Here is a 113,415-nt window from a genome sequence, read left to right as displayed (position 1 = left end):
CGGGCGCTGCCCCTGGCCCCCTCTAACTAAAAATCAACGGTGGGGGGGGCGGGGCCCCCCCACGACGGTTGACGTGTGTCTACTTGTGTTGCCGGAGTCCTATCCGGACACGGCGACGTAGCGGTACCCGAGCCGGCGCATCCGGTCGGCGTCGAGGACGTGCCGGCCGTCCAGCAGGATCGGGCTGCGCATCAGGCCGACGAACTTCGCCCAGTCCAGCTCCAGGTACTGCGCCCACTCGGTGACCAGCACGACCGCGTCACAGTCGGCGAACACGTCGTCGATGGTCTCGCTGAGGTACGCCGCGAGCTCCGGCTGCTCGACACGGAACCGGCCGGTCGCCACCGGGTCGTGCAGCTTCACGCGCGCGCCGCGGGCGATCAGCGAGTTGGCGATGTCCAGCGCAGGCGCGTCGCGCAGGTCGTCGGTGTTCGGCTTGAACGCGAGGCCGAGCAGACCGATCTTGCGGCCCTTGAGGATGCGCAGCTCGTCCTGCAGCCGCTCGACGGCGATGGCCCGCTGCCGGGTGTTGACGTCGCGGGCCGCCTTCACGATCGGCATCTCGAGGTTGTACTCCGACGCGGTGGCGATCAGCGCCTTGGTGTCCTTGCCGAAGCAGGAGCCGCCCCAGCCGACGCCCGGCTGCAGGAACCGGGAACCGATCCGCTGGTCGAGGCCCATGCCGCGGGCCACCTCGGTGATGTCGGCGCCGACCTTGGCGGCGAGCTGGCCGATCTCGTTCGCGTAGCTGATCTTCAGGGCCAGGAACGCGTTGGCCGCGTACTTGATCAGCTCGGCCGAGGCCAGGTCGGTGGAGACCAGCGGGACCGCGTTGGCGTCCTCCGGCCGCGGCAGGAAGCTCGGCGGCGTGAACGTCTGGTTGATGATCGGCCGGTAGAGGCGGTTGAGGACCTCGAGGCTGCGCGGGTTGTCCGAGCCGATGACGATCCGGTCCGGGTAGAGGGTGTCGGCGATGGCGTTGCCCTCGCGCAGGAACTCCGGGTTCGACGCGACGGCGAACTCGACGCCCTCGGGCCGGTCCTCGCGCTGCAGGAACGAGTCGCGCAGGATGGCGTCGACCCAGTTGCCGCTGCCGATCGGCACGGTGGACTTGTTGACCACGACGGTGAAGTCGTGGTTGAGCGTCTGGGCCACGGTCTCGGCGGCACGGCGGAGGTAGCGGAGGTCGGGACTGCCGTCTTCGGCCGACGGGGTCTGCACCGCCACGAACACCACGTCGGCGCCGGGCACGGCCTCCTCGTACGCGGTGGTGAAGGTGAGGTTCTGCGCCGCCTCGGCGAGCAGGTCCTCCATCCCGGGCTCGTAGATCGGGCACTTGCCGCCGCGCAGCATGTCGACCTTCGCCTGGTCGAGGTCCACACACGTCACCTCGTGGCCGAGGAAGGCCAGGCTGACGCCCGTGGTCAGGCCGACGTAGCCGGTACCGATAACGCAAACCTTCATGCAATCTCCTCCACCGCTATGCCGTACCCGCGGTTACGCCACGTATTCGTCACGGGGCCCAACCGGCCTCTCGCCGGGCCGGCCGGCCGGCGCCTCGGATGGTGCCGACCTGCGTGTTCCGGCCGAATGATACACAGCCCTTCCAGCGGTCAAATGTCATCAAATGTCGTCTTCGTTCTACCGGGGTGAACAGTCGTCCGAACATCACCACGAAGTTTCCGGCTCTTGACATGAAGATGACGGCAACCGACGCTTCTGGGAGCGCTCCCACTCATGCACTTCGATGAGACCTCCCTCCTCGAGGTGTATTCCGATGGAAAGGGTCATCCCCGATGCGAAGGTCCCCCGGCGGCATAGTCGTCGCCGCCCTCGTGCTCGCGGCGACCGCGGTGGTCGTCGCCTCCGGCCCGAACCTGGCAGCAGCCGCCCCCGCAGAGCCCTACAGCTGGAAGAACGTCCGGATCGACGGCGGTGGCTTCGTCCCCGGCATCGTCTTCAACCCCGGCGAGAAAGACCTCATCTACGCCCGTACGGACATCGGCGGCGCCTACCGCTGGAACCAGCCGGCGCAGAGCTGGACCCCGCTGCTCGACTGGGTCGGGCAGGACGACTGGGGGCACAACGGCGTCCTCAGCATCGCGGCCGACCCGGTCGACACCACCCGCGTCTACGCCGCCGTCGGCATGTACACGAACAGCTGGGACCCGAACAACGGAGCGATCCTGCGCTCCACCGACAAGGGGAACACCTGGTCACGGACCATGCTGCCGTTCAAGGTCGGTGGCAACATGCCGGGCCGCGGCATGGGGGAGCGGCTCGCCGTGGACCCGCGGAACAACCGGAACGTCTATTTCGCCGCCGAGGGCGGAAACGGGCTCTGGCGCAGCACCGACTACGGCGCCACGTGGGGAAAAGTAGCCAACTTCCCGAACGCCGGTAACTACGTCGCCGACCCGTCCGACCCGAACGGCTATCTCAACCAGAACCAAGGTCTGACATGGGTCACCTTCGACCCTGCGTCACCGGCTGTATACGTCGGAGTGGCCGACAAGGAGAACCCGGTCTACCGCTCGCCCGACTCCGGGGCCACCTGGGAGCGGATCGCCGGTCAGCCGACCGGATACCTCGCGCACAAGGGTGTGATCCAGGGCAAGTACCTGTTCATCGCGACCAGCGACACCGGCGGCCCGTACGACGGCGCGGCCGGCCAGGTGGCCCGCCTGGACACCACCACCGGCGTCTGGACCGACATCTCGCCCACCCCGGTCGCCGACCGCTACCACGGCTACTCCGGCCTGACCGTGGACGCGAGGAAGCCGGGCACCCTGATGGTCGCCACCCAGATCTCCTGGTGGCCGGACGCGATCTTCTTCCGCTCCACCGACTACGGCGCCACGTGGACCCGCGCCTGGGACTGGAGCAGCTACCCGAGCCGCACCAAGCGCTACACCATGGACATCTCGGCGAACCCGTGGCTCGACTTCAACAGCACCGCCCAGGCCCCCGAGGAGAGCCCGAAGCTCGGCTGGATGAACGAGTCCCTCGCGATCGACCCGTTCGACTCGAACCGGCTGCTCTACGGCACCGGCGCCACCGTCTACGGCACCACGAACCTCACCGGCTGGGACAACGGCACCACCGTCACGATCAAGCCGATGGCCAAGGGCCTGGAGGAGACCGCGGTCCTCGACCTCGCCAGCCCGCCCACCGGTGCGCCCCTGATCAGCGCCCTCGGCGACATCGGCGGCTTCCACCACGCCGACCTGGACACGGTGCAGCCGAACTTCCACGACACGCCGGCCCTGGGCAGCAACACCGGCCTGGACTTCGCGGAGCTCAGCCCGTCCTTCTTCGTCCGGGTCGGGAACTCCGAAGCCGCGCCGCACATCGGCATCTCCAACGATGGTGGCAAGACCTGGTACCAGGGTCAGGAGCCGTCCGGCGTCACCGGCGGCGGCACGGTCGCGGTCGGCGCCGACGCCAACGCGGTGGTCTGGTCCCCGGCCGGCACCGGCGTGCACTACTCGACCACCCGCGGCAGCACGTGGAGTGCCTCCACCGGCATCCCGGCGGGCGCCAAGGTCGAGAGCGACAGGGTCAACCCCAGGACCTTCTATGCGTACGCCGCCGGCAGGTTCTACACGAGCACCGACGGCGGTGCGACGTTCAGCGCGTCGGCGGCGGCCATGCCGGCCGAGGGCCGGGTCAACCTGAAGGCCGTCCCGGGCGTCGCCGGCGAGGTGTGGCTGGCGGGCCGGACCGGGCTGCTGCGCTCGACCGACTCGGGGCGCACGTTCACCACGGCCGGCGGCGGGGTGTCCGAGGGCATCAACGTCGCGTTCGGCAAGGCCGCCCCGGGCACCACGCGCCCCACGGTGTTCCTGGTCGGCACGGTCGACGGCACCGACGGGGTCTTCCGGTCCGACAACACCGGCGCCTACTGGGTCCGGATCAACGACGACCGGCATCAGTACGGCAACGCGGGCGACGCCCTGGCCGGTGACCCGCGCGTCTACGGCCGGGTCTACCTCGGCACCAACGGCCGGGGCATCCTCTACGCCGACCGGCTGGGCGGCCCCACCACGCCGACGCCGTCGGTGTCGTCCTCCTCCGCCGGGCCGTCCCCGTCGGTCTCGGTCTCGGTTTCTCCGTCGGGCTCCGTCTCGCCGTCCCAGTCGCCCAGCACGTCGACCGGTTGCACCGCCACGTACCGGGTGACCGGGCAGTGGACCGGCGGCTTCCAGGGCGAGGTCACCGTCCGGAACACCGGCACGGTGGCGATCACCGGCTGGAAGGCCGGCTGGACGTACACCGCCGGGCAGACCGTCACCCAGGCCTGGGGAGGCACCGCCGCCCAGTCCGGCAGCGCCGTCAGCGTCGTCAACGCCGGCTACAACGGCGCCCTCGCGTCCGGGGCATCCACCACCTTCGGATTCCTCGGCGGTTCCACCGGCACCACGAATCCCGTTCCGTCCCCGATCACCTGTTCCACCACCCCGTAGGCCGGGACGAGGCGGCGCCCGGGTCCGATCGGGCGCCGCTACCACCCCGGCGGAGAGGAACACCGTTGTGACCCCATCCCCCAGAACCAGATCACTCAGACTCAGAAGACCCAGAGCCGGATCACCCGGAGCTGGAACACCCGGAGCAGGCGGCCGATTCCGGCGCGGAATGGCCCTCACCGGCGTCGCCGTTCTCGGCGCCGGCGGGGTCCTCGCGGCCGGCGCCCCGGCCTATGCCGCGGCCGGCTGCACCGTCGTCTACAAGGTGCAGAGCCAGTGGCCCGGCGGGTTCACCGGTGACATCCAGATCAAGAACACCGGTGACCCGCTGACCAGCTGGAAACTGGAGTTCGACTTCCCCGACGCCGGCCAGAAGGCGGTGCAGGGCTGGAGCGGCGTCTACAGCCAGTCCGGTCAGCGCGTCACCGTCAACAACGCCGGCTGGAACGGCAACCTCGGCACCAACGCGACCGTGGGGACCGGCTTCAACGGCACCTTCGGCTCGGCCAACCCGGTGCCGACCGCCTTCACGCTCAACGGCACGGCCTGCAACCAGACGGCGAACGCGCCGACCGTGGCGATCAGCAGCCCGGCCGCGAACACCCGCTACAACGCGCCCGCCTCGATCCCGATCGCGGCCACCGCGACCGCGGCGAGCGGCCAGACCATCAGCAAGGTCGAGTTCTACCACGACGGCCTGCTGCTCGGCACGGACACGACCGCTCCGTACACGTACAGCTGGGACGGGGTTCCGGCGCAGAGTGCCGCCTACCGCCTGCAGGCCATCGCGTACGACAACGCCGGCACCAAGAGCAACACCGCCGACGTCCCGGTCTTCGTCGACGCGGCGACCACCCCGGCGATCGTCGCGGACGCCACCTCGCTGGCCCTCGCGGCCGGCAAGAGCGGCACCTTCAAGATCGCGCTGAGCAAGGCGCCCACGGCGAACGTCACCGTGGCCGTGGCCCGCAGCGCGGGATCCACCGCCGTCACCGTCACCCCGGCGACGCTCACCTTCACCCCGTCGAACTGGAGCACCGGCCAGAACGTCACGGTCGCGGCCGCCGCCTCGGCGACCGTGGGCGCCACCGCGACGATCTCGGCCACCGCCACCGGCCACACGGCGGCGCAGCTCGGCGTCACGGTGATCGACGAGGGCGCGGTGGACACCCGGTTCACCCAGCTCTACAACGACCTGAAGAACCCGGCCAACGGCTACTTCAGTCCCGAGGGTGTGCCGTACCACTCGATCGAGACGCTGATCGACGAGGCACCCGACCACGGTCACGAGACCACCAGCGAGGCGTTCTCGTACTGGCTGTGGCTGGAGGCCGCGCACTCCCGGATCAGCGGTGACTGGGCGCCGTTCAACAACGCCTGGGCGACGATGGAGAAGTACATCATCCCGTCGCACGCCGACCAGCCGACCAACGACAACTACAACCCGGCCAAGCCGGCGACGTACGCGGCCGAGTACCCGCTGCCGTCGCAGTACCCGTCGCAGCTCGACACCGGCGTCTCGGTCGGCACCGACCCGCTGGCGGCCGAGCTGAAGTCGGCGTACGGCACCTCCGACATCTACGGCATGCACTGGCTGCTGGACGTGGACAACGTCTACGGTTTCGGCCGCTGCGGTGACGGCACCACCCGCGTCGCGTACATCAACACCTTCCAGCGCGGCCCGCAGGAGTCGACCTTCGAGACCGTGCCGCAGCCCGCCTGCGACACGTTCAAGCACGGCGGCCCGAACGGCTTCCTGGACCTGTTCACCAAGGACTCGTCGTACGCCAAGCAGTGGAAGTACACCAACGCCCCGGACGCCGACGCCCGTGCCGTGCAGGTCGCCTACTGGGCGCTGCAGTGGGCCACCGAGCAGGGCAAGGCGTCGCAGATCTCCACCACCGTCGCCAACGCCGCCAAGATGGGCGACTACCTGCGGTACTCGTTCTACGACAAGTACTTCAAGCAGCCCGGCTGCGGGTCCACCTCGTGCCCGGCCGGCACCGGCAAGAACGCCTCCAGCAACCTGATGTCGTGGTACTACGCCTGGGGCGGTGCTTACGACACCAGCGCCGGCTGGGCGTGGCGCATCGGCTCCAGCGTCAGCCACTTCGGCTACCAGAACCCGATGGCCGCGTACATCATGTCCAACGTCGCCGCCTTCAACCCGAAGTCGCCGACCGCGAAGGCCGACTGGCAGGCCAGCCTCGACCGGCAGCTGGAGTTCTACCAGTGGCTGCAGTCGTCCGAGGGGGCCATCGCCGGCGGTGCGACCAACAGCTGGAACGGCAACTACTCGGCCCGGCCGACGAACGTCCCGCAGTTCTACGGCCTGTCCTACGTCGAGGCCCCGGTCTACGAGGACCCGCCGTCCAACCGCTGGTTCGGCATGCAGACCTGGTCACTGGAGCGGCTCGCCGAGCTGTACTACGTGACCGGCAACGCCAAGGCCAAGGCGGTGCTCGACAAGTGGGTGCCGTGGGCGCTGGCGAACACCACCATCGGCGCGGACACCTTCGCGATCCCGTCCGACCTGCAGTGGTCGGGTGCGCCGGCCACCTGGAACCCGTCGAACCCGGCCGCCAACACCAACCTGCACGTGACCGTCCTCAACCACAGCCAGGACCTCGGTGTGGCCGGCTCGTACGCCAAGCTGCTCACCTTCTACGCCGCGAAGTCCGGTAACGCGCAGGCCAAGACGGCGGCCAAGGGGCTGCTCGACGCGATCTGGGCGTTCAAGGACAGCAAGGGCGTGTCGAGCACCGAGACCCGCGCCGACTACAACCGGATGGACGACGTCTACAACGCCTCCACCGGTCAGGGCATCTACATCCCGCCGGGCTGGAGCGGCAAGATGCCGAACGGCGACGTGATCAAGCCGGGTGTCTCGTTCCTGGACATCCGCAGCTTCTACCGCAACGACCCGGACTTCCCGAAGCTCGACGCCTACCTGAAGGGCGGCCCCGCGCCGTCCTTCAACTACCACCGGTTCTGGGCGCAGGTCGACGTGGCCACCGGTTACGCCGAATACGCCCGCCTCTTCCCCCAGGGATGATCATGAAAATTCTCCGTTTCGCCGCGGTGGCCCTGTTCGCCGCCGCGGCCGGGATCCTGGCTCTGCCAAGCAGCCCGGCCCAGGCCCACGGCGCCATCCAGGTGCCCGGAAGCCGCACCTGGTTCTGTTACCAGGACGGCCGCAACCCGCAGAGCGGCGCGATCGAACCGAAGAACGCGGCCTGCGCCGCCGCGGTGGCCAAGAGTGGGGTCACCGGGCTCTACAACTGGTTCGCCGTGCTCCGCTCGAACGGCGCCGGCCGGGTCAGCGGGTTCATCCCGGACGGCCAGCTGTGCAGCGGCGGGACCGGTGGACCGTACGACTTCACCGGTTTCAACCTGGCCCGCAACGACTGGCCGGCCACCCACCTGACGGCCGGTGCGAATGTCCAATTCAAGTACAACAACTGGGCCAAGCACCCCGGTACGTTCTACCTCTACATCACCAAGGACGGCTACGACCCGACCAAGCCGCTGGCCTGGACCGACCTCGAGCCGACGCCGTTCGACCAGGTGACCAACCCGCCCGCGAACGGCGGACCGGGCACCGACGACGGTCACTACTACTGGAACGGCCGGCTGCCGGCCGGCAAGACCGGCAAGCACCTGATCTACTCGGTGTGGTCGCGCTCGGACAGCCAGGAGACGTTCTACGGCTGCTCGGACGTGGTCTTCGACGGCGGTAACGGTGAGGTCACCGGCATCGGCGGTGGGTCGAACCCGTCGCCGAGCAACCCGACCAGCCCGTCGCCCAGCAACCCCGGTCCCAGCAACCCCGGGCCCAGCAACCCCGGGCCCAGCAACCCGGGACCCAGCAACCCGGGACCGTCGAACCCCGCGGGCGGCTGCACCGCGATGTACAACGTGACGGGATCGTGGAGCGGTGGCTTCCAGGGCGAGGTCATGGTGCATGCCGGAACGAGCGCGGTGAACGGCTGGAACGTCTCCTGGACCTGGCCCGGAACTCAGAAGACGGCCCAGGTCTGGAGCGGTAAGGGCACCAGCACCGGTTCACTTGTCTCGGTGACGAACGAGTCCTGGAACGCCAGCGTGCCGGCCAACGGCCACGTGACGTTCGGCTTCCTGGCCTCGGGAACGGCGGCACCCCAGGTCGGTAACCTGACCTGCACGACGGGGTGACGACTGTTCAGAAGCGGTGACTGTTCATCGGCGGCCGGCCGGTGACAGGTGGATGACGGCTTCCCCGGCGGTGTGACCGACGTCGCGCTGCCGGGGGAGTCCGTTCGGCGGAGAGCGGCTTGACGCGGAACCGCGAGTTTACGTAACTTAGCCGCATAACCACGAAAAACTCTCTTGTCGGTCGATTGGGTGCAGAAGGCTCAGGTGCCTTCATGGGCGCCACGTTTCATCGCGCCCTGACCCGCCGCGGCCTCATGCTGGCCGGAGCCGGCGCGGCCGTGGTGGTGGGCACGCCCGGCAAGGCCGGTCACGGCGACCCGATCCACCGGCTGCCGGTGCGCGTCGGCACCTGGGCGGCCGCCCCGACCGCCGTACCGGCCGGAAAGGTTCTCACCCTCACCGGGCAGACGGTCCGGCAGGTCGTGCACACCAGCATCGGTGGTGATCTTCCCAGAGTCACCCTGTCCAACGCGTACGGGGCCGGGCCGGTACGCATCGGTGCCGCCTCGATCGGTGTGCGCTCGGGTACCGGCCCGTCCACCGATACGGTGCGCGCCCGGACCCGGCCACTCACCTTCGGCGGTGCCACCGAGGTCGTCCTGCAACCGGGGCACGCCGTCACCAGCGATCACGCCGACCTGATCGTCGAGCACGGTGCCGACCTGGTGATCAGCCTGTACCTGCCGGAGGGCACCCAGGCCGGCACGATCAGCCCGCGATCCAAGCAGACCAACCTGATCGTGAACGGGGACGCCACCGCCGTCGACCGGCCCGGCACCGGCCGGCGCATCACCCGCTACCTCTGGTTGTCCGGGGTGAGCGTGCGCACCGTCCGCAACGCCTCCGCGATCGTCGCCCTCGGCGACTCGATCACCTGCGGCACCGAGACCACCGACAACAGTAACCACCGCTGGCCGGACCTGCTCTCCGCCCGGCTGCGGGCCGGCGCCGCGCCGTGCCCGCGGGGGGTGCTCAACGTCGGTCTCAGCGGCAACCGGCTCCTTTTCGGGTACGAGGACCCCACCGGCCGAGCGGACGAGAAGGCGCTGATCGGTGCCGCGACGCTGCGCCGGTTCGACCGGGACGTGCTGGCCCAGCCCGGAGTCCGCTACGTGGTCACCCTGATCGGGGTGAACGACCTGGCCAACGCCCCGGACGTGACCGTCGGACAGCTGATCGCCGGGCACCGCATCCTGATCGCCCAGGCGCGCAGTGCGGGCCTCACCGTCTACGGCGGCACACTGCTGCCGTTCGGTGGCGCCCCGCAGCGCTACAACAACGCGGCCAACCGGGCCAAACGCCAGGAGCTCAACGACTGGATCCGGGGCAGCGGCGAGTACGACGCGGTGATCGACTTCGACGCGGCGGTCCGCGACCCGGCGGCCCCCACCCGGATGCAGGTCCGCTACGACAGCGGCGACGGTCTGCATCCGAACGACCTCGGCTCGGCGGCACTGGCCATGGCCGTACCGCTGGAGCTCTTCGGCTGATTGAGCGGGCCCGGATGCCGGCTGGACAGCCCGGGATGTCGCTGAGCTGGTCCTGAAAACAGGGGCGGGGACGCCGCTGCCCCCGCACGCCGCCCCCGAGAGCGCCCACGATCCCCCGTGGTCCGTGGACGCCGGACCATGGTGCCGACCCGCGTTTGCATATCGCTTGCACATGGGCAATGGTTCTATTTCTTCAGCGGGACGGGGCCCACCGAAGGGCTCCCTTGTCGAAGGGCTACGGGGGAACAACACGATGCGCTGGCGCCTGCTCGGCCCGATGGAGCTGATCAGCGAAGAGCGTCCGGATCCCGAGCCCGGTACTGATCCCCGGCCGATCGTGGACTCCCACCCGGCGGTCGGCCTCCGGCCTGTTGCTGACCCGTGGCCTGTTACCGACTCTCAGCCTGTTGCTGGCCCGCAGCCGATCGCCCTCGGACCCGGCAAACAGCGGTGCCTGCTCGCGTCGCTGCTGCTCACCCCGGGCCAGGTCGTTCCGGCCGGCACTCTCGTCGACCGGATCTGGGGCGACGCGCCACCACGGTCGGCCACGCCGCTCGCGCCGTACGCCACCCGCCTGCGCCGCATCCTCGACCCGGTCCTCGGGCCGGGCACCCTGCGGTACACGTCCGGCGGCTACCTGATCGACTGCGACCCGGATTCGGTCGACCTGCACCTGGCCCGCCGCCGGGTGATCGAGGCCCGCGCCGCCGAGGAGGCCGGTGACTACGAAGCGGCCACCACCCTGCTCCTGGTCGCGCTGCGGGACTGGGGCGACGAGGCGCTCGCCGGGGTGCCCGGCGCGTGGGCCGGACGTGTCCGGGACGACCTCGGCCGGGAACGCCTCGACGTGCTGGCCCGGTACGGCCGGTGTGCGCTGCGTCTGGGCCGGGCCGAGGAGGTCGCCGGCCGGCTGGGCCTGGCGGCCGCCGAGCACCCGACCGTCGAGAGCCTGGTCGCGGTACTGATGAACGCGCTGGTCGCGGCCGGGAGGCCGGCGCAGGCGCTGGAGATGTTCGCCCGTACCCGCAAGGTGATCGTCGAACGGCTCGGCAGCGAACCCGGACCCGAACTGGACGCCCTGCACACCAGCATCCTGCGCGGTGACGCCGGCCCGGCGCCCGGCGTGCGGCCGCGGCCCGGCGTGCCCGCCCAACTGCCCGCCGACGCCATCGCCTTCACCGGCCGCCGCGCCGAACTCGCCGAACTGGACCGGGTGCTGACCGGTCCGTCCGCGGTCGGGGTGCGGATCGCAGCCGTCACCGGACCGCCCGGGGCCGGCAAGTCGGCCGTCGCGGTGCACTGGGGGCACCGGATGTCGCATCGTTTCCCGGACGGGCAGCTCTACCTCAATCTGCGCGGTTTCCAGTCACGCGGTTCCCAGTCACGCGGTCTCCAGTCACGCGGTCTCCAGTCACGCAGCTCGGGCAGTGCGGGAGGTTCGGCCAGTTCGGAGGACGCGGCGAGTCGGGGAAGCTGTGGCGGTTCCGGTGGTTCCGCTGGTTCAGGCAGTTCGGCTGGTTCTGGCGGTTCTGGCGGTTCTGGCGGTTCGCGCGGTTCTGTTGGTTCTGCTGGTTCCGGCGGTTTCGGGGGTTCGCGCGGATCGGCCAGTCCGGGAGGCTGGGGCAGCCATGACGAGGTGATGGCACCCGAAGAGGCGGCCGGCAACCTGCTCGTCGCGCTCGCCCCCGGGCATCCGGTCCCGGCCGGCCTGGACGCCCGCACCGGCCTGCTGCGCAGCCTTTTCGCGGGCCGCCGGCTGCTGCTGGTCCTCGACAATGCCCGCGACGCCGCGCATGTGCGGCCACTGCTGCCCGGCGCCGGCGACTGCGCGGTCGTGGTGACCAGCCGCGACCGGCTCACCGGTCTGGTCGCCTCCCACGGCGCCCTGCCGGTGCCGCTCGACGCGCTCGATCCGGAGCAGGCCGGAGAACTGCTCGCCGCCCGGCTCGGCGCGGCCCGCGTCGCTGCCGAGCCGGGCATCGTCGCGACGCTTGCCGCAGCCACCGCCGGGCTGCCGCTGGCGCTGGTCACGGTCGCTGCCCGGGCCGCGATCCGATCCGGTCAACCCCTTGCCGAGCTGGCCGCCGAACTCGCCGCCACCCGCCTCGACGGGTCCCGGCTCGCCGGGTTGAGCGGTGCCGCTGCCGGTGGCGAGTCCGGGGACGGTGCCGAGTCCGCTGCCGGTGGCGAGTCCGGGGGACGGTGCCGAGTCCGCTGCCGGTGTCGAGTCCGGGGGCGGTGCCGAGTCCGGGGGCGGTGCTGATTCCGGCGCCGTGGGCGGTGCTGGTTCCGCTGCTGCTGGTGCTGATTTCGGTGTCCGGGGCAGGGCTGACTTTGGTGCCGGGGGCAGGGCTGACTTCGGTGCTGGAGGCAGCAGTACCGATGACGCGACCGATCCGCGGACCGTGTTTTCCTGGTCCTACCGGGCGCTGGGTTCGGCGTCGGCCCGGTTGTTCCGGCTCTTCGGTGCAGTTTTCGGCCCCGACCTGTCGGCTGCCGCGGCCGTCTCCCTGGCCGGCCGGCCCGCGGCGGAGACGGCCGGCGCACTGGCCGAGTTGGTGGCGGCCAGCCTGATCAGCGAGCACCGGCCGGGACGTTTCGTGATGCACGATCTGCTCCGGGCGTACGCCCAGGATCTTCTGCCGGAGACCGAACGCGGGCCGGCGGCCCGTCGCCTGCTGGACCACCTTCTGCACACCGGGCACGCCGCGGCGCTGAAGGTGGACCCGCAGCGTGAGCCGCTGTCGCTCACCGAGCCCGCGCCGGGCGTGGAACCGGAGCCGGTGCGCGGCGAGACCGTGGCGCTGGAGTGGTTCGCCGCCGAGCATGCGGCTCTCATGGCCGCGATCCGATACACCCGGGATGCTGGGCCCGGAGCTCTCGATGCTGGGCCCGAGGCTCTGGACGCTGGGTGCGGGGCTTCGGATGCTGGGCGCGGAGCTTCGGACGCGGTCTCCGGCAGTCTGGACGACTACGGCTGGCGGCTGCCCTGGGTGGTGATCGACTTTCTGGACCGGCAGGGGCACTGGGACGACTGGATCACCGTCGAGACGATCGCCGTCGCCGCCGCGCACCGCCGCGGGGAGACCCGTGCCGAGGCGTCCGCGCATCGGGTACTGGCCCGTGGCTATGTGCAGGTGGGCCGGTTCGCTAAGGCCGAACCGCACTACGCCGAGGCCGAGCGGCTCTACGAGCGTGCCGGCGACCTGCTGGGGCAGGCGCACACCCTGTTCAGCATCAGCTGGATGCACGACCAGCAGGGGCGCGACGACGACTGCCTGCGGCTCACCCGGCAGGCCCTCGAGCTGTATCGCAAGGCCGGCAACCGGGTCGGCGAGGCGCGGGCGCTCAGCGCGCTCGGGTGGACCCTGGGCCGGCAGGGACGCCACGACCTCACGTTGCGGCACTGCGAACAGGCCCTCGAACTTCATCAGGAGCTCGGCGACCGGTACGGCGAGGCGGCCTCCTGGGACAGCGTCGGCTGGGCGCACCACCACCTCGGCGATCAGGAGCGGGCGGTGGCGGCCTATCGGCGGGCGCTCGACCTGTACCGGGTGGCCGGTGACCTGCTCAACGAGGCGGAGATCCGGGAGCATCTCGGTGACGCCTACGCCGCGGCCGGTGCTCCGTCCGCCGCGGCACTGCAGTGGCGGCAGGCCCTCGCCCTGCTGGAGAAGCTCGACCACCCGGGAGCCGCGACGCTGCGGGTGAAGCTGCGGGGAGCGAATCTTTGAGCACTCGATCCGGGAGTGCCCGTTCTCTCATGCCGTGCTGGTGCTGAACCTCTCCGGGTCGCCGGCTCCGACGCGCAGGACCTCCGGGGCGCCGTCGGACAGGTCGATGACCGTGGTGGGCTCGGTCCCGCAGTCCCCGGAGTCGACGACCGCGTCGATCGCGTGGTCCAGCAGTTCCTTGATCTCCCAGCCCTGCGTCATCGGCTCCGGCTCACCGGGCAGCAGGAGCGTGCTCGAGACCAGCGGTTCACCGAGTTCGGCGAGGATCGCCTGTGCTGTGGTGTGCGCGGTGATCCGTACCCCGACCGTCTTCTTCTTGGGGTGAAGCAGACGCCGCGGCACCTCCTTGGTGGCCGGGAGGATGAACGTGTAGGGCCCCGGCGTGGAGGCCTTCACCGCCCGGAACAGCGCGTTGTTGATCGTCACGAACTGACCGAGCTGCGCGAAGTCGTGACACATCAGGGTGAAGTGGTGCCGATCGTCGAGATGGCGGATCGTCCGGATCCGGTCGAGCGCGTCCTTGTTGCCCATCCGGCACCCGAGCGCGAAACACGAGTCGGTCGGGTAGGCGATCAGGCCGTCTCCGCGGATCAGGTCGACGATCTGGTGGATGCTGCGCGCCTGCGGGTTGTCCGGGTGCACGTCGAAGTATTTGGCCACTCGTCGCAGCTTAGGCTTGGTGGAATGGCGAATGTGCACCGCCCGGCGGTAAGGGTGATCTGTTTCGACGCGGACGGGCGCGTCCTGTTGATGAACTGGGAGGACCCGGTCTCCGGCGGGCGCCTGTGGGAGCCGCCCGGCGGCGGCATCGACCCGGGGGAGACACCTTTGCAGGCGGCCCGGCGCGAACTCGCCGAGGAGACCGGCCTCGACCCCGGCGCGATCACCGAGCACTACATCGACGTCCAGCGCGACACCGTCTGGAAGGGGACCCACTTCGTGGGCCCGGAGCAGTTCTTCACGGCGTCCTTTCCCACGTCGCGGCCGGTGGTGGTCCGGGAGGGCCTTCTTCCGTACGAGCAGAGCGAGCTTCTCGCCCACGCCTGGGTCCACCTCGCCGACTTCGCAAAGCTGCCGGACCGCCTCGAACCCCCGTCCCTCGCCGAGATAGTCCTCCAGCTCGGCGGGTAGAGCTTTTGCCGGTTTTCGCGAGGAGTGTAGGCGGGCGGAGAACACGTACGGGCGGCCGGAAAAGTGTCGTACGGGTGTTCGATTATGGGTGGCGTGCCGGACGTCATGCAGGAATTGGCCGATCTCGCCGCGCAGGCCGCGGCGCGGTGGCTGGCGCCGTTGTCACAGGACGAGCTGCTCGCGTTCCTCGACACCGCGCACACCGCGCAGCAGATGCTTCACGCGGCCGTTCTGCATGCCGTACGTGAGGCCGATCGCCGTGGTGTGCCCGCCGCCCAGCACGCCCCGTCCCCGCAGGCGTGGCTGCGTGGCCGCTTACGGGTCAGTCCGGCCGCCGCGCACCGCCTGCTCGCACAGGCGACCACGCTCGAGCGGACCCCCGCACTCGACGCCGCGGTAGCCACTGGAAAGGTGAACGCCGAGCAACTCGGGATCATCGCGGCCGCCCTCGCCGATCTGCCGTCCGAGCTCGATCCGCAGACCCGCACCCGGGCCGGCGCCATGCTCACCGACTGGGCGGAACACCTCGACCCCGGCGGCCTGCGCATCGCCGGCCGCCGGGTGCTGACCCACGTCGCGCCCGACGCCGCCGACGCCGCCGAGGAGCGCTGGCTACGGCGGACGGAACGCGAAGCCCACGCCGACCGCTACCTGACCATGAGCCCGGCCGGCGGTGGCCGGGTACGTGTCCGCGGACTGCTCGACACCGAGGCCGCCGCCGTGGTCACCGCGGCCCTGGACCCGCTCTGCAAACCGGACACCGCCGAAATCTCCCGGACCGGTGCCGCACGCACGCCCGGTCAGCAGCGAGCCGACGCCCTCGTCGACGTGTGCCGCCTCGCCCTCGCCGAGGGCGGCCTGCCGGAGAACGGCGGCGATCGTCCGCAACTCACCGTCACCGTCGGCTATGACCCGCTGTGCGCGAAACTCGGCACCGGCCTGCTCGACAACGGTGAACCCCTGTCCGCCGGTACGATTCGCCGACTCGGCTGTGACGCCCGCGTCCTGCCGGTCGTCCTCGACGGCGACAGCCAGATCCTCGACGCCGGCCGCACGCGCCGCACCGCAACCGGCACCATGCGCCGCGCTCTGAACGCCCGCGACAGAGGCTGCGCCTTCCCCGGCTGCGACCGCCCACCCCGCTGGTGCGAGGCCCACCACATCGTCAGCTGGGCCGATGGCGGACCCACCGACCTGAGTAATCTCGTCCTGCTCTGCGGCTTCCACCACCGCCTCATCCACGACGACACCACCTGGGACGGTGCCGCGCAGGTCGTCATCGGGCGAGATGTTGCCGGACATCTCGCTGCCGGATCTGTCACTGTCGGACATGTTCGTGCCCGGCAGGGCGGCGCCGGATGGCAGGTCCGGCTGGCGGCTGACGGGCACGCCGAGTTCCTTCCGCCGGCGTGGCTCGATGCCGACCGTCTGCCCCGCCGCAACAGCTATCACTTACGTATATGAGTCATCGCTGAATGCGGCAGCGTGCTGCGACATGGTCAGGGCCGCGGCTGACGACGATTCGGGTTCAGCCGTTGTCGTGGCGGTGACTGGTTCGGCCTTGGGGGCGCACAGGTTCTTGTGTCTCCGGCGCCTTGTGCTGACTGACCCCGAGCGGGCCATGGACTCGGCGCTACAGCACGTCTTTGCGGACGGCCGGACCGGTTCCCCGCGCTGACCGCCGTCCTGACGCCTTCCGGCCCTGACATCTTCCCCGCGCTGACCTGCCGGGGCCGCGGGCAATATTGAGCGCTGGAGTTCGGTCTGCCCGCATCCTTGACGGCATCGGGGTGCTGATCCCGGCCCGGTGCCCGGATACCGCTGCGGCCTGAGCTGGGCGGCCGCCATGCGGCCATCTGGGCGGCTGCCACACGATTGGATGGGCGGTTGTCATGCGGCTGGCCGGCGGCGTCAGAGGGGAGTGAGCCAGGCGGCTGTGTCCGGCGGCAGGAGGGGCTGGCCAGTCACGGCGTCGCGGGTGAGAGGGCCACTGGTCAGCAGGATGTCACCGGTCGGGAGGGGAACCGGGGTCTTGCCCATCGCGACCACGAGGGTGAGCTGTGGGCGTTCGGCCAGCAGGCGGTCGTCGTGGTCGACGGTCAAGGTGACCGGGTCGTCGGGGGAGAGACGCAGATCGCGGCGTATGGCGATCGCCTTTCGGGTCAGCGGCAGCGTTGGTGAGGTGAGGTGGTCATCCCATCCGGCCGGGACGGGCAGCCACGGGGGTGCGGCGCCGGGCGGTGAGAAGCCGTCCGGCCAGGGGAGTGGAACTCGGCAGCCGTCCCGGGAGAACCCGTGGCCGTTGAAGTTGCCGGGACCACCGAATTCGCTGGGGCCACGAGAGCTGCTGGGGCTACAAGAGCTGCTCGGGCCCTGAGAGCTGCCGGGGCGATGAGAGCTGCCGGGACAATCACGACTGCCGGGATGATCAGAGTTGCCGGAACTGTCGGGGTTGGCGGGACCGTTGTGGCTGCTGGAACGGTGCCACGCGGGGTCTTGACGGGCGTGTGCGGGCACGTCGGCTTCCGGCAGGCTGTACTCCTGGCCCTGGTAGAGGTAGGTGGCGCCGGGTAGCGCAAGAATCGTCAGCAGGGCCGCGCGGGCCCGGTCGGCGTTGCCGTAGCGGGTGGCGGTGCGTACCACGTCGTGGTTCTCCACCACCCAGGTCACCGGACGGTGGGACAGCAACCGCGTGGCGGTGTCGCGCCAGGACAGCGCGTCCCACGGGGCGATCAGGAACTGGAAGGCGAACGACTGGTGCAGCCGGTCGTCGCCGACGTAGGCGGCGGCGCGGTGCGGGTCGAGGTTGACCTCACCGATCAGGGCGCGCGGGGGATCGTACCCATCGGTGATCTTGCGCCAGCGGCGATAGACGTCGATGGTCTCCGGCTGGTCGCAGGCGTGGGGGTTGCCGCGCAAGCGGCCCGGTTCGGGAGTCGTGCCGGGTGGAAGCGAGGGCAGACCGGGCGCTTTGAACAGCCCGTGCGCCACGTCGATGCGCAACCCGTCGACTCCGCGGTCCAGCCAGAAGCGCAGCACCTCGTCGAAGAACGGCGCGGTGCGCGGGTCGCGCCAGTTCCAGTCGGGTTGTTCGGGGGCGTAGAGATGCAGGTACCAGGATCCGTCGGAGACCTGGGTCCACGCGGGGCCACCGAAGACGCTGGGCCAGTTGTTCGGCGGCTGATCGGCGGAAGGACCGGTCGGCGCCTCTTCGGGAGCGCCAGTGGGGGCGCCGACGGGAGTGCCAGCGGAGGTGCCGCCAGGAGTACCGACAGGAGCGCCAGCGGGGGTGCTGACAGGAGCGCCAGCGGGGGTGCCGTCAGGAGCGCCAGTGGGGGTGCCGTCAGGAGTGCCAGCGAGGATGCCGTCAGGAGTGCCGGCGGGAGTGTCGGCGGGGGTGCCGTTGAAGTGGAATCGGGCGCGGGCCGTTGGGTCCCCGGCCAGTGCCCGCTGGAAGACGGGGTGCTGATCGGAGCAATGGTTGGGCACGATGTCGACGATCACGCGCAGACCCAGTCCGTGGGCGCGGGCCACGAGCGTGTCGAACGCGGCCAGGTCACCGAAGAGTGGGTCGACGTCGGTGTAGTCGCTTACGTCGTACCCATGGTCCTTCTGGGGTGAGCGCTGGAACGGGGTGAGCCAGATCGCGTCCGCGCCGAGCCCGGCGATGTGATCGAAGCGGGCCGTCAGGCCCGCGAGGTCGCCGACGCCGTCACCGTCGCCATCCGCGAAGGATCGCGGATAGACCTGGTAGACGACGCCGCCGGCCCACCACACCGTCTGATCGTTCCCGGCGCCCGAATGCCGCCGGTCTTGTTCGCCGCGGTTTTGATCGCCGCGGTTTTGATCGCCTCGGTCTTGTTTGCCGTCGGTCCCGGCTGTCGTCGGCACCGGTCAGCGGCGGTGCCCGCGTCCCTGGAACTTGGCGATCAGGCCGCGGAGACGCTGTTGGTTTTCCGGCTTGGCGAGCTGGCGGCGGCCCTGCTCGGTGAGCTGCCGGCCGCGCGGGCTGTGGAGGAAGGCCTGGATGCGTTGCGTAATGGTAGCCATGCCCTCAATGTGCCCAGCCGGGGCGCGGCGGAATCATGGCGGAGCGTCACGTTCCGGGGAATGCTGGGCGGGAACTGCCTGTGAGACACCACCTGTGGATCTACCAGCCGGGAGATCTACCAGCCGTGAGTGTGGCCAGCGTGAGTTTTGCCAGCCGTGAGTTTTGCCAGCCGTGAAGGTGAGGAGCTGCTGTGGAGACCGACCTGTTCATTGCCGGGAAGTGGGTGCCGGCCTCGTCGGGGAACCGGTTCGACGTGTCGGACCCGGCGACCGGCGACACGATCGCCTCGGTCGCCGACGGCGGGGAGGCGGACGCGATCGCCGCGGTGGACGCGGCGGCAGCGGCGGGCCCGGGATGGGCGGCGACACCTCCGAGGGTACGGTCGGAAGTTCTCCGCAAGGCGTTCGAGCTGATGACCGAACGCGCTTCTGACCTGGCGAAACTGATCAGCCTCGAGAACGGCAAGGCGCTCACCGACGCGAAGGGCGAGGTGACGTACGCGGCCGAGTTCTTCCGCTGGTTCGCCGAGGAGGCGGTGCGTGGCGAGGGTGCGGTCGCGACCGCACCGTCCGGCGCCAACCGGATCCTGGTGGTCCGGCAGCCGGTCGGGGTGTGTGTGCTCGTGACGCCGTGGAACTTCCCGGCCGCGATGGCCACCCGCAAGATCGGCCCGGCGCTGGCGGCCGGCTGCACGGTGGTGCTCAAGCCGGCGAGTGACACCCCGCTGACCGCGCTCGCGATGGCCGCGATCCTGGCGGAGGCCGGTGTCCCCGAGGGCGTGGTGAACGTGTTGCCGTCGCGCAGCTCGGGCAAAGTCGTCTCGGCGATGCTGCGGGATGCCCGGGTCCGCAAGTTGTCGTTCACCGGTTCCACCGAGGTGGGCCGGATCCTGCTGGCCCAGGCTGCCGACAACGTGGTCAACACGTCGATGGAGCTGGGCGGCAATGCCCCGTTCGTGGTGTTCGCCGACGCGGACCTGGACGCCGCGGTGGACGGCGCCATGATCGCGAAGATGCGTAACGGCGGGGAGGCCTGTACGGCCGCGAACCGGTTCTTCGTCGAGAGCCCGGTCGCGGCCGAGTTCTCCCGCAAGCTGGCGCAGCGCATGTCGGCGCTGGTCGTCGGGCCGGGCACGGACGAGAAGACGCAGGTCGGCCCGCTCGTCAACGAGGACACCGTGGCGAAGGTGGACAGCCTGGTGAAGGGCGCCCTCGACGGTGGCGCCGAGGCGGTCATCGGCGGCAGCCGGCCGGAGGGGCCGGGCTTCTACTACCCGCCGACGGTGCTGACCGGGGTGCCCGCGGATGCGCCGATCCTGCGGGAGGAGATCTTCGGGCCGGTCGCACCGATCGTCACGTTCACCGGTGAGGCGGAGGCGGTACGGCTCGCCAACGACACCGAGTACGGCCTGGTCGCTTACGTCTACACCCAGGATCTGGCGCGCGGGTTGCGGGTGAGCGAGGCGATCGAGGCCGGCATGGTCGGCATCAACCGCGGGCTGGTCAGCGATCCCGCGGCACCGTTCGGCGGGGTGAAGCAGAGCGGTATCGGCCGGGAGGGCGGCCACGACGGTCTGCTGGAGTACCTGGAGAGCAAGTACATCGCCGTGAACTGGTAGAACCGTGAACCGGCAGAACCGTGAACTGGTGGAGCCGTGAACCGGCAGCGCTGTCAGCCGGCAGCGCTGCCGGCCCGGATGGTCTTCCACATGCGGACCAGCGGGACGGGGGCGCCACCACGGTCGTCGTGAAGATGCTCGACGACGACGAACCCGGCCGCGGCATAGAGCGGCTGCCCGGACATGGTGCCCATCAGCTCCACGGCCCGGAAGCCCTCCGCCGCCGCGGCTTCCTCGCAGGCGGCAAGAATCATCCGGCCGATGCCCCGACGCGTGTGGGCCGGGTCGGTGTACATGGCGCGTACCCTCGCCGGGTCTTTTGCGGGATCCAGCAGCGCCGCGTCGCGCCCGGTGGTGTGGTCGCCGCCGTAGAGGGTGGCACGCCGGCTCCACCCGCCGCACCCGCGAATTGCCTCACCGCCGCCGCCGCTGCTCTCGACGACGGCGAAATACGTGCCGTCGTCGATGAGCTGGGTGTCCAGGCCCATGATGGCGGCGCTGGCAGCGATCTGCGCCTCGGTGAGGAACTCCTTCTGCAGCTCCGCGATGGCCGCCGCCATCAGCTTGTGCAGCGCGGGCAGGTCGTCGCGGGTGGCGAGCCGGACGGTCAGCGTCATATCGCCCATTCTTGCGTCATCTCTTCTCGGGTCGCGGAATCGCCACACCGGACTTACCGTCATTGATGTAACCCAGCCGTAACCGGGGGTGACGTCTCATGACGACGGGGTCGAGATGCGTTTCGAGATGGGTCGCTGCGGCGTCCACGCTGATACTGACGGCGTCCGCGCTCGCCGGCTGCGGCGACGACGCCAGCCATCCGGAGGGTGAGACGCTCACTGTCTGGAGCCTGGAGAACCTGACCGACCGGATCCAGGCGACCCAGAAGATCGTCGACCGCTTCACCGCCGACACCGGCATCCAGGTGAAGCTGGTCGCGACCGACGAGAACCAGTTCAGCAGCCTGATCACCAACGCCGCGGCGGCCGGCACGCTGCCCGACGTGGTGGGGGCGTTGCCTCTCGCGGCGGTGGCGCAGATGCACACCAACGAACTGGTCGACACCGACGATGCCAAGGCCGTCGTCGATCAGCTCGGGGCGGGCGGCTTCTCTCCCCGCGCGCTGGAACTGACCAGCCAGGACGGCGCACAGCTGGCGGTGCCGTCGGACGGCTGGGCGCAGTTGCTGTTCTACCGCAAGGACCTGTTCCAGGCGGCCGGCCTGCCGATTCCGGAGACGTACGACGCCATCCGTGCCGCGGCGGAGAAGCTGAACAGCAAGGACGTCGCCGGAATCACGCTGGCGACGGTCGGGAACGACGCTTTCACCCAGCAGACGTTCGAGAACCTTGCGCTCGGCAACAACTGCCAGCTGGTCGACGAGGCCAAAGCTGTGCAGTTGCAGTCACCGGCCTGCGTGGAAACGTTCCAGCTCTACGCCGACCTGGTCCAGAAGTGGTCGGTGCCGGGCGCGCAGGACGTCGACACCACCCGGGCCACCTACTTCTCCGGCAAAGCGGCCATGGTCATCTGGTCCTCGTTCCTGCTGGACGAACTGGCCGGGCTCCGCAACGACGCCCTGCCCACCTGTCCGCAGTGCGCGGCCGACCCGCAGTGGCTGGCGAAGAACACCGGCGTGGTCACCGCGATCGCCGGGGCCGGCGGGCAGCCCTCGCAGTACGGCGAGATCACCAGCTGGGCGATCACCCGGGACAGTCCGCGCTCGGACGCTGCCAAGCGGTTCGTCGCGTACATGATGAACGAGGGGTATTCCGACTGGCTGGGTATCGCCCCGGAGGGCAAGATCCCGGTCCGTACCGGGGTTGCCGACTGGAACAAGCTGCCGGCCGGGGTGGACACCAAGAAACCGCTCGGCGACATCTATCCCGCCGACTTCCTCACCGCGTTGCAGGAGAGCCCGGGTACGTTCCAGCGCTGGGGATTCCCGCAGAAACAGGGGCAGCTGGTCGGCGCCACGCTCGGCGAGCTGCCGGTACCCGAGGCGATCAACGGCCTCGCGAACGGTGAGGTGGACGCTGCCGGCGCGGCGAAGCGTGCCGCCGACGACGTCACGGCGATCCAGAAGTCCCTGGAGTGAGCCGGCCGCTGACCGCCCGGCAGCGGGAGAACCGGGCCGGGCTCGCCTACCTGTCCCCGACGCTGGTGGTGGTGCTGGTCGTCGTGGTGCTGCCGATCCTCTGGACGGTCATGCTGGCCTTCCAGCGGATCCGGCTGATCAATCTGCGCCGGGCCGGGGTCTTCGGCGAGTACACCCTGGCGAACCTCGAGACGGTGCTGTCCTCGCCGGGGTTCTGGTCGTCGCTGTGGACCACCCTCGTCTACACGATCGGCTCGACCGTCGGATCGATCATGCTGGGCCTGGTCGCGGCGCTCGCCCTGCGCGGCCGCTTCCGGGGGCGGACGATGGTCCGGGCGTCGGTGCTGCTTCCGTACGTGGCTCCGGTGGTGGCCGTGGCGTTCGTGTGGAACGTGTTGCTCAGCCCTCAGTTCGGGCTGGTCAACGACTGGGGTGTGCGGTTCCTCGACTGGGACCGTCCGATCGCTTTCCTCAGTCAGCGCGAATACGCGCTGTTCACCGTGATCGCCTTCGAGACGTGGCGGTATTTCCCGTTCGCCTTCCTGTTCCTGCTGGCCCGGCTGCAGGCGGTACCGGCTGATCTGGAGGAGGCCGCGCGGGTGGACGGCGCCGCACCCACCCAGATCTTCCGGCACATCCTGCTGCCCCAGCTCGGTGCGGTGATCGCCCTGCTCAGCGTGCTGCGGTTCATCATGACCTTCAACAAGTTCGACGACGTCTATCTGCTGACCGGCGGCGGCTCCGGCACCGAGGTGGTCAGCGTCCGGGTGTACGAGTTCCTCACCGCACGCTTCGACATCGGCGCCGCGGCCGCCCAGGCGCTGGTCCTGGCCGCCGGACTGGTCGTGCTGCTGGTGATCTATCTGCGCTTCCTGGCCCCGCGGGTGGACCCGCGAGAGGAGGAGTGATGGACCGGGCTGCTACTGACCGGGCTGGTACTGAGCGGGCTAGCACTGAGCGGGCAAGAACTGAGCGGGCCCCGTTCGACCGGGCTTCCTTCGAGAACCGCGTGATCCGGGTGCTGCGGCCGATCGTGATCACGGTGCTCGCGGTGATCACGCTCTTCCCGTTCCTGTACATGCTGTTGCTGTCGGTGCGGCCGATCGAGGAACTGCTGCAGAACCCGGGCCGGCTGTGGATCGAGCCGTCGGAGTGGACCCTGCGCACGTACCGGGAGGTGCTCACGTCCTCGGACGACGGCGGCCAGGGGTTCCTGCGGTTCCTGGCGAACTCGGCGATCGTCTCGGCGGCCGCGACGGCACTGACTCTGCTGGTTTCGATCCCCGGGGCGTACGCGGTGGCCCGCCTGCGGTTCTTCGGCCGCCGGCAGGTGCATTTCCTGTTCCTGGCGGTCTACCTGTTCCCGTCGATCCTGCTGGCGATCCCGCTGTTCGTGCTCTTCACCCGGCTGGGGCTGCGTGGCTCGCTGGCCGGGTTGACGCTGGTGTACATCGCGCAGACCGTGCCGGTTTCGATCTACATGCTTCGCAACTACCTGACCACGATCCCGGAGAGCCTGGAGGAGGCCGCCGCGGTCGACGGGTACAGCCGCCTTCAGACGCTGCGGAAGGTGGTGCTGCCGCTGGCCGCTCCGGCGGTGATGGCGAACGCCCTCTACGTATTCATGATCGCCTGGAATGAATTCCTGTTCGCGTTGCTCTTTCTCGTGGAGGATCGAGCTGATTGGACCGTCTCCCTCGGCCTGGCGCAGCTCTCCGGCGGCATCGAGGTGAGCAAAACCGTCCTGATGGCCGGTTCCGTGGTGCTCACCCTGCCTATTGTGATCATCTTCTTCGCGGCCGAACGGCTGTTGACCGAGGGACTTACGGCCGGTGCGGACAAGGGATGATCAGTCAACTTTCCTCTAACTCTGAGCAATCTTCACAAATACTTAGAGTGATTGTTGGCAGTAGCCCCGCAGAAATGAATAATCTTGTTCTCCGGCCCCCACCCGACGATGATCACGTTGTGCGCTGACCGATACTTGGCGGACCGTTCCCAGCGCCCACCGCATCTCGGGGAACCCTGAGAGGACACAGATCGCATGCGCAAGTCTTTGCTCGCCCTGGTCGCCGCCGGCCTGCTGACGACTGCCACGCTCACAGGCTGTGATGACGGGGGCGACACCGGTGACACCGGCAGCGACAGCGCAGCGACTTCGAACGGTGGGAGCGAAACCATCACCGGCGATGTCGGCATCGGTGTGATCCTGCCCGACACCAAGAGTTCCGCGCGGTGGAGCACGTCCGACCCGGCCTTCCTGCAGGCGGCGTTCGAGAAGGCCGGCGTCAAGGCCCAGATCGTCAACGCCGAGGGCGACAAGGAAGAGTTCAAGCGGCTCGCCGACACCCTGCTCGACAAGGGCGCCAAGGTGCTCGTCATCGCGAACCTGGACGCGGCCAGCGGCAAGGCCGTCATCCAGGACGCGCGCAGCCGCGGCGTGCCGGTGATCGACTACGACCGGCTCACCCTCAACGGCGGCGCCGACTACTACGTCAGCTTCGACAACGAGAAGGTCGGCGTCCTGCAGGCCACCGAGCTGAAGAAGTGCCTGGCCGCCAAGAAGATCGCCAACCCGGTGGTCGCCTCACTCAACGGCTCGCCGACCGACAACAACGCCTTCCTGTTCAAGGACGGCTACGACTCGGTGCTGAACCAGCTGTTCAACGACGGTGAGTTCCAGAAGGGTCCCGACCAGTACGTGGCCGAGTGGGACAACGACGAGGGCCGCGAGATCTTCTCCCTGATGTTGAAGCAGTACCCGAACCTGGACGGCGTCCTGGCCGCCAACGACGGCCTCGGCAACGCGGCCATCGAGGTGCTCCGGGAGAAGGGCCTGAACGGCAAGGTCCAGGTGACCGGTCAGGATGCGACGACCGAGGGCTTGCAGAACATCCTCGCGGGAGACCAGTGCGTCACCGTGTTCAAGGACGTGAAGCTGGAGGCGAACGCCGCCGCCGAGCTGGCCGTCAACCTCTTCCAGGGCAAGAAGGTGCCGGCCGCGGCCAAGCTGAAGGACCCGGAGTCCGGCCTCTACATCCCGTTCGTGAAGCTGGAGCCCCAGGCCATCACCATCAAGAACATCAAGACGGTGGTCGAGGCGGGCTTCGTGGACGTCAACACCCTCTGCAACGCGAAGTTCAAGAGGGCCTGCCGCAACGCCGGCATCATCAAGTAGGACAGCTTCAAGGTAGGACGATGCCCACCCGGGCCCTCCGAGGGCCGGCCGGCCCGCTCAGTCCGCGATCCGGATCCGGACCCGGCGGTTCTGCCGGCCCTTGCTCTCCACCTTGACCACTTCGACCCGCCCGACCTGCGCGGTCGAGGCGACGTGGGTGCCGCCGTCGGCCTGCACGTCCAGGCCCACGATGTCGATCACCCGGATCTCCGGGTGATCCAGCGGTGGCAGCGCGTCCTGGGTGCGGACGAGCGTGGGAATCTCCAGTGCCTCCGCCCGTGGCAGCACCCGTGCCACGATCTTGCGGTCGGCGGAGATCTCCGCGTTGACCGCCTCCTCCAGCGCCTGCTTGAAGCCGGGCGGCACCTCGGGCAGGTTGAAGTCCATCCGGGCTTCCCCCGGCTGCATGTTTCCGCCGGTCACCAGGGCGCCGAAGTCACGGAACACGGTGCCGCAGAGAATGTGCAATCCCGAGTGGGTACGCATCAAACTGTTGCGCCGATCGTCGTCGAGCGCGCCCCGCACCGTCGTCCCGGCCGCCGGCACCGGATCACCGGGCGCCGGGATCAGGTACTGCTCGTCGCCCTTGCGGGTGTCGACGATGCGGGTGCGCACGCCTTCCCAGAGCAGCACGCCGTGGTCCGGCGGCTGCCCGCCACCGCCCGGGTAGAAGGCGGACCGGTTGAGCACGATGCCGGCCTCCGGATCAGCCGGGTCCGACCACACCACGGTGCAGTCCCACTCACGAACGGTCGGGTCGATCCAGTCCAGACGCTCCGTCACGAACCCGACTCTATCGCCCCGGGCCGTGACCGTGCCGGATCAGTGCCGGCCCTATCCGCGCCGCCCCTGTTCCTGCCCCGCCTGTTGCGAACTGCTCAGCACCACCTGATGTGAACTGCTCAGCACCACCAGACGGCTCGTGGCGCGCGTCATCGCCACGTACCGGTCGACCGCGCCTTCGATGCCATCCCCGAACGAGTCCGGGTCGATCAGGACCACGAGGTCGAACTCGAGCCCCTTCGCGAGTGACGGCGTCAGGAACCGCACCCGGTCCCGCGTCGGCATCGACTCCACCGGCATCGTCCCCGCCGGCATCGTCCCCACCGGCATTGACCCCGCGGGCATCGTCCCCGCCACGGGGACCGTGCTGTCACTGATCACGCAGGCGATCCCCTCGGCGTGCGTGGCCAGCCACGACTCCAGGATCGAGTCCAGCTCCGCCACTGAGCCGTGGTGTACCGGGATGCCGCTGCTGCGGATGGACATCGGCACGTTCGCGTCCGGCAGAGCGGCCCGGATGACCGGCTCGGCCTCCGCCATGACCTCCTCCGGCGTCCGGTAGTTGACGGTGAGCGTGGCCAGTGTGATCCGGTCCGGCCCGGCCTGCCCCAGCCCAACGCGTCCCGGCCCGGCCTGCCCCAGCCCCGCCTGCCCCAGTCCGGCCCCGCCCAGTCCGGCCCGCCCCAGGCGTTCCTGCCAGGACTCGGTGAAGCCGTGCCGGGCTTGCGCGCGGTCGCCGACCACGGTGAGACTGCGCGACGGGCACCGGGACAGCAGCATCTGCCACTCTGCGTCGGTCAGCTCCTGCGCCTCGTCCACCACCACGTGCGCGAACGGCCCGGCCAGCAGATCCGGGTCGGCGCCCGGCAGCACGCTGCCTTCGGCCAGCACCTCCCGCAGATCCTGTTGGCGCAGCATCGTCATCAGACCCTCGCCGTCGTCGTACTCGTTGGAGGCAATCAGATCGTCGATGACACGGTCCATCTGCCGGCGCCCGGCGGCGACGGCGGCCCGTTCCCGGCGCCGCCGACCGGAAGCGGACGAGTCACCGAGCCGCTGCCGCAGCGCGTCCAGCAGCGGCAGGTCCGCAACGGTCCACGCCCGCGGGTCCGGCCGCTGCAGTCGGCGGATGTCGTCAACGGTCAGCCAGGGCGCGCATTTGCGCAGGTAGGCGGGTACCGACCAGAGATCGGCGAGCACATCGGTGGCCTTCAGCATCGGCCAGGCCCGATTCAGGGCGGTACGCAACTCACGGACGCCCCCCGAATCGGTACGGCCCGAACCGTTGCCGCCTGAATCGTGGCGCTCCAGCTCGGCCTCGCTCGCACCGGACCGTTCCGCGACGATCGCGAGCAGTTCCTCCCAGATCTGTTCGCGGGCCTCGTTGTGCGGTGTGCCCCGGTCCGGTGCGTCGAACGCGGTCGCCCAGTCCTGCGCGGTCAGGCGTACATCACCCTCGTCCGTGCCGACCGTCATGCCGGTGCCCGGCGGCTCCTCGTAGAACCGCACCGCCGTCTCCATCGCCCGGACCAGCTCGGCCGACGACTTGAGGCGGGCCACCTCGGGATCGGTCTCGGCCACTGCCACGGCGCCCTCGGGCACGAGATCGCGTACCGTGCACGTCTGCACGTCGTCCTCCCCGAGATTCGGGAGTACGTCGGCCACGTACGCCAGATAGGGCTCGTGCGGCCCGACGAACAGCACGCCGCCGCGTCCCCGGCCCAGCCGTGGGTCGGAATAGCGCAGGTAGGCGGTACGGTGCAGAGCCACGACAGTCTTGCCGGTGCCGGGACCGCCGTCGACCACGAGCACCCCGGCCGACCCGGCCCGGATGATCGCGTCCTGGTCGGCCTGAATGGTGCCGAGCACGTCCCGCATCCGCGGCGACCGGCTGCTACCCAGGCTCGCGATGAACGCCGACTGGTCGTCGAGTGCCGCATGCCCTTCGACGCTGTCCGGGTCGAGCAGCTCTGCGGTGAACAGCTCGTCCCAGTAGTCGGTCACCCGGCCGGCCGTCCAGCGGTAGCGGCGACGGCTCTTCAGACCCATCGGGTTGGCGTGGGTGGCGCCGAAGAACGGTTCCGCGGCCGGCGACCGCCAGTCGACGAGCAGCCGATCACCGTCGCCTCCGGTCCCGCCACCGGTGTTCGGTCCGCCCGCCTCGTCCCGTCCGTCTGCCCCGTCCCGCCGGCCTGCCCCATTCAGTCCGTCTGCCCTGCTCAGTCCGTCTGCCCTGCTCAGCCCGTCTGCCCTGCTCAGTCCGTCTGCCCTGCTCAACCCGGCTGCCTGGTGCAATCCGTCGCCCGTCAGTCCCAGCCGGCCGACGTAGACGGTGCGGCCGTCGGCGTAGACCATGCGGCCCAGGCACAGGTCCAAGCTGTATCGGCGGAGCGCGCGCAGCCGGGAACTCAAACGGCGCACCGCGTCGTCGCGGTCCACGGCCTGACGGCCCTTGCCGGCCGGGGCCCGGCGTTCGGCGTCGAGGCGGGCGGTCAGATCGGCGATCGACCGTTCCAGGCTCCCGGCTATGGTCGCGAAGTGTTCGTCGTCCGCGGCGATCAATGCCGGTACCGCCTTGGCGGCGAGCCGCTCGGGCAGATCGAAAGCGCTGGTGATGGGCAGGTTCAAGGCTTCCCCGTTCCGCAGATCTCGGGCGCCCGGGATGGGCTCGAGCGATGATTCTGCGCCGGGAATAGGGTCTTGCGGCAAGCCCCCAGGCGTGCTATAGCTTAGAAGTGGCGGAGGGAAGTAGTTCCCGATCCGCCCTTTTTGTTGGCTCGCTGTAATTGCTCGCGCAGTTACTGGGTCGCGTTGTCATGGCCGGCGGTTGATCAGCGCATTCCCGAGGGGCGTCCGGAGATACAACACCGAACGCCCCGACCGGGCCCGCGTGACCAGCCCGGAACGCAGCAGCACCGCGAGATGGTCGCCGACCGCACCCGCCGCCATGCCGAACGCCCGCGCCAGCTGACTCGTGCTGGCCGCGTCGGCGAGCGAGTCGAGCAGCAGCGCCCGGGACCGGCCGAGCAGCGCCGCCAGGTGATCCGGTGCCGGTCGAGGCCCGTCCTCCAGCAGGGTCGCCACCCCGCGGGCCGGGTAGACGATCGCTTTCGGCCACGGGTCATCGGCGTAGAACGCGATCTCCGGCCAGACGAACACCGACGGCACCAGCAGCAGGCCTCGGCCGGCCAGGGAGACCACCTCGTCCGTACGCCCGTCGCCCCCGCGGCCGTTGATCTCCAGCCCGTCAGAAGACCGCCGGTCAGAGAACCGCCTGTCGATCTGGATGCCGCCGTCCCGCCAGCGCACTCTCGGATGCAGCCCGGCCAGCGCGGCGCCCCAGCCGGCCCGGCCCAGTTCGGCGGCGCGGTGTACCACGTCCCGCTCGCACAGCAGCCGCATCCGTGGCCAGTCCTCGGCCAGCAGCCCGGACCAGGCGGCGGTGAGCGCCAGCGCCAGGCGTTCCAGCACGTCCGGCCCGGTCAGTACGTCCCGGGCGGCGGCGCTGACGTCGGACCGGCGGGCCAGATAGAACTCGATCTCCGCCCGCGCGGCCGCCTGAGGTGCCGCACGCAGTGCCGCGAGATCCTCCTCGATGCTCTGCGCGAGCCGGTCCGGTGGCGGGCACAGGAACGTCGCACCCTCCCGCTCGGTGTGCAGTGCGAGGACCGCGTCCACCGCCGGATCGCCGGCCCGCAGCCGCTCGAACGGTGGCCGCAGCCGCGACAGCCAGGCCTCCGGCACACCCCGGCGATGCGGCCCGGCCAGTGCTCGCAGCACGTTCTGCAGTTCGAACACCGGTGACAGCGCGAACCGCGTCCGTACCAGATCCTCCGCGCCCACCTCGAACCGCACGGCCCGACCCTACGCCGCGGGACCTGACCCTACGCCGCTGGACCTTACGCCAGTGGACGAAACATTCGCTGTCCGCGGCGGCCCCCGGCACGCTCGCGGCATGACCGTCACCGAACGTCCGGCCACCTATCGGGAGGTGTTCGCGGAGCCGAGTTTCCGTACCCTCTTCGTGGCCCGCGGTTTCGCGATCAGCGCCACCTCGCTGCAGATCTTCGCCCTGTCCGTGCTCGTCTACACGACGACCGGATCGCCGCTGCTGAGCGCGCTGGCCTTCGGAGCCGGGTTTCTGCCGCAGTTCGTCGGGGGCCTGTTGCTGGGCTCACTGACCGACCGGCTCCGCTCCCGGCCGCTGATCGTGGCCGGTTATGCCGCCGAGGCTGCGCTCAGCACCACGCTGGCCCTGGCCGACCTGCCCGTCGTAGCAGCGTGCTGCTGGTGGCGGCCATCGCCACGGTCACCCCGGTCTTCGCCGGTGCGGCCGCGAAAGTCATCGCCGAACGGCTCACCGGCGACGCGTACGTTCTCGGCCGCGCCGTTTCCTCCATGTCGTCATCGATCGCCCAGCTCCTCGGGCTGGCCGGTGGCGGCGTTGCGGTGGCCGCGCTCGGCGCCCGGGACGCGCTGCTCCTGTCCGCCGCCGGCTTCCTGCTCGCCGCCGCCGCCGCGATGCAGCTCACCCTCAGCGCAGAAGCCGGCGCACCCGCTGAGTCCGCCGGACCCGCTGAATCTGCTGCACCCGTCGGACCTGCTGCACCCGTCGGACCTGCTGCACCCGTCGGACCTGCTGCACCCGTCGGACCTGCTGAATCCGCCGGACCTGCCGGCACTCCGGCCGGCCGCGCTGTGAACCCGGTCCGGAAGCGGCCCGGCGCGGTCCGGGACAGCTGGATCGGGGCCCGGGACATGCTCGCTCACCCCACTATCCGGCGGCTGCTGCTCGCGCAGTGGCTGCCGTGCGCCCTCGCGGTGGGTGCGGAGGCCCTGCTCGTCTCCTACGGCGCCCGCCGCGGCCTCCCGGCCGGATCCGGGGCGCTGCTGATGGGCGCCCCCGCGGCCGGCATGCTCCTCGGCGACCTGATTGTCGGCCGCTTCGTCCGCCCGGCCGGGCGCGAACGGCTCACCGCTCCGCTCGTGCTGCTGCTGGGTGCGCCGCTGCTGCTGTTGCCGGCGAACCCGCCGCTTCCGGTGACCGTGACGTTGCTGGTGCTCTCCGGCTTCGGATTCGCCTACAGCCTCGGCCTGCAGCGAGCGTTCCTGGAAGCCGCCCCGCCGGACCGCGTGGGCCAGCTGTTCGCGCTGCTCTCCACCGGCATGATGGCGCTGCAGGGCACCGGCCCGCTGCTGGCCGGAGCACTCGCCGAACTCACCTCCCCAGCCATCGCGATAGCCACCGCGGGCGCGGCGACGATGCTGGTCACGATCCTGGTCCGCCGCTGAATTTCACTCGCCGATGGTCCTCATCCGGCGCTGAGGAGCTCGCGGACCCGGGGGATGACCTTCGTGGCGTACAGCTCGATGCAGTTCGTCAGGTGTTCGTGGGGGAGAGGGCCGTGCGAGTACTTCAGGTTGAAACGGTCGACCTCGAGGGCTTTGACCGTCGCGGCGATCTTCCGGGCCACCGTCTCGGGTGAGCCGACGTGCCAGGCGCCCTCGGTGACGTCGGCCTCGAAACGGGCGCGGGTCGCCGGCGGCCAGCCCCGTTCGCGGCCGATACGGTCCAGGTTGCGGCGGGCGTGCGGCCACAGGATGTCGACCGCCTGCTGATCGGTCTCGGCCACGAAGCCGGGGCAGTGGACACCGATCGGCTGTGCTTCCTGCTCGAGTTCTTTCAGGGCGCGGCGGTACAGCTCGGTGTACGGCGCGAACCGTGCCGGGGCGCCACCGATGATCGCCAGGACGAGCGGCAGGCCGTACCGGGCGGCGCGGACCACCGACTCGGGACTGCCGCCCACGCCGATCCACGTGCGGATGCGGCCGGACTCGGTCTTCGGGTAGACCTGCTGATCGCGCAGCGGCGGGCGGATCGAGCCCTCCCACGTGACCGGGCCCTCGGACAGCAGCTCGGACATCAAATCGAGCTTCTCGGCGAACAGGCGCTCGTAGTCGGCCAGCTCGTACCCGAACAGCGGGAACGACTCGGTGAACGAACCGCGGCCCAGCATGATCTCGGCCCGGCCGCGGGAGACGGCGTCAAGCGTGGCGAAGCGCTCGAACACCCGTACCGGATCATCGGAACTCAGAACCGTGACCGCCGTGCCGAGCCGGATCCGTTGGGTCCTCGCCGCGATGGCCGCGAGCACGATCTCCGGTGAGCTGATCGCGTAGTCGTCGCGGTGATGCTCGCCGACGCCGAAGAAGTCCACGCCGAGCCGGTCGGCGAGCACACCCTGCTCGACGACGTCCCGGATCACCTCCGCGTACGGCTTGCCGTTGACGTCACCGAAGGTGTCCAGGCCGAATTCCACCCGACGATCTTAACGATGCCGCTTTCAGCAACAGTGCCCCTTTCAGCAGCAGTGCCCCTTTTAGCGACGCCCCTTCAGGCGCCTGCCCATCTCCTTGGCGATCTCCTTCTTCGCATCCCGCTCAGCCATGACCTGCCTTTTGTCGTACGACTTGAGGCCCCTCGCCACGCCGAGCTCGATCTTGGCCCATCCGTCCTTGAAGTAGAGCGACAGCGGCACGAGGGTGAGGCCCGAGCCGTCACGCAGCTGGTTGAGGATCTTGACGATCTCGACCTTGTGCAGCAGCAGCTTGCGGGTGCGGCGCGGCGTGTGGTTCGTCCACGAGCCGAAGCCGTACTCCGCGATGTGCAGGCCGTACAGCATGATCTCGCCCTCGTGCTCCTGCGCGAACGTGTCCACCAGCGAGGCCCGGCCCAGACGCAGGGACTTCACCTCGGTGCCGGCCAGCACCAGCCCCGCCTCGTAGGTCCTCAGGATGGCGTAGTCGTGCCGCGCCTTCTTGTTCGACGCGATCAGCTTGACGCCGGTCTCCCTGGGCATGTCTCTCCCTAGGCTTCCGGTGCGGGGTCGCTCAGGTCGGCGGGGATCGTGCGGCGCATCGAGTACGTCACGCTGCTCAGCCGATGCGGCTCGTCCTTCACGTGGATGACCGCCCGGTCGTACGCCTGCCAGCCGGCCTGCCCGGCCCGGTTCAGGTGCCGCAGGTCGTCGAAGCGCTCATCGGTTCCCCAGCGCAGCACACCGCCGGGGTGATGAAACGTCGCGGTCCAATCCATGAAGCGGTCGGCCCCGAGCGTGCCCGCCGCGCGGTACTCCAGCCGCGCATATTCCCAGTTGTCCACGCCGGTGATTATGCCGTCCGATTCGGCCTACTGCCGTTCGGAGATGACCGTGCGTCCGTCCCAATACCGGAATTGCTGTGCCACCAGGTCTTTCAGTACCGCCTGGTCGACGTCGGCGAGTCGTTTGAGGTACAGGCACGACTTACCCGTCCGGTGCGGGCCGAGGCGGGCGATCAGGTCGTCGTAGCCGTCGAAGCCCGCCGAGATGTAGAGCGTCAGGGCCTCCTTGCGCGGCGACAACGCGATGGCCGGCCAGTCGCCGGTACGACCCGACGCGTACCGGTAGTGGTAGGTGCCGAACCCGATGATCGCGGCGCCCCACATCGCCGGTTCGGCGCCGGTCGCCTCGGTCATCAGCGCACAGGCCGCCTCGGCATCCTCGCGGCGCCGCGGATCAGCGACGGCCGCCAGGAAGTCGGCCACGCTCAGATCGTTCCGCGTCGTCTTCGGCTCCACCATCACGCCAGCCCTGCCATCACGCCAGCCCTGTCATCACGCCAGCCCCGCCGGCCCTGTCCGCCCCGCCAGCCTTGTCATCAGGCCAGCGTAGAGTTCGTCTGCCGATTCACCTAGGCTTCGCCGTCATGAGTGGCGACGGGGTGTTGCGGCATCAACCTCTGCACGATGGGTTCGTGGCGGCGCAGGGGCAGCGTGAGGGGATCGCCGAGGCCATCGAGCGGTACTTCGGGCCCGTCGACTTCGTCTACCACGAGTTCGGATCACATCTGGTGAGCGTGCACGTGTACGTGATCGCGCCGACCGAGGAGCGGCCCTACCGCACGCTGATCACTTCCGGGATGAGCGGCCGATGAGCGTGCCGGAGGGCATCAGCCCGTACGCCGAAGTCATGCTCTGCCTGCCCGCCGACTGGCCGCTCAAGGAGTCCTACCCCGGCAACCCGGACGTCGACTGGCCGATCACGCTGCTGAAGCAGGTCGCGCGGCTGCCGCACGAGTACGGCACGTGGATCGGCCCATGGCATTCGCTGCCGAACGGGGACCCGGCCGAGCCGTACGCCGCGAGCACGCCGTTCGCCGGGGCCGTCATCACGCCGATGTTGAGAGTGCCCGCCGAGGCACGGAGCATCACCGTTCCCGGCGGCACCGCACCCGACGGTACGGAGATCAACGTGCTCGCGGTGGTCCCCCTGCACCGGGACGAGGTAGCCGTCAAGATCGAACGGGGGACCGACGCGCTGATCGAGGTGCTGGACCGCGGGCGGGTGACGGAACTGCTCGATCCGTCCCGACCGTCCTTCGCCGTGGTTCGATAGGCGGCACGGCCGAACGCCGCGACGGTCCGCCGCCTCAGCCGGTGCGGGGTGACTGGAGGTGCGCCGGTGGGCGTAGGTCACCGCGTGACTGGCCCGCCCTGCCTTGAAGCCGGGCGGGCCAGTGATGCGTCAGTCGAGGGCGGCCTGCACTGCGGGCAACCAGCGGGCGGCGATCTTGGCGTTGCCGGCGTCGTTGGGGTGCACGCCGTCGTAGGTGTCCGTGGTGGTGTTGAAGCCGGTCCACTGGTCGACCACGGTGACCGGGGACGCCGCGGTACTCAGTGACGCGGCCCAGGCCGGGATCGCGGCGTTCAGGGCGACCACCCGCTGGCCGCAGTCGGTGCAGGTGGGCGGGTTCAGCGGGATGATCTGGGCGACGACGACATGGACCCGCGGATTGGCGGCGCGCATCTGGCCGACCAGGGTGGTGTAGGCGTTGAGGATCGTGCCGGCCGGGATGTTGCTCCACGCGTCGTTGGTGCCGAAGTGCATCAGGACCACGTCGGGGTCGGCGGTGGCGAGCCAGGCCGGGAGCAGGTTCTGGCCGGCCACGTTGGTCACCAGATAGCCGCCGTGACCGTCGTGCTCACCGTCGTACGGGAAGCCGCAACCGTCGCCCGGCAGGGTGCCGACGAAATCGACCTCGGTGGCCGGGAGCTGCCGCCAGAGCAGAGCCCGCCAGCAGCCCGGCGAGCCGGTGATCGAGTCGCCCAGGGCCATGATCCTCGTCTTGGCGCCGGTGCCGGTGCTCGGGGAGGGCGACGGCGGTTCACTGGTGGGCGTGGTGGGGACGACGCCGCCGGTGCACGTCACGCCGTTGAGGGTGAACGCGGTGGGCACCGGGTTGCTGCCGGTCCACGAGCCGTTGAAGCCGAACGAAGCCGTGCCGTTGGTGGCAAGTGACCCGTTCCATGCGGCGTTGCGGACCGTCACGGCCGAGCCCGACTGGGTGACCGCGCCGTTCCACAGCTGGGTGATGGTCTGTCCGGCCGGGAACGTGAACACCAGCGACCAGCCGGGGAGCGGGTCGCCGAGGTTGGTGACGTCCACGGCCGCGCCGAAGCCGCCGGTCCACTGACTGCTGACGGTGTACTTCACCGAACAGCCGGCGGCGGCGTTGGCGCTGGTAGCGGCGGCCACCGTACCGAATGACAGGAGAGCGGTGACGATACCGAGGACGGACCATTTTCGTCTTTGCACGGGTTGCCTCCGGGGATGTGCTTGACGGGCGCGCGGGGACAGCGCACCCTGGGAGCGCTCCCAATTAACGCACATCTATGGGACTCGAGGAATGGAGTCGCAAAGAATGGTCACCCGTCGATTCGTCGCTGCCCGGGAGAGGCGCTGGTGCTGGGCGAGACGTGCGGCGCGATGGGATGGGTGCCGCATGGGTCAGCGGCCGTGGTGGAACGGGATCGGCAGCGCGGGGGCGCAGCCGGTCGCGGATCGGTCGCCGGCCGGGAGAGCGTGGGGAGACCCGGGTGCTACGGGACCGGGCTCCCCACGTTCCGGCTGATCCTGTTCCGGCTGCTCAGGAAGGCGGCCGGTCAGGACGGCGGCTGGGCGGGCATGAGAGCCTCGGTGCCCAGACCGCGGATCGAGGCGTCGAGGACCTGGGCGGTGTGCGCGAGAGCGATCGAACCGCCCTTGCGCCGGACCGCGGCGGCGACCTGCATGAGGCAGCCGGGATTCGCGGTGACGAGCAGTTCCGCGCCGGTGGCCAGGACGGCCTCGGCCTTGCGGTCACCGAGTTCGGCAGCCGGCGCCGGGTTCAGGACGTTCCACACGCCGGCCGAGCCGCAACAGATCTCCGCCTCGCGGATCGGCCGGACCGCCAGCCCGGGAATGCCGGCCAGCAGCGCGCGAGGCTGGGCCCGGACGCCCTGGGCGTGCCCGAGATGGCAGGCGTCGTGGTAGGCGACCGACATCGGCAGCGGATGACGGCGCGCCACCGGGCCGAGTTCGACGAGCAGCTCGGACAGGTCACGGACCTTCGCGGTGAACGCCGCGGCGCGATCGGCGTAGTGCGGGTCGTCGGCGAGCAGGTCGTCGTACTCCTTCAGTGACGAGCCGCAACCGGCCGCGTTGACCACGAAGTAGTCCATGCCGGTTTCTTCGAACGTGTCGATCAGCTTGCGGGCGAACCGCTGCGCCTCGGCCCGGCGGCCGTTGTGCAGGCTCAGCGCACCGCAGCAGCCCTGGCCCGGCGGGATCAGTACCTCACAGCCCTCGGCCGCGAGGACGCGTACGGTCGCCGCATTGACGTCCGGGAAGAACGCGGACTGAACACAACCGGTCAGCATGCCCACCAGAGCCCGCCGGGGGCCGCGGGCGTGCACGCGGGCCGGCGGGCGCGGCACCGCACGTACCGGCGGCGCCAGCGAATCCAGGGTGGCGAGGGCCGGCGCGAGGCGGTGCAGCAGTCCGCTGCGGTCCACGAGCTTCTTGAGACCCGTCATCCGGTACGCCCGGAGCGGTCCCCGCAGCAGCCGGAGCCTTCGCGGGTACGGGAACAGCGCGAAGATCGCCGCCCGTAGCGCCCGGTCCCGCGGGCCGCGCTGATGACGGCGTTCCACCTGGGCGCGGGTGTCCTCGATCAACCGGTCGTAACGCACGCCGGACGGGCACGCCGTCACGCACGCCATGCAGCCCAGGCAGCGGTCGAAGTGGGTGACCATCGAGTCGCTCAGCGGTTCACCGGACAGGCCCTGCCCGATCAGGTGGATGCGGCCGCGCGGCGAGTCCATCTCCTCGCCCCACAGCACATAGGTCGGGCAGGTCGTCAGACAGAAGCCGCAGTGAACGCAATCGGACACCAGGTCGGCGCTCGGCGGGTGTTCGCCGTCGAAGGCGGGCGGTCCGGGCGGCGGAGTCGTCCCGTTCTCGGCGGCCCGCAGCGCATCGACCGGGGGAGTGCCGGTGCCACGAGGGGCGTCTATGTCGGCCATTCAGGAAACCTCCCGTGATCAGATGCCGCCGACGAAGCGGCCCGGAGCGAAACGGTGGTCCGGATCGAACTGCTCCTTGACGCGGCGCATCAGCTCCAGGCCGGGCACCGGTCCCCACATGTCGAGCCGGTCGCGGACGGAGTCCGGTGCGGTGAGGACCACCGCATGCCCGCCGGCCGTGGTCGCCGCCGCGCGCAGCAGACCCACCAGCCGGGCGGCCTCGTCCGCCGAAGCCGGCCGGACCGGGCCACCGGCATGGAGAACACCGGTGCCGGCCGAACCGCGGACGGTCAGGCCCGCGTCCACGGCGGCGGTGACCAGGGCGGGCACGGCGGAGAGGACGCAGGTCAGCTTCAGACCCAGGCCGCCGTCCGGCCACGGTGGAGTGTTCCACCAGGGCGGGGCCTCGTCGGTGACCTCGCCGTCGAGCAGCCCGGCCAGTGCGGCGGCCCGGTCGCGGACACCGGCCTCGGTGCCCTCCAGCAGCACGGCGATCTCCGGGTCGGCGCCGGGGGCGGCGTTGATCTCGAGGGCGCTGGCCGCGAACTGGCCGGCCAGGACGTCCGCGGCTCGGGTGGCCGGCGCGATCGCGCGTACGAAAGAGGTGGCCGGCGGAACCGGATGCAAGCGGAAGACGCACTCGGTGATCAGGCCGAGCGTGCCTTGCGAGCCGGTGTAGAGCTTGCCCAGGTCGTAGCCGGCGACATTCTTGACCACCTTGCCGCCCGCGCGGGTGATCCGGCCGTCCGGCCGGACCACCGTGATGCCGATCAGCAGATCACGGGCGGTGCCGTAGCGCAGTCGCCGCGGACCGCTGGTGTTCGCCGCGACCGTGCCGCCGGCCGTCGCCGACGGGGGAGCGTCCAACGCCAGCTGTTGTCCGGGGAGGCAGTGCAGTTCGGCCATCGGCGTGCCGGCCCGGACCACGGTGATCAGGTCGCCGGCGGCGTGTTCGACGACCCCGGCCAGACGCCGGGTGTCGATGATCAGGTCCAGGTCGCGTGGCGGCGGACCGTGATGCAGCGTGGTGCCGCTGCCGCGGATCACCACGGCCAGGTCGCGGGTCTCCGCGATCAGCGCGGCCGCCTCCTCGGTCGTCGCCGGTGCCGCGACCAGGCGGGCAGGCACCCCGCAGACCGTGTCGTCGTCACCGGCCTTGTTGGCGAGATCATCCAGAACGCTCATCGCCCGCCTCCCGCGGTGCGCCCCGGAAATCCAGTGGGGCGGGAACGGCCCGGCATCAGAGGACCCGGCATCAGAAGACCTCCGCCACGTCGGTCTCGTGCAGCGGGTGGGCGCCCTGGCGGCGGCCCGGGCGTTCGCCGCACAGGCGCGGGGTGGGGAACACCTTGCCCGGGTTGGCGATGCCGCCGGGGTCGAAGGCGCAACGGACAAGCTGCATCGTGTCGAGGTCGTCGTCGCTGAACATCCGCGGCATGTAGCGGGCCTTGTCGACGCCGACGCCGTGTTCGCCGGTAATCGAGCCGCCGTACTCGATGCACAGGTCGATGATGGCGCCCGAGACCGTCTCGGCGCGGCCGGCCTCGCCGGGGACGGCGTCGTCGAACAGGACCAGCGGGTGCAGGTTGCCGTCACCGGCGTGGAAGACGTTCGCGACCCGTACGCCGTGTTCGGCGGCCACGGCGGAGATGCGGCGCAGCACCTCGGGCAGCGCGGTCCGTGGGATCACGCCGTCCTGGACGATGTAGTCGGGGCTGATCCGGCCGACCGCCGCGAACGCCGACTTGCGGCCGCGCCAGATCAGCTGCCGTTCGGTGTCATCGGCGGCGACCCGCGTCTCGAACGCCCCGTTCTCGTCGCAGAGGCGGCTGACCTCGTCGAACTGGGCCTCCACCTCGGCGGCGGGACCGTCCAGCTCGACGATCAGCACCGCGCCCGCCCCGGCCGGATAGCCGCAGTGGACGGCGGCCTCGGCGGCCTCGATGGAGAGCGCGTCCATCATCTCGATCGCGGCCGGAACCACACCGGCGGCGATGATCGCCGAGGTGGCGGCGCCGGCCTGGTCGGTGCTGCGGAACGCGGCCAGCAGGGTGCGGACCGTTTCCGGTAGCCGGGTCAGCCGGACCGTCACCTCGGTCGCGACGCCGAGGGTGCCCTCCGAGCCGACGAAGGCGCCGAGCAGGTCGTACCCGGGTGTGTCGGGCGCCGCCCCGCCGAGCCGTACCAGGTCGCCATCGGGGGTGACGACCTGCAGGCCGGTCACGTGATTGGTGGTGAAGCCGTACTTCAGGCAGTGCGCGCCACCGGAGTTCTCCGCCACGTTGCCGCCGATCGAGCAGATCTGCTGACTCGACGGGTCGGGTGCGTAGTAGTAGCCGTACCCGGTGGCAGCCTGTGTGACCTGCAGGTTGATGACGCCCGGCTGGACCACGGCGCGTTCGTCGGCCGGGCTGATCGACAGGATCTCGCGCAGCTGGGAGGTGACGATCAGGACGCCTTCGGCGTGCGGCAACGCCCCGCCGGACAGGCCGGTGCCGGAACCGCGGGCCACGAACGGGACCTTCGCCTCGGCGCAGGCGCGGACCACCGCGGCGACCTGGGCGGCGGTCCGCGGCAGGACGACCAGCGCCGGGACGACCTTGTAGTGGGCAAGGCCGTCACACTCGTACGTCCGGAGCTGTTGCCTGTCGGTGATGACCTGGTCGGAGGCCAGCTCGGCACGAAGCCGAGCGGCGATGGCATCGATCCCGGTCATCGGAACCTCCTCGGCGACACTGCCCTGCCGTCACCCTAACCCGGACATCGGGATGTCACGCCAGCCCTGTTGTCCTCTGCAGACCCGGATGTCACGTCAGGGCTGCACGTCAGGGCTGATCGCCGGTGAGGAGCCAGTGCCGGCCCGCGGTCCAGCCGGTCAGCGGCCGCGCCTCCCCGCCGGCCAGCACGGTCCGCAGCCCGGCCACGGCCGGGGCGAGCAGGCCGCGCTCCGGCAGGTCCTCGACGACGGAATCCGCGCCGCCCAGCGAGAGGAAGAAGATCATCTGGCGCCAGGCGTACGCGATGTCCTTCAGCGTCCGGAGCGCCATCGGCCGTGCCGCCAGCCGTTCCACCGTCGCCCAGCAGGACCGCGCGGCAGCCGTCGCGTCGACCGTCGCTCCGGCGCCCGTCACCAGTGTGGCGAGGTTGTGGGTGGTGAGGATCTGCGCCTGCTCGATGATCATCCCGTTCGTGGCCGGCAGGTTACGGGCCCGCACCCCGGCCCGGGTCCGGCACAGGGCCGCGAAGTCCGGCGAGATCGGCGGACGTTTGCCGGTGACGGTCAGCCCGGCGATCGCGGCGTAGTCGATGCGGTAGTAGCGCTCGTACAACGTCCCGGCGAGCAGTCCGCCGGCCCGCTGCGCCGCGTACAGGAACTTAGCGGTGAACCGGCCGTCGAAGATGTCCGCCGCGAGCTCCTCGACCCAGGGCAGCCCGAGATCGGCCTCCCGGCTCAGCGCGGTCAGCTCGCGGACCATCGGGTTCGGCAGCAGGGTGCCCGGGAACGCACTCAGCACCAGGCTGCCCAGCCGGCGCAGCGCCGCCGCGGCCGCGGCACGGGAGTCCCCACCCGGCGCGCGGTGGGCGGCGACCGCACGTACCCACGGCAGCTCCTCCAGCCGCGCCTGGCTCTCCAGGTCGGTGAGCAGCAGCGAGCGCCGGTTGCGGAACGCGAGGTAGTTGGCGGCCATCAGGGCGCTCAGGTCCGGATCGGGGTAGGCGGCGCCGACCGCCTGGGCGGTGACCCGCGGCACGAGACCGGCCAGCACCTCGGCCGACGGGACCAGCCCGGCCGCGACCAGATCCTCGACCGGGGCGGCGGTGGCCCGGCGCACGACGGCCCGGATCGGATCCGGGACGGCGACCGGGCGGGCCGCGGCGCCGACCGGTACCGGTCCGTTCAGTGCCGGTCCGTTCAGTGCCGGTTTGACCAGTGCCGATTCGACCAGTGCCGGGCCGATCGGTACCGGCTGGAGCAGCGGTTCGGTGTCGGCGATGCCGGTGTGCTGGGGAAGGGCCGCGAGGCGTTCGGCGACGGCCGCCGCGATCACGTGGTGCGCCGGCCGGGCGGCGTCGGCGGCCTGCCGGGCCCGCAGTGCGGTGTGTTCCGTGCCGCCGGGCGTACCGCGCCGCCGGACCATGGCGTCGACCACGGTCTGCGTCATCCCGCGACGCCACTCCCGCCCGTCCAGGACATCGGTCAGCGCCTCGCGCAGCACGGTGAGGTTCGCCTTCGGGCCGCAGTGCCGCCGGCTCGGTGGGTGCCGGCGCGCGAGCAGCGGATACTCGTCCAGCAAAGCCCGCGCTTCGCGCTTCCAGTCAACATCCGTGTGTACGCCCACGCGGCCGTCGCGCATGCTGGCGAGCCAGAGGGCCAGCATCCGGTCGGCGTAGAGGTTCCAGACGGCGAGGGTGTCACGCATCGTCTCGATCCGTGGTTTCGGCTCGCGGCTCCGCAGTTTCCCGGCGGCCTCGCCCGCGGTGGCGCGCCAGACCAGTTCCGGGGCGACGGCCGGGCCGGGCGCGGTCCGCGGCGTGAAGCAGAGCAGTCCCGAATACGGCTGCACCTCGGCCAGCAGGGCGAGCGCGGCCGTCTCGTCGTCGGCGCGCAGCAGCCACGCCAGCACCGGCAGCACCGCCTCCTCCGGCAGGCCGACGGTCCAGTGCTGGTCCGTCGGGTGCTGGTCCGTCGGGTGCTGGCCTGTCCGGTGCTGGCCTGTCTGGTGCTGGTCCGCCCCGTGCCCGTCCAGCAGCGTCCGCAACTCGTCGCGGCGGATCGGATCCAGACGATGACCGAAGATCTCGGCACGTGACTGCTCGAGGTGGTGCCGCCGGGCGTACTCCATCTCGGCCGCGGACAGCGGGCCGCTCGCGGCCGCCTTGCCGGTCGCGAAACCGCCGTGAATCACCTCAGGCGTGACCCACACCGGCAGGCCGCGGACCGGGGTCCGTGACCCGATCCGCAGCCTGCCACGCAGCATCCCGGCGAGCACCGCCCGCCACTGGCCGGCCTTCTCCGCGTTTCCGTCCGCCTCGGCCCGGGCCAGCTGCCCGGACGGGTAGCCGAGACCGATGTCGTCCCCGTTCTCCGTCATGCCGGCATGGCGGGTTCCGCCCCCGCGCCCTCCCGGTCCCGAGCCGGGTGCTCTGCTGCTGAGCTACATGCCGCTGTTGATGGCTGGACCCTACCGACGGCGGCCGGTCCGGGGCGAGCCGGTTTCCCGCCGGTTCGGCGGTGGCCCGCCGGTCTGGCAGGATGGCCGGATGTTCGTGACCGCCAGACCCGTCCGCGCGGCCCTGGGTGCCGTCTGTGCCCTGGTCATGGCCGCCGGGTGCAGCGCCTCCGACGACTCCGGGCCGGACGACGGGCTGATCACCGTGACCACCATGCGGGGCGCGTTCCTGCAGCCCACCGAGATCGGCCCGGCCTGGGCCGCGCCGCAGCAGAGCGCGAGCCCTCAGCAGATGGTCAGTTTCTGTGGCGGCACGAGCGCTCCGCCGCAGGCACCGCCCGGCGCCGAGCTGGTGTCGTCGTCCGCGAGCGACGAGGGCGAGAAGGGCGCGCAGACCCTGCAGCAGACGGCGCTGGTCTTCGCCGACACCGCCAGCGCGGAGGCCGGCCACGCGCTGCTGCGGGCGGTCGCCGACCAGTGCCCCGCGTCGTCCGAGGTCCCGGCCACCGTGACGGCCGACCGCAACGAACCCGCCTACACCGAGAAGCTCGAGGTCCGTGACCTCAACGAGGGCGCCTGGTCCGGGTTCGTGATCATCCGGCACAAGCTGTACGAGGCGGCGCACCCGGGCACCGCCGAGACCGCGGTCGCCGTCCTGCGCACCCGCAACGTGGTGCTGGTGGACACCTATGCGATCTACCGGCTGAACAACGCGAGCCCTTCACCCGCCTTCGAGAGCGACTGGAAGCGGCTCGTCGGGTCGGTCGTGCAGCGAGTGGGCTGAGCGGCCTGGCTGAGCGGCCTGGCTGAGCGGGCCGGACTGAGCGGGCTGGGCCGGCCGGCTGGGATGGACAGCTCGACGTTCGTCGTCTAATGTTCGCGGTGCGCCGTTGCGAGTTCTTCCCCCGTGGAATTCGCAGCGGCGCCCTTATTTTGTGCCGTGAACCGTGCCGGCACGCCCCTCTCGCCACGTGATCAGCAGCAGGATGCTCGTTGTTGCTCGGAGAGAGCGTGTACCGATCAGGCTCGTCCGCACCCGTGTGGAAAAAGCCACGGGACTGTTAACTATTCACTCCGGTCGTGCTTAGCCTTACGAATCCCAGGGCAGGAACTGGTACCCGCCGCGGATTCTTAACCAGCTGGATCATGACCGGAGGTAGAGGCATGAAGTTCGTCTACGACTTCGCCGAGGGCAACAAGGACCTCAAGGATCTGCTGGGTGGCAAGGGCGCCAATCTCGCGGAGATGACCAACCTCGGCCTGCCCGTGCCGCCCGGCTTCACGATCACCACCGAGGCGTGTCAGCAGTACCTGCGCAACGGCACGCACGTCGACGGCCTGGCCGCCCAGATCGACGAACACCTCGCCACGCTGGAGGCGAAGATGGGCCGACGGCTCGGCGACCCGGCCGACCCGCTGCTCGTCTCGGTCCGGTCCGGTGCCAAGTTCTCGATGCCCGGCATGATGGAGACCGTTCTCAACGTCGGCCTCAACGACGCTTCCGTCGACGGGCTCTCCCGGCAGGCCGGTGGCAACGACCGGTTCGCGTGGGACTCGTACCGGCGCCTGATCCAGATGTTCGGCAAGACCGTGTGCGAGGTGCCCGGCCACGAATTCGAGGAGGCGCTGCACGACGCCAAGACCGCCAAGGGCGTCAAGGACGACGTGCAACTCGACGCCGACGACCTGCGGGCGCTGGTCACCGCGTACAAGAAGGTGTTCGTCAAGCACACCGGACACGAGTTCCCGCAGGACCCGCGTGAGCAGCTGGATCTCGCCGTCGAGGCGGTCTTCCGGTCCTGGAACGCCGACCGGGCCGTGCTCTACCGCCGCCAGGAACGCATTCCCGCCGACCTGGGCACCGCCGTCAACGTGGTCGCCATGGTCTTCGGCAACCTGGGCGCCGACTCCGGCACCGGCGTGGCCTTCACCCGCGACCCGGCCACCGGTGAACAGGGCGTCTACGGCGACTACCTGTCCAACGCGCAGGGCGAGGACGTCGTCGCCGGAATCCGCAACACGCTGCCGCTGGCGGACCTGGAACGGCTCGACAAGCGGTCCTACGACGAGCTGATGCACATCATGGCCACCCTCGAGGGCCACTACCGGGACCTTTGCGACATCGAGTTCACCATCGAGCGCGGCAAACTGTGGATGCTGCAGACCCGCGTCGGCAAGCGCACCGCGGCCGCCGCGTTCACCATCGCCGCCCAGCTCGTCGACGAGGGCGTCATCGACCTCGACGAGGCACTCACCCGGGTCAGCGGCGGCCAGCTCGCCCAGCTGATGTTCCCCCGCTTCGACCTCGCCTCGTCCCCTTCGTCTCTGACGCGTGGGGTCGGCGCGTCCCCGGGCGCGGCGTTCGGGGAGGTCGTCTTCACCTCGGCGCGGGCCGTCGAAGTGGCCGCCGAGGGCAAACCGGTCATCCTGGTCCGGCGCGAGACCAACCCCGACGACCTGCCCGGCATGATCGCCGCCAACGGCATCCTGACCAGTCGCGGCGGGAAGACCTCGCACGCCGCCGTCGTGGCCCGCGGCATGGGCAAGACCTGTGTGTGCGGCGCCGACGAGATGGAGGTCGGCAGGGACTCCTTCACGATCGGCTCGCACACCGTCCGGGAAGGGGACATCATCTCCATCGACGGCACCACCGGGCGCGTGTACCTCGGCGAGGTGCCGGTCCGGCCCAGCGAGGTCGTTCAATACTTCGAGGGCGACCTCGACCCGGCGAACGCCAACGATCCGCTGGTCGCGGCCGTGCACAGGCTTCTCACGCACGCCGACGAGCAGCGCCGGCTCAAGGTGCGCACCAACGCCGACACCGGCCTCGACGCGGCCCGCGCACGCCGCTTCGGCGCCCAGGGCATCGGGCTGTGCCGGACCGAGCACATGTTCCTCGGTGACCGGCGCGAACTTGTCGAACGCCTGATCCTGGCGCGCAGCGACACGGAACGCAACGAGGCGCTCGCTGCCCTGCAGCCGCTTCAGCGCGCCGACTTCCTGGAGATCTTCCGGGAGATGAACGGCCTGCCCGTCACCATCCGGCTCATCGACCCGCCGCTGCACGAGTTCCTGCCCTCGCTGGAGGAACTTGCCGTCAAGGTCGCCGTCGCCCACGAACACGGCCGCAGCGTCGAGCACGACGAGCAGCTGCTGGCCGCCGTCCGCCGGATGCACGAGCAGAACCCGATGCTGGGGCTGCGTGGCGTACGGCTGGGCCTGGTCATTCCGGGCCTGTTCGCGATGCAGGTCCGAGCCATCGCCGAGGCGGCCGTCGCTCTCGCCGCCGAGGGTGGCAAACCGCGCCCGGAGATCATGGTCCCGCTGGTCGGTGCCGTCCAGGAACTCGAGACCGTCCGTACCGAAGCCGAGAAGATCATCGCCTCGATCGTCGGCGACTCGGGCGTCGACGTCCTGATCGGCACCATGATCGAGGTTCCGCGGGCCGCCCTCACGGCCGGCCAGATCGCCGAGGCCGCCGAGTTCTTCTCCTTCGGCACCAACGACCTCACCCAGATGGCGTGGGGATTCTCCCGCGACGACGTCGAAGGCGCGTTCTTCTGGCGCTACCTCGAGCTCGGCATCTTCGGCATCTCGCCCTTCGAGTCCATCGACGCCGACGGGGTCGGCCGCCTCGTCCGCATCGCCGCCGAGGAGGGCCGCGCCGCCCGCCCCGGCCTCAAACTCGGTGTCTGCGGTGAACACGGCGGCGATCCCGACTCCGTCCACTTCTTCCACGAGGTCGGCCTGGACTACGTGTCCTGCTCACCGTTCCGGGTGCCGATCGCCCGTCTCGAAGCCGGCCGGGCCGCCGTCGCGTCGTCCGCGGTGGGCTCCGACCACCGCTGAGCAGCGGAGATCCGCCGGCCCTCAGCTTCATCCCTCAACTTCATCCCTCAGCCGGGCGGCGGGCGCGGAGCGGTTCGCTTCGCGCCCGCCGCTCCTTCTCCGTCCGATACGGATGAAGCTCTCGCCGTGCCGGGGAGGCCCGTGCTGTGCCGGCGAAGGCCACGCCGTGCGGGCGAGGCAGCGCTGTGCCGGCGAGACAGCGTCGTGCCGGCGAGGACCGCGCGGCCTCTCATCGCGCGTGAGTGCCGTCGACCACCTGGGGTGGATCGGCGTCGGGCGGGGCAGCGCAGACGGCCGCCTGCACCACGGCGTCGTGGAGTTCGTGCGCTATCCCGGGGCCTGCGGCCGCGAGCAGTTCGGCGGCGGCGTGTTCCAGCATGGCGGCGGCAAGTGTCCAGTCCGTCGACGCGGCTTCGCTGAGCCGGTGGGCCGCCTGGGCCGGGCGATGGCGGAAGAGCAGTGCGGACCACTCCGGGAACGGCGCGGCTGGACCGTCCAGGGCCTGGTCGGGGCCGGCGTACCCGGCATCGGCCAGGATCAGCAAGGTCTCCCGGCCGAGCATCTTCTCCCGGCCGAGCATCCTCTCCCGGTCGGCACGGGCGGCCGCTTCCGTGCGGAGCCGGCCGGCCAGGGCCGCGACGATCGGGCTGTCCGGGTTCTGCCGCACGATCTCCGCGTACGCCGGAAGCCGTTCCGGATCGAAGTCCGCCGGGACCGGCTCCGGGGAGAGGTCGTCGGCGCCCAGCCGGTGCGCCCGGGTGGTCCGAGCCGTGATCCGCGCGTACAGCCGATAGACCGGATCGTCGATCGGCAACTCCGCGCCACCGAGAACCTGCTCGTACGCCGAGACGACAGCGGCCACAATCGGCGGACTCGCGATGAAGCCGGCACCGGTCGCGGGGCTCGCGGCGGCGGGGTCGCGCCGGGTCTCCTCGTGCACGGTGGTCGCCTCCCGGGCGGGACGGCGGCCGGCCAGGCGGTACTCCGTGTATTCCAGCGACTCATGGCAGGCGTAGGCACCGCGGTAGACCTCGTTCAACGCGGGCAGGCCGGTGAGCAGGGAGTGGCCCAGGCCGGTGGCGAACGGCAGCACCCCGATCGCGGTGTCGAAGCGGGCCCGGTGGTCGGGGCGCAGATAGGCCAGGACGTCCCGGTCGTGGCCGGTGCGCCCGGCCGGCCAGTACCAGGCGGGCATCCGGGTCAGCAGCTGCCGCTGACGCGACCATGCCTGGGCCTCCGCATCGAGGTCGTGTGCCGACAGCGCTGCCCCGACCAGGGCGCACTGGGCCACCGCGGCCTCGGCGGAGTCCTCGATCAGGCCGGCCAGGGAGGTCGCGGCCCGGCAGTCGGCCGGGGCCAGGTGGGTGACGAAGACGCGCAGCAGGCGGGCCAGCGAGTACGGGTTTCCGGGCAGCGGCGCGGGCGGGAGAAGCGCGTGCAGCCAGGCGGCCGGAGTGGGATACAGGTGGCGGCCGGCATGAGCGACCCATCGGTCGCGTAGCCGCCGCAGGTAGACCTCGTGCTCCACGCCGGGCGGCGATTGACCCTCCGCACTGAAGGGGGCCACGTCGGAGGACGCCGCCGGTCGGGGGTCCGAAGGGCTGGTCAGTGCGGCCCGGAGCAGGCTCAGATGCAGGATCCGTGGCAGGAGACGGATGGGATCGCCGGCTTCCAGGGCGGTTGCCAGCGCCCGGTCGACCAGCTGGAGGAACGGGGTGTCGGAGCCGAAGCGGGCCCGTAGCGAGAGCCGTGATTCCCGGTCGAGCACGGTGACACCGGGATCGCTGGTCGCCGCCATGGTGCCCCCTCGTCAGCCCGGAGCGCCCGAGCCCATCGATTCAGTTCACTGGGCGGATGCTACCGGCGGCGTACGACATAGCCGGTTGCCGTTCGTGAAAGCCGGTTGCCATTCGTGCGAGCCGGGCCCTTCGTGGGAGCCGGGCCCATTCGTCCCCCTGCCGGGTGGAGCCGGGCCGATCGCGCCGAAAATGTCGGGGGCCGGGTCTAGCCTCCGGGGAACGGTGTCAACGACGACGATGGAGCATGCGATGACGTCTCGGCTCAATCCGTACCTGACGTTCGACGGCAAGGCTCGCGAGGCTGTCGAGTTCTACCACTCGGTCTTCGGTGGCGAGCTCAAGGTCAATACCTTCGGCGAGTTCGGCGCACCCGACCCGGCCTTGGCCGACCTGATCATGCATGCGCAGCTGGAGACCCCGCAGGGCTACACGCTGATGGCGTCCGACTGCCCGCCGGGGATGGAGTACAAGCCGGGCGAGAGCATCACGGTCAGCCTGAGCGGGCCGGACGGGGACACCCTGCGTGGCGCCTGGGAGAAGCTGTCGGCCGGAGGGCAGGTCCGGGTGCCTCTGGAGAAGCAGATGTGGGGCGACGAGTTCGGCCAGCTGGTCGACCGTTTCGGAATCCCGTGGATGGTCAACATCACCCAGTGAGTGCCCGCACCCCTCACCGGCGGGCGTCCCGCCCCGCTCGCCGCTGGCCGTGTCGTCTCAAGATCCGGTACACGGAGTTAACTCCACGTGCCATGCTTACGCTCCGTGTCACTCTTCCGACACGTCCACGAACGGTGGAAGATCGCCCCGAATTGTTGCCGTGAGCACGTTTTGGCTGATCAGAGTATCCGCAATTGTGACCACGATTTGTCCCGGGACGACCGGAAGGGGGACGGTGGTCCACTGTGTCGGTGAACACGTAACGCAATCCGGGGGCTAACTGTCTGAACACTCTGGTGCTTAGAATCCTCGCGCATCAGCATCGGGCGAGCCGGGGGGCTCGCACGCCGTGGGAGCGGCAACGATGCTGCGAGGGGGAGAGCTACGTGACGGTCGAACGACCGGTCCGTGAGTGGAACGGTCTGGTCATTCCGGACCCAGGGGTCTACACACTGGACGAAGCCCACAAACGCATCGGGTTCGTGGCACAGCACATGATGGTCAGTCCGATCCGGGGGGAGTTCGCGAAAGGCGCTGCGACGATCGTGGTGGCGACCGATCCACTGCGCTCGTCGATCAGCGCGACGATTCGCACGGACAGCATCAACACGCACAACTCCGAACGGGACGCCCACCTTTCCAGCCCGGACTTCCTGGACGTCGGCCGCTATCCGACGATCGAGTACCGCAGCAGCGGCATCGCCTGGGAGTCCGACAGCGATCCGATCTTCAACTGGGTACGCCTGCGCAACAACCCGCTCGGACGCCGGGGGACGGCCGCGGATCTGCCACCGGCCGCGACCCGCGCGTCCGGCCGGTTCGTGATCCGGGGGTACCTGACGGTCAAGAGCATCACCCGGCCGATCGACATGCACATGGAGTTCGGCGGTGCCCGCCGCGACCCGTACGGCCGGGAGATCTTCGGTTTCAGCGCCACCGCCGAGGTCGACCGGGAGGAGTACGGCCTGCTCTGGAACGTGATGCTCGAATCCGGCGGCGTGCTGGTCGGCAAGAGGATCCGCATCGAACTGGCCGGCGAGGCCATCCGGAACGCCTGACACCGGGCACGGCCCTGCGCCCGGCGGCCAGGCGCACGACCACCGGGCGGGCCGGTCAGCCCTCGTAGTAGGGGTCGTCGTCGAAGTCCGGCTCGGGCGGGAGCGGCGGCAGGTCCGAGTCGTCGGGAAGAGCGGCCGGCGCCGCGCCGAAGGACCGGGACGAGCCCGCAGGAGCCGCCGGGCGCGCCGGGGGCACGGTGGCGCCACGGCCCGCGGGCACCGGCCCGGGTTCGACGGCGAACAGCGAGACCGGCTCCCCGGCCGGGACCCCGGCGGACGCCGGCGGTGCCGCCCGCGGCACAACAGGCGCCGGGGCCGCCGCGCCGGTCGGCCCCGTGGCCACGCCGGTCGCCCCCGCGGTCGTGGAGACGGCGTCCGGATCGGCGGCCCCGGCGGGGACGTCCTCGCCGCGTATCGTGGCCAGCACCTGGTCGCCGAACTTGGTCAGCTTGCTCTGGCCGACGCCGCTGACCGTGCCGAGCTGGGCGAGGGTCGCCGGTGCCATCGCCGCGATCGACCGCAGCGTGGCGTCGTGGAAGATGACGTAGGCAGGTACGCCCTGCTCCTTGGCGGTCGCCCCGCGCCAGGTGCGCAGGCGCTCGAACAGGGCCGCCGCCTCACCGGAGAGGTCGGCCGGCGCGGCCGCGGTCTTGCCCGCGCCGCCGGTGTTACGGGTGGAGCTGCGCGAGGTCCGGGGCGTCGCGACCTCCCGGCGCATGAGCAGCGTGCGTTCGCCACGCAGCACCTCCCCGCTGCGCTCGGTGAGGGCAAGCGTCTGATGTGTCGGCTCGACGGCCAGGAAGTCGCCGGCCAGCAGCTGCCGCACCACGTTGCGCCATTCGACCTCGCTGAGGTCGGTGCCGATGCCGAAGACGGACAGCTCGTCGTGCCGGAAACGGCTGACCTTGTCGGTGCGTTTGCCGAGCAGGATGTCGATGGACTGCTGCGCGCCGAACCGCTGGTTGCGTTCCTTGTGCAGGCGGAACACGGTGGACAGCAGTTTCTGGGCGGGAACGGTGCCGTCCCACGACTCCGGCGGGTTGAGGCAGGTGTCGCAGTTGCCGCAGGATGCCGGGGCGGCCTGCCCGAAGTACTGCAGGATCTGGGCCCGGCGGCAGGTGACGCTCTCACAGAGCGCGAGCATGGCGTCGAGGTGGCGGGCGGCGTTGCGCCGGTGCGCCAGGTCGCCCTCCGAGTTCTCGATCATGCGGCGTTGCTGCACGACGTCCTGCAACCCGTACGCCAGCCAGGCGGTCGACGGCAGCCCGTCCCGGCCGGCGCGCCCCGTCTCCTGGTAGTAGCCCTCCAGCGACTTCGGCAGGTCGAGGTGGGCGACGAAACGTACATCAGGCTTGTCGATGCCCATGCCGAAGGCGATGGTGGCGACCATGACGAGGCCCTCCTCGCGGAGGAAACGGGACTGGTTCTCGAACCGGGTCCGGCTGTCGAGACCGGCGTGGTACGGCAGGGCCGGCACCCCGTTCTGCGACAGGAACTCGGCGTGCTTGTCGACCGACGCCCGGGACAGGCAGTAGACGATGCCGGAGTCGCCCGGATGCTCGGTGCGCAGCAGGTCGAGCAGCTGGCGGGCCGGGTTGTTCTTGGCGGCGATCCGGTACTGGATGTTGGGCCGGTCGAAGTTGGCGGTGAAGTGCCGGGCGTCGGTCAGCTGGAGCCGGGTGGCGATCTCGTCGCGGGTGGCCGGGGTCGCGGTGGCGGTCAGCGCGATCCGCGGCACGTCCGGCCAGCGTTCGTGCAGCATCGACAGGGCGAGATAGTCGGGCCGGAAGTCGTGGCCCCACTGCGCGACGCAGTGCGCCTCGTCGATGGCGAACAGCGAGATCTTGCCCCGGTCGAGGAGGCGCTGCACGGCCGCGGTGCCCAGGCCTTCCGGTGCGACGTACAGCAGGTCGAGCTCACCGGCCACGAACTCGGCCTCGACCAGGCGGCGTTCGTCGAGGTCCTGCGCGGAGTTGATGAAGTCCGCCCGCACGCCGAGGGTGCGCAGCGCCATCACCTGGTCCTGCATGAGGGCGATCAGCGGTGAGATCACCACCCCGGTGCCGGGGCGGACCAGGGCTGGGATCTGGTAGCAGAGCGACTTGCCGCCTCCGGTCGGCATCAGTACCAGCGCGTCGCCGCCGGCGATCACGTGGTCGACGATGTCGCCCTGCTGGCCGCGGAACGAGGGATAGCCGAACACCCGGTTGAGGGCGTCGACGGCGCTGGACACCTGAAGCTGGGGAGCCGAAGTCACCCGGGGAAGTCTAGAGAGCCGGACGGCTGATCGGATTCACCCTGTGGATGACGGGAGTCCGACCAGTTCGAGGACCCGTCCGGCGGGGCTGCCGGGTGCCGCGATCAGGGTCAGCGGCGCTTTCCCGTCGTGGTGGTGGACGGCCACCTCGTGCAGCGCGGACACCCCGGCACTGGCCAGGTGACTGACGCCGGACAGGTCGACGGTCATCGGCACGGTGCCGCCACGGCTACGGCGCAACAGCTCCTTGCGTACGCCGGCGGCAGTGCCCGCGTCGACCGGCCCGTCCAGCCGGACGCGCGCCTCGTCGCCGCCGGGCAACTCGGTGATGGCGACCTCCTCGTCGCGTGGTGGCACCGGTACGGCCTCGTCGAAGTGGACGAGAAGGCGGGCCGGGCGTACCAGTGGATGCCGGACGGTCGCGACGGTGCCGTGCACGCCCGGGTCCACCCGCAGGCTCCGCACGAGCTGCGCGGTGAGCGCCAGGCCCCGGCCGCGGGTCGGCTGCCGTTCCGGGGTCCGCCAGCCGCCGTGATCGGTGACGGTGGCCTCGATCTGCCCGGATCCGTCCAGGCTCGCGCGGATCTCGATGTTCTCGCGGCCGTCGCCGCCGAGCGCATGCTCGATCGCGTTGGTGGCCAGCTCACCCAGGGCGTGCTGGATCACGAATACGTCGTTCTCGGCGGCGCCGATCGCGCTCAGCCAGGCGGCGATGCTCCGGCGGGCATCGCGCAGGGCTCCCGGCCGTGCCGGAAGGGTCAGGGCCATGTCCGGTACGACGGGCACGCGCTGGGCCGCGAGCAGGGTGATGTCGTCGGCGTAGCCGCCGGAGCGGACGAGCAGTTCGAGGGTCTGCGCGCACACCCGTTCCGCCGCGGTCGCCGACGGATCGTGCAGCGCCCGCCCGGCGGCCGCGTCCGCCGCGACCTGGGCGAGTTCGCCGGCCCCGTCGGCGACGGCGGCCGGCCGTTCGAGGATCCCGTCGGTGTAGAGCAGCAGCAGGTCACCGGGTTCGAGCCGGTCCTGCCGTACCGGGAATGAGCCGCCGGTGCCCAGCGGGGTGCCCCGGGTGGTGTCGAGGTAGCGGGCACCGCCCATGGCCGGAACCACCAGCGGCGCCGGATGACCGGCCGTGCAGTACGACAGCCCGCCGGTCGCCGGGTCGAGCACGGCCAGGCAGACCGTCGCCGCGTAGGCCGCCGGCACCCGCCCGGCCAGCCGGTCCGCCGCGGCCAGGGCCTCGGCGACGCCGGCTCCGGCGTCGAGCCGTTCCTGAAGGACCGCCCGCAGCTGACCCATCACCCCGGACGCGGTGACGCCGTGCCCGACGACGTCGCCGACGACCAGGGCCACCCGCCCGTCCGGCCGGGCCACCGCGTCGAACCAGTCACCGCCGGCCGCGGTGTCCGCCTCGGCGAGCAGGTAGCTCGCCGCGACCTGCAGGCCGGGGAGCACCGGCAGCCCGGACGGCAGTAGCTCCCGCTGCAACGCGTCGATCACGTCGCGGCTCTGCCGGTAGTGCTCGCGCAGCCGGTCAGCCTCCTGCTCGGCGGCCTGCTGATCGCGGGCCAGGCCGGTGACGTCGAACGCGGCACCGATCACCCCGCGCAGGACGCCGCCGTCGATCCACGGGACGATCGTGAACGTCGCGTACATCTCGTGGACCGATCCGTCGGGCCGGCTCAGGTGGGCGCGCCACTGGCGGCCGCTGATCGGCTCGCCGGTGCGGTACACCTCGTAGTAGGCGTCGACGAACTGCTGCCCGGCCAGGTCGCTGATCACATCCCGGATCGGGCGGCCGATCACGTCCCGGCCGGGCAGCACCGCACGGGTCGCCGCGTTGGCCGCCACCAGCAACAGATCCGGTCCCTCGCACACGGCGACGATGAAGGGCAGCTGGTCGACCGCCGCGGTCATCGCGCCCAGGTCGCCTGCTTCCGGTAGCTCCACGCCGGTCACCCTGCCATCCTGCCGGAACAGCCGCTGGAGAGCGCCGAACGTCACTCGGCCAGGGGTAGGTCGATGGTGTGCGCGGTGTGCGTGGCCTTCACGCTCAGGTACCGCACGTTGGCCGCGGACAGGTGCACCCCGGTCGGGATCCGCTGCGTCACGTCGATGCCCAGCTCGGTGAGCTGCGCGGCCTTGTCCGGGTTGTTGCTGAGCAGGCGTACCCGGTCCACCCCGAGCGCCACCAGCATCTGCGCGGCCGCGGTGTAGTCGCGCTCGTCCTCGCCGCGGCCGAGCGCCACGTTGGCCTGGTAGGTGTCGAGTCCGTCGTCCTGCAGGGCGTAGGCGTCCAGCTTCGCGTACAGTCCGATGCCGCGGCCCTCCTGCCGCAGGTAGAGCAGGAACCCGCCCTGGTCGGCGATCCGTTCCACGGCCTCGCGCAGCTGCGGGCCGCAGTCGCAGCGCTGGCTGCCGAACACGTCGCCGGTGAGGCACTCGCTGTGCGGGCGGACCAGCGGTGCCCGCCCACCGGCTGCCGACTTGGTGAGGGCCCGTTGCCAGTCGCCGAGGCCGAGGGCGAGATGCTCCTTCCCGTCGGCCAGCCCGTCGAATGTCATCACCCGCGCACTGGTCGCGTAGCCGTCAGGGAAGCGCAGCGGTACGGTGACCTGCCGCCGCAGCGTGGCTTCCGTGACCGCGAGACGCGTGACCTGGGCTTCGAACATCGGTCCTCCTCGTTTGGTTCCCGCCATGCTCGGCGCGCCGGTGATCCTCTGCCCAGACTCCGGCTCCCGCACACGGGGATTATGGTGAGGGCCGATACCTGGAGGCGTCATCGGTGGCTGAGCGTCCTTACACCTTGCTGAGTTGTGGCATGTCCATCGACGGTTATGTCGACGACACCACCGAGGAGCGGCTGCTCCTCTCCAATGAAGCCGACTTCGACCGGGTCGACGCGGTCCGCGCCCAGTGCGACGCGATCCTGGTCGGCGCCGGGACGATCCGCCAGGACAATCCGCGGCTGCTGGTGCGCTCGGCGGCCCGCCGCGCCGCCCGGATCGCCCGAGGGGAAGATCCGGACCCGGTGAAGGTCACCGTAACCGGCAGCTGCCACCTCGACCCGGAGGCGTCGTTCTTCACCGCGGGTGACGCGGACAAGCTGGTCTACTGTGCGACGTCGACCCTGGACGACGCCCGCAAGCTCCTCGGCGCGACGGCGACCGTCGTCGACGGGGGCGACCCGGTCGACGTCCGGCTGGTCTCCGCCGATCTGGGCGCGCGTGGCGTGCGCCGGCTGATGGTCGAGGGCGGCGGCCGCATGCACACCCAGTTCCTCAGCGCCGGCCTCGCCGACGAGTTGCAGCTGGTGGTGGCGCCGTTCTTCGTCGGTGACTCGAGGGCCCCGCGGTTCGTCTACGACGGCCGGTTCCCGTGGGGCTCCGACAACCGCGCCACCCTCGCCGACGTCCGCCAGATCGGCGACTGCGTGCTGCTGAGGTACGCCCTGTCGGACCGCTTCGGCCAGTAACCCGTCCGTCAAGCCGCGACACCGACCCGTGCCCGGGCCCGCAGCCGCACCGCCGGGACCGGTACGACCACCGCAGCCGGCGCGGGCGCGGGCATCGCGGTGAGAGCCGGGAGAGCGGTGACAGCAGGGAGAGCGGTGAGAGCGCGCACCGGTGCCGGCTCGACGACCGGCTTCCCGGCCCGGCGCGCCACCAGCCGGGCCACCAGCACCGCGGCGCCCGGCACGGCCGCCACGAACGCCAGGATGCCGTAGGCCACCGCGATCGTCAGCCCCTGTGCCGCGCTCAGACCGGCGGCACCGAATGCCCAGGCCATCACCCCTTCGCGGGGTCCCCAGCCGCCCACATTCACCGGCAGGCCCATCGCGATCAGCGCGAGCAGCAGCAGCGGCGCCAGCTCCAGCAGCGAGGCGGCGCTACCGGCGGCCCGCGCCGCCACCAGGAACGTGGCCAGATGCCCGGCGAGGACGGCCGCCGACGCCAGCAGCACGCCCGGCCCGCTGCGCCGCGACAGCAGCCCGGCCCGGATCTCGCTCATCCCGGTCCGCGCCGCGCCCGCCGCCTTCGACCGGCCGCTACGCAGCCGGCGCAGTCCCAGGAAGATCAGGACGCCGGCCGCGGCGATCCCGGCGGTCACCGCGGCGATCCGCGATCCGTGCGCCTTCAGGAGATCGAAGACCGGCGAGGGTACGGCTACGAGAACAGCCGCTCCGACGACGAGCAGGACGACCTGTCCCGCCGTACGCTCCAGCACCACGGCCCGGACCCCACGTCCCAGGTCGCCCTCACCCTTGCCGTGCCGCACCGCCCGGCCGACGTCGCCGAGGATCCCGCCCGGCAGCGCGGCGTTCAGGAACAACGCCTGGTAGTAGTCGGCCGTCGCGTCCCTCAGCGACAGCCGCATCCCGAGCCCGCGAGCCACCAGGCACCACCGCCACGCGCTGAGCAGCGTGGTCGCGGCGCCGATACCGACCGCCGCCAGCAGCGCGCCCGCGTCGAGCACCCGCATCCCGTCCAGGAACGCACCGGTCCCGAGCCGCCACATCACCAGAGCCAGGATGCCGGCGCCACCCACCAGACGCAGCCAGGCCCAGATCGATCGGTTCACGTCCCATGTCCCCTCGTCGCTTTCGAGGACTAGTACGCCCGGTCGGTGGCTCAGGGTTCACTCGAAGATCGCCAAAACATCCCTGTGACCCACAGAAACATGCGGAAGGGCTGCGAGACGGCGGTTCAGGTAGTCGCCGGAGGGCAGATCGGGGCGCTCCTCGGCGGCCGCGCCGACCCAGCCGCGCAGCCATTCGGCGGTCAGCGCCGGCATCGCCGGGCCGAGCCGCCACGGGCTCGGGCGGACCGTGACGGCCGCACCCACCTTGGTGAACGCGTCCGCCGCGGTCTCCGGGGCGTCCGGCCCGAGCAGCCGGCGTCCGTCGACCACCCGACGCTGGTGCGCGTTGAACGCCGCCTCGATCTCGGCGTCCAGCGGATCGTCCGGGGCCAGCTGCACCTCTCCGGTCACCGAGAGCGTGAACAGCACGGCGACCCCCGCCTCGGCGCACACCCCGGCGAGCCGATGCACCTCCTCGACGGTGAGCAGGTCCAGCAGCGCCGAACAGGTGACGAGGTCGGTGCCGGCGAGGTCGGCGGCGGTCAGGTCGGCGACGTCCAGCTGCTCGGTGCTGACGGTGACCCCGTCCGGCATGCTCGCGGCCGCGTGGGCCAGCAGCGCTGGATCCCGGTCCGTCATGATCCAGTGCTGCGGGGAGCCGAGCCGCGGCGACAGCCACCGTCCCAGCGAACCCGTCCCGCATCCGAGGTCGCGAACGGTCCGGACGGAGCCCGGCAGCATCTCGACGAGGTCGAGGGCCCGGGCCGCCGCGTCGGCGGGTTCCCGCAGGGCCAGCCAGGTGGGACTGAAGTCACCCTCCTCGGGGGCGCTCATCGTCGGCCCGGCACCCCGGATGCCCTCCGCGGCCCCCGGCTCGCTCGAACCCTGCCCCCGAGAGCCCTGCCTCCCTGAGCTGTGCCCCCCTGAGCCGTGCACCTCAGTCATCGCTGCCTCCTCGGGCATCGTCTTGTCCAGCATCTGCCTTGACCGACGCCTTCACGCGGGCCGGGTCCGTCGCTTCTCCGGCGTCGTCGCCGGGCACCGGCCGCCGCATGATGCCGTTCAGCACCTCGGACAGCCGGCGGGCCGTTTCGTCCCAGCCGGTCAGCGCCTCCCGCCGGGACCGGGCGTCGGCGCGCCAGCGGTCTCGCAGCGCGGGGTCGGTCAGCCAGTCCCGCACCGCGCCGGCCAGGGCCTCCGGGTCGTCCGGCGGGATCAGGCGCCCCGGCACACCGCCGCCCGGCGCGGCGCCGAGCGCCTCCGGGACACCTCCGACATCCGTCGCCACCACCGGCAAGCCGCGGGCCAAGGCTTCGGTCACCACCATGCCGTACGTCTCCGCGCGTGACGGCAGCACGAAAAGATCGGCGTTGTCGTACGCGTCGTCGAGCGCCGGCCCGTCCAGCGCACCCACAAACCGCACCCCGCGATCCCCGGCGCCCGTGTGCCCGTGCTCGATCGCCTGAGGTTCCGGATCGTGACGGCGTTCCGCCGTTCCGGGTGGTCCCACGGGCATGTCAGCGGAACCGTCGAGGATCAGGATCGCCGGCGGGCTGATCCTGTCCAGCGACACCGGCGGGCCGGTCTCCTCCGGGGCTGCCGGCGGGCTGGTCTCGTCCGGGATTGGTGGCGAGCCGGTCTCGTCCGGGATTGGCGGCGGGCCGATCCGGTCATCCCGGTGGGACCAGGGTGGTGTCACGGGCGGCAGGTGGCCGGCGCCCGCGACGGTGCACGTCCAGGACAGGTCCGGCAGCCGGGCCAGGGCCGCCAGCAGCACGTCCTGGCCCTTGCGCGGGGTCAGCGACGCCACGTTGAGCAGACGGCCGCCGTCCGGCGACGGGGTGGCCAGCGGCGCCCGGGTGACTCCCGGCGGGATCGCGTGGACGCCGGAGAGGCCGTGCAGACCCTCGACCCGGCGGGCGGCCTGGGTGCTGGTGGCGATCACCGCGGTGGCCAGGCGCAGCGTGCGGCACTCGAGGGCGCGCAGCTCGGTGGCGTCGGCGGCGGGCAGGCCGGTCTCGTCGCTCAGTGGCAGATGGACCAGCACCACCAGGCGCAGGCGGGTGGCGTGCGGTTCCAGCAGTCCGGGGACGCCGCAGGCGATGAGACCGTCGAGCAGCACCAGTGAGCCGGTGGGGATGTCGTCGAGCACCGCGGTGAGCGCCCGGCGGTCCGGCTCGGCGGGGCGCGGCCAGGCGCCGCCGGCCAGGTGCTCACGTACGTCGAAGAGACGCGGCCGGTCCTCGCCGTCCTCCGGCTCGCCGGCCGTGAGGCGGCGCAGGACCTCGCGGTCGTATCGGTTGCCGCCGCTCGGTGCCGCCGGGTCGTCGACCGACGCCGGCAGCACCGCGTACAGCGGGTGGGTCACAGGTCGCGCTCGTAGGTCGCCCAGGCGATGTGAGACTCGTGGAGGGTGACGGAGATGCCGGTCAGGCCGGTGGCGCCGGGGCCGAGCTCGCCGGCGTGCGCGCGGACGGCGAGACGGTCGGCGATCACCTTGGCGAGGAACTCGGTGGACGTGTTGACGCCGGAGAACTCCGGGTCGTCGTCGAGGTTGCGGTAGGAGAGCCCGGAGCAGATGGTGTGCAGCTGCTCGCTCGCCCGGCCGATGTCGACCACGATGTTGTCGTCGTCCAGCTCCGGGCGGCGGAAGGTCGCGTCCACCACGAAGGTGGCGCCGTGCAGGCGCTGCGCCGGTCCGAAGACCTCGCCGCTGAAGCTGTGCGCGATCATGATGTGGTCGCGGACGGTGACGCTGAACAAGGGCTCATCTCCTTGAGGTGTGGTTCGTGGCGGTACTACGGGTACCCGACCGGGAAAGATCAAATCAGGTGGTCGATGACGTGGCAGAGGGCCTTGAGCGTTCCGTCCGCCAGTGCCGGAAGCACCGCCGGCAGGTCTTCGAAGTCGCTGTGCCCGGTCGTCAGAGCGTCGAACCTCGGGTCTTTCAGCAGCTCGAGGGCGACCTGCAGGCGCTGGGCGTAGTCGCGGTGCCGGCCGGGGGAGATGCCGCCGACCTGGCTGCTGCGGATGGTCAGGCGCCTGCTGTGGAAGTTCTCCCCGAGCGGGACCGTGACCCGGCGGTCACCGAACCAGCTCAGCTCGACCAGGGTGCCTTCGGTACGCAGCAGTTCCAGGCCACGGTGCAGCCCGGCCTCGGTGGCACTGGCGTGAATCACGATGTCCCGGTCCCCGCGGGCGTCGTCCGGATGCGCGAAGGCCACGTCCAGTGCGGCGGCGGTGCCCGCCCGGGTGCCGTCCACATCGAGGAGTTCGACGTCCGTCGCCGGTAGCCCGGCCAGGACGGCCGCGACCGAGGAGCCGACCATCCCGCCGCCGATGACCGTGATCCGGTCGCCGATCTGGGGTGCCGCGTCCCACACCGCGTTGACCGCCGTCTCGACCGTGCCGGCCAGCACCGCGCGGGCGGCCGGCACACCGTCCGGGATCACGGTCACCGCGGACGCCGGGACCACGTATCGGGTCTGGTGCGGGTACAGGCAGAACACCGTCCTCCCGATCAGTTCCGGGACACCGGCCTCGACGACCCCGACGCTCAGGTAGCCGTACTTCACCGGGGCCGGGAAGTCGCCGTCCTGGAACGGGGCGCGCATCGCGGCCCACTGGCTCTCCGGGACGCGGCCCTGGAAGACCAGCGTCTCGGTGCCGCGGCTCACACCGGAATGCAGTGTGCGCACCAGCACGTCGCCCGGGCCCGGATCGGGCACCCGTTCGGTGCGTATCTCGCCGGTTCCCGGGCAAGTCAACCAGAACGAACGAGCGTCCAACGGTCTTCCTCTCGAAACTGAACGGATCATGACTGAACCGAATCCCCCCGGAGAGCGTGTCAATCGGGGACAGCGGCTAACCCTATGCCCAGGAGGAACGGTGACCATCAGTACCGTCACGACCACGTCGAGTCCGTACCGGGCTCCGCTGGCCGGGTTCGCCGCCCAGCTCCTCCTGCTCGCCGCGCTGTCCGCGACGGTGGGAATCGGCACGTGGGGCTGGGTCGCCGGGGTGGTCTACGGCACCGCTCTGTGCGGCCTGCTCGGGTTCGCCCTCCAGCGTGCCGGAATGGCCCGGCTCGGCTGGGCGAATTCGGTCACGTTCGGCCGCGCCATCCTCACCGGCGGGGTCACCGCCATGGTGCTCACCCCCGACTCGCCGGTCGCGCTGCTGGTCACCGTGGCCGCGGTCGCGCTGGCCATGGACGGCGTCGACGGCCAGGTGGCCCGCCGCACCGGCACCACCACATCGCTCGGTGCCCGGTTCGACATGGAGATCGACGCCTTCCTCATCCTGATGCTGAGCATCTACGCCGGAGCCGAGTACGGCTGGTGGGCCGTCGCCATCGGTGCCTTCCGGTACGTCTTCGTCGCCGCGTCGTGGGCGATGCCCTGGCTCAACGCCCCGCTGCCGCCCAAGTTCAGCCGCAAGGTCGTCGCCGCCCAGCAGGGCGTCATGCTCGTCGTGGTCGCCAGCGGTCTGCTGCCGGACGTTCTGGCGGTGCTCGCGCTGGCCGTCGCCCTCGGTTCGCTGACCTGGTCGTTCGGTCGTGACATCGCGTGGCTGTACCAGGCGTCCCGGGTCCGTGAGGCCGCCCGCAGCCGCTGGTCCGCACCGCACCGCGAACACGCCCTGGCCGGCTGACCCGCTCGAGGCTGAACGGCCGGCAAGCCCGCCGAGCAGTGCGCTACACGGCCGGGAAGCGACGGTCCAGGACGCTGAGGGCGAGGCGGCCCCAGGTCAGGTTCTCGCGTTCGAACATGATGCCGCGCTGCAGGGTCAGGTAGGGGCCGATCCGTTTGCCGGTGGCCAGGAAGTCGTCCTCGGTGCGGCCGCGCAGGATCTCGGACAGGCGCTGCTCGTAGGACTCCAGGCGGCGGGTGCTCGACTCGATCCGCTGCTCGATCGAGCACCGTACGCTCGCCACGTCGGCGTGTGCCAGCGCCTCGATCTGTACGAGCAGCTCGTCGCGTACCGTCGTCGGTCTCGGATCCTGGCGGGTGAAGTCCCGCAAGGCCGCCCGTCCCGCATCGGTGAGGGAGAAGAGCCTCTTGTCGGGTCTTTTCTCCTGGGCCACCAGGCGTGCCGACAGCAGGCCGTCCGCCTCCATCTTCTCCAGCTCGCGGTAGAGCTGCTGCGAGGTGGCGGTCCAGAAGTTGGCGACCGACACGTGGAACTGCTTGGCCAGCTCGTATCCGGAGGCCTCGCGGTTGATCAGGGCGGCCAGGACGGCGTTGCGCAACGACACGGGAGTAAAGGTTACGAGCCGCGGGGCCGGAACTCGGGAGCCGACCTCGTCATCGCGGCCCGCTGCACGATCTTCGTGTTGCGCCGCAGCAGCAGGAGCCGCAGCTGTTCCCGCCGTTCCCGGGCGAACGTGCGCCGGGCACTGGACGTGACCGCGCCGTCGAAAAGGCGCTTCGCGGCGGCGATCGCGTCCGGGGAACGACCCGCCAGACGCCCGGCGAACGCGGTAGCGGCCCCGATCGGGTCGTCGTGGAGGTCGGAGACCAGGCCGAGCCGGGCGGCCTCGCTGCCGGAGACCTCCTCGGCGGTCATGGTGAGCCGCTTGGCGACGTCCAGCCCGACCACCTCGGTGAGGCTGCGGACGCCGGTCATGTCCGGGATGATGCCCCACTTGCCCTCGAGGACCGACCAGCGCGAGTCCGGGGTCGCGTACCGGAAGTCGGCGGCCAGCGCGATCTGCAGGCCACCGCCGTAGCAGTGCCCGTGCACCGCCGCGATCACCGGGACCGGCACCCGCCGCCACGCCCAGCACGCCTCCTGGAAAAGGTTCGTGCCGCGCCACGGTGCCGGCACGAACGCGGCGGCGATCCGGCGCGGCTGCTTCATCGTGGCGGCGATGTCCAGGCCCGAACAGAACGAGTCGCCGTCGCCGGCGATCACCACGGCCCGCAGCGTACGGTCCCGGCGCAGCCCGCGGGCGGTGGCGACGAGTTCGGTGAGCGTGTCGAGGGTGAGCGCGTTCAGCTTCTCCGGCCGGGACAGGCGCACCTGCGCGATGCCGTCCTCGATCCGGGTGGTCACCAGGGTCATCCGTTCCGTCCTCTACAGGCGTGCGGCGAGCTCGGTCGCCTGCTTGATGGCGCGTTTCGCGTCGAGTTCGGCGGCCACGTCGGCACCGCCGATCACGTGTACCTCCGTGCCGAGCGCGGTGAGCGGCACGACGAGATCCCGGACCGATTCCTGACCGGCGCAGACGACCACGGTGTCCACTGCCAGGACGCGGGCCTCACGTGCCGACTTCGGGTCCTCCGGGTTCGACGGGACCGTGAGGTGCAGGCCGTCGTCGTCGACGCGGATGTACTCGACACCGGCCACCATGGTCACCCCGGAGTCCTTCAGGGTCGCCCGGTGCACCCAGCCGGACGTCTTGCCCAGGCCTTTGCCGAGCGCACCGGACTTGCGCTGCAGCAGGTGCACCTGACGGCGTACCGGCGTCCTGGTCCTGGTGGTCAGACCGCCCCGGTGCTGATCGGGATCGGTCACGCCCCACCGCCGCATCCAGTGTTCGGCACTTTCGCCCTGCTCGTGCAGCAGGAATTCGGCCACGTCGAAGCCGATACCGCCCGCGCCGATCACCGCGACCCGGTCACCGACGACAGTGTCCCCGCTGACGGCCTGCTGGTAGGTGACAACCTTCGGGTGATCGATCCCGGGGATCGTCGGCACCCGCGGCGTCACGCCGGTCGCGATGATCACCTCGTCGAAATCGGTCAGGTCCTCGGCGCTGGGCCTCCGGTTCAGGTGCAGCGTGATCCCGCGCGTGGAGATCATGTGCTGGTAGTACGCGAGCGTGTGCGCGAAATCCTCCTTGCCGGGGATCCGCGCCGCGAGCCTGAACTGCCCGCCGATCCGGTCGGCCGCCTCGAACAACTCGACCCCGTGCCCGCGGCCGGCGAGTTCCACGGCCGCGGCGAGGCCGGCCGGGCCGGCGCCGACAACGGCGATTCTTTTGCGGGTACGGGTGGGCAGGAGCCGGAGTTCGGTCTCGTACCCGGACCGCGGATTGAGCATGCAGGTCGCCCGCTTGTTGCTGAACGTGTGGTCCAGGCAGGCCTGGTTGCAGGCGATGCAGGTGATGATCTCGCGATCCCGGCCGGACGCCGCCTTGTTCACGAACTCCGCGTCGGCGAGCAGCGGCCGGGCCATCGACACCAGATCCGCGTCGCCTGCCGCCAGCACCCGCTCGGCGATCTCCGGCCGGTTGATCCGGTTCGAGGCGATCACCGGCACGTCGACCTCGTGCCGCAGCTTGCCGGTCACCCAGGCGAACGCGGCCGGCGGCACCGACGTCACGATGGTCGGCACCCGGGCCTCGTGCCAGCCGATGCCGGTGTTCAGGATCGACACACCGCGCTCCTGCAGGCCGCGCGCCAGTTCGACGGTCTCCTCCCACGACTGGGCGTCGTCGACCAGGTCCAGCAGGCTGATCCGGTACTGCACGATGAAGTCGTCGCCGACCAGGTCACGGGTGCGCTTCACGATCTCCAGCGGGAAACGCATCCGCTTCTGCGCCGAGCCGCCCCACGCGTCGGTGCGGTCGTTGGTGCGGGCCGCCAGGAACTGGTTGATCAGATAGCCCTCGGAGCCCATGATCTCGACACCGTCGTAGCCGGCCCGTTTCGCCAGCGCGGCCGCCCTCGCGAACGAGGTCGCCGTCCGGTCGACCTCCCGGGTGCTCATCGCCCGCGGCTTGAACGGGGTGATCGGCGACTTCCGCCGGGACGCAGCGGCGCTGAAAGGATGGTAGGCGTACCGTCCCGCATGCAGGATCTGCAGCAGGATCTTGCCGTCGTGCTCGTGCACCGCGCCGGTCACCACCCGGTGTGCCTTCGCCTGTCCGGTCGTGGTCATCTGGCTGCCGAACGGAAGCAGCCAGCCCCGCCAGGTCGGCGCGTAGCCGCCGGTCACGATCAGGGCGGTGCCGCCCTTGGCCCGCTCGGCGAAGAAGGCGGCGAGCTTCGGGAGATCCCGGGTGCGGTCCTCGAGCTTGGTGTGCATCGACCCCATGACGACGCGATTGCGCAGCATGGTGTGCCCGAGGTCGAGCGGACTGAGCAGGGTGGGATACGCAGTCATTCGGTGCCTCCTCGCACCCGGGAACCCGGCCGCCGCAGCCTATACAACAAAACACCTATGCAACAAGTTGCGTATAGGTGGAGGGGTGGCGGCGCCACAACGGGGTGCGACAAGGTGTGCCGGCATCGATGGCGGCGGGGAACACGTGCTTCCCCGGCGCTCGCGAGCCGTCGGTGAGCGACGTGATTCCGGTCGACAGGACCGGCGTGCCCAGGATCGGCTGACCGTTTCCGTAGCGCCGGATTGTTTAGCGGCCGCCGCCGCGGGGGTACAGCGACGCCGCTCTCCACCCCCCACTTTCAGGAGCAATCATGTCCATCCAGGGAGTCTTCTACATCATCGCCGTCATCCTGCTGATTCTGGCGGCGCTTCCGATCACGACCCGGGGAATCAGCCTGGCGCTGCTCGGGGCGGCGTTCGCCCTGCTCGGCTACTCGTGGGACACGATCACCGGCGGCACCGCCTGAGTTCTGCACCGCCTGAGTTCCGCACCGCCTGAGTTCTGCACCGCCCTCGGCGCAGGGGCACGCGCGGGCCCCGTCGCGGGTCGATCGGCATCGGTGCCGGTCGACGATCATGCGGCGGGGCGCCCGGGACGCAACAATCATGCGGCGGGGTGCCCGGGACGCAGTGCCGCCTCGACCGCCTGCTCCGCCGTCTCCACCCGGTCGGCACCGGGCACCGGCGTGCCGTCCGCGGCCACGACCCGCCAGCCGCCGAGCGACACCACCGGAATGCCGCCGCGGCGTACGGCCAGCGCGATCTCGCTGAGCGTGCCCCACGACCCGCCGACGCTGATCACCGCATCGGCGGACCAGACGAGGACCGCGTTCCGGGCCTGGCCCATGTTCGTCACCACGGTGACCGACAGATCCGGCGACGCCGCCTCGGAACCGTCACCGGGCCGGATGCCGACCACCGTCCCGGCCCGGGACCGCGCGCCGGCCGCCGCCGCTGCCATCACCCCGGAACCGCCACCGCAGAGAACCACCGCCCCGCGTTCGGCGAGCAACTCGCCCACCCGCCGGGCCTGACGGGCTTCGTCGTCGGTGCACTCGGCCGGCCCGCAGACGGCCACCTGAACAGCCATACCCCCATGCTCGCAGTAGCCGGCCCGGCCGGCGGCGGCACGGCGTGGAAGCCGGCATGCACGGGGTCCCGTCAGGGTGGGCGGACCCGTCGATTCGAGGGCTCCATGTTGGCGGCAGGAGTCCGGGTGTTGCGTTGTGGTGAACTTCTTCCCCCGGCCGGCAGGTGCTGTGGCGCGGCGGGTACTACGACGCGTCGGGGCAGCCCGGTCCCGCCGCGGTTCCGTTGACGATGCGGTACTTCGAGATGTCTCCCCGTACGTAGTCCTTCAGCTGCCCGATCGATGTGGGGGCCGTTCCGTTGTTCATCAGGTACCCGACGATCGCGGTCTCCACGGTCCGGCATGTCGCCTGGTCGGCCACCACCTGCACACGGGACCGGAGCTCCTGCGGGTTCAACGCAGCGTAAGAAGCACCACCGATACTGACGGTAATCGCACTGGCCATGGCTATCTCGATCAAACGCACCCAGGGAGGTTAGCCATGATCACGCTTTGTGGTCAGCTGGCTGAACGGTCGAGATCATCAGCCTCGAGTGCCACGCTGTGTAACAAGCCCGACGGGGCGAATGAATCGACGTGAGGCTACGGATCGGTGTTACCGTGATTACTCGCAGCAACGGTCTGATCACGCTGGAGGATCCCATGCGTCGTACCGCTGTCGTTCTCGCCCTCGTTCTCGCTGGTCTCTGGATCGCCTCGCCCGCGAGCGCGTTCGCTCACAACGCGGTGCACGACCCGTACCTGCACATGCTGCTGGACGGTCTGACACTGCTCGTCGTCTCCGCACCGGTGTGGACCGCCCTGCTGTGGAGCGGTCGTCGTGTGCTGCTCGCGGCACTGATCGGGGTGGTCCAGATCCCGGTCGCGATCATCGGGTTCGTGCCGATCGCCGACCCGTACCTGCACCTGGCCCTGTTCGGTGTCGCCCTCGGCCTGACCGCCGTCTCGCTGCGGGTGGTGCGTGGCCAGGCACGGGCCGCAGCCGTCGCGCCGGGTCACCGGTAGGGGTCGAACGGATGACCGGGTCCTCTCAGTGGCCCGGTCATCCGATGTGATGTCGGCGTAACCTCGCTGTCAGTGAGCCTGGCCACAATGAACGCGTGGTGCACGAGATGATGATGCCGATCAACGGCATCCAGGTGTGCGTGGAAACCTTCGGCGAACCCGTCGACTCCCCGATGCTGCTCATGGCCGGAGATGCCAGCTCGATGGACTGGTGGGACGACGAGTTCTGCCGGCGACTGGCGGCGGGCCGGCGGTTCGTCATCCGTTACGACCACCGGGACACCGGGCGGTCCACCTCCTATCCCGCGGGCGCGCCGGCCTACTCCGGCGCCGACCTGATGTACGACGCACTCGGCGTGCTCGACGCCCTGCGGGTGCCGGCCGCCCACCTGGTCGGCTTCTCGCTCGGGGCCGCCCTCGCCCAGCGGATCGCCGTCCACCACCCGTCCCGGGTGCTCAGCCTCACCCTCATCTCGACCGGCGTCGACGGCGGGGCACCGGCGAGCAGCCCGGTCACCGTGGGCGGTCCGGTCACCGTTTCCGCGGGCACGGTCACGGCCGGGGTGCGTACGGTCGAAGCACCCACGACCACCGACGAGACCGACTGGTCGAACCGGAAGGCCGCGGTGGCCCGCATGATCGACGAGGTGCGCGAGTGCGGTGGCCCCTTCACCCCCGAGGAGCCGTACCTGCGCCGCCTCGCCGAACGCGTCTTCGACCGCTCGGCCGACCTGGCCGCGACTCGCCTCAACCACCGGCTGGCCGGGTACGGCCCACCGATCCGTGCCCTGCTGGGCGGCATCGGCACGCCGACGGTCGTCCTGCACGGCACCCTGGACCGCCGGATCCCGGCCGGCCACCCGGAGGAACTGGCCCGCTGCATCCCGAACGCCCGCCTGGTCTGGCTGGACGGTGTGGGCCACGAATTCCCGCCGCGCGCCGTCTGGAACCAGGTCCTCACCGAGATCCTGGACCTCGCTGCCTGACCAACCCCGGCTGCCCCCACCGTTGTCTCAAGCGGGCTGAGACAGCGGTCAGGGCCAGCCGGGGCGGAACGGACCCTGCCGGAGACCGGCAGTGACCACCTGCCGATCGTCGCCCGCCTGCGGTTCTGACCATCCACGTTCCACCGGCCGGCCCCCGATCACATGATCTTTCCGCCCGATGGAGAAGCACCCGCTACGGCTGCGGGAGCCGGGCGGTGCCGCGCAGCGTGAGACCGGCGGCGATCGAGCCCGTACACGCCGCCGCGTAGAGGACGAGGAAACTCAGACCGCTGAAGAGCGAGACACCGCCGAGCATCGCGAGGAACAGCAGGGCCCCGGCGAGCGGGCCGGTCACCAGGAGCCAGGCGGCGGCCTTCTGCACGGGGCTCCAGCCCGGTGAGACGGTCGCCACGAGCAGCCCGGCGGCCTGGCCGACCAGTGGCAGGACCACGGCGCCACCGGTGAGAAGACCGATCGCCACCCGCTCGGAGCCACCCGGATGCGACACCGGGACGACTGCCGATGCCGGCATCGGCAGTCGCAGGTGGGTCGGTGTGCCGCTGCGGAGCACCGCCGCGACCAGTTCCTCGGGGGGCCCTAACCGGCTGAGCACCCGGGACGGATCGTCGGCCAGGTCACGGCGCATCGCGATGTAGCCGGCGACCGTGTTCATCAGATCGTCGCGGGTCTCCGGTGGCAGGTCGCCGGCGGCTGCCCACAGCGCGGCCAGGTAGTCGAGAACGAGCACGTCGTCGTGAGCCAGCGGTGCCGTGACCATCGAGATCCTCCGTGGGTACCCCGGCCGGCGGGCCGGAGAGGAAACGGAACGCCCCGCCCGCGGGGCAGGAGCGGCTGAGCCGCCGGACGGCTCGGTCGCCGCTCCGGTGCCGATCAGCATTCCCGGCCGGGCACCCCGCCCGCATCGGTCCATGGTGGTAACTGTCCGCGGAGGCATCCACCTTTGGTCGTAGGCCGGGAGTAGGTTCCGTCGCAGGCCCGCAGCATGTTCCGTCGCAGGCCTGCAGTATGTGGAGTATGCGTCTGGTTTCCCTGCTCCCGTCCGCCACCGAGATCGTCTACGCTCTCGGGCTCGGCGAGGACCTGGTCGGAGTCACGTTCGAGTGCGACGAGCCGGCGGCGGCCCGCTCGGAGAAGACGGTGGTGGTCGGCGGGCGCGACACCAGCGGGATGACTTCGGCCGAGATCGACGACTACGTGCGTACCCAGATGTCCGCCGGTGGCGATCTTTACACGCTGCACGCCGACGCGCTCGCCGGTCTCGACCCCGATCTCATCCTGACGCAGGACCTGTGCCGGGTCTGCGCGCTGCCGTCCGGCCACGTCGACCAGGCCCTGAGTCATCTCGGGTGCCGGGCCGATGTGCTGTCCCTCGACCCGTACACCCTCGAGGACGTCCTGGCCACGTTCACCGAGGTGGCGCATGCGGCCGGCGTACCGGAAAGGGGTCTCGACCTGGTCGCCGCATCGCGGGAGAGGCTTGCCGCGGTGACCACCGCCGTCGCCGGGCGTCCACGTCCGCGGGTGGCCGTGGTCGAGTGGGTGGATCCGCCGTTCACGGCGGGGCACTGGGTGCCGGACCTGGTCACCGCGGCCGGCGGCGAACCCGTGGCGGCGCGCGCCGGAAAGCGCTCGGTCCAGGTCTCGTGGGCCGAGCTGGCCGCTCCGCAGCCCGAGATCGTCCTGGTCACCCCCTGCGGATACCACCTGGAAGGCGCGATCCGCCAGGCCGAGGCGGTGGTCCCGCACTTCCCCGGCGCCGCGGTCTGGGCGATCGACGGCGACGGTCTGGTGGTACGGCCGGGGCCGCGCCTCGTGGACGGGGTCGAGGCGATCGCCGCGATCCTGCACCCCGGCGCGGTTCCCGCGGCCCCTGCCGGAGCGGTTCACCGGGTGGCCTGATCCGGGCGGGGTGCCCGGCCCGGCCCGGCGGAGCTTACGATCGGGTCGTAACGCCGAGACATGACGGAAACGGGTGATGATGGAGACGTTGGAGTTCCAGGCAGAGGCGCGCCAGCTGTTGCAGCTGATGGTCCACTCGATCTATTCGAACAAGGACATCTTCCTGCGTGAGCTGATCTCGAACGCGTCGGACGCGCTGGACAAGCTGCGCCTGGCGAAGCTGCAGGACGGCCTCGAGGCGGACACCTCCGACCTGCACATCGAGATCGAGTCCGATGCCGAGGCCCGCACGCTGACCGTCCGTGACAACGGCATCGGGATGACCCGCGACGAGGTCGTCGAGCTGATCGGCACGATCGCCAAGTCCGGCACCGCGGAGCTCCTCGGCAAGCTGCGCGAGGCCAAGGAGAACCAGCAGGCCGAGCTGATCGGCCAGTTCGGTGTCGGGTTCTACTCGACGTTCATGGTGGCCGACAAGGTCACGCTGGTGACCCACAAGGCCGGTACCGAGGGGCACGGCACCCGCTGGGAGTCGGCGGGCGAGGGCACCTACACGATCGAGGACGCCCCGGACGCGCCGGTCGGCACCACGATCACGCTGCACCTGCGGCCCAAGGACGAGGACGACGCCCTCTACGACTACACCGACGAGTGGAAGATCAAGGAGATCGTCAAGCGGTACTCGGACTTCATCTCGTTCCCGATCCGCAAGGTCCCCTCCTCCGGCGAGGGCGAGCCCGAGGTCCTCAACTCGCAGAAGGCGCTGTGGGCCCGGCCGCGCAGCGAGGTCACCGACGAGGAGTACCACCAGTTCTACCGGCACATCAGCCACGACTGGACCGACCCGCTCGAGATCATCAACATGAGGGCGGAGGGCACCTTCGAGTACGAGGCACTGCTCTTCATCCCGTCCCGGGCGCCGCACGACCTGTTCCAGCGGGACGCCCGGCGGGGCCTGCAGCTCTACGTCAAGCGCGTCTTCATCATGGACGACAGCAAGGAGCTGATCCCCGACTATCTGCGCTTCGTCAAGGGCGTGGTGGACGCGGCCGACCTGTCGCTGAACATCTCCCGGGAGATCCTGCAGCAGGACCGGCACATCCAGATGATCCGGCGCCGGCTCGTCAAGAAGGTCCTGTCCACCATCAAGGACCTGATGAGCAACAACCCGGAGAAGTACGCCACGTTCTGGCGCGAGTTCGGCCGGGCCGTCAAGGAGGGCCTGCTCTCCGAGCCCGACAACCACAAGCCGATCCTCGAGATTGCGTCGTTCGCCACCACCCACGGCAGCGAGCCCACCACCCTCGCCGCCTACGTGGAGCGGATGAAGGAGGGGCAGGAGGAGATCTACTTCCTCACCGGCGAGAGCCGCTCCCAGGTGGAGAACTCGCCGCACATGGAGGCCTTCCAGGCCGAGGGCTACGAGGTGCTGATCCTCACCGACCCGGTCGACGAGATCTGGGTCGACGCGGTGCCCGAGTTCGAGGGCAAGAAGCTGCGGTCGATCGCTCGCGGTGCCGTCGACCTCAAGAAGGACGAGGAGGAGAAGAAGCCGGAGGGCGACTTCGGCCCGCTGCTCGGTTTCCTCAAGGAGAAGCTGGACGAGCGGGTCAAGGAGGTCCGGCTGTCGCACCGGCTGACCACCTCGGCCGCCTGCCTGGTCAGCGACGCCGACGACATCACCCCGGCCCTGGAGAAGATGTACCGGGCGATGGGCCAGGAGGGGCCGCGGGTCAAGCGCATCCTCGAGCTCAACCCGAACCACCCGCTGGTCTCCGGCCTGCGGGCGGCCCATGAGCGTGGAGCCGAGGACCCGGCCCTGCCCGACACGGCCGAGCTCCTGTACGGGACGGCCCTCCTCGCCGAGGGCGGCGACCTCGACGACCCGGCCCGGTTCGCCAAGCTCCTCGCCGACCGTCTGGCCAGCACGGTCTGACGCCGCGCGGTCTGACCCGCACGGTCTGGCCCCGGTTTCGTGGCCTGGTTCGCCGTCATCCGGATGCCGGTGTCGGCGAACCCGGCCGGAGCCGACCCCGGCGTGAGCCGACCCCGGCCTGAGCCGAACCCGGCCGGAAGCGGGCGCGGCCATCGACCGAGCGGCCGTCAGGGCAGGTGGCTGAGCCAGGCCCGTGGGCCGGCGTGGGATACGCGGATCGCGGCGATCCGGGCGGCGTACGCGATCGCGGCGGGCAGATCGTGGTCGCCGAGCACGAGGGCGACGGCCAGAGCGCCGTGGAAAGCGTCCCCGGCACCGGCCGTGTCCACCGCGGTGACCGGTGGGACGGCGACCTCGCCTGCCGTCACGTGCTGACCTGTCCCACCGCGTCCGCCTGTCCCACCGCGTCCGCCTGTCCCACCGCGTCCGCCTGTCCCACCGCGTCCGCCTGTCTCGGCCCGCCGGCCTGCTCCGGCCGGTGAGGCGGTGTCCTTCGGCTCGGGTCTGCTGAACCAGCGGACCGGGGCGGCGCCGTGGGTGATAACCACGTGGGGCGCGGCGATCGCTGACGCCGTAGCGGCGTCGTGCTGGGCAGAATCGGTGGGCGCGGGGCCGCTGGGGGCGGAATCGGTCGGCGCGGGACTGGCGATCGCGGGCGCGGTGGGTGCGGGCGCGGTGGGTGCGGGATCGGCGGATGTACCGGCTGCCGTCCGGCCGTCCAGGACCTCGGCCGCCGGGTGGCGGAAGTCGCCGGAGCAGGCGACCACCTCGGCGTACGGGAAGATGTCGGCGAAGACCGGGCGCCAGCTTCCCGCGTCGACCAGCAGACGGTTCGCGGAGCGGGCCGCGGCGAGCGCCAGAGCCGGGTGGTGACCGTCCACCAGCGTGAGGTCGGCGGCGGGCAGTCCTTCCTCGGGTGGCGGCACCGCGCGGGTCCCGGCGTTGCGGCTGACGATGGTGCGCTCGCCGGTCGAGGCAAGGACGGTGACCGCGGAGACCGGCGGCGGTTCCGATGCCTCCGGCGTCGCGTCGATGACGGTGACGCCGTGCGCCGCCAGGTCGGCACGAATCAGATCGCCGAGTGGGTGCGCGCCGACGGCGGTCACCAGTGTGACCTCGAACCCGTGCTCCGGCCCGAGGGTCCTCTCCAGCGATGCGCTGAGCGCGGCCGCGGTGACGGCGGCGTTGGCGGCCGGCCCACCCGCGGCGACGTCCACGGAGTCGGACTGGACCTTCTCGTCAGTGCCGGGGAGCCGCTGAACCCGCTGCACCAGGTCGACCGTAGCCAGACCGACGAAGAGCAGCCGTCTGCGCCGCGCCGTCATCCCAGGCCGCCAACCGATGGAACGGCAGCCGGTGGGACGCCAACCGGCAGGACGCCAACCGGCAGGACGCCAACCGGCAGGACGGCAGCCAGCGGCGGGACGGCAGCCAGCAGGACGGCGGCCGGCGGGGTTCGCGGGGCGGCCATGGGCCGGGTCAGCCGTTGGCCAGTTCGACGAAGAACGTACCGATGTTGCTGAAGATCTCGGCGACGCCCTCACCGATGCTCCGGGCCACCTCGGCGGCCGGGCCCGGGTTGGTGCCGATCCAGAAGACGAGCAGGAAGAGAAGGATCCAGCCGAGCACCTTCTTCATCGGTATCGATCCTCCGCATGCTGCCCGCCCGGAATGCCATCCAAGATCGTGACACAGGGCCGCAACCAGCGCAGGTTGCCGCGCCGATCGGTTCGCGCGCCCGACGATATGGAGGTGACTAGCTTTTGAGAGTTACCTTCAAAATATGTTCACTACCAAGAGATTCGAAGATCGGGCGCGCTGGTACGCCCTCGCCGCCCTCGCCCTCTGCACGGTCGCCATCGGGCTGGACACCACCGTGCTGAGCGTCGCCCTGCCCACCCTGGCCCGTGACCTCGGCGCCGACACCGCTGACCTGCAGTGGTTCACCACCTCGTACCTGCTGGTCCTGGCAGCGGCGTTGCTTCCGGCCGGGATGCTCGGCGACCGGTTCGGCCGCAAACGGCTGCTGCTCGTCGCACTGGTGCTCTTCGGGGCCGCGTCCGCCGCCTGCGCGCTGGCGGAGACCACCGGCCAGCTCATCGCCGCCCGCGCCGTGCTCGGCCTCGGCTCGGCGGTGATCATGTCGCTGATCGGTGCGGTCCTGACCGTTCTCTTCGACGAACGGGAGCGGCCCCGGGCCCTGACCATCTGGATCACCGCGAACGCCCTCGGCATCCCGCTCGGCCCGCTGCTCGGCGGCTGGCTGCTCGACAACTTCCACTGGGGCTCGGTCTTCCTGATCAACCTGCCGATCGTGGCGTTCGGGCTGCTCGCCGTCGCGGTTCTCGTGCCGGAGTCGCACGGCGATCGGCGGCGCCGCTTCGATCTGCCCGGCATCGTGCTGTCGGCGACGGGACTGGGCGCTGTGACGTACGGAATCATCGAAGCCGGTGATCGTGGCTGGGGTGACGGGCGCGCCTCGGTGGCCATCGCGGTCGGTGCCGGCGCGCTGGCCGCACTCGTGCTGTGGCAGCGCCGGGCCGCCGCGCCACTGATCGATCTCGGACTCTTCCGGAACCGGTCGTTCGCCGGCGGCACCGTCCTGGCCACCATCGCCGGGTTCGCGTTCTTCGGTCTGCTCTTCGCCCTGCCGCAGCTGTTCCAGGCGGTGAACGGCGCGGACGCTTTCGGTACCGGCGTACGGCTGCTGCCGGTGATCGGCGGCCTCATGGTGGGCGCCCGGCTGGGCGAGAAACTGGCTGCCCGGTTCGGGCCGCGAGCCGTGATCGCGGGCGGTCTCGCGCTGATGGCCGCCGCCCTCGTCGCCGGAACCGCGACCGGGTCGGCCACCGGGTACGGATGGGTCGCGGCGTGGATCGGCATGGCCGGTGTCGGCCTGGGCCTCACCATGCCCACCTCGATGAACGTCACCATCAGCACCCTCGACGCCGAGCGCAGCGGCGCGGGGAACGCGCTGATCCAAGCGGTCCGTCAGGTCGGCAGCGCGATCGGTGTCGCCGTGCTCGGCATGGTGCTGAACGCGGGTTACCGTGACGCCGTCGACGTCAGCGGCCTGCCGCCGGAGGCCGCTGACGCGGTGCGGGACAGCGCCGCGGCGGGAGCCGCCGTCGCCGGCGAGCTGGGCAGCCCCGCTCTGCTCGACTCGGTCCGGGACGCGTACGTGCACGGCATGGAGCTGTCGCTGGTGGCCTCGGGCGCGATCGCCGCGGCCGGAGCGATCCTCGCCCTGGTCGTTCTGCCGCGCGACCGGCCGAACGGGCGGGTGCCGGCCGCCCTGGCAGAATCGGCGGCATGACCGCGCCCTCGAGCAGCCTGCGCGAACGTAAGAAGGCGAAGACCCGCGCCGCCATCCGCGAGCACGCCATGCGGTTGTTCGAGGATCAGGGGTACACCGCGACCACCGTGGAGCAGATCGCGGAGGCGGCCGAGGTCTCGCCGAGCACGTTCTTCCGCTACTTCCCGATGAAGGAGGACGTGGTCCTGGCCGACGACGTCGACGAGGTGCTGGTGGAGGCCATTCACGCGCAGCCGCCCGGGATGCCGCCGATCGAGGCGATCATGCGGGCGATGCGTGCGGTGTTCGCCGGGATGACCCCCGAGATGTGGGAGTTCGAGCGGCGGCGGCAGCGGCTGGTGCTCGGCATCCCCGAGTTGCGTGTCCGCATCATGCAGCAGATGACCGAGGCCATCGACCTGGTCGCCGCGGTGATCGCCGAGCGGGCCGGCCTGCCCGCCGACGACTTCTCCGCCCGGGTCACCGCGGGCGCCGTGATCGGCGCGATGCTTGCGGTCCTGCCGTCCGGGGGAGTGCTGCCGGCCGAGGGGGTCACCCCGTACGACTACCAGCGGATCGAGCAGGCCCTGACACTTCTGCAGCAGGGCCTGCCGCTCGGCTGACCACCGCCTCCGTGAACCCGCGCGACTCGCCACGCGGTGACAGCGGTTGCATCGGCAGACTTCAATGGGCTCGTCCCTGTCCCCGGCTCGTGAGGTCTGCCCATGCGTCGCACAAGTGCACGTCTTGCCGTACCCATCATCGTCTTGGCTCTGCTCGGCGTGGCAATGCCGGGAGTCGCCCGCGCCGCGCAACCGGCCGGACCGGTCGCGGAATCGATCGCCTGGGGACCCTGTGACCCGGAGGACGGGCCCCCGGAGCGGGTCGTCTGCGGTGAGCTGCGGGTTCCGATCGACTGGAAGCGGCCGCACGGCCCGAGCGTGACCCTGGCCCTGGCGAAGCTGCCGGCCACCGACCCGGCCCGCCGCATCGGGCCGCTGCTGATCAACCCGGGCGGACCCGGCGGATCCGGGGTGGACTTCGCCTACGCCGCGCCGGAGGCGTTCTCGCCGGCGATCACCGATCGGTTCGACATCATCGGGTTCGACCCACGCGGGCAGGCCCGCAGCAACGTGATCAACTGCGACCTCGACGCGATCATCGCTCAGGCGGAGGTGCTGTATCCGCACAGCGCGGCCGAGTACGCCGAACTGCGCGCCGCCAACCGCGCCCTCGTCCGGACGTGCCGGGACCTGTCCGGGCCGCTGGTGAAGTACGCGGACACCGCGAGTGTGGCGCGTGACATGGACGCCATCCGTGCCGCGCTCGGCGAACGGCGGATCAGCTACTACGGCGTCTCCTACGGCACCATGATCGGCCAGCAGTACGCGGAACTGTTCCCGGACCGGATCCGCGCCATGACACTCGACTCGAACATGGACCACTCCCAGAACCTGGCCAGCTACCAGAAGTGGGAGACGCTGGCGATGGAGGGCTCGTTCCGGCAGTTCACCGCCTGGTGCGACCGGACCGAGGCGTGCGCCCTGCACGAGCAGGGAGCACTGGCCTACTTCGACACCCTCTACGAACGGGCCGAAGCCGGGGAACTCGTCGTCAACGGTGCGACCATCGCACCGGAGGGCCTGGTCGGACTGATCTTCGGATTCCTCTACGACCCGGCGTCCTGGTTCCAGCTCGCCGACGAGCTCATCCTGCTCGGCAACGGCGGCGAACCGGCCCGGCTGCGCGGCGAGCCGGTTCCCAACGGGTACCTGCCGGTGATGTGCTCCGACTTCCGCTTCGAGGTCGGCAGCTACCCGGCGCTGCGGACCTTGGAGAAGGCGCAGAACCGGCTCGCCCCGCACACCAGGCTCAACCCGCTCGCGTGGACCGACCTGACCGGATGCCAGAACTGGCCGTACGGCGTCACCAACCCGCCGCACCGGCTGCGCGCCTCGGCGAAACTGCCGCCCATCCTGCTCGCCAACAGCCGGTGGGACGTGGCCACCCCGTACCAGTGGGGCACCACCCTGGCGAGCCAGCTGCCGAGCGCCACGTTCCTCACCTACGACGGGGTGGGACACGGGACCTACTGGCTGAGCCCGTGCGCCCGGGCGGCGATCGACACCTACCTCGTCGAGCGGCGTACCCCGGCCAAGGGCACACACTGCCCGGCCGTCTTCCCGACCTCCCCGCTCACTGCGCAGACGGGCATTCCGTACCCGCTGATCCCCGGATTGAGGGGTGTCGCCGTGGGGTAAACGCGGCTCCATGACAGAGACCATCACCGATGCCGGCACCGCCCAGCTCGTGTTCGCTGCGGTGCTCGGCATCGCGGCGGTCGTCCTGCTCATCGCGTGGGCCAAATGGCATCCGTTCCTGGCCCTGATCGTCGGTGCCGGCGTCCTCGGGATCACCGCGGGCGCCGCGCCCGCCGACACCGTCGAATCGTTCACCACAGGGCTCGGCACCACAGCCGGCGGTGTCGGCGTCCTCATCGCGCTCGGCTCGATGATCGGCGCACTGCTCGCCGAATCCGGCGGCGCCGACGGCATCGTGAACCGGATCGTCAACGGCGTCTCCGGGGCCGCACTGCCGTGGGCGATGGCCGGCGTCGCGGCACTCATCGGACTGCCGCTGTTCTTCGAGGTCGGCGTCGTACTGCTGGTGCCGATCGTGCTGCTCGTCGCACGGCGTACTGACGTGGGATTGCTCCGCCTCGGCATCCCGGCCCTGGCCGGACTGTCGGTGCTGCACGGACTCGTGCCCCCGCACCCCGGCCCGCTCGTCGCCATCGACATCCTCAAGGCCGACCTCGGACTGACCCTCATCCTCGGCCTGATCTGCGCGATCCCGACCGTCATCGTCGCCGGCCCGATCTTCGGCAACTTCATCGCCAAGCGTGTGCCGCTGCCGGTGCCCGCCCTGGCCGCGGCTCCGTCCGGCAGCGGACCGGTCGGCGGCCGTGACTTCGTCGACCGCGACGACCTCGCCGACCCGGTCAACCCCGGCGACCCCGTCGACGAACAGCTCGGCCCCCGCCGCAACCCCGGCTTCTGGGCGGCGGTCCTGACCGTGCTGCTACCGGTTCTCCTCATGCTCGCCCGCGGCATCGCCGAACTCTTCCTCGACGAGGGCACCGCCGTCCGCGACGTCCTCGAGGTCCTGGGCGACCCGGTCGTCGCGCTGCTCGCCGGCGTCCTCGTCGCCATGTGGGCGCTCGGCCGCCGGGCCGGCTTCGACCGCCGACAGACCAACGCCGTCCTCGGCGGCGCCCTCCCGCCGATCGCCGGCATCCTGCTCATCGTCGCCGCCGGCGGCGGCTTCAAGCAGGTCCTCGTCGACGCGGGCGTCGGCAACGTGATCGCCGACGCGGCCCGCGACGCCAACTTCAACGCGCTGCTCCTCGGCTTCCTCGTAGCCGTCGGCATCCGCGTCGCCACCGGCTCCGCGACCGTCGCGACCATCACCGCGGCCGGTATCGTGGCGCCGCTCGCGACCACCCTCGACCGTCCCGAGGTGTCACTGCTGGCCCTCGCGATCGGCGCCGGGTCGCTGTTCTTCTCACACGTCAACGACGCCGGCTTCTGGATGGTCAAGGAGTACTTCGGCATGACGGTCGGCCAGACCATCAAGACCTGGTCGGTCATGGAGACGATCATCTCGGTGGTCGGCTTTGCTTGCGTCATGCTCCTCTCACTGATCATCTGATCCCGGTACGGGCCACGCGGGGTCCCGTGGTCGCGGACGCGAGGTGGCTGCGGCTCCGGGCCTCGGACTCGTTCACCCTGCGATGGTGAGATCCAAGCGCTCGTACAGAGTTCGCAGCCGTTCGATGTCCGCGGACGAAGGACGCAGGCGGTCGCTCATCAGACCCTCCTGGCGGGATGCGCCGCCCCTGACGTCAGAGGGTCACCGCCGCCGGCCGAAGCGCGGAACCAGTCGTTGGACGGGGGCGTGAACATCAGTGCGGTGGCCGCCAGGACGGCGATGACATGGAGTGCGCGGACGGCACCGAAGAACAGATCGGGCATGCTGCTGTCGGCGAGCACGGAGGCGATCGAGTTGCCGTTCGCCAGCCAGGCGATCGGATCGGCGACCAGCGACGACAGGCCGATCACGCCGAGCCCGGCGGTCAGGACGATCCGTGCCCATGGCCGGCCGGTGAGCATCTGCCAGGAGACGACGACCGCGGCCGTGAAGACCACGGCACGGACGGCCACGCCGGTCGCCAGCCCGTCCTGATTCTCTTCACCGGTCACCGTCAGGATCGTCTCGATCATGCCCGCGCCCACGGCGGCGAGCCAGCACCAGAACGCCACCCGCACCGTGGCGGGAACCTCCACCGGAATTCGCATACCCCGATCCTCGGCCCGCGGACGGTACCGGCGACATCCCGCCAGCATTGCCATTCATGGTGGTGCTGGGACTACCTCGATGCCTCCCCGATGGATGGTGACCGTCAGGTGGCGCGGGTCGCGGGTGATGAATTCGGGGCGCGCCGGGTCTGAGCCTCCGGGTCGGGGCCGTTGGCCGACCGGCCACCGTCGACCGGCAGGATCGCGCCGTTGACGAACCCGGCCGCGGGGGAGAGCAGGAACGCCACCACGTCGGCGACCTCGGCGGCGGTGCCCGGGCGGCCCAGCGGATGCAGTTCTGCCATCTGCGCGTCGAACGACGGGTGCGCGGCGCGGTACTCCTCGGACCGGTCCGTGATGATCGAGCCGAGGGCGACCGCGTTCGTACGAATGCCGTCCGGCCCGTGGTCCACACCGACTGCCCTGGTCAGGCCCTCGATCGCGGCCTTGGCGGTGGCGTACGGCAGTGCGCCGCGAACCGGCCGCTGGGCCTGGTGCGAGGAGACGTTGACGATCGCTCCGGGCCGCCGGTGTGCCAGGAAGTGGTTGACGGCGGTGTGACAGCCGGTCACCGCGAGCGCCAGGTTCGCGGTGATCAGATCCAGGATGTGCGCGGCCGGGTCGCCGTCGAGGTTCGCGTCCCGGAACGTCGCCGCGTTGTTGACCCAGCCGGTCAGCGGCCCGCGGTGCTCGGCGGCCTCGGCCGCGCGCCGGGCGGTCTCCGGGTCGGCGGCGTCGCCGGAGACCAGTGTGACCTGGTCGTGCCGCCAGGCGAGGTGATCGGCGACATCGAGGACGACGACGTGACCGCTCCCGGTCAGGCGTTCGGTGATCGCCCGGCCGACTCCCTGGGCACCACCGGTGACGACGAAAGACGGGCGCATGGTCACATTCTTCCCGCCCGGGCACCCCGCCGCATCCGGCCGGATCGGACTGCCTCAAGATCGACTGACTTCGGCCGGAAGGAGCCAGAGACGTGGACGAGGGTGCCGACTTCCTGCGCGACGATCCGCGGACGGCCTGGGCCTACCGGAGTTACCTGGCCCGGCGGGACGCGGAGGGCATGAGTGCCATGGTGGGGCGGCGTCTGCTCGAAGCCCTGGACTCCGGGGACCACGCCGAACTGATCGCCGACGCCGTGGCGACGGACCTCACCGACATCCGGCAGGCCGTCGTGTGGCATCGCGACGATGCCGAACCGGTCGTCGCGATGCGGACCCTCCGGAAGTGGGTGCTCGTCGACCGGGAGGAAGGGCTGGTGATCACCGTGGACGGCGAGGCCGACCGGGGGGTCTCCGGGACGACCGCCTACGGGACGCCACGTCCGGACATCGGCTGGGCCGCCACGCTCGAGACACCGGACGAGGGCCTGTTCACCATGAAGGTGTTCCTGGGCGATCGGGGCGGTGTCGAGGAGACGGTGATCGAGTCCGGTGCGGGCGCGCACATCCGCCGCCTCCCGGAGGCGGACGCGGTCCCGCCGATCCCGGACGCCGCCGCGATCCTGGGTACCGCCTCGCCGACGGCCACCGTCACGCTCCGGGCCCCCACCCGGCCGGCGCCGATGCTGCCGGCCGACTGGCGTACCGCGGAGGACGTCGCCTGCGCGCACCTGCACACTCTCGGCTTCGGCGACGCGGAGGTGACGCCGGGCGGCCGTGACGGCGGACTCGACGTCACGGCCCGGGACGCGGTGGCACAGGTCAAGATGATGGCACTGCCGGTCGGCGCGCCACCGGTGCAGCAGTTGCGCGGCACCCGCCCGCTGGCCGGGCACCACCTGTTCTACTCGACGTCCGGGTACACGGCGGCGGCGGTCACCGCGGCTGACGAGATCGATGTGGCCCTGTTCAAGATCGAGCGGGACGGATCGGTGACCGAGGTCAACGAGCACGCGATCACCCTGCTCCGAGCCGGGACGCCACTGCCGGAGGAACCCGACGTGACGACCGACGAGGGCCTGAGGCGGTACGTCACGGCGTATGCCGAAGCGGTCGCCGCCCGGATCCTGGCCGCGTGCCACCACGTCGATCACGAGCGCGCCCGTGACGGCGAGCGCTTCCCGGGCCAGTGGGAGCGGATGGCTGGATACCTCCGCAAGGCTCTCGACAACCTGGCCGGTCGCCCCACGACGTTCCCGTCCCTGCGGGCGGCGATGGTCTACTTCCACCACACCGAGCTGCTCGCGCACGTGTTCTTCCAGGAGTTCGGCATCTCGTACCCGGACGGCGCGCGCCGGTTCGACGACGACCTGGACTCGTACTACACGTGAGGAGCGCGGGCCGCCCGGACTCACGTGTAGTACGAGTCGCACGAGGCGGCTCGATGACGCCGGCGCTGTCACGGGTTCCCGTGGTCGCCACGACGGCGCCCCGCGCTCTCGGTCACCAGAAGCAGAACGATGAACGCGCCGATGGCGACAGCGGTGCGCACATCGTGAAACGACTCCCAGCGCTGCAGCCGCCCCGCCCAGTCGGCCGGCGGATTCGTGGCGGACCACCCGCGGATCTCGCCGTTGATGGGCACGTTGCCCAGGCGGGTGACAAGAAGTGAGGTGAGCGTCAACAATGCTGCCGCGCCCGCTGCCAGGCGCGGTCCCGTGTCTGTCAGGGCGAGCGCGAACCCGGCAGAGGCAAGGATGCTGATACCCATGAGTCCCTGCATGTGAAGATCCCGTTCATGTCCATCAACGCGGTGCGGTAGGCCAGATGTACCGGCAACGGCACGGCTTCGAAGGTGGGGACGACGCAGACCAGTGCGTATCCGAAGGCGCCCGCCAACATGCCATTGCTGAGCAGTGCCAGCAGGCTGGTGAGGCGCTCGGCCACATGAGCTGGCCGATGGCGAAGCGTGCGCCTCATCGCGCCACCGCCTGCCGGAGAAATTCTCGGACGGCGTCTTGTGCCGGAATCCGACCGGGACCCAGCCAGAATCCTAAATGGTCCTCCTCGAGCATCCAATGGTGCTGAGCCGCGCCGATCCGGCTCGCGGCCTCGGTGCCGTCGGTGAACGGGACGTCGCCGTCCGAAGTCCCGTGGACGATGAGTGCCGGCGCGGTGATGCGGTCGAACGGCAGGTTCATGTCTCGCCGCTGCTCCGCGTCGTTGCGAGTGCCCGGCATCCGCAAGCGGTAGGGAAATGTGGTGCGGACCATGGCCTCGAAGAACGCGCGAACGGTGTCATCGCGCATGATTTCCTCGACCCGTTGTTCCTTCTTGGCCGCGGTGAAGGTGCTTGTCTCGTCGAGCGTGCCGGAAAGCACCGACGACAGGGAGACGGCCGCCGTCACCTGCGCGATCCGCTGGCCGACGGTGTCGACGAAGACACGCCGCACTGCGGAGCCGTTCCCGGCGCCGGGATCCGCCCGGCTCACCCCGGCCACGACCACCAACGCTGAGACCCGCGCCGGGTGCCGGGCGGCGAATGTGTAGGCGACGGGCCCACCGGAGGAGACCGCGAACAGGATCACCCGCGTGACGGCCAACTCGTCGAGCAGGGCGGCGAGCAGATCCGCCTGGTCCTCCAGCGTGCGGCCGGAGTCCAGTGGCGTGTCCAGATATCCGGGCCGGGACGCGCTCAGTACCCGGAAACCGTCCGCGCGTAGCCAGTCGGCGAACAATCTGCCCTGGTCGGCGCCACCAAGACCACCGTGCACGGTCAGCACCGTCGGCCAGGAGCCGCCGGTGAGGTCGTACTGCACCGGGCCACGTGTGGTGTGCGCGGTCCGGAGGTCCAGCTCGATGCCGGGGAGGAGCCGTTCCCGCGGGGAGGGGCCGCCGGTGGGATCGACAAAGGCGCCAACTACGAGCAGGACCGCCAAGGAAGCCGTGATGGCGATGAAGCGGCGCCGTCTTCGTTGTGTCATAGGCTGTGAAGCTATCGACCGGCGCCGACGGGCATAAGAACGCAATTTTATGTGACGGAGCAGCGTATGGGGCGGGTGAACAGGTCGCTGGTATGCCCGTACGGGGCGACCGGCGTCGGTGGCAAGTGGATGTTCTGGACCATGTGCCACCTGCTCGACGGCCCCGCGCGCTTCAGCCAGCTCCGGCGCCTGATGCCGCAGGCCGGGCGACAGACGCTGGTTACCCAGTTGAAGGCCCTCGAAAGAGCTGGGGCGGTACGCCGCACCGTCCTGGGCGGCATTCCACCACGTGTGCAGTACGCCCTGACACCGCACGGCCAAGCCACCGAGCCCATCCTGCGCAGGCTGCACGACTGGGCGGAGCGGTGCGGAGAACAGGTCGGCGACGACACGGACTGGATCGTTGCTCTCGGTGGCCGCTGGAAGGTGTGGCTGCTGACAGCCCTGGGCGACGGCCCGAAACGATTCAGCGAGATCCAGCACCTGCTCCCGGAGATCAGTAACCAGGTGCTGGCCCGTGAACTGCGTGAACTGGCGGTCATGCGCCTCGTGCACAAGGGCACCGGCTACCTGCTCACGCCCCTCGGCCAGGAGACGGCGGCCGTCGCCCGGCAACTCCACGCGTGGGGTCGGTGGATGTGCGAGCAGACCGGCGCCGAGTTTGACTGGCCACTGGAGGCACCGGCGGAGTCACGCGTCACCTGAGCGCGGACGGCGGCTGCTGCCTTCCCGCCGTCCGCGTCGAGCGTTCAGGCGTTGAGCTTGTCGCGCCAGGTGAGGAACTCGCGGAGTTCGGTGAGGTCGGGGGTGGGACCACCGGTGTGGATGGTGAAGAGGCGGGCGCCGATCTCGTACATCTCGTCGCGGTCGGCGGTCTTGCCCATGACCGAGACCTCGATGTCGGACGGGTTCCGACCGACGGCCGCGCAGTGCTCGCCCAGGATGCCGAGCTTGCGGCGCAGCGTGTCGGTGTCGGAGAAGCTGTGCCAGATGTCGGCGTGCTTGGCCGTGAGGCGCAGCGTCTTCTTCTCGCCGCCGCCGCCGATCAGGACCGGGATGTCGCGGGTGGGCTTCGGGTTGAGCTTCTCCCAGCGGGATTCGATGCGGGGGAGCGCCTCGGCCAGGTCGTCGAGGCGGCTGCCGGCGGTGCCGAATTCGTAGCCGTACTCGGTGTAGTCGCGTTCGAACCAGCCTGAGCCGATGCCGAGGATGAGGCGGCCGCCGGAGATGTGGTCGACGGTGCGGGCCATGTCGGCGAGCAGTTCGGGGTTGCGGTAGCTGTTGCAGGCGACCAGGGCGCCGATCTCGACGCGGCTCGTGGATTCGGCCCACGCGGCGAGCATGGTCCAGCATTCGAAGTGCAGGCCGTCCGGCTCGCCGCTGAGCGGGTAGAAGTGATCCCAGTTGAAGAGCACGTCCACGCCGAGGTCCTCGGCCTCGGAGGCGGTGCGGCGGATGGTGGCGTAGTCCATGTGTTGCGGCTGCAGCTGCAGCCCGATGCGAACGGGCCTATCGATCATGTGAAGAAGCCTACGTGCAGGTGCCGGGACTCGCCGCTGAAGAAACACTTCCGAGCCGGCCGGTGCCGCGGCCGACCGAGAGCACGATCGTCCCGCTTCACGGCGTGGCCGTTCCCGGCTGGCTCCCCGTCGCCAGCCGGGTGAGCAGGCCGGGTCAGCAGGAGGCCAGGCTGAAGTTGAAGAGGGTGTCGACGTCGCCCTCGGTGGCCTTCATCGACATGACGCTGGTGCCGGTGGAGGTGCCGGGGTCGATGCGCAACTCGGTGTTGACATTGAGGACGGTCTGCGAGCCGCACTCGGTGTACGTGAGCACGGGGGCGACGTCCCAGGTGGTCCACAGTCCGTTGAGGGGCCCGTGGAACGTCGCGTCCTTGCGTTCGGTCGCGGAGGAACCCTGCCAGTAGTAGCTGGTGCGCTGGAGGGCGGTCGCTCCGGAGCGCAGGGCGGCCCGGCCGCGGTAACTGGCGGAGGCGATGGCGACGGTCCAGCCGTCCGGGACGGTCACGAGTACGCCGAGCTGGCAGTTCTTGCGGCGGTCGACGACCCCGGCGCTGCCACCGGCTTCGGCGACGAAGTCCCGGTACCGGACCCGGAACCCGGTGTCGTCGCCGTTGCTCACGACCGACGCGGTGCCCGGCGCGCATCCGGAGCCGTTGCCGGCGATCACCTCCACGGTGATCGCGGGCGCCGCGGCGGGGGCGGCCGCGGGGGTGGGAGCGGCGTGGGCGGGTGTGCCCAGAGTCAGTGTCAGGGCCGTGGCCAGCACGGCCGTCATCACGCGACTGCTGCTTCTCATGGAGTCCTCCGAGGGGAACGGGCATGGCTTTATCGCGTGCCGCGGGATGGAATTCTGGAAGCATTCCAGAACAGCGGTCATCGCGTCCGCGCCAACCGTAGTGGCGCCTGCGACGCATTTACAAGTATGAATTAACTATTGATCTCCATCGAAATATGCAACTTGCAGGGACGGCCGCCGATCCAGCAAACAAATCATCTTATAGCGCCAAAAGCCTGGTATGTTATGTGCCTTATGCCGCATTAATGCCCGGCATTCCTCTTTCTCGATCGGCTTCAAGAAAGCCTTCGGTGGGTGTAATGACGGTTGACTTCTATTGAAGTTCATCAATAGCTTGAGCCCGGTCCGTTCCCGATCCCGAAGGGGATGAAAATGAAAAGACTGTTAACCCGCGGCTGTGCGGCGCTGGCGCTTCTCGCGTCGTCGCTGCTCGTCGCGACACCGGCGCAGGCCATCATCGTCATCGTCGACCCGCCGCCGGCCGGTGAGATGTCCATCGAGCTGGTCGCGATGGCCGGCTCGGGCTGCGCGCCGGGTACCGCCGATGTGGCGATCTCGCCGGACAACTCGGCGTTCACCGCGATCTACAGCGCCTACCTGGCGCAGGCCGGCACGGGTGTCCCGGTCACCGAGAACCGCAAGAACTGCCAGCTCAACGTGCTGGTCCATGCGCCGGCCGGCTTCACCTTCGCGATCGCCAAGGTGGATTACCGGGGCTACGGATACCTCCGGCCCGGCGCGGTCGCCCAGCAGCGGGCCAACTACTACTTCCAGGGCATGACGAACGGCAGCTACGCCAACCACCCGATCTCCGCGCCGCTCGACGACAACTGGATCGCCACCGACTCGGTCCCGATCGCGTCACAGGTCTTCCGGCCCTGCGGCGAGAAGCGCAACCTCAACATCAACACCGAGCTACGGGTCACCAAGGGCACCTCGACCGACGTCAGTTACCTGACGATGGACTCCACCGACGGCAGCATCGAGACGATCTACCACTTCTCCTGGATGCGGTGCGGCACCAAGGCCAAGTGAACGGTCGAGCGTGCGAGTGGCAGTGGTGGCGGATCCGCAACATTCGCCACCACCTGCTCCTACGTGCAGGTGCCGTCCAGCTTCGTGCCGATGGTGGTGAACTCGCCGTTCAGGAACGCCTCCGGGTCGGCCGACTGCGAGCCGTCGGCGAGGGCGCCGGAGATCGCCTCGGCGGCCGTGCGCTGGGCGGCGTCGGTGCTCCTGCCGCCCGCGGCGGCCACCTGCGCGGACATCTCGGCGAAGGTGCGCTTCAGACCCTCGGCGTCGTTGTTGACGGTGTGCTCGGCAAGGCGGACCGCGCCGTCGGTGAGGATCTTGTAGACGGCGGTGCAGACGTATTCCGGCTGCCCGGCCGACGCCGACGGGATGGGTGCGATGCTCACCGGTGCGGGCAGGGAACCGGCCGGGATCTCGATCTCGACCCCGTCGCATCCGGCCGCGAGCACGGCCGAGGCCGCGAGCAGGGCGGTGGTCCGGACGGTGCGGCGACTCTGTCGCACTTCATCCCCCTCCATCGATGGCGTACGCCGGAGCATAATGCCCGCCGCGACTTTTGCCGATCTCGGAAGTTAGCTACCTACGTGGCAAACATCCCCAAAAAAGGTAGAACCGTGCTCCGCCGTGCGATCATCACCGGCCTCGCGACCGTCCTGGTCGCGGCCGGTGGCACGGCCTTCGCGGAGATCGTCTCGTCGCAGCCGTCCACCGCCCCCTCGTTCAACGGCCCCGTCCACGCCGTCGCCCACGCCGGTGACACCGTCTACGTCGGCGGCAACTTCACCAGCGCCGTCGTCGGCGGCCGTAACGTCGCCCGGACCAGGCTCGCCGCATTCGACGCCCGCACCGGTCAGCTCCACGACTGGAAACCGGTCGCCGACGCCAACGTGCGGGCGCTCACCGTCGATGGGGGAGTCGTCTACGCGGCCGGCGACTTCGACACGGTCAACGGCGAGGCCCGCGACGCGGTCGCCGGCATCAACGCCACCGACGGCACCGTGACCCCGATGCGGCACACCGTGGCGGGGCAGCCGAACGCGATCGCGGCCGGGCACGGGCGGATCTACCTGGGTGGGCGGATCACCGCCGTGGACGGGCAGCCGCGGTCCAACCTGGCGGCGTTCACCACGGCCACCGGGGCCCTGGACACCTGGGCGCCGGCCACCGACAACACGGTCAACGCGCTCGCCGTCACCGCCGAACGGGTCTACCTCGGCGGCAGTTTCCACAAGACCAACGGCGTGCGGTCGACGCTGCGGCTGGCGGCCGTCGACCCGGTGAGCGGCACGCTCGACAGGACCTTCCTGCCCAAGCCGGTGTCGCAGGTCTTCGCGCTGGCCGCCCACCCGGACGGGGTGTACGCGGCGCTCGGCGGGCTGGGCGGGCGGGCCGTGTCGTACACCCGGGACGGACAGGCCCGCTGGACCCGTGTCTTCGACGGCGACGCCCAAGCGATCACCCTGCTCGACGACGTGATCTACGTGGGCGGGCACTTCGACAAGGCCTGCACCACCACCAACAACGGCAGCCGTGGCATCTGCACCGACGGGTCGGTGGTCCGCGGCAAGCTCGCCGCCGTCGACCGTGAGGGCAACCTGCTCGAATGGGCGCCACAGGCCAACGGGGTCGCCGGCACCCGGCAGCTGGCAGCCAGCACACGGCTCGGCGCGGTCAGCGCGGTCGGCGACTTCACCATGGTCGGCGGGGTGGCCCGGAAGCGGTACGTCACCTTCACCGGGGTGTCGCCGCGGGTCGAGGCGGCGGCGGCCGGCAACGTGGCCGCCTACAACTTCGACACCACGATCGCCGACGGTACGTTCGACGACGGCTCCGGCCACGGCCATCTGTTGCGCACCGTCACCCGCCACGGCGGTGCGGCGGTGATGGTCCCGCACGAGGCTGGCCAGGCCCTGCGCTTCCCGGCCAAGTGCGGCGGCGGACAGTGCCCCCGCCTGATCCTGCAGGCCGAGGACACCAGCGACCTCAACCCCGGCAACAAGCCGCTGCGGTACGGGGCCGGCGTGCTGCTCTCCCCGGCGGAGACCGGCCGGGGCGAGAACATCCTGCAGAAGGGCTACGCGACCTCGGGCGGGCAGTACAAGCTGCAGGTCGACGGCCTGTCCGGCAAGCCCAGTTGCGGCATCGGCTCCGGTACGACCGTGCACGTGGCGCGCAGCCGGACCGCGGTGGCCGACGGCAAGTGGCACACCCTGGAGTGCCGCCGCAACGGGCCGAGCCTGGCGATCCTGGTCGACGGCCGGCTGGAGGCGGTGACCGCGGTCCCGGCGGACCTGTCGATCGACTCGCCCGAGCCGTTCACCATCGGCGGCAAGGGCGTCGGCCAGAACAACGACCAGTTCCACGGCATCCTCGACGACGTGTGGGTGCAGATCGGCTGACGGAGGTCCCGGCCGGCCGGCCCACGCCGGTCAGCCGGGGCTCAGATGACCCCGGCAGGTGCCGCCGTTCTCGTCGCTGACCGAACCGTCCGGGCACGTGGTCCGGGCCCAGACGACCCTGGCCAGCGACGCCCCGGTCAGATCGGCCCCGGTCAGGTCCGCCCCGCTCAGGTCGGCACCGTCGAGTCTGGCGTTGCGCAGGTCGGCGTCGCGCAGGAACGCACCGGTCAGTCTGGCGTTGCGCAGGTCGGCGGTGACGGTCTTGGCGGGCGGGTTGGCGGCCCAGGCGAACGCCACGATCCCGATCGCGGCCACCGCGGCCGCGACGAGCAGCCGCCGCAGGCACCGCTCGAAGGCCGCCTTGAGCGACTCGTGACTCGCGACGTCCTCGACCGCCTCGATCCGCCGGTCCATCGCCTCGATCCGGTCGTGCAGGTCCGCCGGTGCGCCCGCCGTGCCGAGCCGCTCGACCAGGCGGGCCCGGCGGTCCACCAGCGCGGCCGGGGAGGCGGTGCCCTGCAGGAACTTCGGGCGGCGCCGGAAGAAGTCCACGACCGGGCGGAACTCGGGGGACGGCTTCTCCCAGTTCTCCGCCAGGTCGGAGATCAGCACCTGGACAGGGAGGAGCACCCGCAGCGCCGCGGTGATGGCGAAGACCACCGCGATGAGCCCGGCCAGCGCGCCCGCCGTGGCCACCCACAGCCGCGCGGTCGCCTCGCCGGTCGGCCAGCCCGCCTCGAGGCGGCCGATGCTCGACAGCTGACTGCCGGCGATCAGGGCGGCGCCGATCGCCGCCGCGCTGGCGACCAGCCACTTCGCGGTGTCGCGGATCCGCTGGTTGGCCGCCGTGAGGGGACTGGGCTCCGGTTCGGGAAGGGGCGCCGTCATCGGGTCACCCGGAGTGTGAGGGCCGGGTCACCACGATCGGCGGCAGGTCGTCGTCACCGATGTCCGGAAGGCTCGGCACGGCCTGCACCTCGCCGAATCCGACGTCGCCGACTCCGTCGAGGCGTTCGGTCAGCGGCCCGGCGGCCGTCACGTGCCGGCCGTAGTACGCGAGGACCGCGATCACCTCACCGGTCGACAGGACGGCCCCCGCGCCGACCGTCGGGCCCGACCGCACCCGCTCGGCGGGATAGGCCAGCACGAGGCCGTCCTCGCGAAGCTCGGCGCCGAACAGCGGCGCCACCGCCGGGGTGTCGCTGTCGGCCGGGAAGGCGACCAGCAGCGGCTGCACCGCGCTGTCGAGGACGTGCACGTCACCGACCCGGCCCAGGTCCTCGCCGTCGGAGGACCACACCGTCGTCCCCTGTAGACCACCGGCGTCGGAAATCTGCATGGTCACCCGCCACTCACGACTGGTTACGATGACTTCTCAGTTGCAGGCCCAGCTTCATTGCAGGTCCAGCTTCAGCGTCGCCGCCTGCCGAGGAGCTTACTTGCCCGAGCCGCCGCACGACGTCCCGCTCGTCCGATCGGTGGACGCCGATGGCTTCAGCAATCCGATCCTCTACATCGAGGAGTTGCGGCGGCTGCCGCTGAACCGGTCCCGGATCGCGGTCCCCGGCACCGCACTGGTCTTCCGGCACCGGTCCGGGCGGCTGCACTCGCCGCCCGGCGGTTACACGGCCGGTGAGATGTTCTTCCTCGGGCCGCGGCTCGGCTACCGGATCGACACGTCGCCGCACGGGTTCCGGGCATCGTTCGAGGTGGGGGTGGCACACCTGGTCGACGTCCTCGGACATTGGACGGTCACCGATCCGGTCGAGGTGGTCGCCGGCCGGATCAGCGATCCGGAGTATCACTGCACGATCGCCCTGCGGGACCGTGTCGCCGGTGCCCTGCCCGGCGGCCCGGCCCCGCTCGCCGAACTGCGGGAACGGATGACGGCCGCGTTCTCCGGGGTCCTGCCTGTGCCCGGTGGGCTGACCCTGGACCGGCTCCGGGTGCACGTGGCTCCCGCGGAGACGTTCAGCGGCGACCGGGTGATCCAGGTGCTGGCCGCCGACGACGAGGACGACGACGTGAACCCCGGCGATCCCGGTGGCGCCGGCTCCGCCGAGCTGCTGCAGGAACTCGCCGACCTGGCCGGGCGGGCGTTCGCCGAGCACGGCGCCGACGGCACGGCCGGGCAGGCGCTCGCCCGGTTCCAGGAACTGGTCACCCGGATGGGCGGCATGCTCGAAGGTGGCGGCGATGAACGTCGTCCCTGAGGTGATGAGCATGCTCGACCGCCTGCTCGTGTGGCTGGCCGGCCACGCGGACTGGGCGCCGGCCGGTCTGCGCCGGCACCTGGTGGTCCCGGCCCTGGTGGTGATCGTGCTGGCGGCGCCGCGGATCTTCGTGCACCGGGTCCTGCCGTGGACCGGGCAGTACGTGCTGGTGCCGGCAACCGTGGTGGTCACCGGCGCGCTGACGGCGGTCGCGCTGACCGTGGACTTCGTACTGGCGCGCCTGTTCCGGGTGTTCTGGCTGCCGTTGACCGGGGCGCACTACCTGATCGGCGACTGGGGGATCGCCGGGCCGCGGCAGGCCCGGGACGGGATCCGGCAATGGGTGCACCGGTCCGGACGCTCGCTGAGCCGGTTCAGCCCGGGGCTGCTGCTGGCAGCCGGTGCGGTGGTCCTGGTGCTGTGGGACCAGGGCTGGTGCGGGCGTAACCCGGCGGACGGCTGCGCGACCCCCATCGGCGTGTGGTGGCAGCATTTCCTGGCCGCGGTGCCGCCGTTCTCGTGGCCGTGGTCCTGACCGCTCAGCCGGTGTAACCGGTCCGGATCAGCAGCGGCAGGGCGGTCCGCCAGGCCCGGCAGGCCCAGCGCTCGCGGATGGTCGTGCGGGGTTCGGTGGCCAGTCCGGTGAGCAGCTCACGCGCCTCGGCCGGCCGGCTGCGTACGCCGTACGTCACGGCCGCGACGGCCCGCAGCCGGACCGGCAGGCCGGTGTCGCACGCCAGCTCGCGGATCTCGTCCGGGTGCAGGTGGCGCAGGAGGGCGGACATCATCCGGCGCCGGTCGCGGCGCGGCACCTCGCGATCGTGCATCCACACCGAGATGACGGCGAGCACGTCCACGGTGCGGTCCGGCACCGACCGGGCGTAGGCGAGGAGCACGTCCATCCGCCGTGTCCAGGTCTGCAACGGGTCGGCGGCGAGTGACCGGACCGCGTGCCACCCGATCGGTTCCCCCGGATCCGGCTTCCGGGTCACCCGGTCGGACGGGGTCAGAAGGGTGACGAAGTCCGACCGGACCGCCCAGCCGACGGCCCGGTTCATCGCGAAACGCCGGATGGTGGCCGCGGCCCGGTCCGGGCCCGAGGAGTGGATCAGCCGGCGCAGGCCGTGCAGGGCCAGCGCGTCCACGGGCATCGGCCGGCCCGGCGGCGCCGGCCAGGTCTGCTCGGCGATCCCGTCGTACGGTTCGACGCGGTCGTCGGGGTCTCTGGGAAAGTCCGGCTCGCCGAGATAGAGGTCGAGCAGCGCGCCGGCCTCCCGGCGGATGTCCGCGGGCCGGGCCGGGTCGAGAGCCCGCCGCAGCAGCGCATGGGCGGCGGCCGGCATCTCGTCGGCACGCCGCAGCAGATCCAGGGCGGTGACCCGGGCGCCGCTGTCGGCCGTGGTCTCGACGAACTGGACGAGCCGCTGCAGCGCGTGCCGGCGTTCGTGCGGGGGACCGGAGTCGACGATCACGTACAGCGCCCAGAGCCGTTCGTCGTCGCTCAGGTCCATCTCGTAGGCGAGCCGCGCCAGCCGGGTCAGGCCGATCTCCCGGTCCGCCGGGTCGTCACTGGTGATCAGAACGCGAGCGGCCTCGGCCCGTTTGCCGATCGAGAGCCGGTCGTCGCCGATCATCCGCGCCACCCGGTCGGTGTCCCGGGTTCGCTGCAGCACGGCGCGCAACGCCTCGTGGATCGCCGGGAGCCGCCGCTCGGCCGGTCGGCGCGACGGCCGTTCCGGCAGGTCGAGGAGGACACCGGGGCCGGGCCGGTCGGCGATCTCCCGTACGGCCGTCTCGGCGAGTTCGACGATCTCCTCGGTGTTGCCGGCGTCGAGGACGGCGCCGTCCTGGATCACCGCGGCGGCCTGGCTCAGGTGCGGGAAGTCCCGGCGCTCACCCGGCTCCATCAGCGCCTCGATGACCGGGCGGGTGTCATGGCCGGCGGCACCCCAGGCGGCCAGGGTGAACAGGCCGAGGCTGTCCGGCCCGGTGCCGCGCACCCGGTTCAGCCAGGCGTCCGGATCGAACTCCTCGACCAGTTCGAGGGAGGCCAGGTACTCGGCGAAACTCTGATGGATGAAGACCAGATCCTCGCCGTACGCGGTGAGCAGCCCGGTGTCCAGCAGCAGTCCGCGCAGGTGCCCGACGGTGACCCCGAGCGGTGGCCGCGGGTAGTGCTCGGCGAACCACTCGGCAAGCGACTCCCGCGGCGGGCGGCCGGTCCGCAGGAACTGCACGGCCAGCGAACTCAAACAGGCCATCCGGTCGTCGACCATCCGCTCGCCGATCTCCTCCGCCTGCCGGCCGAGCGGGGCCAGCTGTTCCCGCAGCGCCTCGCGTGCCCCGAACCGCTGCACCCGGAGGGTGAGAAGCACGAACACGAAGCTCTGGTAGAGCCCGGCCCGGTCGAGCGGCAGCGGCAGCGTGGGCTTCTCCTCGAAGACGATCGCGGTGATCGTCGCGAGCAGCGGCACCTCCACCAGCGGGCCGAGCCCGGCCGACGTGATGGCGTCTAGGAAGGCGGCGGGTTCCACCGGGGACTGTTCGGCGCCGAGCGGCCGGAACCAGTTGCCGGCGAACCGGCGGACCGCCTCCCGGTCGAACGGGCGCAGGTCGTACTCGCCGAGCCGTCTGGTGCGGTCGGTCCCGGTCAGGCTGGCCCGTAGCCGGCCGAACTCGTGGTCGTCCAGCGGACGGCTGGCCACCACGAACCGGGTGGTCGTGCCGTACTGACCGACCCGGAAGCCGAGCAACCGCACCAGGTCCTGGCGCAGCCCGCGGTCGAGTACCTCGTCCAGGCCGTCGACGAGGATCAGCCAGTCGCTGCCGGGAGCCGGGGCCTGCCGGAAGAAGTCCGGGGTCAGCGGGACGTCGAGGCTGCTGCCCAGGTCGTGGTTGACGGCGCGGGCCAGCGCGGCGAACCAGGCGTCGCCGTCGAGCAGGCCCTGCGCGGCGGCCCGGACCGCCACCACCCGGCCCAGCGGCGGCTCGCCGGATCCGCCGGCACCGTCCGGTGCGCGCAGCCACCAGTCGGCGGAGGTCGCCACGAGCTGCTGCAGCAGGGTGCTCTTGCCGCCGCCGGGGCCGCCCACGATCAGTGCGTTGCGGTGCCGGTGGAGCAGCGCGACCGGGCTGAGCACCAGCGGGTCACCGGCCCGGCCGGTGGTGCTGGACCGGGTGCGCTGTTCGACGTAGACGGCCGACAGCGGTGGCGGTTCCCGGCGGGTCAGCTTCGCCACCTGGTACGGGTACCGCTCGGCCGCCTCCCGCTGGGCGACGAGCAGGCTGTGCAGCATCGTGCCGGGCCGGGGCCGGATCAGCGGCGGCCGGTCGCGCATGTGGGCGCGGAGCCTCCGGCGGTTCTCCCGGAACGACTTCTTGATCTCCCACGCCGGGATCATGTAGGCGCTGTTGCCCTGGGCCAGCCGGCCGGACTTGAGCATGCCGCGCACACTCGCGTCCCCGTCCCCGTCGGCGATCGGTGACCCGCTCATGCCTGGTTTGATCCTGGTGTCGTCGAGCAGCACGTAACGCCCGGACTCGCCGATCACCGGTGTCCGGCGGCGTTCGAGTCCCACCCGCTCATTGGGGTTGATCTTGCTGAAGCCCTCGATGAACAGCGATCGCAGGTCGCGGGCCAGGGCGCTGGTCTCCAGGTGGACGCTGGGGTGGTCGACGGCCTGGACGCCGATGAAGGCGATGTCCGGCTCGGGGTAGTAGCGCCTGCCGTCCCGGGTCTCCGGGTCGCGGACCAGCACCTCACCGCTGAGCTGGGTCCCCGACCAGTCGATGGTGACGGTGTCGTCCTTCTCCACGACGTGGGCGCAGGTGGCGACGATCCGGTCGGCGACGAAGAAGCCGGTGCCGAGGAAGTCCCCGGCCGCCGAGCAGACCGTGACCAGGCTGGGGCTGGGGGGTGCGAGGTAGGACTCCGGGTCGTCCATGGACCTCCCTCCGCCGCCGGTGTCAGAGCACGCAATCACAGCGGTGGAGGGATTGGCAACGGAGGGGAGGCGTGTGCCGGTCGGAGGGCCGGCACACGCTGTTCCTCTGAACTGGATCCCGTGCCGCCCGGACCGCGGAGAGCGTGCCGCGTGACCTGTGCCGGCAGGACGGTGCCGGGGGATCGCGCGATGACCGGGCGACGCAGAATCGAAGGTCATCGTTGCAGTCGTGTTGCGTGGACGCAACAGGTTGTTTCAGATCCGGGACGGCAGGCGGGTGGCGACGACCGCGCCGGCGGCAAGGATCGCTGCACCGGCCAGTACCGCGGGGACCACCCCGGCCACGAAGTCGTGTCCGCTCGCGAACCCGCCGTGGGTGCTGAAGATCGAGGCGAGGACGGCCACGCCGGCCGCCACCCCGAACTCGCGGATCGTGTTGTTGGCGCCCGAGGCCACGCCGCGCTGCTGCTCGGACACGCTGGCCAGGGTGACCGTGCTGATGGGTGCGAAGGTCAGGCCCATCCCGACGCCGGCCAGCAGGAACCCGCCGACGAAGTCGCCGTAGGTCGCGTCGGCCGAGGTGGCCAGGGCGATCCAGAGGATGCCGGCGGCCAGGAACACCTGCCCGGCCACGACCAGGTTGCGCAGCCCGATCCGGGCGCCGAAGATGCCGGCCAGCGGGGCGACCACCATCGGCGCGGCGGTCCACGGCAGGGTGCGCAGGCCCGACTCGAGCGGTGTCAGGCCCTGCACCACCTGGAAGAACTGGGCGAGCAGGAAGACCGATCCGAACGCGCCCGCCGAGAACGTCAGGGTCACGACGTTGACCAGGCTGAACGACCGCGACCGGAACAGGCTCAGGGGCAGCATCGGGGCGGTGTTGCGGGACTGCCAGACCAGGAACGCCGCGAGCAGAGCGACGCCGGCGACGAGCATGACCGGCACCCGCCCGGACGTCCAGCCGCGGTCCGGGCCGTCGACGACACCCCAGATCAGCAGGAGCATGCCGCTCGAGGACAGCACCAGGCCGAGCGGGTCGAGCCGGCGGGCCCCGCCGCGGGACTCGTCCAGCACCACGGCGGCCAGCACCAGCGCGACCACGCCGATCGGCACGTTGACCCAGAAGATCCAGTTCCAGGTGAGACCGTCGACGACCGCGCCGCCGATGACCGGCCCGAGTGCCACGCCCAGCCCGGTGATGCCGCCCCAGATGCCGACCGCGGCGTTGCGCAGCCGGTCCGGGACCGCCGCGGCGAGCAGCGTGAGCGACAGCGGGGCGATGGCCGCGCCACCGAGACCCTGCACGGCGCGGGCCGCGGTGAGTTGCCACGGTTCGGTGGCCAGTGCGGCGGCGGCCGAGGCGGCGGTGAACACGGCGATGCCGATCAGGTACATCCGGCGGCGGCCGATGCGGTCGCCGAGGGCCGCCGCGGTGAGCAGGAAGGCGGCGAACGGCAGCGTGTACGCGTTGACGAACCACTGCAGGTCGGCGATGGACGCCCCGAGCTCGGTGCGGATGACCGGCAGCGCGGTGCTGACGACCAGGTTGTCCAGCGCGCTCATGAAGGCCGGGATGCCGACGGCGGCGATCACCAGTCCGAACGGGCGCGTCGTTCGTTTCTCAGCGACGGCGGTCACTGTGTCTCCCCGTAGTTGTCGGGCTGCACTACCGCTGTCTCAAGACCCTTGAGGCAGCGGTAGTGCACAGCCGGAAGTTGTTATTCACTGATAACTAAGCACGGTATGCATCGACTGATAACCTGTCAACATGGTCCGGACCCGCCTCACCGCCCAGGAGCGCCACGCGCAGCTCGTCGACGCCGCGGTCACCGCCTTCGCGCAGGGCGGTTACGCGGGCACGACGACCGATCAGGTGGCGCGGATAGCCGGGGTGTCCCAGCCGTACGTCATCCGGCTCTTCGGCTCGAAGCAGGACCTGTTCCTGGCCACCGTGCGGCACGCCGGTGACCGCGTGCAGCAGATCTGGCGGGACGCCGCCGCCGAGGACCCCACCCTCGACGGACTCGGCCGGGCCTACAAGCAGCTCCTCACCGAACGCGACCTGCTCGTCGTGCTGCTGCACGGGTTCGCCGCGGCCGCCGACCCGGGCCTGGGCGACGCCGTGCGTCAGTGCTACGGCGACCAGTTCACCCTGGTCCGTGAGCTGACCGGCGCCTCCGCCGAGGAGGTGCGGGACTTCTTCGCCCACGGCATGCTGATCACCGTGCTCGGCGCGATGCGGGTGCTCGGGCCGGACGCGGTCGAGCCGCAGCCCTGGGTCACCGAGCTGCTCAGCACCCTGCCGTCCGCGGGCGGTGAGTGAGCCGGAGGCCCGCCGGGTACGGCCCGTGACCCGTCGTCCCGGGTTGCCGCCGGGTTGCGATCGTGGAGCGAGGCGGTTCGGATCCAGCGGTTCTGACCTGTGCCGCCGATCCGGTGTGCATGACCGGTCGACTGCTCGTGCTGTACCTCGTCGTGGCCGCGTCCGCCGCCGCGGCGGCGGGCCTGGCCTCCGGAACGGTCCACGGGGACCTGATCTACTTCGGCGTCTACCTGACGATCGTGACGCTCGTCTGCTGGTCCGCGGCCAGGCGGCGCCGCGGGGCCGACCGCCTGCCCTGGTTGTACGTCGGGGCCGGGCAGGTCGCCTGGCTCGCCGGTGACGCCGTCTACCCGATCAGCACGCTGCTGCAACGACCCGACAGCGGATGGACGTCGGCCGCGCTGTGGACGGCCGGCTACCTGGCGTACGGCATGGCACTGTTCTCGATGGCGCGGCGCCGGGCGGGCCGGTGGCTACGGCCTGCCGTGCTCGACATGCTGACCCTGGGCGGCGCCTCGTCGATCGTCATCTGGGTGCTGTTCGTCTCGCCGTTCATCGCCGACATGGCCGCTGATCCGCTCGGTGGCTATCTGTACGTGATGGGCCCGCTCGGCGACATCGGCATCCTCATGGGCGTTCTGCTGCTGGTGATGTCACCGGGCCGCCGCGGCGGGGCGACCCGGCTGCTGGTGCTCTCCGCCGTCCTGCGGATCGCCTCCGACCTCGGATCGACCTTCATCCCGCCGCTGGACGTGGCCATCGCGGTCGGCACCGGAGTGATCCTGCTCAGCAACGCGCTGCTTGTCGCCGCGGCCCTGCACGTCGGCAGCGGCGAGCTGACCGCACCGGCGCGCCGGGCCCCGACGCTGCACTCCGCCCGGGTCTGGTTCCTCGGGACGGGCCTGCTCGCGGCTCCGGCGGTGCTTTTCGCCCACCCCGAGTACGCCGGCACCCAGCGCGTCCTGCTCTTCGGCGCCACGGTGGTCACGGCGGGGCTCATCCTGGCCCGTTTTTCCAGCGCGCTGCGCTCCCTGGAGCAGGCGGAACGCAAACTGGAGCACCGTAGCCGGCACGACTCCCTGACCGGATTGCTGAACCGGGCCGCGCTCGCCGAGGAACTCGACGGCTGCCCGCCCGGCTCCACCGTGCTCTACCTGGACCTCGATGGGTTCAAGGCGGTCAACGACACTGCCGGGCACGCCGCCGGCGACACGATCCTGCAGGTGGTGGCGCGGCGCCTGACTGCCGCGGTCCGGGACTGCGACGTGGTCGCCCGGCTGGGTGGCGACGAGTTCGCCGTGGTCCTCACCGGACTGGGCAGCACCGACGGGGTACGGGTCGCCGACCGGATCGTGCGGGACGTCGCGATGCCGATCGAGTACGGGGGCGCCTGGCACACCGTGGGCGCCAGCATCGGCATCGCCGCGGCCGGCGACCCCGGAACCGAGTGGCGGCCCACCGCGCTGCTGAGCGCCGCCGACGACGCCATGTACCAGGCGAAGCGTCTCGGCCGCGGCCGATGGGTGCTCGCCGGGGCGCTGCCGGCCTGACCGCCGCGCGTCACGGTTGCTCCCAGCGGGGGAAGACCGGCTCCGGCCGGCCCGTGTGCGTGCCGTCGCCCAGCTGCCGTCGCAGACGCCCGGCCCCGCCCGGCAGGAACGGCTGTAGTTCCGCGGCCACCACCCGGCACGCGTGGACGAGGGCACTCAGCACCCCGTCCAGGCGGGTGGCAGCCGCCCGGTCGCCGCTGCCGGCCCGCGCGAGATGCCACGGCTGCTCGGCGTCGGCCAGACGGTTGGCGTCGTCGACGACGTCGCACAGTGCGCCGGTCGCCGCGCGGAAGTCGAAGGCGTCGAGCGCCCTGTCGATGCGGGCGGGCAGGCCGGCACAGGCCGCGGTCAACCGCTCGTCGCCGGCCGGGCCGGACGGCGGGGGCACCTGACCGCCACGGTGCCGGTGCACGAGAGTAAGGGTGCGGTGCGCCAGGTTCCCCAGTGCGTTCGCGAGGTCGCGGTTGGCGCTGTGCACCAGCCGGCCGGCGGTGAAATCGGTGCCACCGACCGGGGCGACCTCGCGCAGCAGCCACCACCGCAGCGCGTCGGTGCCGTAGCGGGCGGCCAGCGCCGCCGGGTCGACGGTGTTGCCGAGGCTCTTCGACAGCTTCACCCCGCCGGCGGTGAGGTAGTCGTGCACCAGGATGGTCGTGGGCAGGGGCAGACCGGCCGACAGCAGCAGGGCCAGCCAGTACACGGCGTGGAAGCGCACGATGCCCTTGCCGATGACGTGCACCCGGTCGGCGGACCCGCTCCACCACCTCTGGTACGCCTGATCGCCGGTGCCATCGCCGGTGCCGTAGCCCAGCGCCGTGACGTAGTTGGCCAGCGCGTCCCACCACACGTAGACGACCTGCTCCGGATCGCCGGGCACCTCGATGCCCCAGCCGGCCGCGCGACGGGCCGGCCGGGAGACGCTGAAGTCGGTCAGGCCGGCGCGGACGAAGGCGAGCACCTCGTTGCGCCGCGCCGCCGGTTCGATGCGTACCTCCCCGGACTCCAGCACCTCCGACAGGCGGTCCTGATGACGCGACAGCCGGAAGAACCAGTTGCTCTCCCGTACGACCTCGGGTGCTCGAAGATGTTCCGGGCAATGCCCGCCGGGCAGCTCGGCGCGTTGGTAGAACTGCTCGCAGCCCTCGCAGTACAGCCCGGTGTAGTCACGCCGGTAGAAGTCGCCGGCCGCGGCGCACTCACGCCACAACCGCCGGACCCCGGCCGCGTGACGGGCGTCGGTGCCGGTCGCGATGAAGTCGTCGAAGGACAGCGCCAGCGGCTCGCGCAGCGCGGCGAAACGGGCACTGTTGGCGGCGACGAACGTCGCGGTGTCCACACCGGCGGCGCGGGCCGCGGTCACGTTCTTCAGGGCGTTGTCGTCGGTGCCGGTCAGGAACCGGACCGGCCGGCCGCGCAGGCGCCGGTGCCGGGCCAGCACATCGGCCTGGACCAGCTCCAGAGCGTGCCCCAGATGCGGGGCGGCGTTGACGTACGGGATCGCCGTGGTGACATAGAAACGGGACATGGCTCCTCCTTCGCCCGCGGCGAACGAGGAACGGGAACGACCTGGCCCTCGCGCGGCGGGCCTGGTCGTCGACGATCGTGCTAACGCACGCCGAACAGCCCCGGTGCGGGGCGCATCATCGGGTTCGGGCGTGTCGTCATGCGACGGAGCATGGCACCGGGCGCGACCCGGCGGCAATCGCGTTTCGCCGGATCGGATTCGCCGGATCGTCTCGTCGGATGGTCCGGTCAGATGTTGTGGCGGGTGTACACGGGCTCGCGCCAGCCCAGCATCGCCTCCGTCATCCGGATCGCGTCGGTGGCGGCCCTGACGTCGTGCACCCGCATGATCCGGGCCCCGCGCAGGATGCAGAACACCACCGTGGCGAGCGTGCCGGCGAGCCGTTCCCGCTGCGGGCGGTCGAGTGTCTCGCCGATGAAGTCCTTGTTGCTGAGTGCCGCGAGCATGGGATAGCCGATTCCGGCGATCTCGTCGAGCCGCCGGCACAGCTCCAGCGAGTGGTGGGTGTTCTTGTTCAGGTCGTGGCCCGGATCGATGATGATCTGATCCGGCCGGACCCCGCGCGACAGCGCGAGGTCCACCTTCTCCCGCAGGAACGCGCCCACCTCGGCGGTCACGTCGCCGTACCGCGGACTCGGGTACTCGGTCCGCGGTGCGGCCAGGCTGTGGCAGATCACCAGCTGGGCGTCGGTGCCGGCGACCGCGTCGGCCATGGCCGGGTCGCGCAGGCCGGAGGTGTCGTTGACGACCCCGGCACCCGCTCTGATCACCTCGGCCGCGACCTCCGGGCGGAACGTGTCGACCGAGACCACGGCCAGCCCGCGGGCCGCCTCGACGACCGGCAGCACCCGGTCCAGTTCCTCGGCGGCGGACACCTCCGGGCCCGGCGCGAACGGCACGCCGCCGATGTCGATCCAGTCGGCGCCGTCCGCGGCCGCGGCACGGACCGCCTCGGTGGCCTTCTCCAGCGCGAACGTGCGGCCCTTGTCGTGGAACGAGTCGGGCGTGCGGTTCACGATCGCCATCACGACGACGCGGCGGGAGAAGTCGTAGGACCGGCCACCGATGACGCGTGTACCGCTGAGTTCGCTCACGGTTGGCGACCCTAACAAAGCCCGCGGAGGGTACCGGGCGGTACGCCGTACCCAAGATCGACGGTTTTATGAACTGGGGTTTTGCGCCATTCACCACAACGGAACGTGCATCGAAAGTGCCAGGCCGGGGTAGGTGATGGACGAGGGCGACAGCCACCAGACCAGCCCGAACAACGTGAACCCCCTCGGAGGAACACATGAGTGACATTTCACCCGGCACCGCCGGCGGGCAGTCGAAGCCCCGCCAGGTCGCCGAACAGACCAAGGCCGCAGCCGGTCAGGCCGCCGGCGACGTCGCAGGCACCGCTAAGGAGCAGGCGCAGCGCGTCGCCTCGGAGGCACGCACGCAGGCCCGCTCCGTCGCCTCGGAGGTCCGCGGAAAGCTGACCGAGACGGCCCACGCCCAGAACGGGCGCCTGGTCGGCTCCATCCGGCAGACCGCCGACCACCTCGACGAGATGCGCGGGGACCGGTCCGACTCGCCGGCCGCAGCCGTGGTGTCCCGGATCGCTGACGGCGGCCGCCAGTTCGCCGACTATCTGGACCGCAACGGCCCCGACGGCGTGCTGCGCGAGGTCGAGGACTTCGCCCGCCGCCGCCCCGGTGCCTTCCTGGCCACCGCGCTGGCCGCCGGCTTCGTGGTCGGGCGGCTCGGCAAGAGCGTCGCCAAGGCCGACGCGGACGCCGGCAAGCCGGCCGCCGACTCCTTCACCTCCGGCTACGAGCCGTCCTCGTACGAGCGAGCCCCGGGCTACGAGCAGGCTCCCGCCTACGAGCCCGCGCCGTCCTACGCCACGCCGGCCTACGAGACCACGAGCACGACCACGGAGACCGTCGGCTACGTTCCGGCCTCCACCGGCACCGGCTACGTCACCCCGGCCACCACCCAGTACGCCGGCACCGGCACCGGAACCCCGGCCGTCGTCGACCCCGCGGACCCGGAGTACCGGTCATGACAGCCCCGTACCGCAACGAGCACGATGATCGGGTCGCCGAGACCTCGGTCGGCGAGATCATCGGCAACATCACCGACGACCTGTCGCAGCTGTTCCGGCAGGAGGTCGAGCTCGCCAAGGTGGAGATCCGGCAGGAGGCCACCAAGGCCGGCAAGGCCGCCGGGATGCTCGGCGGCGCCGGATTCGCCGGCTACCTGGCCGTGGTGCTGCTCAGCTTCGCCGTCGTGTTCGGCCTCAGCAACGTGATGGACCCTGGATGGGCGGCGCTCATCGTCGCGATCGTCTGGGGAGCCATCGGCGCCGTCCTCTTCGTGAACGGCCGCAAGAAGCTCAAGACCGTGGACCCGGTGCCGCGCCGCACCGCCGAAACTCTGAAGGAGGACGCCCGATGGCTGAAGAACCCGACCGGCTGAGGCGCGACATCGAGAACACCCGGGCGTCGCTGACCCGCGACGTCGACCTGCTGGCCGAGAAGACGAGCCCGCGTCAGGTCGCCCGGCGACGCTGGACCGCGGTGAAGGAGAAAGTCATGGGAACCACCGAGGACACCACGTACGCCGCCCGCGAGCAGGCGCACCGGATCAGCGACAAGGCGTCCGGGCTCACCGACGCGGCCGGTCAGAAGGCTTCGCAGCTGACCGACACCGCCAGTGAGAAGGCGTCGGCCGCGGCCGACAAGGTCCGCGAGGCCCCGCAGGCGGTCGTCCGGCAGACGCAGGGCAACCCGCTCGCCGCCGGCATCATCGCCTTCGGCGTGGGCATGCTGACCGCCTCGCTGGTGCCGGTCACCGACGCCGAGCGCCGGGCCGGGCAGCAGCTCAAGGACCACAGCGGCGACCTCACCGAGAAGGTCAAGGAGGTCGCCTCGGACCTCAAGGACGAGCTCGGTGGAACCGTGCAGCAGGCCGCCGGGCAGGTCAAGGAGACCGCCCGGGACGCCGCGCAGACCACGAAGGAGACCGCTCGGTCGGACGCTCAGGATGTGCGCGACCAGGCGAAGCAAGCCGCCACTTCGTGACACGGTGACGGGACAGACGTGGCGGGTAGGTCCGCCACGTTTGTCCCGTTCCCACGGGGGAATCGCCAGCGACATGAGACTCGGATACAAACTCGCCGCCGAAGCCTTCGACCCCAAGGAACTCGTCCGCCAGGCGATCCGCGCCGAGGAGGCCGGGTTCGACTTCGTCGAGATCAGCGATCACTACCATCCCTGGCTCGACGTGCAGGGACACTCCCCGTTCGCCTGGAATGTGCTCAGCGCCATCGCCGTGCAGACCCGGACCCTCGGTCTGGCCACCGGTGTGACCTGCCCGTCGGTGCGTTACCACCCGGCGATCATCGCGCAGGCCGCCGCCACGCTGGCGATTCTGTCCGACGGCCGGTTCACCCTCGGCGTCGGCTCGGGCGAGCGGCTCAACGAGCACGTCGTCGGTCAGGGCTTCGGCAGTGTCGCCGAGCGGCACGAACGACTCCGCGAGGCGCTGGAGATCATCAGCCTGCTCTGGGAGGGCGGCTACCGCTCGTACCAGGGGAAATATCTTCAGCTCGAGGACGCCCGGGTGTTCGACCTGCCGGAGGAGCTGCCGACCATCGCGGTCGCCGCCGGTGGCCGCCGGGCCGCCGAACTGGCCGCCACCCACGGCACCGGCCTGTTCGCCACCGAGCCCCGCGCCGACCTGGTCGAGGCGTTCACCGGCAAGGGCGGACAGGGCCCGAAGTACGCCGAGGTGCCGGTCGCGTGGGCGCCGACTGCCGACGCCGCGGTCACCGAGGCGCACCGGACCACCAGATGGGCCGTCACCGGCTGGAAGGTGATGTCCGAGCTGCCGAACCCGGTCAACTTCGAGGCTGCCGCCGCCACCGTCACCGAGGACGACGTCCGTGCCATGTTCGTCGCCGGACCCGACCCGGAGCCGTACGTCGCGAAGGTCCGCGAATACACCGAGGCGGGCTACGACCACATCGTCCTGATGAACGCCGGCCCCGACCCGGACGGCTTCCTCGACTTCTTCGCCAAGGAACTGCGCGGGCGGCTGACCCGGTGAACATGCCGGAGAGTTCACAGGTCACCGTCGTGGTGGCGACCCGCGACCGCCGCGACCGTCTCTTCGAGACGCTGCCCGAGCACCGCGCCCCGGTCATCCTGGTCGACAACGCGTCGACCGACGGCAGCCCGGCCGCCGTCACCGAGGCGTTCCCGGCCGTCGAGGTGGTGCCGCTCGGGGAGAACCGCGGAGCCGCCGCCCGCAACGAGGGTGTCCGCCGGGCCGGCACCCCCTACGTCGCGTTCGCCGACGACGACTCGTACTGGACCGAAGGCTCGCTCGCCCGCGCCGCCGCGCTGTTCGACGCGCATCCCCGGCTGGGCCTGGTCACGGCAAAGGTCCTGGTCGGCCCGGAAGCCCGGCTCGATCCCGTCTCCGCGGCGCAGGCCGCCGCCCCGCTCGGTGCACCGGCCGGTGCGCCCGGCCCGGCTGTCCTCGGCTTCCTCTCCTGTGCCGTCGTGGTCCGGCGGGAGGCGTTCCTCGAGGTGGGCGGCTTCGAACCGAAGCTGTTCGTGTACGGGGAAGAAGCGCTCCTGGCGATGGACCTGACCGCCGCGGGCTGGTGGTTGTGCTACGAACCGTCGCTGGTGGTGCGTCACTTCCCGCGACCGGCCGGCCGGGACGGCACCGCCCGCCACCGCATCGAGGCGCGGAACCGGCTGCTCACCGCCCTGCTGCGCCGTCCGCCCGGCGTCGTGGCCAGGACCGTCGCTACCACGTTGCGTGACTCACCGCCCGCGGTGTGGGATGTGGCCCGTTCGCTGCCGTGGGCGCTGCGCCATCGGCAGCCGCTGCCACCCGCCACCGAGGCTGCTGTCGCCCGTCTGGCCGGGTAGCGCGACCCTGCCGGGGTGGTGGCACGCCAGCTGTCGCGGCGGCCGACCAGGGCCGGCTGTCTCAGCGGGCGACCAGGCGGAACACCGGGAAGCCGGAGGCGGCCGCGGCGATGTCCGCGTCGGGGGAGTCGGCCTTCAGCCCGTCGAAGAAGGCGCCGGTCTCCCAGGCCCACTTCGTCAGGTACAGCCGGATCAGCGGGGTCTTGTCGGCGTCGGCCACCTCGACCGGGACGAACCGCTCGGTCCGGCGGCCCAGCCGCAGCTCGCCCTCACCCGCGACCCGCAGGTTGCGGACCCACTGGGTGTGGCCCCGCGGCGAGAGCAGATACCGGTCGCCGTCATGGTCGAAGAGGTTGACCACGATGGTGCGGATCTCGCCGCTCTTGCGTCCGCGGACGGCCAGCACCCGGCTGCCCATCAGGCTGATCCCGCGAGCGGTGAGCCACTTGGCCACGTTGTTGAAGGCGTGCGTCCCACGCGTCGGCACCACATATCGCATGACTGTTCCCCCACTTGGCGAGATCACTGCTCTCTGTTGGGGACAGTGAACACCAGCGCGGTGCTCACAGTCAAGAGCAGTGCTCTCGCAACCGCGACGGACAGGCGAAAAGCGTGGCTTGCGGTACGGCCGCCGGGCTGAACGGCGCGGGTGCGGGCCGGTCACCAGCCGCTGGGCGGGGCCTCCAGGTGGACGGCCGTGACCGCGGTCATCTCGTCGAGGAGCTCAGGGCCGTACCCGAAGCCCTGTCCACTGCCGCGCCGCGGATGCGCCGCACCACCCGGTGCGCCACCGAACACCGCGTTGATCTTGATGGTTCCGGCCGGCAGCTCCCGCCAGGCGCGCTGGGCGTGACTCATCGACGGCGTCAGGACGGTCGCGGCCAGGCCGTACGGCGAATCGCCCGCCCGGCTCAGCGCCTCCTCGAAGGACCGCACCGTGGCGACCGGCGCGACCGGCCCGAAGGTCTCCTCGCGCATCACGGCCATGTCGTCGGTGCAGTCCGACAGCACGGTCGCCGGGTAGTACGCCCCCGCCCCGGACGGCACCTCGCCCCCGGTGACCAGCCGTGCGCCGTCCTGGACGGCGGCACGTACCTGCCCGTGCACCGCCTCGCGCAGCCGCCGGTCGACGAGCGGCCCGATCTGTTTGCCCCACGTCTCGGCCTCGGTGGCCAGTGCCTCGACGAACGCCTCGGCGAGCGATTCGTGCACATAGATCCGTTCGACCGCGACGCAGATCTGCCCGGAGTTGGCGAACGCGCCGAGCGCCGCCTGCCCGGCCGCCCACACCGGATCCACGCCGGCGTCGACGATCAGCGGGTCGCTGCCACCGTTCTCCAGCAGCGCCTTCGCGCCGGTGCGGGCGCAGGTGGCGGCGATCGACCGGCCGGTGGCGGTGGAGCCGACGTGCGCGACCACGTCCACCTCGGACCCGGCCAGGGCGGCGCCGGCCGGCCCGTCGCCGTGCACCACGTTGAGGACGCCCTCGGGCAGGTGCGGGGCGATCAGCTGGGCCAGCCGCCAGCCGGTCGCCGGGGTGCGCTCGCTGGGTTTGTGCACGACCGTGTTGCCGGTGACCAGGGCGGCGCCGAGAAGTCCGCAGGACACCGCGACCGGGTCGTTCCACGGGGTGATCACCGCGACGACGCCGCGCGGCCGGTACGCCATCAGGTCGATCGCCCCGTCGTCGCCGGCCAGGGTGCGGCCGCGATGGGTGGGGCCGAGTTCCGCGTACTGCCGCAGCGTCCCGATGCCGGCGGCGATCGAGTCCCGCGCGCCGTCGACCGGTTTGCCCATCTCGGCGGCCATGATCTCGGCCAGTTCCCCGGCCGCGGCCTCGATGGTGTTCGCGGCGGCGTGCAGGGCGGCGGCACGGGCGGCCGGGGCGGTGCGCGCCCACTCGGGAGCGGCCCGGCGGGCGGCCCGCACGGCGGCGGCGACGTCGGCGTCCGAGGCGACCGGGACCTCCGTCACCTGGCTGTCGTCGCGTGGGTCGGTAACGGTCAGGGTGCGGCCGGAGGTGCCGGAGGCCCACCGCCCGTCGATGAGCTGAGCGACCTGATACATGCTGCCGGACTTCCCGCATTGCATCGCATAAAACCTTGGCGTACAGCAAACGTCTGGTTGAAAGCCCCAGCTCACTACCGAATTCCCCGGATACGGGAGAAGTCGATGATCATGTGAGTAACTGAGAATTCAGTGGGTATGCGGCCCGCCATGCGAGTTCTCGGGATCAACGCGATCTTCCATGACCCTGCGGCGGCCCTGATCGTCGACGGTCGTGTGGTGGCCGCCGCGGAGGAAGAGCGGTTCAGCCGCCGCAAGCACGGCAAGCGGCCGGTGCCGTTCTCCGCCTGGGAGCTGCCGGAGCTCTCCGCGGCCTGGTGCCTCGAGGAGGCCGGGCTGCGTCCCGGTGACCTCGACGCGGTCGCCTACTCGTTCGACCCGGCGCTCTGCCGCGACCAGGCCGAGCTGGGCATCGGCGACCCGTGGGACCACCTGCGCGTCGACTACGCCCGGCGGGCGCCGCAGTTCCTGGCGACGGCACTGCCCGGCCTCGACCCCGACCAGGTGCGGTTCGTCCCGCACCACGTCGCGCACGCCGCCTCGGCCGGGCTCAGCGTCCCGGAGGACAGTGCGGTCCTGGTGCTGGACGGGCGGGGCGAGGCGGCGAGCCACCTGGCCGGCTCGTACCGCAGTGGTGAACTGACCGTCCACCGCAGCCAGGAGCTGCCGCACTCGCTCGGGCTGCTCTACGAGGACCTGACCCGCCACCTCGGTTTCATGCACTCCAGCGACGAGTACAAGGTGATGGCGCTCGCCTCGTACGGCCGCCCCAAGTTCCTCGGCCTGCTGCGTGACCTGGTCCGCGCCGACGGTGAGGGCGGATTCACCGTCGAGCGGATCGACTGGGACGCCCTCGCCAAGAAGCGGACCGCCGACGGCGAGATGACCGAGGCGCACGCCGACCTGGCCTCCAGCGTCCAGACGCGACTCGAGGAGGTGCTTCTCGATCTGGCCCGATGGACGTACGAGGCCTCCGGCGGCCTCTCCACGCTGACGATGGCCGGTGGTACCGCGCTCAACTGTGTGGCCAACGCCCGGATCGCCGCCGAGGGGCCGTTCGACCGGGTGTGGGTGCAGCCGGCCGCCGGCGACGCGGGTACCGCCCTCGGTGCCGCGCTGGCGCTCGGTGCCGAGCACGTCCCGCTCGGTACGGCCGCGCTCGGCCGTGGCTGGAGCGACGACGAACTGGAGGCCGAGCTGCGGCGTGCCGCGGTGCCCTACACCCGGCCGGAGTCGATCGCCGCCGAGGCCGCCGCGGTGCTGGCCCGCAACGGGATCGTGGCCTGGTACCAGGGGCGCAGCGAGTACGGCCCGCGCGCTCTCGGGCACCGGTCGCTGCTGGCCCATCCCGGCGACCGGGACACCCAGACCCGGATGAACGACGTGAAGGGCCGCGAGCAGTTCCGGCCGATCGCGCCGATGGTCCGGGCGGAACGCTTCCACGACATCTTCGAGGGCGTCTACCCGAGCCCGTACATGCTGTTCGTCCACCGGGTGAAGCCGGACTGGAAGGACCGTATCCCGGCCGTCACCCACGTCGACGGCACCGCTCGGGTGCAGACCGTCCACGACGACACCGAGCCGCTCGTGTGGGCGATGCTGACGGAGTTCGAGCGGCTCACCGGGCTGCCGGTGGTCGTGAACACGTCGCTCAACACGGCCGGCCGCCCGATGGTCGACACGCCGCGGGAGGCCCTGGAACTGTTCGGTTCGGCCCCGGTCGATCTGCTCGCGATCGGCCCGTTCGCGGTGCACCGGAGCCAGGTCTACGGCGGCCGGGGAGACGGGGGCCCTCGTTGAGCGGCATCAGCATCGTCGTGCCGACTCTGGGCCGGCCCAGCCTGGCGGCGCTGCTGCACGCGCTGGGCCCGCTGCCCGAGGAGTTCGAACTGCTCGTGGTGGACGACCGGGCCGACCGGCGGGCGCCGCTGGAACTGCCGCCGTCCACGCCGGTGCGGGTGATTCCGGGGCGGGCCGCCGGTCCGGCCGCCGCCCGTAACGCCGGCTGGCGGGCCGCGACCCGCGAGTGGGTGGCGTTCCTCGACGACGACGTGCTGCCGGAGCCCGGCTGGGCCGGGCGGCTCGCCGCCGACCTGCGCGAGGCCGGTCCGGAGATCGGCGGCGTGCAGGGCAACGTCGACGTGCCACTGCCGGACGGTCACCGGCCGACGGACTGGGAACGCGTCACCGCGGGGCTCGCCCACGGCGAGTGGATCACCGCCGACATGGCCTACCGCCGCACCGCGCTGGCCCGGACCGGCGGCTTCGACGAGCGTCTTCCGCGTGCCTTCCGGGAGGACGCCGAGCTCGCCCACCGGGTGCTGCGGGCTGGGTGGCAGCTGCGTCTCGGTCACCGCCGCGTCACCCATCCGGTCCGTCCGGAGGATCGCTGGATCAGCGTACGGACGCAGCGTGGCAACGCCGACGACGCGCTGCTGAGGCACCTCTACGGCCGGCGATGGCGCACCCGCCTCGGTGTTCCGCCCGGCCGCCGCCACCGCCACGCCGTGATCACCGCCTGCCTGACCGCCGCGGTGGGCTGCACCACCGCCGCCCTCATCACCGGCCGCCGGGGCTGGCCGGCTGCCGCCGCCGTGGCCGCGGCCGGCTGGGCCGCCGGAACCGCCGAGTTCGCCGCGGCCCGCATCGCCCCCGGCCCCCGGGACCGCGATGAGGTCACCACCATGCTGCTGACCAGCGCCGTCATCCCGCCGGTGGCGATCGCGCACTGGCTGCGCGGCTGGCTGCGCTGGCGCGGTGCCGAGCCGCTGCCGGAGACCACGACCGGCCCGATCCGGGTGACCGCCCCGTCCGCCGACATCCTGCTGCCCGCCGCGCGCGCCGCCGTCCACGCCGCATCGGTGCGGGAGGCCGGCCACGCCACCTCCGCGCGCAAGGCGGCCCGGGCCGGATCTGTCGCGGACAACGGCTCCGGTGTGAACAACGGCTCCGGTGTGGACAACGGCGAGGCGCGGCCGGTGGATGCCGAACCGGTCGTGACGCGAGCCGGGGCGCGGCGGTGAGCGCTACCTCCGGTGAGCTCTTCGACGCCGTGCTCTTCGACCGGGACGGCACGCTCGTCGTGGACGTGCCCTACAACGGGGACCCCGAGCGGGTTCAGCCGATGCCCGGCGCGCGGGAGGCCCTCGACCGGCTGCGGGCCGCCGGGCTGCGGCTGGGCGTGGTCACGAACCAGTCCGGCCTGGCCCGCGGCCTCTTCACGGCCCGGCAGATGGCGGCCGTGCACGACCGGATCGACGAGTTGCTCGGCCCGTTCGACACCTGGCAGTTCTGTCCGCACGACGACAGCGCCGGGTGCCCGTGCCGCAAGCCCGCGCCCGGCATGATCACCGCCGCCGCGGCGGCGCTCGGGACCACACCACAGCGCTGTGTCGTGGTCGGCGACATCGGGCGCGACATGGAGGCCGCGCTCGCCGCCGGTGCCGCCGGTGTCCTGGTGCCCACGGACGTCACCCGCCCCGCCGAGGTCGCCGCCGCCCCGCACACCGCCGCCGACCTGACCGCTGCCGCTGATCTCATTCTGCAACGCCGGGCGCTGCTGAAACCGGCTTCTCGGCAGGATCGGCCCGCAGGGGTCCTGGCCGTCCGTTCCGACTCGGCAGGGGACGTCCTGGTCACCGGGCCGGCGATCCGTGCGCTGGCCGCGGGCACGGAACGGGTGGTGCTGCTCTGCGGGCCGCGCGGGCGGGCCGCCGCGGAACTGCTGCCCGGAGTGGACGAGCTCGTCGAGTGGCGTCTGCCGTGGATCGACCCGGAACCGGATCCCGTCGACGCCGGTGACATGCGGGCGCTGACCGACCGGCTGCGGGCCACCGGCGTGGACGAGGCGGTCATCTTCACGTCGTTCCACCAGTCGGCGCTGCCGCTGGCCCTGCTGCTGCGCACGGCCGGGTTCCGGCGGATCACCGCGATCAGCGACGACTATCCCGGCTCGCTGCTTGACGTACGTCATCGCGTACCGGATGAGTTGCCCGAACCGGAACGTGCCCTCAGCGTCGCGGCAGCGGCAGGTTTCGGCCTTCCGGCATCCGACGACGGGCGGCTCCGGGTGACCGTGCCGCCCGGGCCGGGCGCGGATTACGTGGTGGTGCATCCGGGTGCGAGCTGCGAGGCGCGATCGTGCCCGCCGGAGGATCTCCGGCGGATCGTCGCCGCACTCGCCGGGGCCGGCCATCGGGTCGTGGTGACCGGCGGGTCGGGGGAGCGGCACCTGGCCGCCTACGTCGCCGGCGGTGTCGCCGAGGAACCCGGCCCGATGCCGTTCGCCGAGCTGGCCGGCCTGATCGCCGGCGCGGGATGCCTGATCGTCGGCAACACCGGTCCGGCGCATCTCGCCGCGGCCGTGGGCACGCCGGTGGTCAGCCTGTTCGCACCGACCGTCCCCTACGGACGCTGGGGGCCCTACCGGGTGCCGGCCGTACGGCTCGGCGACGCGACCGCCTCCTGCCGCGACACCCGGGCCACCCGGTGCCCGGTTCCCGGACATCCCTGCCTGTCCGGCATCGATCCGGAAGACGTCCTGACCGCGGTGCGCCGCCTCGGCGTCACCGTCCCGCAACCGAACCACGACGAGGTGGCCGCGTGAACATTCTGCTATGGCACGTGCACGGCTCCTGGACGACGTCGTTCGTCCAGGGCAAGCACCGCTATCTCGTGCCGGTCAACGCCGCCCGCGACGAGTGGGGCCGCGGCCGGGCCCGCACGTTCCCCTGGCCGGACAGCGTCGAGGAGATGCCGCTCGACCAGATCCGGGACGTGGACGTCGCCATCGCTCAGCGGCCCGAGGAACTCGACCTGATCCCGCCGCACGTGCCGGTGATCTACGTCGAGCACAACACCCCGAAGGGCGATGTGCCGGAGACCCGCCATCCGCTCGCCGACCGGGACGACGTGCTGATCGCGCACGTCACTCACTTCAACGAGCTGTTCTGGGACTGCGGCGAGACCCGCACCACGGTGATCGAGCACGGCGTCGTGGAGCCGGCGGCCCGGTGGACCGGAGAGCTGGACCGCCTGGCGATCGTCACGAACGAGC

97 protein-coding genes, 1 tRNA gene and 1 pseudogene (1 of these 99 only partly in view) are annotated in these 113,415 nt (G+C 71.0%); 50 read left to right on the top strand and 49 right to left on the bottom strand.

Annotated elements, in window-relative coordinates; translation table 11 throughout:
- Nucleotides 1–99 precede the first annotated feature (99 nt).
- Nucleotides 100–1,464, bottom strand: coding sequence for a UDP-glucose/GDP-mannose dehydrogenase family protein (locus tag AB0G04_RS13210; RefSeq protein ID WP_360981468.1), 1,365 nt, complete (start codon nt 1,462–1,464; stop codon nt 100–102).
- Nucleotides 1,465–1,796: 332 nt separating this feature from the next.
- Here AB0G04_RS13210 and AB0G04_RS13205 point away from each other — a divergent pair, with 332 nt between their 5' ends.
- From AB0G04_RS13205 to AB0G04_RS13180, 6 genes are all read left to right on the top strand, one after another.
- Nucleotides 1,797–4,466 carry a cellulose binding domain-containing protein gene (locus AB0G04_RS13205; RefSeq protein WP_360981465.1) on the top strand — a complete coding sequence of 890 codons (2,670 nt, stop codon included), beginning with the start codon at nt 1,797–1,799 and terminating at the stop codon, nt 4,464–4,466.
- Between the two features lie 169 nt (nt 4,467–4,635).
- Nucleotides 4,636–7,521 carry a glycoside hydrolase family 48 protein gene (locus tag AB0G04_RS13200; RefSeq protein ID WP_360981462.1) on the top strand — a complete coding sequence of 962 codons (2,886 nt, stop codon included), beginning with the start codon at nt 4,636–4,638 and terminating at the stop codon, nt 7,519–7,521.
- A 2-nt stretch (nt 7,522–7,523) separates the two neighbouring features.
- Nucleotides 7,524–8,660: a lytic polysaccharide monooxygenase gene (locus AB0G04_RS13195; protein WP_360981459.1), complete on the top strand. Its 1,137-nt coding sequence runs from the start codon at nt 7,524–7,526 to the stop codon at nt 8,658–8,660.
- A gap of 212 nt (nt 8,661–8,872) precedes the next feature.
- Nucleotides 8,873–10,150 carry an SGNH/GDSL hydrolase family protein gene (locus tag AB0G04_RS13190; RefSeq protein WP_360981456.1) on the top strand — a complete coding sequence of 426 codons (1,278 nt, stop codon included), beginning with the start codon at nt 8,873–8,875 and terminating at the stop codon, nt 10,148–10,150.
- Nucleotides 10,151–10,403: 253 nt separating this feature from the next.
- On the top strand, nt 10,404–12,413 hold the full coding sequence (locus tag AB0G04_RS13185) for an AfsR/SARP family transcriptional regulator (protein ID WP_360981453.1): 2,010 nt from the start codon (nt 10,404–10,406) through the stop codon (nt 12,411–12,413).
- Nucleotides 12,414–12,555: 142 nt separating this feature from the next.
- On the top strand, nt 12,556–13,884 hold the full coding sequence (locus tag AB0G04_RS13180; RefSeq protein ID WP_360981450.1) for a tetratricopeptide repeat protein: 1,329 nt from the start codon (nt 12,556–12,558) through the stop codon (nt 13,882–13,884).
- 27 nt (nt 13,885–13,911) lie between these two features.
- Here AB0G04_RS13180 and AB0G04_RS13175 read toward each other — a convergent pair whose 3' ends face one another.
- On the bottom strand, nt 13,912–14,544 hold the full coding sequence (locus AB0G04_RS13175) for an L-threonylcarbamoyladenylate synthase (RefSeq protein ID WP_360981446.1): 633 nt from the start codon (nt 14,542–14,544) through the stop codon (nt 13,912–13,914).
- Between the two features lie 24 nt (nt 14,545–14,568).
- Here AB0G04_RS13175 and AB0G04_RS13170 point away from each other — a divergent pair, with 24 nt between their 5' ends.
- Nucleotides 14,569–15,015, top strand: coding sequence for an NUDIX domain-containing protein (locus AB0G04_RS13170; RefSeq protein ID WP_360981443.1), 447 nt, complete (start codon nt 14,569–14,571; stop codon nt 15,013–15,015).
- Nucleotides 15,016–15,108: 93 nt separating this feature from the next.
- On the top strand, nt 15,109–16,479 hold the full coding sequence (locus AB0G04_RS13165) for a DUF222 domain-containing protein (protein ID WP_360981440.1): 1,371 nt from the start codon (nt 15,109–15,111) through the stop codon (nt 16,477–16,479).
- Nucleotides 16,480–16,926: 447 nt separating this feature from the next.
- Here AB0G04_RS13165 and AB0G04_RS13160 read toward each other — a convergent pair whose 3' ends face one another.
- Nucleotides 16,927–18,792, bottom strand: a complete 1,866-nt coding sequence (locus tag AB0G04_RS13160; RefSeq protein ID WP_360981437.1) for an alpha-amylase family glycosyl hydrolase — start codon at nt 18,790–18,792, stop codon at nt 16,927–16,929.
- 24 nt (nt 18,793–18,816) lie between these two features.
- On the opposite strand from AB0G04_RS13160, the gene AB0G04_RS13155 reads away from it, so the two are divergent.
- Complete coding sequence (locus tag AB0G04_RS13155) at nt 18,817–19,149, top strand: hypothetical protein (protein ID WP_360981434.1); 333 nt, start codon at nt 18,817–18,819, stop codon at nt 19,147–19,149.
- Between the two features lie 107 nt (nt 19,150–19,256).
- Nucleotides 19,257–20,684, top strand: coding sequence for an NAD-dependent succinate-semialdehyde dehydrogenase (locus AB0G04_RS13150; RefSeq protein ID WP_360981431.1), 1,428 nt, complete (start codon nt 19,257–19,259; stop codon nt 20,682–20,684).
- 53 nt (nt 20,685–20,737) lie between these two features.
- Here AB0G04_RS13150 and AB0G04_RS13145 read toward each other — a convergent pair whose 3' ends face one another.
- Nucleotides 20,738–21,301 carry a GNAT family N-acetyltransferase gene (locus tag AB0G04_RS13145; RefSeq protein WP_360981428.1) on the bottom strand — a complete coding sequence of 188 codons (564 nt, stop codon included), beginning with the start codon at nt 21,299–21,301 and terminating at the stop codon, nt 20,738–20,740.
- Nucleotides 21,302–21,399: 98 nt separating this feature from the next.
- Between AB0G04_RS13145 and AB0G04_RS13140 the strand changes: the two genes are divergently transcribed.
- From AB0G04_RS13140 to AB0G04_RS13125, 4 genes are all read left to right on the top strand, one after another.
- On the top strand, nt 21,400–22,779 hold the full coding sequence (locus AB0G04_RS13140; RefSeq protein ID WP_360981425.1) for an extracellular solute-binding protein: 1,380 nt from the start codon (nt 21,400–21,402) through the stop codon (nt 22,777–22,779).
- Nucleotides 22,776–23,687 carry a sugar ABC transporter permease gene (locus AB0G04_RS13135; protein ID WP_360981422.1) on the top strand — a complete coding sequence of 304 codons (912 nt, stop codon included), beginning with the start codon at nt 22,776–22,778 and terminating at the stop codon, nt 23,685–23,687. The genes AB0G04_RS13140 and AB0G04_RS13135 overlap by 4 nt, the downstream gene beginning before the upstream one ends.
- A gap of 101 nt (nt 23,688–23,788) precedes the next feature.
- Nucleotides 23,789–24,628: a carbohydrate ABC transporter permease gene (locus tag AB0G04_RS13130; protein WP_360981419.1), complete on the top strand. Its 840-nt coding sequence runs from the start codon at nt 23,789–23,791 to the stop codon at nt 24,626–24,628.
- Between the two features lie 195 nt (nt 24,629–24,823).
- Nucleotides 24,824–25,957 (top strand): substrate-binding domain-containing protein, encoded by a 1,134-nt coding sequence (locus tag AB0G04_RS13125; protein WP_360981416.1) that lies wholly within the window; start codon nt 24,824–24,826, stop codon nt 25,955–25,957.
- A gap of 57 nt (nt 25,958–26,014) precedes the next feature.
- On the opposite strand, the gene AB0G04_RS13120 is transcribed toward AB0G04_RS13125, so the two are convergent.
- From AB0G04_RS13120 to AB0G04_RS13110, 3 genes are all read right to left on the bottom strand, one after another.
- Nucleotides 26,015–26,740 (bottom strand): alanyl-tRNA editing protein, encoded by a 726-nt coding sequence (locus AB0G04_RS13120; RefSeq protein ID WP_360981413.1) that lies wholly within the window; start codon nt 26,738–26,740, stop codon nt 26,015–26,017.
- A gap of 51 nt (nt 26,741–26,791) precedes the next feature.
- On the bottom strand, nt 26,792–29,368 hold the full coding sequence (helR, locus tag AB0G04_RS13115) for an RNA polymerase recycling motor ATPase HelR (protein ID WP_360981410.1): 2,577 nt from the start codon (nt 29,366–29,368) through the stop codon (nt 26,792–26,794).
- Between the two features lie 186 nt (nt 29,369–29,554).
- Nucleotides 29,555–30,595 carry a DUF5937 family protein gene (locus tag AB0G04_RS13110; RefSeq protein WP_360981407.1) on the bottom strand — a complete coding sequence of 347 codons (1,041 nt, stop codon included), beginning with the start codon at nt 30,593–30,595 and terminating at the stop codon, nt 29,555–29,557.
- Nucleotides 30,596–30,695: 100 nt separating this feature from the next.
- Here AB0G04_RS13110 and AB0G04_RS13105 point away from each other — a divergent pair, with 100 nt between their 5' ends.
- Together AB0G04_RS13105 and AB0G04_RS13100 are read left to right on the top strand one after the other, a co-directional pair.
- Nucleotides 30,696–31,442, top strand: coding sequence for a hypothetical protein (locus AB0G04_RS13105; RefSeq protein ID WP_360981404.1), 747 nt, complete (start codon nt 30,696–30,698; stop codon nt 31,440–31,442).
- Nucleotides 31,439–32,032, top strand: coding sequence for an MFS transporter (locus AB0G04_RS13100; protein ID WP_360981401.1), 594 nt, complete (start codon nt 31,439–31,441; stop codon nt 32,030–32,032). The genes AB0G04_RS13105 and AB0G04_RS13100 overlap by 4 nt, the downstream gene beginning before the upstream one ends.
- 20 nt (nt 32,033–32,052) lie before the next feature.
- Here the strand turns inward: AB0G04_RS13100 and AB0G04_RS13095 are convergent, their stop codons facing one another.
- From AB0G04_RS13095 to AB0G04_RS13080, 4 genes are read right to left on the bottom strand one after another with little or no spacing between them, the layout of a single operon-like run.
- Entirely contained in the window at nt 32,053–33,060 is a 1,008-nt protein-coding gene (locus tag AB0G04_RS13095; protein ID WP_360981397.1) for an LLM class flavin-dependent oxidoreductase, read from the bottom strand.
- A gap of 60 nt (nt 33,061–33,120) precedes the next feature.
- Nucleotides 33,121–33,600 (bottom strand): SsrA-binding protein SmpB, encoded by a 480-nt coding sequence (smpB, locus tag AB0G04_RS13090; protein WP_360981394.1) that lies wholly within the window; start codon nt 33,598–33,600, stop codon nt 33,121–33,123.
- Between the two features lie 8 nt (nt 33,601–33,608).
- On the bottom strand, nt 33,609–33,902 hold the full coding sequence (locus AB0G04_RS13085; protein ID WP_360981391.1) for a hypothetical protein: 294 nt from the start codon (nt 33,900–33,902) through the stop codon (nt 33,609–33,611).
- Nucleotides 33,903–33,929: 27 nt separating this feature from the next.
- A complete protein-coding gene (locus AB0G04_RS13080) occupies nt 33,930–34,361 on the bottom strand; it encodes a DUF1801 domain-containing protein (RefSeq protein ID WP_360981388.1) in 432 nt (143 codons plus the stop codon).
- A gap of 125 nt (nt 34,362–34,486) precedes the next feature.
- Between AB0G04_RS13080 and AB0G04_RS13075 the strand changes: the two genes are divergently transcribed.
- The gene (locus AB0G04_RS13075) at nt 34,487–34,714 is read left to right on the top strand and encodes a hypothetical protein (protein WP_360981385.1); all 228 of its coding nucleotides are present in this window, start codon (nt 34,487–34,489) and stop codon (nt 34,712–34,714) included.
- On the top strand, nt 34,711–35,175 hold the full coding sequence (locus AB0G04_RS13070) for a suppressor of fused domain protein (protein WP_360981382.1): 465 nt from the start codon (nt 34,711–34,713) through the stop codon (nt 35,173–35,175). Before AB0G04_RS13075 ends, AB0G04_RS13070 begins: the two co-directional genes overlap by 4 nt.
- Nucleotides 35,176–35,304: 129 nt before the next feature.
- Here AB0G04_RS13070 and AB0G04_RS13065 read toward each other — a convergent pair whose 3' ends face one another.
- The 6 genes from AB0G04_RS13065 to AB0G04_RS13040 all read right to left on the bottom strand — a co-directional run bounded on the left by AB0G04_RS13065 (nt 35,305) and on the right by AB0G04_RS13040 (nt 43,289).
- Nucleotides 35,305–36,375 carry a cellulose binding domain-containing protein gene (locus tag AB0G04_RS13065; protein WP_360981379.1) on the bottom strand — a complete coding sequence of 357 codons (1,071 nt, stop codon included), beginning with the start codon at nt 36,373–36,375 and terminating at the stop codon, nt 35,305–35,307.
- A 347-nt stretch (nt 36,376–36,722) separates the two neighbouring features.
- Complete coding sequence (locus AB0G04_RS13060; protein WP_360981376.1) at nt 36,723–38,123, bottom strand: heterodisulfide reductase-related iron-sulfur binding cluster; 1,401 nt, start codon at nt 38,121–38,123, stop codon at nt 36,723–36,725.
- An 18-nt stretch (nt 38,124–38,141) separates the two neighbouring features.
- Nucleotides 38,142–39,308: an FAD-binding protein gene (locus tag AB0G04_RS13055; protein WP_360981373.1), complete on the bottom strand. Its 1,167-nt coding sequence runs from the start codon at nt 39,306–39,308 to the stop codon at nt 38,142–38,144.
- Between the two features lie 70 nt (nt 39,309–39,378).
- Nucleotides 39,379–40,839, bottom strand: a complete 1,461-nt coding sequence (locus tag AB0G04_RS13050; RefSeq protein WP_360981370.1) for an FAD-linked oxidase C-terminal domain-containing protein — start codon at nt 40,837–40,839, stop codon at nt 39,379–39,381.
- 109 nt (nt 40,840–40,948) lie between these two features.
- Nucleotides 40,949–43,216, bottom strand: a complete 2,268-nt coding sequence (locus AB0G04_RS13045) for a hypothetical protein (RefSeq protein WP_360981367.1) — start codon at nt 43,214–43,216, stop codon at nt 40,949–40,951.
- 1 nt (nt 43,217) lies between these two features.
- Nucleotides 43,218–43,289, bottom strand: a tRNA-Pro gene (locus AB0G04_RS13040).
- Nucleotides 43,290–43,385: 96 nt separating this feature from the next.
- Between AB0G04_RS13040 and AB0G04_RS13035 the strand changes: the two genes are divergently transcribed.
- Nucleotides 43,386–44,078 (top strand): hypothetical protein, encoded by a 693-nt coding sequence (locus AB0G04_RS13035; protein ID WP_360981364.1) that lies wholly within the window; start codon nt 43,386–43,388, stop codon nt 44,076–44,078.
- Between the two features lie 380 nt (nt 44,079–44,458).
- On the top strand, nt 44,459–47,143 hold the full coding sequence (ppdK, locus tag AB0G04_RS13030) for a pyruvate, phosphate dikinase (protein ID WP_360981361.1): 2,685 nt from the start codon (nt 44,459–44,461) through the stop codon (nt 47,141–47,143).
- A 229-nt stretch (nt 47,144–47,372) separates the two neighbouring features.
- Here the strand turns inward: ppdK and AB0G04_RS13025 are convergent, their stop codons facing one another.
- Nucleotides 47,373–48,941, bottom strand: coding sequence for a hypothetical protein (locus AB0G04_RS13025; protein WP_360981357.1), 1,569 nt, complete (start codon nt 48,939–48,941; stop codon nt 47,373–47,375).
- A 250-nt stretch (nt 48,942–49,191) separates the two neighbouring features.
- Here AB0G04_RS13025 and AB0G04_RS13020 point away from each other — a divergent pair, with 250 nt between their 5' ends.
- Both AB0G04_RS13020 and AB0G04_RS13015 read left to right on the top strand, forming a co-directional pair.
- Nucleotides 49,192–49,596, top strand: a complete 405-nt coding sequence (locus AB0G04_RS13020) for a VOC family protein (RefSeq protein WP_360981354.1) — start codon at nt 49,192–49,194, stop codon at nt 49,594–49,596.
- A 386-nt stretch (nt 49,597–49,982) separates the two neighbouring features.
- Nucleotides 49,983–50,654, top strand: a complete 672-nt coding sequence (locus tag AB0G04_RS13015; RefSeq protein WP_360981351.1) for a YceI family protein — start codon at nt 49,983–49,985, stop codon at nt 50,652–50,654.
- A 412-nt stretch (nt 50,655–51,066) separates the two neighbouring features.
- Here AB0G04_RS13015 and recQ read toward each other — a convergent pair.
- The 3 genes and pseudogenes from recQ to ribA all read right to left on the bottom strand — a co-directional run.
- Nucleotides 51,067–52,911: pseudogene (gene recQ, locus AB0G04_RS13010) on the bottom strand (DNA helicase RecQ); the annotation flags it as partial.
- A 36-nt stretch (nt 52,912–52,947) separates the two neighbouring features.
- Nucleotides 52,948–54,861 carry a SpoIIE family protein phosphatase gene (locus tag AB0G04_RS13005; RefSeq protein WP_360981348.1) on the bottom strand — a complete coding sequence of 638 codons (1,914 nt, stop codon included), beginning with the start codon at nt 54,859–54,861 and terminating at the stop codon, nt 52,948–52,950.
- 50 nt (nt 54,862–54,911) lie between these two features.
- A complete protein-coding gene (gene ribA / locus AB0G04_RS13000) occupies nt 54,912–55,583 on the bottom strand; it encodes a GTP cyclohydrolase II (protein WP_360981345.1) in 672 nt (223 codons plus the stop codon).
- Between the two features lie 113 nt (nt 55,584–55,696).
- On the opposite strand from ribA, the gene AB0G04_RS12995 reads away from it, so the two are divergent.
- Nucleotides 55,697–56,386, top strand: a complete 690-nt coding sequence (locus AB0G04_RS12995; RefSeq protein WP_360981342.1) for a dihydrofolate reductase family protein — start codon at nt 55,697–55,699, stop codon at nt 56,384–56,386.
- An 8-nt stretch (nt 56,387–56,394) separates the two neighbouring features.
- On the opposite strand, the gene AB0G04_RS12990 is transcribed toward AB0G04_RS12995, so the two are convergent.
- From AB0G04_RS12990 to AB0G04_RS12970, 5 genes are all read right to left on the bottom strand, one after another.
- A complete protein-coding gene (locus AB0G04_RS12990) occupies nt 56,395–57,492 on the bottom strand; it encodes a lysylphosphatidylglycerol synthase transmembrane domain-containing protein (protein ID WP_360981339.1) in 1,098 nt (365 codons plus the stop codon).
- Between the two features lie 57 nt (nt 57,493–57,549).
- On the bottom strand, nt 57,550–58,326 hold the full coding sequence (locus AB0G04_RS12985) for a class I SAM-dependent methyltransferase (protein WP_360981336.1): 777 nt from the start codon (nt 58,324–58,326) through the stop codon (nt 57,550–57,552).
- Between the two features lie 103 nt (nt 58,327–58,429).
- Nucleotides 58,430–59,860 carry a glycosyltransferase gene (locus AB0G04_RS12980; protein ID WP_360981333.1) on the bottom strand — a complete coding sequence of 477 codons (1,431 nt, stop codon included), beginning with the start codon at nt 59,858–59,860 and terminating at the stop codon, nt 58,430–58,432.
- Complete coding sequence (locus AB0G04_RS12975) at nt 59,857–60,255, bottom strand: 6-carboxytetrahydropterin synthase (protein ID WP_360981330.1); 399 nt, start codon at nt 60,253–60,255, stop codon at nt 59,857–59,859. The genes AB0G04_RS12980 and AB0G04_RS12975 overlap by 4 nt, the downstream gene beginning before the upstream one ends.
- A gap of 59 nt (nt 60,256–60,314) precedes the next feature.
- Nucleotides 60,315–61,310 carry a zinc-binding alcohol dehydrogenase gene (locus AB0G04_RS12970; RefSeq protein ID WP_360981327.1) on the bottom strand — a complete coding sequence of 332 codons (996 nt, stop codon included), beginning with the start codon at nt 61,308–61,310 and terminating at the stop codon, nt 60,315–60,317.
- A gap of 70 nt (nt 61,311–61,380) precedes the next feature.
- Between AB0G04_RS12970 and AB0G04_RS12965 the strand changes: the two genes are divergently transcribed.
- Complete coding sequence (locus AB0G04_RS12965) at nt 61,381–62,145, top strand: CDP-alcohol phosphatidyltransferase family protein (RefSeq protein WP_360981324.1); 765 nt, start codon at nt 61,381–61,383, stop codon at nt 62,143–62,145.
- 43 nt (nt 62,146–62,188) lie between these two features.
- Here AB0G04_RS12965 and AB0G04_RS12960 read toward each other — a convergent pair whose 3' ends face one another.
- From AB0G04_RS12960 to AB0G04_RS12950, 3 genes are read right to left on the bottom strand one after another with little or no spacing between them, the layout of a single operon-like run.
- Nucleotides 62,189–62,749, bottom strand: a complete 561-nt coding sequence (locus tag AB0G04_RS12960) for a PadR family transcriptional regulator (protein ID WP_360981321.1) — start codon at nt 62,747–62,749, stop codon at nt 62,189–62,191.
- Between the two features lie 11 nt (nt 62,750–62,760).
- Entirely contained in the window at nt 62,761–63,558 is a 798-nt protein-coding gene (locus tag AB0G04_RS12955) for a crotonase/enoyl-CoA hydratase family protein (protein WP_360981318.1), read from the bottom strand.
- A 12-nt stretch (nt 63,559–63,570) separates the two neighbouring features.
- A complete protein-coding gene (locus AB0G04_RS12950) occupies nt 63,571–65,604 on the bottom strand; it encodes an NADPH-dependent 2,4-dienoyl-CoA reductase (protein ID WP_360981315.1) in 2,034 nt (677 codons plus the stop codon).
- A gap of 311 nt (nt 65,605–65,915) precedes the next feature.
- Between AB0G04_RS12950 and AB0G04_RS12945 the strand changes: the two genes are divergently transcribed.
- Nucleotides 65,916–66,071, top strand: coding sequence for a hypothetical protein (locus tag AB0G04_RS12945; protein WP_360981312.1), 156 nt, complete (start codon nt 65,916–65,918; stop codon nt 66,069–66,071).
- A gap of 137 nt (nt 66,072–66,208) precedes the next feature.
- Here the strand turns inward: AB0G04_RS12945 and AB0G04_RS12940 are convergent, their stop codons facing one another.
- Both AB0G04_RS12940 and AB0G04_RS12935 read right to left on the bottom strand, forming a co-directional pair.
- A complete protein-coding gene (locus AB0G04_RS12940) occupies nt 66,209–66,694 on the bottom strand; it encodes a TIGR00725 family protein (protein WP_360981309.1) in 486 nt (161 codons plus the stop codon).
- A gap of 184 nt (nt 66,695–66,878) precedes the next feature.
- Nucleotides 66,879–67,160: a hypothetical protein gene (locus AB0G04_RS12935; protein WP_360981306.1), complete on the bottom strand. Its 282-nt coding sequence runs from the start codon at nt 67,158–67,160 to the stop codon at nt 66,879–66,881.
- 176 nt (nt 67,161–67,336) lie between these two features.
- On the opposite strand from AB0G04_RS12935, the gene AB0G04_RS12930 reads away from it, so the two are divergent.
- Nucleotides 67,337–67,699, top strand: a complete 363-nt coding sequence (locus AB0G04_RS12930; protein WP_360981303.1) for a hypothetical protein — start codon at nt 67,337–67,339, stop codon at nt 67,697–67,699.
- A 95-nt stretch (nt 67,700–67,794) separates the two neighbouring features.
- The gene (locus AB0G04_RS12925; RefSeq protein ID WP_360981300.1) at nt 67,795–68,685 is read left to right on the top strand and encodes an alpha/beta hydrolase; all 891 of its coding nucleotides are present in this window, start codon (nt 67,795–67,797) and stop codon (nt 68,683–68,685) included.
- Between the two features lie 193 nt (nt 68,686–68,878).
- Here AB0G04_RS12925 and AB0G04_RS12920 read toward each other — a convergent pair whose 3' ends face one another.
- Nucleotides 68,879–69,463, bottom strand: a complete 585-nt coding sequence (locus AB0G04_RS12920) for a hypothetical protein (RefSeq protein WP_360981297.1) — start codon at nt 69,461–69,463, stop codon at nt 68,879–68,881.
- Between the two features lie 257 nt (nt 69,464–69,720).
- Here AB0G04_RS12920 and AB0G04_RS12915 point away from each other — a divergent pair, with 257 nt between their 5' ends.
- Both AB0G04_RS12915 and htpG read left to right on the top strand, forming a co-directional pair.
- Nucleotides 69,721–70,605 carry a cobalamin-binding protein gene (locus tag AB0G04_RS12915; protein ID WP_360981294.1) on the top strand — a complete coding sequence of 295 codons (885 nt, stop codon included), beginning with the start codon at nt 69,721–69,723 and terminating at the stop codon, nt 70,603–70,605.
- A 73-nt stretch (nt 70,606–70,678) separates the two neighbouring features.
- Nucleotides 70,679–72,541 (top strand): molecular chaperone HtpG, encoded by a 1,863-nt coding sequence (htpG, locus tag AB0G04_RS12910; protein ID WP_360981291.1) that lies wholly within the window; start codon nt 70,679–70,681, stop codon nt 72,539–72,541.
- A 167-nt stretch (nt 72,542–72,708) separates the two neighbouring features.
- On the opposite strand, the gene AB0G04_RS12905 is transcribed toward htpG, so the two are convergent.
- A complete protein-coding gene (locus tag AB0G04_RS12905; RefSeq protein WP_360981288.1) occupies nt 72,709–73,866 on the bottom strand; it encodes a PfkB family carbohydrate kinase in 1,158 nt (385 codons plus the stop codon).
- A gap of 154 nt (nt 73,867–74,020) precedes the next feature.
- Entirely contained in the window at nt 74,021–74,179 is a 159-nt protein-coding gene (locus AB0G04_RS12900) for a hypothetical protein (RefSeq protein ID WP_360981285.1), read from the bottom strand.
- A 145-nt stretch (nt 74,180–74,324) separates the two neighbouring features.
- Between AB0G04_RS12900 and AB0G04_RS12895 the strand changes: the two genes are divergently transcribed.
- The 4 genes from AB0G04_RS12895 to AB0G04_RS12880 all read left to right on the top strand — a co-directional run bounded on the left by AB0G04_RS12895 (nt 74,325) and on the right by AB0G04_RS12880 (nt 79,547).
- Nucleotides 74,325–75,857: an MFS transporter gene (locus AB0G04_RS12895; protein ID WP_360981282.1), complete on the top strand. Its 1,533-nt coding sequence runs from the start codon at nt 74,325–74,327 to the stop codon at nt 75,855–75,857.
- Nucleotides 75,854–76,459, top strand: a complete 606-nt coding sequence (locus tag AB0G04_RS12890; RefSeq protein WP_360981279.1) for a TetR family transcriptional regulator — start codon at nt 75,854–75,856, stop codon at nt 76,457–76,459. The genes AB0G04_RS12895 and AB0G04_RS12890 overlap by 4 nt, the downstream gene beginning before the upstream one ends.
- A 102-nt stretch (nt 76,460–76,561) precedes the next feature.
- The gene (locus AB0G04_RS12885; RefSeq protein WP_360981276.1) at nt 76,562–78,097 is read left to right on the top strand and encodes an alpha/beta hydrolase; all 1,536 of its coding nucleotides are present in this window, start codon (nt 76,562–76,564) and stop codon (nt 78,095–78,097) included.
- Between the two features lie 10 nt (nt 78,098–78,107).
- Entirely contained in the window at nt 78,108–79,547 is a 1,440-nt protein-coding gene (locus AB0G04_RS12880; RefSeq protein WP_360981273.1) for a gluconate:H+ symporter, read from the top strand.
- 158 nt (nt 79,548–79,705) lie between these two features.
- On the opposite strand, the gene AB0G04_RS12875 is transcribed toward AB0G04_RS12880, so the two are convergent.
- Together AB0G04_RS12875 and AB0G04_RS12870 are read right to left on the bottom strand one after the other, a co-directional pair.
- Nucleotides 79,706–80,194 (bottom strand): hypothetical protein, encoded by a 489-nt coding sequence (locus AB0G04_RS12875; RefSeq protein WP_360981270.1) that lies wholly within the window; start codon nt 80,192–80,194, stop codon nt 79,706–79,708.
- Nucleotides 80,195–80,298: 104 nt separating this feature from the next.
- Complete coding sequence (locus tag AB0G04_RS12870) at nt 80,299–81,078, bottom strand: SDR family oxidoreductase (protein ID WP_360981267.1); 780 nt, start codon at nt 81,076–81,078, stop codon at nt 80,299–80,301.
- Nucleotides 81,079–81,170: 92 nt separating this feature from the next.
- Between AB0G04_RS12870 and AB0G04_RS12865 the strand changes: the two genes are divergently transcribed.
- Nucleotides 81,171–82,466, top strand: coding sequence for a restriction endonuclease (locus tag AB0G04_RS12865; protein WP_360981264.1), 1,296 nt, complete (start codon nt 81,171–81,173; stop codon nt 82,464–82,466).
- Between the two features lie 68 nt (nt 82,467–82,534).
- On the opposite strand, the gene AB0G04_RS12860 is transcribed toward AB0G04_RS12865, so the two are convergent.
- On the bottom strand, nt 82,535–82,846 hold the full coding sequence (locus AB0G04_RS12860) for an anthrone oxygenase family protein (protein WP_360981261.1): 312 nt from the start codon (nt 82,844–82,846) through the stop codon (nt 82,535–82,537).
- Between the two features lie 205 nt (nt 82,847–83,051).
- The gene (locus AB0G04_RS12855; protein ID WP_360981258.1) at nt 83,052–84,059 is read right to left on the bottom strand and encodes an alpha/beta hydrolase; all 1,008 of its coding nucleotides are present in this window, start codon (nt 84,057–84,059) and stop codon (nt 83,052–83,054) included.
- 66 nt (nt 84,060–84,125) lie between these two features.
- Between AB0G04_RS12855 and AB0G04_RS12850 the strand changes: the two genes are divergently transcribed.
- Nucleotides 84,126–84,764 (top strand): winged helix-turn-helix transcriptional regulator, encoded by a 639-nt coding sequence (locus AB0G04_RS12850; RefSeq protein ID WP_360981255.1) that lies wholly within the window; start codon nt 84,126–84,128, stop codon nt 84,762–84,764.
- Between the two features lie 44 nt (nt 84,765–84,808).
- Here the strand turns inward: AB0G04_RS12850 and AB0G04_RS12845 are convergent, their stop codons facing one another.
- Nucleotides 84,809–85,579 (bottom strand): LLM class F420-dependent oxidoreductase, encoded by a 771-nt coding sequence (locus AB0G04_RS12845; protein WP_360981252.1) that lies wholly within the window; start codon nt 85,577–85,579, stop codon nt 84,809–84,811.
- A 154-nt stretch (nt 85,580–85,733) separates the two neighbouring features.
- The gene (locus AB0G04_RS12840) at nt 85,734–86,375 is read right to left on the bottom strand and encodes a DUF4360 domain-containing protein (protein WP_360981249.1); all 642 of its coding nucleotides are present in this window, start codon (nt 86,373–86,375) and stop codon (nt 85,734–85,736) included.
- Nucleotides 86,376–86,747: 372 nt separating this feature from the next.
- Here AB0G04_RS12840 and AB0G04_RS12835 point away from each other — a divergent pair, with 372 nt between their 5' ends.
- Entirely contained in the window at nt 86,748–87,410 is a 663-nt protein-coding gene (locus AB0G04_RS12835; RefSeq protein ID WP_360981246.1) for a DUF4360 domain-containing protein, read from the top strand.
- Nucleotides 87,411–87,469: 59 nt separating this feature from the next.
- Here the strand turns inward: AB0G04_RS12835 and AB0G04_RS12830 are convergent, their stop codons facing one another.
- Nucleotides 87,470–87,910: a hypothetical protein gene (locus tag AB0G04_RS12830; protein WP_360981243.1), complete on the bottom strand. Its 441-nt coding sequence runs from the start codon at nt 87,908–87,910 to the stop codon at nt 87,470–87,472.
- 111 nt (nt 87,911–88,021) lie between these two features.
- Here AB0G04_RS12830 and AB0G04_RS12825 point away from each other — a divergent pair, with 111 nt between their 5' ends.
- Nucleotides 88,022–89,806 carry a LamG domain-containing protein gene (locus AB0G04_RS12825; protein WP_360981240.1) on the top strand — a complete coding sequence of 595 codons (1,785 nt, stop codon included), beginning with the start codon at nt 88,022–88,024 and terminating at the stop codon, nt 89,804–89,806.
- Nucleotides 89,807–89,836: 30 nt separating this feature from the next.
- On the opposite strand, the gene AB0G04_RS12820 is transcribed toward AB0G04_RS12825, so the two are convergent.
- Together AB0G04_RS12820 and AB0G04_RS12815 are read right to left on the bottom strand one after the other, a co-directional pair.
- Complete coding sequence (locus AB0G04_RS12820) at nt 89,837–90,694, bottom strand: pentapeptide repeat-containing protein (RefSeq protein ID WP_360981237.1); 858 nt, start codon at nt 90,692–90,694, stop codon at nt 89,837–89,839.
- A 4-nt stretch (nt 90,695–90,698) separates the two neighbouring features.
- Entirely contained in the window at nt 90,699–91,151 is a 453-nt protein-coding gene (locus AB0G04_RS12815; protein ID WP_360981234.1) for a hypothetical protein, read from the bottom strand.
- 94 nt (nt 91,152–91,245) lie between these two features.
- On the opposite strand from AB0G04_RS12815, the gene AB0G04_RS12810 reads away from it, so the two are divergent.
- Both AB0G04_RS12810 and AB0G04_RS12805 read left to right on the top strand, forming a co-directional pair.
- Nucleotides 91,246–92,019 (top strand): hypothetical protein, encoded by a 774-nt coding sequence (locus tag AB0G04_RS12810; RefSeq protein ID WP_360981231.1) that lies wholly within the window; start codon nt 91,246–91,248, stop codon nt 92,017–92,019.
- Nucleotides 92,003–92,554: a hypothetical protein gene (locus AB0G04_RS12805; RefSeq protein ID WP_360981228.1), complete on the top strand. Its 552-nt coding sequence runs from the start codon at nt 92,003–92,005 to the stop codon at nt 92,552–92,554. Before AB0G04_RS12810 ends, AB0G04_RS12805 begins: the two co-directional genes overlap by 17 nt.
- Before the next feature lie 4 nt (nt 92,555–92,558).
- On the opposite strand, the gene AB0G04_RS12800 is transcribed toward AB0G04_RS12805, so the two are convergent.
- Nucleotides 92,559–95,963, bottom strand: coding sequence for a trypsin-like peptidase domain-containing protein (locus AB0G04_RS12800; protein WP_360981225.1), 3,405 nt, complete (start codon nt 95,961–95,963; stop codon nt 92,559–92,561).
- Between the two features lie 255 nt (nt 95,964–96,218).
- Entirely contained in the window at nt 96,219–97,601 is a 1,383-nt protein-coding gene (locus tag AB0G04_RS12795; RefSeq protein ID WP_360981223.1) for a DHA2 family efflux MFS transporter permease subunit, read from the bottom strand.
- A gap of 130 nt (nt 97,602–97,731) precedes the next feature.
- Between AB0G04_RS12795 and AB0G04_RS12790 the strand changes: the two genes are divergently transcribed.
- Nucleotides 97,732–98,286, top strand: coding sequence for a TetR/AcrR family transcriptional regulator (locus tag AB0G04_RS12790; RefSeq protein ID WP_360981220.1), 555 nt, complete (start codon nt 97,732–97,734; stop codon nt 98,284–98,286).
- A gap of 119 nt (nt 98,287–98,405) precedes the next feature.
- Nucleotides 98,406–99,836 (top strand): GGDEF domain-containing protein, encoded by a 1,431-nt coding sequence (locus tag AB0G04_RS12785; RefSeq protein ID WP_360981217.1) that lies wholly within the window; start codon nt 98,406–98,408, stop codon nt 99,834–99,836.
- A 10-nt stretch (nt 99,837–99,846) separates the two neighbouring features.
- Here the strand turns inward: AB0G04_RS12785 and metG are convergent, their stop codons facing one another.
- Together metG and folP are read right to left on the bottom strand one after the other, a co-directional pair.
- Complete coding sequence (gene metG / locus AB0G04_RS12780) at nt 99,847–101,361, bottom strand: methionine--tRNA ligase (RefSeq protein WP_360981214.1); 1,515 nt, start codon at nt 101,359–101,361, stop codon at nt 99,847–99,849.
- A gap of 227 nt (nt 101,362–101,588) precedes the next feature.
- Nucleotides 101,589–102,455 carry a dihydropteroate synthase gene (gene folP, locus AB0G04_RS12775; RefSeq protein ID WP_360981211.1) on the bottom strand — a complete coding sequence of 289 codons (867 nt, stop codon included), beginning with the start codon at nt 102,453–102,455 and terminating at the stop codon, nt 101,589–101,591.
- 197 nt (nt 102,456–102,652) lie between these two features.
- On the opposite strand from folP, the gene AB0G04_RS12770 reads away from it, so the two are divergent.
- From AB0G04_RS12770 to AB0G04_RS12750, 5 genes are all read left to right on the top strand, one after another.
- On the top strand, nt 102,653–103,411 hold the full coding sequence (locus AB0G04_RS12770; RefSeq protein WP_360981208.1) for a hypothetical protein: 759 nt from the start codon (nt 102,653–102,655) through the stop codon (nt 103,409–103,411).
- Nucleotides 103,408–103,824: a phage holin family protein gene (locus AB0G04_RS12765; protein ID WP_360981205.1), complete on the top strand. Its 417-nt coding sequence runs from the start codon at nt 103,408–103,410 to the stop codon at nt 103,822–103,824. The genes AB0G04_RS12770 and AB0G04_RS12765 overlap by 4 nt, the downstream gene beginning before the upstream one ends.
- A complete protein-coding gene (locus AB0G04_RS12760; protein WP_360981202.1) occupies nt 103,800–104,429 on the top strand; it encodes a DUF3618 domain-containing protein in 630 nt (209 codons plus the stop codon). The genes AB0G04_RS12765 and AB0G04_RS12760 overlap by 25 nt, the downstream gene beginning before the upstream one ends.
- A 73-nt stretch (nt 104,430–104,502) precedes the next feature.
- Nucleotides 104,503–105,456: a TIGR03557 family F420-dependent LLM class oxidoreductase gene (locus AB0G04_RS12755; RefSeq protein ID WP_360981199.1), complete on the top strand. Its 954-nt coding sequence runs from the start codon at nt 104,503–104,505 to the stop codon at nt 105,454–105,456.
- 2 nt (nt 105,457–105,458) lie between these two features.
- Nucleotides 105,459–106,292, top strand: coding sequence for a glycosyltransferase (locus tag AB0G04_RS12750; protein ID WP_360981196.1), 834 nt, complete (start codon nt 105,459–105,461; stop codon nt 106,290–106,292).
- Between the two features lie 61 nt (nt 106,293–106,353).
- On the opposite strand, the gene AB0G04_RS12745 is transcribed toward AB0G04_RS12750, so the two are convergent.
- Nucleotides 106,354–106,791 (bottom strand): nitroreductase family deazaflavin-dependent oxidoreductase, encoded by a 438-nt coding sequence (locus tag AB0G04_RS12745; protein ID WP_360981193.1) that lies wholly within the window; start codon nt 106,789–106,791, stop codon nt 106,354–106,356.
- A 161-nt stretch (nt 106,792–106,952) separates the two neighbouring features.
- Nucleotides 106,953–108,359 (bottom strand): aldehyde dehydrogenase family protein, encoded by a 1,407-nt coding sequence (locus AB0G04_RS12740; RefSeq protein WP_360981715.1) that lies wholly within the window; start codon nt 108,357–108,359, stop codon nt 106,953–106,955.
- Between the two features lie 150 nt (nt 108,360–108,509).
- Here AB0G04_RS12740 and AB0G04_RS12735 point away from each other — a divergent pair, with 150 nt between their 5' ends.
- The 4 genes in view from AB0G04_RS12735 to AB0G04_RS12720 are tightly spaced (each overlapping or abutting the next) and all read left to right on the top strand, a layout consistent with a single transcriptional unit that may run on beyond the window.
- Entirely contained in the window at nt 108,510–110,159 is a 1,650-nt protein-coding gene (locus tag AB0G04_RS12735) for a carbamoyltransferase C-terminal domain-containing protein (protein ID WP_360981190.1), read from the top strand.
- Nucleotides 110,156–111,382, top strand: coding sequence for a glycosyltransferase (locus AB0G04_RS12730; RefSeq protein ID WP_360981187.1), 1,227 nt, complete (start codon nt 110,156–110,158; stop codon nt 111,380–111,382). The genes AB0G04_RS12735 and AB0G04_RS12730 overlap by 4 nt, the downstream gene beginning before the upstream one ends.
- Nucleotides 111,379–112,965, top strand: coding sequence for an HAD-IIIA family hydrolase (locus AB0G04_RS12725; protein ID WP_360981184.1), 1,587 nt, complete (start codon nt 111,379–111,381; stop codon nt 112,963–112,965). Before AB0G04_RS12730 ends, AB0G04_RS12725 begins: the two co-directional genes overlap by 4 nt.
- On the top strand, nt 112,962–113,415 hold the start of the coding sequence (locus tag AB0G04_RS12720) for a glycosyltransferase (protein ID WP_360981181.1). 467 nt of this gene lie beyond the right edge of the window; 454 of the gene's 921 nt are visible here — the first part of the coding sequence; its start codon is at nt 112,962–112,964; its stop codon lies beyond the right edge, outside the window. Before AB0G04_RS12725 ends, AB0G04_RS12720 begins: the two co-directional genes overlap by 4 nt.

Origin of the sequence: Actinoplanes sp. NPDC023801 (assembly GCF_040639655.1) — a bacterium.
Taxonomy (GTDB): Bacteria; Actinomycetota; Actinomycetes; order Mycobacteriales; family Micromonosporaceae; genus Actinoplanes.
The sequence above is the reverse complement of the archived record's forward strand: the minus strand, read 5'-3'. Positions and strand labels throughout refer to the sequence as shown.

What these genes read in the sequence shown, in the direction of transcription:
- AB0G04_RS13210 (WP_360981468.1), bottom strand. Translation starts at nt 1,464, where the DNA reads ATGAAGGTTTGCGTTATCGGTACCGGCTACGTCGGCCTGACCACGGGC.
- AB0G04_RS13205 (WP_360981465.1), top strand. Translation starts at nt 1,797, where the DNA reads ATGCGAAGGTCCCCCGGCGGCATAGTCGTCGCCGCCCTCGTGCTCGCG.
- AB0G04_RS13200 (WP_360981462.1), top strand. Translation starts at nt 4,636, where the DNA reads ATGGCCCTCACCGGCGTCGCCGTTCTCGGCGCCGGCGGGGTCCTCGCG.
- AB0G04_RS13195 (WP_360981459.1), top strand. Translation starts at nt 7,524, where the DNA reads ATGAAAATTCTCCGTTTCGCCGCGGTGGCCCTGTTCGCCGCCGCGGCC.
- AB0G04_RS13190 (WP_360981456.1), top strand. Translation starts at nt 8,873, where the DNA reads ATGGGCGCCACGTTTCATCGCGCCCTGACCCGCCGCGGCCTCATGCTG.
- AB0G04_RS13185 (WP_360981453.1), top strand. Translation starts at nt 10,404, where the DNA reads ATGCGCTGGCGCCTGCTCGGCCCGATGGAGCTGATCAGCGAAGAGCGT.
- AB0G04_RS13170 (WP_360981443.1), top strand. Translation starts at nt 14,569, where the DNA reads ATGGCGAATGTGCACCGCCCGGCGGTAAGGGTGATCTGTTTCGACGCG.
- AB0G04_RS13155 (WP_360981434.1), top strand. Translation starts at nt 18,817, where the DNA reads ATGCCGCCGGTCTTGTTCGCCGCGGTTTTGATCGCCGCGGTTTTGATC.
- AB0G04_RS13145 (WP_360981428.1), bottom strand. Translation starts at nt 21,301, where the DNA reads ATGACGCTGACCGTCCGGCTCGCCACCCGCGACGACCTGCCCGCGCTG.
- AB0G04_RS13140 (WP_360981425.1), top strand. Translation starts at nt 21,400, where the DNA reads ATGACGACGGGGTCGAGATGCGTTTCGAGATGGGTCGCTGCGGCGTCC.
- AB0G04_RS13125 (WP_360981416.1), top strand. Translation starts at nt 24,824, where the DNA reads ATGCGCAAGTCTTTGCTCGCCCTGGTCGCCGCCGGCCTGCTGACGACT.
- AB0G04_RS13105 (WP_360981404.1), top strand. Translation starts at nt 30,696, where the DNA reads ATGACCGTCACCGAACGTCCGGCCACCTATCGGGAGGTGTTCGCGGAG.
- smpB (WP_360981394.1), bottom strand. Translation starts at nt 33,600, where the DNA reads ATGCCCAGGGAGACCGGCGTCAAGCTGATCGCGTCGAACAAGAAGGCG.
- AB0G04_RS13080 (WP_360981388.1), bottom strand. Translation starts at nt 34,361, where the DNA reads ATGGTGGAGCCGAAGACGACGCGGAACGATCTGAGCGTGGCCGACTTC.
- AB0G04_RS13075 (WP_360981385.1), top strand. Translation starts at nt 34,487, where the DNA reads ATGAGTGGCGACGGGGTGTTGCGGCATCAACCTCTGCACGATGGGTTC.
- AB0G04_RS13070 (WP_360981382.1), top strand. Translation starts at nt 34,711, where the DNA reads ATGAGCGTGCCGGAGGGCATCAGCCCGTACGCCGAAGTCATGCTCTGC.
- AB0G04_RS13060 (WP_360981376.1), bottom strand. Translation starts at nt 38,123, where the DNA reads ATGGCCGACATAGACGCCCCTCGTGGCACCGGCACTCCCCCGGTCGAT.
- AB0G04_RS13055 (WP_360981373.1), bottom strand. Translation starts at nt 39,308, where the DNA reads ATGAGCGTTCTGGATGATCTCGCCAACAAGGCCGGTGACGACGACACG.
- AB0G04_RS13050 (WP_360981370.1), bottom strand. Translation starts at nt 40,839, where the DNA reads ATGACCGGGATCGATGCCATCGCCGCTCGGCTTCGTGCCGAGCTGGCC.
- AB0G04_RS13045 (WP_360981367.1), bottom strand. Translation starts at nt 43,216, where the DNA reads ATGACGGAGAACGGGGACGACATCGGTCTCGGCTACCCGTCCGGGCAG.
- AB0G04_RS13035 (WP_360981364.1), top strand. Translation starts at nt 43,386, where the DNA reads ATGTTCGTGACCGCCAGACCCGTCCGCGCGGCCCTGGGTGCCGTCTGT.
- ppdK (WP_360981361.1), top strand. Translation starts at nt 44,459, where the DNA reads ATGAAGTTCGTCTACGACTTCGCCGAGGGCAACAAGGACCTCAAGGAT.
- AB0G04_RS13025 (WP_360981357.1), bottom strand. Translation starts at nt 48,941, where the DNA reads ATGGCGGCGACCAGCGATCCCGGTGTCACCGTGCTCGACCGGGAATCA.
- AB0G04_RS13020 (WP_360981354.1), top strand. Translation starts at nt 49,192, where the DNA reads ATGACGTCTCGGCTCAATCCGTACCTGACGTTCGACGGCAAGGCTCGC.
- ribA (WP_360981345.1), bottom strand. Translation starts at nt 55,583, where the DNA reads ATGTTCGAAGCCCAGGTCACGCGTCTCGCGGTCACGGAAGCCACGCTG.
- AB0G04_RS12985 (WP_360981336.1), bottom strand. Translation starts at nt 58,326, where the DNA reads ATGAGCGCCCCCGAGGAGGGTGACTTCAGTCCCACCTGGCTGGCCCTG.
- AB0G04_RS12970 (WP_360981327.1), bottom strand. Translation starts at nt 61,310, where the DNA reads ATGATCCGTTCAGTTTCGAGAGGAAGACCGTTGGACGCTCGTTCGTTC.
- AB0G04_RS12955 (WP_360981318.1), bottom strand. Translation starts at nt 63,558, where the DNA reads ATGACCCTGGTGACCACCCGGATCGAGGACGGCATCGCGCAGGTGCGC.
- AB0G04_RS12950 (WP_360981315.1), bottom strand. Translation starts at nt 65,604, where the DNA reads ATGACTGCGTATCCCACCCTGCTCAGTCCGCTCGACCTCGGGCACACC.
- AB0G04_RS12945 (WP_360981312.1), top strand. Translation starts at nt 65,916, where the DNA reads ATGTCCATCCAGGGAGTCTTCTACATCATCGCCGTCATCCTGCTGATT.
- AB0G04_RS12940 (WP_360981309.1), bottom strand. Translation starts at nt 66,694, where the DNA reads ATGGCTGTTCAGGTGGCCGTCTGCGGGCCGGCCGAGTGCACCGACGAC.
- AB0G04_RS12930 (WP_360981303.1), top strand. Translation starts at nt 67,337, where the DNA reads ATGCGTCGTACCGCTGTCGTTCTCGCCCTCGTTCTCGCTGGTCTCTGG.
- AB0G04_RS12920 (WP_360981297.1), bottom strand. Translation starts at nt 69,463, where the DNA reads ATGGTCACGGCACCGCTGGCTCACGACGACGTGCTCGTTCTCGACTAC.
- AB0G04_RS12915 (WP_360981294.1), top strand. Translation starts at nt 69,721, where the DNA reads ATGCGTCTGGTTTCCCTGCTCCCGTCCGCCACCGAGATCGTCTACGCT.
- AB0G04_RS12905 (WP_360981288.1), bottom strand. Translation starts at nt 73,866, where the DNA reads ATGACGGCGCGGCGCAGACGGCTGCTCTTCGTCGGTCTGGCTACGGTC.
- AB0G04_RS12900 (WP_360981285.1), bottom strand. Translation starts at nt 74,179, where the DNA reads ATGAAGAAGGTGCTCGGCTGGATCCTTCTCTTCCTGCTCGTCTTCTGG.
- AB0G04_RS12895 (WP_360981282.1), top strand. Translation starts at nt 74,325, where the DNA reads ATGTTCACTACCAAGAGATTCGAAGATCGGGCGCGCTGGTACGCCCTC.
- AB0G04_RS12890 (WP_360981279.1), top strand. Translation starts at nt 75,854, where the DNA reads ATGACCGCGCCCTCGAGCAGCCTGCGCGAACGTAAGAAGGCGAAGACC.
- AB0G04_RS12885 (WP_360981276.1), top strand. Translation starts at nt 76,562, where the DNA reads ATGCGTCGCACAAGTGCACGTCTTGCCGTACCCATCATCGTCTTGGCT.
- AB0G04_RS12880 (WP_360981273.1), top strand. Translation starts at nt 78,108, where the DNA reads ATGACAGAGACCATCACCGATGCCGGCACCGCCCAGCTCGTGTTCGCT.
- AB0G04_RS12875 (WP_360981270.1), bottom strand. Translation starts at nt 80,194, where the DNA reads ATGCGAATTCCGGTGGAGGTTCCCGCCACGGTGCGGGTGGCGTTCTGG.
- AB0G04_RS12870 (WP_360981267.1), bottom strand. Translation starts at nt 81,078, where the DNA reads ATGCGCCCGTCTTTCGTCGTCACCGGTGGTGCCCAGGGAGTCGGCCGG.
- AB0G04_RS12860 (WP_360981261.1), bottom strand. Translation starts at nt 82,846, where the DNA reads ATGGGTATCAGCATCCTTGCCTCTGCCGGGTTCGCGCTCGCCCTGACA.
- AB0G04_RS12855 (WP_360981258.1), bottom strand. Translation starts at nt 84,059, where the DNA reads ATGACACAACGAAGACGGCGCCGCTTCATCGCCATCACGGCTTCCTTG.
- AB0G04_RS12850 (WP_360981255.1), top strand. Translation starts at nt 84,126, where the DNA reads ATGGGGCGGGTGAACAGGTCGCTGGTATGCCCGTACGGGGCGACCGGC.
- AB0G04_RS12845 (WP_360981252.1), bottom strand. Translation starts at nt 85,579, where the DNA reads ATGATCGATAGGCCCGTTCGCATCGGGCTGCAGCTGCAGCCGCAACAC.
- AB0G04_RS12840 (WP_360981249.1), bottom strand. Translation starts at nt 86,375, where the DNA reads ATGAGAAGCAGCAGTCGCGTGATGACGGCCGTGCTGGCCACGGCCCTG.
- AB0G04_RS12835 (WP_360981246.1), top strand. Translation starts at nt 86,748, where the DNA reads ATGAAAAGACTGTTAACCCGCGGCTGTGCGGCGCTGGCGCTTCTCGCG.
- AB0G04_RS12820 (WP_360981237.1), bottom strand. Translation starts at nt 90,694, where the DNA reads ATGACGGCGCCCCTTCCCGAACCGGAGCCCAGTCCCCTCACGGCGGCC.
- AB0G04_RS12805 (WP_360981228.1), top strand. Translation starts at nt 92,003, where the DNA reads ATGAACGTCGTCCCTGAGGTGATGAGCATGCTCGACCGCCTGCTCGTG.
- AB0G04_RS12800 (WP_360981225.1), bottom strand. Translation starts at nt 95,963, where the DNA reads ATGGACGACCCGGAGTCCTACCTCGCACCCCCCAGCCCCAGCCTGGTC.
- AB0G04_RS12790 (WP_360981220.1), top strand. Translation starts at nt 97,732, where the DNA reads ATGGTCCGGACCCGCCTCACCGCCCAGGAGCGCCACGCGCAGCTCGTC.
- AB0G04_RS12785 (WP_360981217.1), top strand. Translation starts at nt 98,406, where the DNA reads ATGACCGGTCGACTGCTCGTGCTGTACCTCGTCGTGGCCGCGTCCGCC.
- metG (WP_360981214.1), bottom strand. Translation starts at nt 101,361, where the DNA reads ATGTCCCGTTTCTATGTCACCACGGCGATCCCGTACGTCAACGCCGCC.
- AB0G04_RS12770 (WP_360981208.1), top strand. Translation starts at nt 102,653, where the DNA reads ATGAGTGACATTTCACCCGGCACCGCCGGCGGGCAGTCGAAGCCCCGC.
- AB0G04_RS12765 (WP_360981205.1), top strand. Translation starts at nt 103,408, where the DNA reads ATGACAGCCCCGTACCGCAACGAGCACGATGATCGGGTCGCCGAGACC.
- AB0G04_RS12760 (WP_360981202.1), top strand. Translation starts at nt 103,800, where the DNA reads ATGGCTGAAGAACCCGACCGGCTGAGGCGCGACATCGAGAACACCCGG.
- AB0G04_RS12755 (WP_360981199.1), top strand. Translation starts at nt 104,503, where the DNA reads ATGAGACTCGGATACAAACTCGCCGCCGAAGCCTTCGACCCCAAGGAA.
- AB0G04_RS12750 (WP_360981196.1), top strand. Translation starts at nt 105,459, where the DNA reads ATGCCGGAGAGTTCACAGGTCACCGTCGTGGTGGCGACCCGCGACCGC.
- AB0G04_RS12745 (WP_360981193.1), bottom strand. Translation starts at nt 106,791, where the DNA reads ATGCGATATGTGGTGCCGACGCGTGGGACGCACGCCTTCAACAACGTG.
- AB0G04_RS12740 (WP_360981715.1), bottom strand. Translation starts at nt 108,359, where the DNA reads ATGTATCAGGTCGCTCAGCTCATCGACGGGCGGTGGGCCTCCGGCACC.
- AB0G04_RS12735 (WP_360981190.1), top strand. Translation starts at nt 108,510, where the DNA reads ATGCGAGTTCTCGGGATCAACGCGATCTTCCATGACCCTGCGGCGGCC.